The organism is Streptomyces sp. NEAU-YJ-81, from assembly GCF_017592595.1.
GTDB classification, from domain to species: domain Bacteria; phylum Actinomycetota; class Actinomycetes; order Streptomycetales; family Streptomycetaceae; genus Streptomyces; species Streptomyces hygroscopicus_B.
Genome location: NZ_JAGFNO010000015.1, coordinates 1 through 115,343, shown reverse-complemented (window position 1 = coordinate 115,343; position 115,343 = coordinate 1). Strand labels below are relative to the sequence as shown.

Annotated in this window: 71 protein-coding genes and 1 riboswitch (1 of these 72 running past the window's edge); of the genes, 34 read left to right on the top strand and 37 right to left on the bottom strand. The window is 70.9% G+C overall.

The window, feature by feature from the left end:
- Both J5X86_RS28385 and speB read left to right on the top strand, forming a co-directional pair.
- A protein-coding gene (locus J5X86_RS28385) for an FdhF/YdeP family oxidoreductase (protein WP_208519552.1) crosses the window boundary here: on the top strand, positions 1–781 show its 3' end. 1,511 nt of this gene lie to the left of the window's left edge; the window shows 781 of its 2,292 coding nt (coding positions 1,512–2,292); the start codon falls outside the window, past its left edge; it ends in the stop codon at positions 779–781.
- Positions 782–1,401: 620 nt separating this feature from the next.
- A complete protein-coding gene (speB, locus tag J5X86_RS28380; RefSeq protein ID WP_203348789.1) occupies positions 1,402–2,373 on the top strand; it encodes an agmatinase in 972 nt (323 codons plus the stop codon).
- A 122-nt stretch (positions 2,374–2,495) separates the two neighbouring features.
- Here the strand turns inward: speB and J5X86_RS28375 are convergent, their stop codons facing one another.
- On the bottom strand, positions 2,496–3,119 hold the full coding sequence (locus tag J5X86_RS28375; protein ID WP_243981681.1) for an Lrp/AsnC family transcriptional regulator: 624 nt from the start codon (positions 3,117–3,119) through the stop codon (positions 2,496–2,498).
- A gap of 242 nt (positions 3,120–3,361) precedes the next feature.
- On the opposite strand from J5X86_RS28375, the gene J5X86_RS28370 reads away from it, so the two are divergent.
- Together J5X86_RS28370 and J5X86_RS28365 are read left to right on the top strand one after the other, a co-directional pair.
- Positions 3,362–4,009 carry an HD domain-containing protein gene (locus J5X86_RS28370; RefSeq protein WP_208519551.1) on the top strand — a complete coding sequence of 216 codons (648 nt, stop codon included), beginning with the start codon at positions 3,362–3,364 and terminating at the stop codon, positions 4,007–4,009.
- Positions 4,006–5,016, top strand: coding sequence for a GlxA family transcriptional regulator (locus J5X86_RS28365; RefSeq protein WP_374229303.1), 1,011 nt, complete (start codon positions 4,006–4,008; stop codon positions 5,014–5,016). Before J5X86_RS28370 ends, J5X86_RS28365 begins: the two co-directional genes overlap by 4 nt.
- Before the next feature lie 17 nt (positions 5,017–5,033).
- On the opposite strand, the gene J5X86_RS28360 is transcribed toward J5X86_RS28365, so the two are convergent.
- From J5X86_RS28360 to J5X86_RS28350, 3 genes are all read right to left on the bottom strand, one after another.
- Positions 5,034–6,398, bottom strand: coding sequence for an MFS transporter (locus tag J5X86_RS28360; RefSeq protein ID WP_208519550.1), 1,365 nt, complete (start codon positions 6,396–6,398; stop codon positions 5,034–5,036).
- Positions 6,399–6,525: 127 nt separating this feature from the next.
- On the bottom strand, positions 6,526–8,004 hold the full coding sequence (locus J5X86_RS28355; RefSeq protein WP_208519549.1) for an NAD-dependent succinate-semialdehyde dehydrogenase: 1,479 nt from the start codon (positions 8,002–8,004) through the stop codon (positions 6,526–6,528).
- Positions 8,005–8,177: 173 nt separating this feature from the next.
- Positions 8,178–9,059: an IclR family transcriptional regulator gene (locus J5X86_RS28350; RefSeq protein WP_243981679.1), complete on the bottom strand. Its 882-nt coding sequence runs from the start codon at positions 9,057–9,059 to the stop codon at positions 8,178–8,180.
- 202 nt (positions 9,060–9,261) lie between these two features.
- Between J5X86_RS28350 and fae the strand changes: the two genes are divergently transcribed.
- The 7 genes from fae (at position 9,262) to J5X86_RS28315 (ending at position 16,209) form a co-directional block, all read left to right on the top strand.
- On the top strand, positions 9,262–9,801 hold the full coding sequence (gene fae, locus J5X86_RS28345) for a formaldehyde-activating enzyme (protein ID WP_208519547.1): 540 nt from the start codon (positions 9,262–9,264) through the stop codon (positions 9,799–9,801).
- Entirely contained in the window at positions 9,798–10,910 is a 1,113-nt protein-coding gene (locus J5X86_RS28340; RefSeq protein WP_078646266.1) for a mandelate racemase/muconate lactonizing enzyme family protein, read from the top strand. Before fae ends, J5X86_RS28340 begins: the two co-directional genes overlap by 4 nt.
- Positions 10,907–12,427 carry an aldehyde dehydrogenase gene (locus J5X86_RS28335; RefSeq protein WP_208519546.1) on the top strand — a complete coding sequence of 507 codons (1,521 nt, stop codon included), beginning with the start codon at positions 10,907–10,909 and terminating at the stop codon, positions 12,425–12,427. The genes J5X86_RS28340 and J5X86_RS28335 overlap by 4 nt, the downstream gene beginning before the upstream one ends.
- Positions 12,428–12,501: 74 nt before the next feature.
- The gene (locus J5X86_RS28330; RefSeq protein ID WP_078646264.1) at positions 12,502–13,437 is read left to right on the top strand and encodes an NAD(P)-dependent oxidoreductase; all 936 of its coding nucleotides are present in this window, start codon (positions 12,502–12,504) and stop codon (positions 13,435–13,437) included.
- A gap of 46 nt (positions 13,438–13,483) precedes the next feature.
- Positions 13,484–14,653: an iron-containing alcohol dehydrogenase gene (locus J5X86_RS28325; RefSeq protein ID WP_208519545.1), complete on the top strand. Its 1,170-nt coding sequence runs from the start codon at positions 13,484–13,486 to the stop codon at positions 14,651–14,653.
- Between the two features lie 111 nt (positions 14,654–14,764).
- Positions 14,765–15,346 (top strand): carboxymuconolactone decarboxylase family protein, encoded by a 582-nt coding sequence (locus J5X86_RS28320; protein ID WP_208519544.1) that lies wholly within the window; start codon positions 14,765–14,767, stop codon positions 15,344–15,346.
- On the top strand, positions 15,343–16,209 hold the full coding sequence (locus J5X86_RS28315) for an RNA polymerase sigma-70 factor (RefSeq protein ID WP_208519543.1): 867 nt from the start codon (positions 15,343–15,345) through the stop codon (positions 16,207–16,209). Before J5X86_RS28320 ends, J5X86_RS28315 begins: the two co-directional genes overlap by 4 nt.
- An 88-nt stretch (positions 16,210–16,297) precedes the next feature.
- On the opposite strand, the gene J5X86_RS28310 is transcribed toward J5X86_RS28315, so the two are convergent.
- Positions 16,298–16,756, bottom strand: a complete 459-nt coding sequence (locus J5X86_RS28310; protein WP_208519542.1) for a MarR family winged helix-turn-helix transcriptional regulator — start codon at positions 16,754–16,756, stop codon at positions 16,298–16,300.
- Positions 16,757–16,857: 101 nt separating this feature from the next.
- Positions 16,858–17,859, bottom strand: a complete 1,002-nt coding sequence (locus J5X86_RS28305; protein WP_208519541.1) for a helix-turn-helix transcriptional regulator — start codon at positions 17,857–17,859, stop codon at positions 16,858–16,860.
- A gap of 142 nt (positions 17,860–18,001) precedes the next feature.
- Between J5X86_RS28305 and J5X86_RS28300 the strand changes: the two genes are divergently transcribed.
- Positions 18,002–19,222 carry an MFS transporter gene (locus tag J5X86_RS28300; RefSeq protein ID WP_208519540.1) on the top strand — a complete coding sequence of 407 codons (1,221 nt, stop codon included), beginning with the start codon at positions 18,002–18,004 and terminating at the stop codon, positions 19,220–19,222.
- A 10-nt stretch (positions 19,223–19,232) separates the two neighbouring features.
- Here the strand turns inward: J5X86_RS28300 and J5X86_RS28295 are convergent, their stop codons facing one another.
- Positions 19,233–19,871 (bottom strand): isochorismatase family cysteine hydrolase, encoded by a 639-nt coding sequence (locus J5X86_RS28295; protein WP_208519539.1) that lies wholly within the window; start codon positions 19,869–19,871, stop codon positions 19,233–19,235.
- 223 nt (positions 19,872–20,094) lie between these two features.
- Between J5X86_RS28295 and J5X86_RS28290 the strand changes: the two genes are divergently transcribed.
- Positions 20,095–20,700: a TetR/AcrR family transcriptional regulator gene (locus J5X86_RS28290; protein ID WP_208519628.1), complete on the top strand. Its 606-nt coding sequence runs from the start codon at positions 20,095–20,097 to the stop codon at positions 20,698–20,700.
- The gene (locus J5X86_RS28285) at positions 20,697–21,716 is read left to right on the top strand and encodes a DMT family transporter (RefSeq protein WP_208519538.1); all 1,020 of its coding nucleotides are present in this window, start codon (positions 20,697–20,699) and stop codon (positions 21,714–21,716) included. Before J5X86_RS28290 ends, J5X86_RS28285 begins: the two co-directional genes overlap by 4 nt.
- A gap of 52 nt (positions 21,717–21,768) precedes the next feature.
- Here J5X86_RS28285 and J5X86_RS28280 read toward each other — a convergent pair whose 3' ends face one another.
- The 5 genes from J5X86_RS28280 to J5X86_RS28260 form a co-directional block, all read right to left on the bottom strand.
- Positions 21,769–22,110, bottom strand: a complete 342-nt coding sequence (locus J5X86_RS28280; RefSeq protein WP_208519537.1) for a hypothetical protein — start codon at positions 22,108–22,110, stop codon at positions 21,769–21,771.
- Positions 22,111–22,222: 112 nt separating this feature from the next.
- The gene (locus J5X86_RS28275) at positions 22,223–24,028 is read right to left on the bottom strand and encodes an FAD-binding dehydrogenase (protein ID WP_208519536.1); all 1,806 of its coding nucleotides are present in this window, start codon (positions 24,026–24,028) and stop codon (positions 22,223–22,225) included.
- A 156-nt stretch (positions 24,029–24,184) separates the two neighbouring features.
- Complete coding sequence (locus J5X86_RS28270; protein WP_208519535.1) at positions 24,185–24,568, bottom strand: (2Fe-2S) ferredoxin domain-containing protein; 384 nt, start codon at positions 24,566–24,568, stop codon at positions 24,185–24,187.
- Positions 24,569–24,652: 84 nt separating this feature from the next.
- A riboswitch (cobalamin riboswitch) is annotated at positions 24,653–24,782 on the bottom strand.
- A 93-nt stretch (positions 24,783–24,875) separates the two neighbouring features.
- Positions 24,876–26,801, bottom strand: a complete 1,926-nt coding sequence (locus J5X86_RS28265; protein ID WP_208519627.1) for an NAD-binding protein — start codon at positions 26,799–26,801, stop codon at positions 24,876–24,878.
- A 223-nt stretch (positions 26,802–27,024) separates the two neighbouring features.
- The gene (locus J5X86_RS28260; protein WP_208519534.1) at positions 27,025–27,234 is read right to left on the bottom strand and encodes a hypothetical protein; all 210 of its coding nucleotides are present in this window, start codon (positions 27,232–27,234) and stop codon (positions 27,025–27,027) included.
- Between the two features lie 192 nt (positions 27,235–27,426).
- Here J5X86_RS28260 and J5X86_RS28255 point away from each other — a divergent pair, with 192 nt between their 5' ends.
- Positions 27,427–29,328: a glycoside hydrolase family 97 protein gene (locus J5X86_RS28255; RefSeq protein ID WP_208519533.1), complete on the top strand. Its 1,902-nt coding sequence runs from the start codon at positions 27,427–27,429 to the stop codon at positions 29,326–29,328.
- Between the two features lie 7 nt (positions 29,329–29,335).
- Here J5X86_RS28255 and J5X86_RS28250 read toward each other — a convergent pair whose 3' ends face one another.
- The 6 genes from J5X86_RS28250 to J5X86_RS28225 form a co-directional block, all read right to left on the bottom strand.
- Positions 29,336–30,523, bottom strand: a complete 1,188-nt coding sequence (locus tag J5X86_RS28250; protein ID WP_208519532.1) for a hypothetical protein — start codon at positions 30,521–30,523, stop codon at positions 29,336–29,338.
- Positions 30,520–31,092 (bottom strand): hypothetical protein, encoded by a 573-nt coding sequence (locus J5X86_RS28245; RefSeq protein WP_208519531.1) that lies wholly within the window; start codon positions 31,090–31,092, stop codon positions 30,520–30,522. The genes J5X86_RS28250 and J5X86_RS28245 overlap by 4 nt, the downstream gene beginning before the upstream one ends.
- 151 nt (positions 31,093–31,243) lie before the next feature.
- The gene (locus J5X86_RS28240; RefSeq protein WP_208519530.1) at positions 31,244–32,287 is read right to left on the bottom strand and encodes a PHP domain-containing protein; all 1,044 of its coding nucleotides are present in this window, start codon (positions 32,285–32,287) and stop codon (positions 31,244–31,246) included.
- A 68-nt stretch (positions 32,288–32,355) separates the two neighbouring features.
- Positions 32,356–34,701 carry a glycoside hydrolase family 65 protein gene (locus J5X86_RS28235; protein WP_208519529.1) on the bottom strand — a complete coding sequence of 782 codons (2,346 nt, stop codon included), beginning with the start codon at positions 34,699–34,701 and terminating at the stop codon, positions 32,356–32,358.
- Positions 34,698–35,441: an HAD family phosphatase gene (locus J5X86_RS28230; protein WP_208519528.1), complete on the bottom strand. Its 744-nt coding sequence runs from the start codon at positions 35,439–35,441 to the stop codon at positions 34,698–34,700. The genes J5X86_RS28235 and J5X86_RS28230 overlap by 4 nt, the downstream gene beginning before the upstream one ends.
- A gap of 89 nt (positions 35,442–35,530) precedes the next feature.
- The gene (locus J5X86_RS28225) at positions 35,531–36,430 is read right to left on the bottom strand and encodes a Gfo/Idh/MocA family protein (protein WP_208519527.1); all 900 of its coding nucleotides are present in this window, start codon (positions 36,428–36,430) and stop codon (positions 35,531–35,533) included.
- 216 nt (positions 36,431–36,646) lie between these two features.
- Here J5X86_RS28225 and J5X86_RS28220 point away from each other — a divergent pair, with 216 nt between their 5' ends.
- From J5X86_RS28220 to J5X86_RS28205, 4 genes are all read left to right on the top strand, one after another.
- Positions 36,647–37,897, top strand: coding sequence for a beta-propeller fold lactonase family protein (locus tag J5X86_RS28220; protein ID WP_208519526.1), 1,251 nt, complete (start codon positions 36,647–36,649; stop codon positions 37,895–37,897).
- A 93-nt stretch (positions 37,898–37,990) separates the two neighbouring features.
- A complete protein-coding gene (locus tag J5X86_RS28215; protein ID WP_208519525.1) occupies positions 37,991–38,494 on the top strand; it encodes a MarR family winged helix-turn-helix transcriptional regulator in 504 nt (167 codons plus the stop codon).
- A 72-nt stretch (positions 38,495–38,566) separates the two neighbouring features.
- Positions 38,567–39,838 (top strand): MFS transporter, encoded by a 1,272-nt coding sequence (locus tag J5X86_RS28210; protein WP_208519524.1) that lies wholly within the window; start codon positions 38,567–38,569, stop codon positions 39,836–39,838.
- Positions 39,839–39,943: 105 nt separating this feature from the next.
- The gene (locus J5X86_RS28205; RefSeq protein WP_208519523.1) at positions 39,944–40,678 is read left to right on the top strand and encodes a heparin lyase I family protein; all 735 of its coding nucleotides are present in this window, start codon (positions 39,944–39,946) and stop codon (positions 40,676–40,678) included.
- Between the two features lie 43 nt (positions 40,679–40,721).
- On the opposite strand, the gene J5X86_RS28200 is transcribed toward J5X86_RS28205, so the two are convergent.
- The 3 genes from J5X86_RS28200 to J5X86_RS28190 all read right to left on the bottom strand — a co-directional run bounded on the left by J5X86_RS28200 (position 40,722) and on the right by J5X86_RS28190 (position 42,398).
- Positions 40,722–41,099, bottom strand: a complete 378-nt coding sequence (locus J5X86_RS28200; RefSeq protein ID WP_078646242.1) for a toxin Doc — start codon at positions 41,097–41,099, stop codon at positions 40,722–40,724.
- A gap of 2 nt (positions 41,100–41,101) precedes the next feature.
- Positions 41,102–41,341 carry a hypothetical protein gene (locus J5X86_RS28195; protein ID WP_014057435.1) on the bottom strand — a complete coding sequence of 80 codons (240 nt, stop codon included), beginning with the start codon at positions 41,339–41,341 and terminating at the stop codon, positions 41,102–41,104.
- An 88-nt stretch (positions 41,342–41,429) separates the two neighbouring features.
- Complete coding sequence (locus J5X86_RS28190; protein ID WP_208519522.1) at positions 41,430–42,398, bottom strand: carbon-nitrogen hydrolase family protein; 969 nt, start codon at positions 42,396–42,398, stop codon at positions 41,430–41,432.
- A 242-nt stretch (positions 42,399–42,640) separates the two neighbouring features.
- Here J5X86_RS28190 and manD point away from each other — a divergent pair, with 242 nt between their 5' ends.
- Positions 42,641–43,882 carry a D-mannonate dehydratase ManD gene (manD, locus tag J5X86_RS28185; RefSeq protein WP_208519521.1) on the top strand — a complete coding sequence of 414 codons (1,242 nt, stop codon included), beginning with the start codon at positions 42,641–42,643 and terminating at the stop codon, positions 43,880–43,882.
- Positions 43,883–43,924: 42 nt separating this feature from the next.
- Positions 43,925–44,908, top strand: coding sequence for an aldo/keto reductase (locus J5X86_RS28180; protein WP_208519520.1), 984 nt, complete (start codon positions 43,925–43,927; stop codon positions 44,906–44,908).
- Positions 44,909–44,912: 4 nt separating this feature from the next.
- Here the strand turns inward: J5X86_RS28180 and J5X86_RS28175 are convergent, their stop codons facing one another.
- From J5X86_RS28175 to J5X86_RS28135, 9 genes are all read right to left on the bottom strand, one after another.
- Positions 44,913–46,859, bottom strand: coding sequence for a cellulase family glycosylhydrolase (locus tag J5X86_RS28175; protein WP_208519519.1), 1,947 nt, complete (start codon positions 46,857–46,859; stop codon positions 44,913–44,915).
- A 94-nt stretch (positions 46,860–46,953) separates the two neighbouring features.
- A complete protein-coding gene (locus J5X86_RS28170; RefSeq protein WP_208519518.1) occupies positions 46,954–48,408 on the bottom strand; it encodes an FG-GAP and VCBS repeat-containing protein in 1,455 nt (484 codons plus the stop codon).
- 96 nt (positions 48,409–48,504) lie between these two features.
- Entirely contained in the window at positions 48,505–49,584 is a 1,080-nt protein-coding gene (locus J5X86_RS28165; protein ID WP_208519517.1) for a GTP-binding protein, read from the bottom strand.
- Positions 49,585–49,688: 104 nt separating this feature from the next.
- Positions 49,689–50,696 carry an aldo/keto reductase gene (locus J5X86_RS28160; protein WP_078646236.1) on the bottom strand — a complete coding sequence of 336 codons (1,008 nt, stop codon included), beginning with the start codon at positions 50,694–50,696 and terminating at the stop codon, positions 49,689–49,691.
- A gap of 73 nt (positions 50,697–50,769) precedes the next feature.
- The gene (locus tag J5X86_RS28155; RefSeq protein ID WP_208519516.1) at positions 50,770–53,319 is read right to left on the bottom strand and encodes a beta-L-arabinofuranosidase domain-containing protein; all 2,550 of its coding nucleotides are present in this window, start codon (positions 53,317–53,319) and stop codon (positions 50,770–50,772) included.
- 115 nt (positions 53,320–53,434) lie between these two features.
- Complete coding sequence (locus J5X86_RS28150; protein WP_208519515.1) at positions 53,435–54,877, bottom strand: RICIN domain-containing protein; 1,443 nt, start codon at positions 54,875–54,877, stop codon at positions 53,435–53,437.
- Positions 54,877–56,763: a family 43 glycosylhydrolase gene (locus tag J5X86_RS52555; protein ID WP_208519514.1), complete on the bottom strand. Its 1,887-nt coding sequence runs from the start codon at positions 56,761–56,763 to the stop codon at positions 54,877–54,879. Before J5X86_RS52555 ends, J5X86_RS28150 begins: the two co-directional genes overlap by 1 nt.
- Positions 56,760–58,643: a family 43 glycosylhydrolase gene (locus tag J5X86_RS28140; RefSeq protein WP_208519513.1), complete on the bottom strand. Its 1,884-nt coding sequence runs from the start codon at positions 58,641–58,643 to the stop codon at positions 56,760–56,762. The genes J5X86_RS52555 and J5X86_RS28140 overlap by 4 nt, the downstream gene beginning before the upstream one ends.
- 174 nt (positions 58,644–58,817) lie before the next feature.
- Positions 58,818–59,849 carry a hypothetical protein gene (locus J5X86_RS28135; protein WP_208519512.1) on the bottom strand — a complete coding sequence of 344 codons (1,032 nt, stop codon included), beginning with the start codon at positions 59,847–59,849 and terminating at the stop codon, positions 58,818–58,820.
- 278 nt (positions 59,850–60,127) lie between these two features.
- On the opposite strand from J5X86_RS28135, the gene J5X86_RS28130 reads away from it, so the two are divergent.
- From J5X86_RS28130 to J5X86_RS28105, 6 genes are all read left to right on the top strand, one after another.
- The gene (locus J5X86_RS28130) at positions 60,128–61,213 is read left to right on the top strand and encodes a MerR family transcriptional regulator (RefSeq protein WP_208519511.1); all 1,086 of its coding nucleotides are present in this window, start codon (positions 60,128–60,130) and stop codon (positions 61,211–61,213) included.
- A gap of 178 nt (positions 61,214–61,391) precedes the next feature.
- A complete protein-coding gene (locus tag J5X86_RS28125; protein WP_208519510.1) occupies positions 61,392–63,347 on the top strand; it encodes a glycoside hydrolase family 127 protein in 1,956 nt (651 codons plus the stop codon).
- Positions 63,348–63,534: 187 nt separating this feature from the next.
- On the top strand, positions 63,535–63,765 hold the full coding sequence (locus J5X86_RS28120; RefSeq protein ID WP_078646228.1) for a hypothetical protein: 231 nt from the start codon (positions 63,535–63,537) through the stop codon (positions 63,763–63,765).
- A gap of 129 nt (positions 63,766–63,894) precedes the next feature.
- A complete protein-coding gene (locus J5X86_RS28115; RefSeq protein ID WP_208519509.1) occupies positions 63,895–64,689 on the top strand; it encodes an ABC transporter substrate-binding protein in 795 nt (264 codons plus the stop codon).
- Positions 64,690–64,730: 41 nt separating this feature from the next.
- On the top strand, positions 64,731–65,516 hold the full coding sequence (locus J5X86_RS28110) for an amino acid ABC transporter permease (RefSeq protein WP_059146648.1): 786 nt from the start codon (positions 64,731–64,733) through the stop codon (positions 65,514–65,516).
- A 5-nt stretch (positions 65,517–65,521) separates the two neighbouring features.
- On the top strand, positions 65,522–66,358 hold the full coding sequence (locus tag J5X86_RS28105) for an amino acid ABC transporter ATP-binding protein (RefSeq protein WP_243981672.1): 837 nt from the start codon (positions 65,522–65,524) through the stop codon (positions 66,356–66,358).
- Positions 66,359–66,423: 65 nt separating this feature from the next.
- Here the strand turns inward: J5X86_RS28105 and J5X86_RS28100 are convergent, their stop codons facing one another.
- Complete coding sequence (locus J5X86_RS28100; RefSeq protein WP_208519508.1) at positions 66,424–67,668, bottom strand: SGNH/GDSL hydrolase family protein; 1,245 nt, start codon at positions 67,666–67,668, stop codon at positions 66,424–66,426.
- Between the two features lie 403 nt (positions 67,669–68,071).
- Between J5X86_RS28100 and J5X86_RS28095 the strand changes: the two genes are divergently transcribed.
- The 6 genes from J5X86_RS28095 (at position 68,072) to J5X86_RS28070 (ending at position 74,232) form a co-directional block, all read left to right on the top strand.
- Positions 68,072–69,115, top strand: coding sequence for a LacI family DNA-binding transcriptional regulator (locus J5X86_RS28095; RefSeq protein WP_208519507.1), 1,044 nt, complete (start codon positions 68,072–68,074; stop codon positions 69,113–69,115).
- 113 nt (positions 69,116–69,228) lie between these two features.
- Positions 69,229–70,197: an acetylxylan esterase gene (locus J5X86_RS28090; RefSeq protein WP_208519506.1), complete on the top strand. Its 969-nt coding sequence runs from the start codon at positions 69,229–69,231 to the stop codon at positions 70,195–70,197.
- Positions 70,198–70,274: 77 nt separating this feature from the next.
- Complete coding sequence (locus J5X86_RS28085) at positions 70,275–71,414, top strand: CaiB/BaiF CoA-transferase family protein (RefSeq protein WP_208519505.1); 1,140 nt, start codon at positions 70,275–70,277, stop codon at positions 71,412–71,414.
- A 213-nt stretch (positions 71,415–71,627) separates the two neighbouring features.
- Positions 71,628–72,284: a DedA family protein gene (locus J5X86_RS28080; RefSeq protein ID WP_208519504.1), complete on the top strand. Its 657-nt coding sequence runs from the start codon at positions 71,628–71,630 to the stop codon at positions 72,282–72,284.
- Between the two features lie 230 nt (positions 72,285–72,514).
- A complete protein-coding gene (locus J5X86_RS28075) occupies positions 72,515–73,597 on the top strand; it encodes a sensor histidine kinase (protein ID WP_243981670.1) in 1,083 nt (360 codons plus the stop codon).
- Positions 73,588–74,232 (top strand): response regulator transcription factor, encoded by a 645-nt coding sequence (locus tag J5X86_RS28070; protein ID WP_208519502.1) that lies wholly within the window; start codon positions 73,588–73,590, stop codon positions 74,230–74,232. Before J5X86_RS28075 ends, J5X86_RS28070 begins: the two co-directional genes overlap by 10 nt.
- A gap of 135 nt (positions 74,233–74,367) precedes the next feature.
- Here J5X86_RS28070 and J5X86_RS28065 read toward each other — a convergent pair whose 3' ends face one another.
- Positions 74,368–75,327 (bottom strand): ornithine cyclodeaminase family protein, encoded by a 960-nt coding sequence (locus J5X86_RS28065; RefSeq protein ID WP_243981669.1) that lies wholly within the window; start codon positions 75,325–75,327, stop codon positions 74,368–74,370.
- Positions 75,328–75,779: 452 nt separating this feature from the next.
- On the opposite strand from J5X86_RS28065, the gene J5X86_RS28060 reads away from it, so the two are divergent.
- Positions 75,780–77,960: an MMPL family transporter gene (locus J5X86_RS28060; RefSeq protein WP_308124760.1), complete on the top strand. Its 2,181-nt coding sequence runs from the start codon at positions 75,780–75,782 to the stop codon at positions 77,958–77,960.
- 103 nt (positions 77,961–78,063) lie between these two features.
- Here the strand turns inward: J5X86_RS28060 and J5X86_RS28055 are convergent, their stop codons facing one another.
- The 5 genes from J5X86_RS28055 to J5X86_RS28035 form a co-directional block, all read right to left on the bottom strand.
- A complete protein-coding gene (locus J5X86_RS28055; RefSeq protein WP_208519499.1) occupies positions 78,064–78,876 on the bottom strand; it encodes an alpha/beta fold hydrolase in 813 nt (270 codons plus the stop codon).
- Positions 78,877–78,997: 121 nt separating this feature from the next.
- A complete protein-coding gene (locus J5X86_RS28050) occupies positions 78,998–79,222 on the bottom strand; it encodes an MbtH family protein (RefSeq protein ID WP_208519498.1) in 225 nt (74 codons plus the stop codon).
- A 55-nt stretch (positions 79,223–79,277) separates the two neighbouring features.
- Complete coding sequence (locus J5X86_RS28045; RefSeq protein ID WP_208519497.1) at positions 79,278–86,486, bottom strand: non-ribosomal peptide synthetase; 7,209 nt, start codon at positions 86,484–86,486, stop codon at positions 79,278–79,280.
- Positions 86,486–106,954: a non-ribosomal peptide synthase/polyketide synthase gene (locus J5X86_RS52550; RefSeq protein WP_208519496.1), complete on the bottom strand. Its 20,469-nt coding sequence runs from the start codon at positions 106,952–106,954 to the stop codon at positions 86,486–86,488. Before J5X86_RS52550 ends, J5X86_RS28045 begins: the two co-directional genes overlap by 1 nt.
- The gene (locus tag J5X86_RS28035; RefSeq protein ID WP_308124759.1) at positions 106,951–115,329 is read right to left on the bottom strand and encodes a non-ribosomal peptide synthetase; all 8,379 of its coding nucleotides are present in this window, start codon (positions 115,327–115,329) and stop codon (positions 106,951–106,953) included. Before J5X86_RS28035 ends, J5X86_RS52550 begins: the two co-directional genes overlap by 4 nt.
- Between the last annotated feature and the right edge of the window lie 14 nt (positions 115,330–115,343).

Below are 115,343 nucleotides of genomic sequence, written 5' to 3'. Positions count from 1 at the left end.
TACGGTCTGCGGCCGGACCGCGCTCATCCTGCCGACCCTGGGCCGCACCGAACGGGACACCCAGTCCGGTGGCGAGCAGTTCGTCACCGTGGAGAACTCGATGAGCGAGGTGCACACCTCCTATGGGCGCCTGAAACCGGCCTCCACGCTGCTGCTCAGCGAGGTGGCCATCCTGTGCCGGCTCGCCCGCCACACCCTCGGCGACAAGGCCGGCATCCCCTGGGATGAGTTCGAGGCCGACTACGGGGCGATCCGCCACCGCATCGCCCACGTCGTTCCGGGGTTCCACGACTTCAACCGGCGGGTGGCCCGCCCCAGTGGCATCAGGCTGCCCAATCCGGTCAACGAGGGGGTTTTCGCCACCCCCGCCGGCAAGGCCCTGTTCACCCGCAACGCCTGGGACATGCTGCGGGCCCCCGAGGGGCATCTGCTGCTGCAGACCCTGCGCTCCCACGACCAGTGGAACACCATTCCCTACACGGACAACGACCGCTACCGGGGCATCCACGGACGGCGCAGGGTGGTACTGGTCAATCCGGCGGATATGGCCGAACTCGGCCTGTTCGAGGGGCAGTTCGTGGACCTCGTGGGCGTGTGGACCGACGAGGTGGAGCGCCGTGCGGAGGACTTCGAGGTGGTCCCGTATCCGACCGCACGCGGCTGCGCCGCCACGTACTACCCCGAGACCAACGTCCTGGTGCCGCTCGACAGCGTGGCCGAGATCAGCAACCAACCGACCTCGAAGGGGATCGTGGCCCGCCTGGAGGCCCGTAACGGGTAACGCGTCCGACCGCCCGTTCGCCCGGCGCGAGCAGTCATCGGAGGCCGGGTGGGAGGGCTGCAACTGCCGGTTCTACGATCGGACATGACCAAGGTACGTGCAAGGGCCAGCGGTGGTGTGCTTGGCTGCCCGCATCGTGCCGCGAGGCAGCCGCCCGTGAGGCGGGGGACACAGGGGTGTGACGAGTGAGCGAACGCCGGGACGGCGCCCAGTGAGCGGGTGTCGCAGGCGCCGCTGCCCCGCGGCAGAGAGCCGAAGACCCACTGCCCGGGGGTTGCATGGAACGGGTTTCCCGGATCCGAGACGCCCGGGCCCCATGGCAGGCTCCCGGCCCGTCCGCCACGTGTCCTAGGCGCGACTCCTTCCCCCATAGGAGTCCCGCACGACCACCGCTTCATCGTGCGTCCGCAAGCCCTGGGCACCGAGCGGGTCACCTGGCGATGTGCGCAGGACAGCCGTAGAGCCAGGTGAGCGCCCTTCCCCGTTCACCAACGGACTGTTTCATCATTCACGTAACACGGCCTCGACCAGGCCGGCATTCCCCCACGCAGATCATTCCCCCTCCCCCCACAGATAAAGGATTCAGCACCGACATGACCGCGAACCCTCCCGACATGGCCATGCCCGTCCCGCCCCACGAGACGGATGCCACCCTGCACTTCACGGGCCCGGCGACCTTCGGCCGTGTCCCACGTCTGGACCAGGTCGGCACCACGGATATCGCCGTGGTCGGGGTGCCGTTCGACGCGGGGGTCTCCTACCGGCCGGGCGCCCGCTTCGGCTCGAACGCCGTCCGGGAGGCGTCGCGCCAGCTGCGCCCCTACAACCCGGCCCAGGACGTCTACCCGTTTCACTACGCCCAGGTGGCGGACGCCGGTGACATCACGGCCAATCCGCACAACATCGACGCGGCCGTCGAGAGCATCGAGGAGGGCGCGGACGCTCTGCTGTCCACGGGCGCGCAGCTGATGACGCTGGGCGGCGACCACACCATCGCGCTGCCGATCCTGCGCTCGGTGGCCCGCCGGCACGGCCCGGTGGCGCTGTTGCACTTCGACGCGCACCTGGACACCTGGGACTCCTACTTCGGCGCCCAGTACACCCATGGAACGCCGTTCCGCCGCGCGGCCGAGGAGGGCCTCCTGGACACCTCCGCGCTCTCACACGTCGGCACCCGCGGCTCGCTGTACAGCAAGGAAGACCTGGACGAGGACACCAAGCTGGGCTTCGGGATCGTCACCTCGGCCGATGTGATGCGACGCGGGGTGGACGAGGTGGTGCAGCAGCTCAAGGAGCGCATCGGCAAGCGGCCGCTCTACATATCCGTGGACATAGACGTCCTGGATCCCGCACACGCCCCCGGCACCGGCACCCCCGAGGCGGGCGGCCTCACCTCGCGCGAACTCCTGGAGATCGTGCGCGGGCTCAGCGATTGCCACCTGGTCTCCGCCGACCTGGTCGAGGTCGCCCCGGCGTACGACCACGCCGAGATCACCTCCGTGGCCGCCTCGCACACCGCCTACGAGCTGATCTCCGTCATGTCCCGGCAGATCGCCTTCTTCCGCTGGCTCGAGGCGAACGAGCAGTCGTAGGCCGCCATCACCCGCCCCACGTTTCGCCGATGCCACGTCAGCCAGGCTGACGTGGCACGGGTGCGCACCGCGCGGCGCACTTTCGGCTGATCCAGAGATCATTTGTCGCTGAATCCTCGCCTTCATCCGCTGTTCTGGCTCCTCTGCGCAGGCCGACATAGAACGATCCGGGAGTCTTCGACCAGCGCGTCGATGAGCGCTTCGTCCTCCGGGAGAGGGGAGAAGGGCTCGGGCGCGGGATCGGCGCTCGGCCACAGTTGTCCGGACTCCTCCCGGGACAGCAGTCCCGCGCTCCAAGCGAAACCCACGGGGAAGACCTTCAGCAGGTCGTAAGAGGTCCAGGACCGCACGGCGGCGGTCGCGGGCAGGTCGCGCAGCAGCAACTTGTCGCGTGCGTCGCGTCCGTTCAGGAAGAGCACCATGCAGATTTCATCCCCTCCGCCCAGGATGTCCACCCAGACGGTGTCGGGGCGCCGGGCGAGGCCGGCGGCGATGGTGGCGATCCGGTTGGGGCGGCAACGGAGGCGCAGCACCGTGGGGATGAGGTGGGGGAAGAGGGCGGGATTGCGCACGGCCGTCGCCCGCAGGGTGCGATCGTGGAACAGCGGGGCGGCTCGCCGCACGACGGTGCGCTCCGAGACACCCAGCACCTCGGCGACGCTCCGCCAGGAGGCCCGGGGCGACGCCAGCAGAACGGCCGTGATCCGCCGGTCCGTGGCGTCGAGGTCGTGGCGTACTTTCCGCATGAGAAGGCCCTCGATGTTCCTCTTTTCTCGATTCGACTCTCTCCGGTGTCCGGGACAGGACGGTCTTCGGCGTCGTACGACGTGGTCCATCAGGGAGCGGCCGGCGCGGGCCACCACCGGCGTTTCCTGTCGCTATCCGTGGGATACAGGGCGCTATCGTCATGGCAGCGGGCCGGCCGCCACGCGAGGCTGTGGACAGTGCCCCACAGGGGCGTACTGCTACGGACACGGAGAGCGGACACATGACGACTGACACTGCTGTCGCGGCAGGCGTGAAGGTGCCGGCCACGACGCTGGCGCGCGAGGCGACGGAGCTGATCCGGGACACGACGAGCGAGCTGATCTATCACCATTCACGTCGGGTGTACTTCTTCGGCAGCCTGCAGGGCCACCGGCGCGATCTGAGCTTCGACCCGGAGCTGCTGTACCTGGGGGCGATGTTCCACGACGTGGGCCTGAACGAGGCGTTCCATGGCAGTGGCCGCCGTTTCGAGGTGGACAGCGCGGCCGAGGCGAAGCGGTTTCTACAGGCCCATGGCGTACCCGAGGACAGCGTCCGCCGGGTCTGGACGGCGATCGCCCTGCACACCACTCCCGGGGTCCCCGAGTTCATGGAACCGGAAGTGGCCCTGGTGACGGCCGGTGTCGAGTACGACGTGCTCGGCATCGGGTATGAGGATCTCTCCGCCGAGGACCGGGAGGCGATCGTGGCGCTGCATCCGCGCCCCGACTTCAAGAACAGGATTCTGCGGGCGTTCGCCGATGGCATCCGCCCCAAGCCGCAGACGACGTTCGGCAACGTCAAGGCGGATGTCCTGGAGCACTTCGTCCCCGGCTTCGAGCGGGGGAACTTCGTCCGGACGATCCTGGATTCGCCGTGGACGGAATAGCGCGGCGGGCGTCACCGGCGTCCCGTGGCGGACGCACCGTCGTGATCGTCGCGTTCGACGGGGTGCAGCTGCTGGATGTCACCGGCCCCGTGGAGGTCTTCACCACGGCCAACCACTACGGCGCCGACTACGACGTACGGGTCGTCTCCCTCACCGGTAACGCCGTCACCACCTCCTCCGGGCTCGTGATCAGCGCTGACGGCGCGCCTGGCACGCTGCCACAACGCCTGGGCACCCTGCTGGTCCCGGGACGGAGGGACTGGCACTCGGCCGTGGCCGACACCGACCTGGTCGGGCTCGTGACCCGGCTGTCGGCGCGGGCGAAGCGCGTGGCGTCCGTGTGCGCGGGAGCCTTCGTGCTGGCCGAGGCCGGAATCCTGGACGGCCGCCGCGCCGCCACGCACTGGGAGCTGGCTTCACAATTGGCCACCGCCTACCCCCAGGTGCGCGTGGACGGCCATCCCGTCTTCGTCCGGGACGGCCATGTGGCCACCTCGGCCGGCATCACCGCGGGAATCGACCTCTCGCTGTCCCTGGTCGAGGAGGACTGGGGAGCGGACGTGGCCCGCGATGTGGCCAGGCAACTGGTGGTCTTCATGGCCCGCCCGGGCGGGCAGGCGCAGTTCAGCGCGCGGCTGGCCCCGCGTCAGCCACGGCATCCGGCGGTGCGCCGGGTGATGGACCGCGTCACCGCGGACCCCGCGGGGTGCCACACCCGGGCCACACTGGCCGCCTCGGGCGGAGTGAGCGCCCGCCACCTGGAGCGGCTGTTCCGCACCGAGGTCGGCATCACTCCCGGCCGCTACGTCGAATCCGTCCGCGTCGAGGCCGCCCAGGCACTTCTCGCGGACGGCACCGGCACGGTCGAGGAGGTGGCGCGGCAGGCGGGGTTCGGCTCCTCGGAGTCGCTGCGGCGGGTGTTCCAGCACACCCTAGGGGTCTCGCCGACGGTCTACCGCGCCCGGTTCCGCAGCACCGTCGGCGCACCCCGCCTCGCGGCCGGGTAGGCGCTCGCCGCCAGTCGCTACGCCCCCTCGCGGGCCGTTCGCGCCGCCCGGGCCAGGTCCAGGTCGGTGGTCTCCGGCGCCAGGAACTGGGACACGACGGCGCCGACCACCAGCACTCCGGCGCCGATCAGGAGCACGAACTCCGCCCCGAAGTGGTCGAGCCCCATCGGCAGCAGGAACGTGCCGATCGCGGCGCCCACCCGGCTCATGGCCGTCGCGAAGCCGACGCCCGTGGTGCGCAGGGAGGTGGGGAACACCTCCAGCGGATAGACCGCGGTCAGTGCGCTGGAGGCGGCGTTGAGGAAGATGAAGAACAGGAAACCGACGACGATGACGGGGGTGGAGGACGGCCACACCGCCACCAGGGCCAGACATGCGGCCGTGATCCAGAACGGCGGGATCAGCAGCTTGCGGCGGCCGATCCGGTCCACGACGAGGCACCCCGCGGTGACACCGGCCACGGCGGTGAAGGAGTAGACGAGCAGCGCCGCGACCGCGTTGTCCCCCATGTGCAGAGCCTCGAAGACCTCGGTCCAGAAGGTGCCGATGGCGAAGTACGGCAGCACGAGGGCAGCCCAGAAGACGCTGGCGAACACCGTGGAGCGCAGATGCTGCCGGCTGAAGAGTGCGCGGAACCCGTCCTGCCGCACCTCGTCGCGGTCATCGAGCTCCGCCTCGATGTCCACCTCGATGCCGTACTTCTCGATCAGCGCTTCGGCCTCGTCCCGGCGTCCCCTGCTCAGCAGCCAGCGCGCGGACTCCGGGATGCCACCACGCAGGGCCACGCACACCACCGCGATCGCCGCACTGCTCGCCAGGGACCAGCGCCAGCCCCCGTCGACGGAGGTGAACAGCGCCCCCACGACCGTGGCCAGCGCGTACCCCACGTACCAGCTGATCTCCAGGCTCGCCAGCAACCGCCCGCGGCCCAGCCGGCCCGCGTACTCCGACAGCAGCGGGGCGCCGATCGCGTACTCGCCGCCGATCGCCACGCCCATCACCAGCCGGATGAGGATGAGCTGTGGGCCGTCCAGGACGAAGAACTGGAGCACCGAGCCGATCAGGAAGATCAGCATGTCCATCAGGAACACCGGCCGACGTCCGAACCGGTCGGCCAGCCGGCCGAAGAGCGGCCCTCCGATGAAGATCCCGATAAGTGGTGAGGCACCGACCAGCCCCTGTTCCATGGAGGACAGATGGAGGTCGTCAGTGATCGCCGACATCGCCAGGCCGATGCCGCCGATGATGTAGCCGTCGATTCCCTGGCCGATCTGGGTGGCCAGCTTCAGCTTGGTGTGCAGCCGCTTCCGTTCGCGTTCGGTGGCGGGCGCGCCCGGCGGTGTGCTGGGCTCGTTCTGCTCGGTCACAGGAGTCGTCGCCATGCGCGGGTCCTTCACTGAGAGGGGGAGGGGACCGCTGCCCCGGGAATGAGCGGCCCGGAAGGAGCGGCCCGGGAGGAGTGGCACCGGGAGGAGTGGCACCGGGAGCAGCGGTGGGGAGAGGGGGGAATCAGTCGGTCGGCCAGTCGAGGGCGATGTACTGCGTTTCCAGGAAGGCCTCGATGCCCTCGCGGCCGCCCTCCCTGCCCAGGCCCGACTGCTTGACGCCGCCGAAGGGCGCGGCCGGGTCGGACAGCAGGCCCCGGTTGAGGCCGACCATGCCGGTCTCCAGGCGCTCGGCCAGGCGCAGGGCCCGGCCCACGTCGCGCGAGTAGATGTACGAGGCGAGACCGTGCACCGTGGCGTTGGCACGGGCCACCAGTTCGTCCTCGTCGGTGAAGGTGGCCAGGGGTGCGACCGGCCCGAAGACCTCCTCGTTCATGATCCGGGCGTCCTCGTCCACGTCCACCAGGACGGTGGCCGGGTGGTAGCAGCCCGGGCCTTCGGGCACGCTGCCCCGCGCGGCGACCTTCGCACCGCGCCCGACCGCGTCGTCGACCAGGGAGCGGATGGACTCCACGGCGGTCCGGTTGATCATCGGGCCGAGGGTGACGCCCTCCTCCAGACCCGCTCCGGCGCGTACCGCGGTCATGGCCGCCGCGAACTTCTCGGTGAATTCGGCGGCGACGGACTCATGGACGTAGAACCGGTTGGCGGCGATGCAGACCTCGCCACCGCCGCGCATCTTGGCGTCCATCGCACCGCGCACCGCGGCGTCGACGTCGGCGTCCTCGCAGACGATGAAGGGGGCGTTGCCGCCCAGTTCCATGGTCACGTTGACCACGTGCGCCGCCGCCTGCCCCAGGAGGGTCCGGCCGGTGGCGGTGGAGCCGGTGAAGGAGAACTTGCGGACCCGCTCGTCGCGGAGCCAGGCGGAGACCACCTCGGGCGCACGGTCGGTCGGCAGGACGTTCAGCAGCCCGTCGGGCAGGCCCGCCTCGCTCAGCAGGGCGGCGATCGCGAGGGCGGTGAAGGGGGTGTCGGGGGCCGGCTTGAGGAGCACCGGGCAGCCGGCGGCGAGCGCCGGGGCGATCTTCCGGGTGGCCATCGCGGCCGGGAAGTTCCACGGTGTGACGAAGGCGGTGACGCCCACCGGATGCCTGCGCACGACATGCCGGAAGCCGCCACCGGGCGCGTCGCCGAACGCGGAGCCGATCCGTACCGCCTCCTCGGCGAACCAGCGGAAGAACTCCGCCGCGTAACCGACCTCGGCCGCCGCGTCCCGGTATGCCTTGCCGTTCTCCAGGACGATCAGGCGGGCGAGCGTGTCGGTGTGCTCGCGCATCAGCGCGAACGCCGTGTGCAGGACCTCCGAACGACGGCGGGCCGGTGTCGCCCGCCACCCGGCGGCAGCCGCCTGGGCCGCGTCGACCGCCGCCAAAGCATCCCCCGGGCCCGCCGCGGACACCTCGCGGATCAGCTCCGCGGTGGCCGGGTCGTGCACGGGGAACGTCCGTCCGTCCTCGGCCGCACACCAGCGGCCGGCGATGAACACATCGCCTTCGGCGAACGGCGCCTTGACGAGGGTTTCTATGCCGGGGAGGTTCATGAGCTGCTCTTTTCTCCGTTCCGAACAAGGGCTGGTCCGGTTCGCGGTGAATTTACGAGCGCGTCATGCGGCCGACAAGACCGCTTCTCGGATCGCAATGGTGGTTGCTGTCAGGGCAACTCCCCCGTAAGGCCCGCCCACGCACACGACGGGGCCGTACGACCCCGGTGCCTTCAGGTGAGCCGTGCTCTGGGGAACGAGGTGTGCCGCGGCTCCCAGCCCAGCATCACGGAGACGCGTGCCGCCGCCTTGGCCGTGGTGCGGCCCGCCTGGTCCAGGCGGTCGCCGAGCCGGGACTTGGGTGCCGAGATGTTGAGCGCCGCGACGACACGGCCCCGGAAGTCGCGCACGGGTGCGGAGACCCCGACCAGACCGGTCTCGAACTCCTCGCTCACCCTCGCGTAGCCCCGTCGCGAAGCCTCCTGGATCAGTGCCCACAGCTCGGGGATCGGCGGCGTCGAGGCAGTGCCGAAGCGGACGTACAGCTCATCGGGGGTGGCATCGGCCAGCAGCACGCGCCCGGCCGAGGTCTGCCACGCGGGCACTCCGCGCCCTTCCCAGCCGTGGACGCGGAAGGAGTGTCCGGAGACCGAGAGCAGGGTGAGCACCTCGCGGTCGCTCAGGACACACAGATGGCTGGTCTCCTCCACGTCCGACGACAGCGCGTGCATCACCGGCTCCGCCATGCGGACCAGCCGGTTCTGCGAGGTCCGCGCGACGAGCGAGAAGAGCCGCCAGCCCAGGCGGTACTCCAGGGTGTCGGGGTCCCGTTCCACGATCCCAGCGGCGGCCAGGGCCTTGAGGGCCCGCGAGACCTGGGTCTTCTCCCGGCCCACCAGATGCGCCAGGCGGACGACACCGAGCCCGCCGGCGTTCTGGGCCTCGTCGGAGGCGAGCGCCTCCAGCAGGTCGATGTCACGGCGCAGCCCGTGGCCGCGCGGGGCAGTGGTGTCCGCGGGGCCGGAGGAGGGTTCGCCTGGGCTCGTGCCGGGCGGATCGGCGGGGTCCTCGGGACCGTCGGTGCCGCGAGGGGGGAGGTTCGTCACGCGCGACATCCTAGGGCGCGCGCCAGGGAAGCCCCAGGTCAGCCGCCGGGTTGTCATGAGAGCAACCGGCATTTCGATTCAGGCGGGCGCCTTGTCGACGGGGTGGCGGCGGTTCTAGATTCGCCGCATCGGACCGGAGAACTGCGGCGAATGCGCGGTTCCTCCCCTGTGGTCCGTCGATTCCCCGCTCCCGGAGATCCAGGAGATCCCCATGCCATCGCCTTTTGCCCCGACCGCCCTCGTCGGCGAGTCCTTCGCCGGGGAGGGTGCCAACGCCGCGCACACGAACGTCGTGATCGGACGCAAGGGCGGACCCGTCGAGACGGCGTGGGCCACGGCGCTGGCCACGCCCAGCGCCGGACACGTCCCCTTCATGACGATCGTGCGCCCGTCGGTCCCGGTGAAGCCGCTGACGCTGTTCGTGTCGAAGGCCGCCGCGGAAGGTGAGCTGCACCAGCGCGCCACGTGGGGTTCCGCCCAGGCCGGTCTGGCGCAGGGTGTCACGGACGCGGTCCAGGACGGTCTGCTGCCCGCCGAGGAGGCCGACGATCTGCTGATCATCGCCGCGATCTGGGTGAACCCGGCGGTCGACGACCTGGACGTGTCCTTCCGCAATCAGCGCGCCGCCGCGTACGAGGCGGTGCGGGCCGCGGTGACCGGCACCCCGACCGTGGCCGACGTCCTCGCGGCCGCCGAGGAAGGCCCGGCGAACCCGTTCTACGCCCCCACCTCCGAGGTGCTCACCCGATGAAGATCACAGACATCACCCTGGACCGGCTGCGCCTGGAGCTGGACCCGCCGTTCCGGGCCGCGTGGGACCCCGAGCCACGGCGCCACTTCGACGCGACGATCGTCCGCGTCCACACCGACGAGGGGATCACCGGTATCGGCTCCGGTGATCTGATGGACGGCTTCGACACCTACAAGCACCTGTTCGTCGGCGAGGACCCGCTCGACATCACCCGGCACGTCAAGGCCATCGAGACCGCCAACTTCCACGGCGCCCACTACTGGCCGCTGGAGGCGGCGCTGTGGGACATCATCGGCAAGGTCCACGGCCGCCCGGTGGCGGAGCTGTTCGGCAACGCGGCCAAGAAGCTGCCCGCCTACGCCTCCTGCGGTGAGCTCAAGTCGCCCGAGGAGCGTGTCGCCACCGCGCTGAAGGTCCGCGAAGCGGGCTTCCGCGCCATGAAGATACGCATCGACCGCAACCGTGTGGACGAGGGGATCGCCGCGGTCCGCGCCGTACGCGAGGAACTGGGCGCGGACTTCGAGATCATGGTGGACCTGAACCAGTCGTGGCGCATGGCGGGCGACACGGCGGGCGCCACCGACCTCGCCCGGACCCGCAAGACCATCGCGCGCCTGGCCGAGCTCGACGTGTTCTGGGTCGAGGAGCCGCTGCCCTACGGCGACCTGGCGGGCTTCAAGCGCCTGCGGGCCGAGAACCCCGGGGTGCGCATCGCGGCCGGCGAGATGCACCACTCCCCCACCGAGCTGCTGCGCTACCTCGAAGAGGACGCCCTGGACATCTACCAGATGGACGTGGTGCTCGCGATCGGCATGCACCGCGCCCGCACCCTGGCGGAAATCGCCCAGCTCAAGCACCGCCACTTCACCCCGCACAGCTGGACCAACGGCATCGGCGTGCTCGCCAATCTGCACGTGGCGGCGGGGGTCGGCGGCGGCCCGTTCTTCGAGTTCCCCTACGACCCGCCCGGGTGGACCCCGGAGCGCCGGGACTTCATGCTCGCCGACCCGGTGCGGGTGGACAGCGAGGGCGATCTCGAAATACCCGCGAGGCCGGGCCTCGGTATCGAACTCGACGAAGACGCGATCGACCGGTGGAGGATCACATGACGCACGGCATCGACGCCCTGCTCGCCCGTTCGTACGACCAGTGGGTGGCCGCGGCCGGCACACTCACCGTCGAGACCCGGCTGTTCATCGACGGCCGCTTCACCGACGCTCTCTCCGGCGACACCTTCACCAGCGTCTCGCCGCGCGACGGTTCGGTGCTCGCCAAGGTGCAGGCGGCGGGGGCCGAGGACGTGGACCGTGCCGTACGCGGCGCGCGCGCCGCCTTCGAGGACGGACGGTGGCGCGACCTCCCGCCCAAGGAGCGCAAGAGCGTCCTGCTGCGCTGGGCCGAGCTGATCCGGGCGAACGCCGAGGAGCTGGCCCTTCTCGACACGCTGGAGATGGGCAAGCCCATCACCGAGTCCGTGCGGATCGACGTGGACAAGGCCGCCGAGACCATCTCCTGGTACGCCGAGGCCATCGACAAGACCTACGACGAGGTGGCACCGACCCCCGGGGACGCGATCGCCCTGATCACCCGGGAGCCCCTGGGCGTCATCGGCGCGGTCGTCCCGTGGAACTACGCGCTGCTGATCGCCAGCTGGAAGCTGGGCCCGGCCCTGGCCACCGGCAACAGCGTCGTCCTCAAGCCGGCCGAGCAGACCTCCCTGGCCGCCCTGCGTCTGGCCGCCCTCGCCTCCGAGGCGGGTCTGCCGGACGGGGTGTTCAACGTCGTCCCGGGCCGTGGCGAGGTGGCCGGACAGGCGCTGGGCCGCCACCCCGAGGTCGACAAGATCGCCTTCACCGGCTCGGCGGAGGTGGCCCGGCTCTTCCAGGTGTACGCGGGCGAGTCCAACGGCAAGCAGGTGGCCGTCGAGGCGGGTGGCAAGTCGCCCCAGCTGCTGTTGCCCGACGCCGACATCGAGGCCGCCGCGTCGGCCGTGGCCTGGGGCATCTTCTACAACGCCGGGCAGACCTGCAACGCCGGTTCCCGCGTCGTGGTCCACGCCTCCGTCAAGGACCGGCTCCTGGACGCCCTGCGCCGGATCACCGCGGAGACCTTCCGGGTGGGCGACCCGCTCGACCCGGCCACCGTCATGGGCCCCCTGGTCGACGAGACCCAGCTGGCCACGGTCCTCGGCTACATCGAACGCGGTGTGGAGGACGGGGCGAGCGTGGTGTTCGGCGGTGGACGCACCCTCACCGAGTCGGGCGGCAGCTATGTCGAACCGACCGTCCTGGACGGGGTGGTGAACACCTCCGCCGTCGGCCAGCAGGAGATCTTCGGCCCGGTCCTGGCCATCGTGTCCTACGACGGCGACGCCGACGAGGGGATCCGGCTGGCCAACGAGAGCGACTACGGGCTCGTCGCCTCCGTCTGGACACGTGAGGTGGCCGTCGCCCACCGCGCCGCCAAGCGACTGCGGGCCGGGACGGTCTGGATCAACACCTTCGACGCCAGCGATGTCATCACCCCCTTCGGCGGCTTCAAGGCCACCGGCGCGGGCCGGGACAAGTCCCTGCACGCGCTGGACGCGTACACCGCGCTGAAGACCACCTGGATCAACCTGGCCTGAACCGGCCACGGTGCACGGACCTGTTCATCCCCTCTCTTCTTTACTTTTCTCTTCTCACCACAGCGAGGACAACGATGAGGATCGGTTTCATCGGCCTGGGCAACATGGGACGCCACATGGCCCGCCATCTCATCCACGCGGGCCACCTGGTCACCGTGCACGACACCCGGCCCGAGGCCGCCGCCGAGCATCTGGCGCTCGGCGCCCGCTGGGCCGATTCCCCCGCGACCTGTGCCGAAGGCGCGGAATTCCTGATCACCATGCTCCCGACCCCGCGCATCGTCGAGGACGTGCTGCTGCGCGGTGGCGCGGCCGAGGCCCTGCCACCCGGCGCCCTGTGGATCGACATGTCGACCTCGACCCCCGCGGCCGCGGACCGCGTAGCCGCCGATGTGCTGGACGGGCGCGGGGTGCGCCGGCTCGACGCACCGGTCAGCGGCATGGCACGGGGCGCCGAGGCCGGAGCACTGCAGATCTTCGCCGGCGGTACGGACGACGACTTCCGCATCGCCCTGCCCGTCCTCGAAGCCATGGGCGATCCGGACCGGATTCTGCACGTCGGCCCGCCCGGCGCGGGCTACACGGTCAAGCTCATGCTCAACCTGCTCTGGTTCAGCCACGTGGTCGCCACCTCCGAGGTGCTCGCCATGGGCGTCAAGGCGGGCGTCGACCTCGGGACGCTGCGCAGCTCGCTGCTGGCGAGCCCGGCCGCCTCCGCCTTCGTCGAGAAGGACCTCATGTCCATCCTCGCCGACGGTGACTACGACGACTCGTTCGCCATGGCGCTCGCCTGCAAGGATCTGGGGCTCGCCGTCGACCTCGGCCGCGACCTGGGCGTGTCCACCGAACTGTCCGCCCTCGTCGAGCAGATCTACCGCCGCTCCAAGGCCCATCACGGCGAGCTCGCCGGTGAGATGAGCCCCGTCCGCCTCTACGAGGCCCTCGCCGGGCAGGAGTTCCGGCTGCCCGACCCGACCATCGCGCCGGCCGACGCGACACTCGCGGTCTGAGAACGAGCGAACGCCACCCCGCACCACGACGCCAGGAGCCGCACCCATGACCTCTCCCGGGCCCGGCGGTCCCACGCCGCTGAGCATCGACCCCACCTGCCGTATCGAGTTCGGCCCCGGCCGCATCGGCCGGCTCCCCGCACTGATCGCGGCGACCGGCCACGATCGCGCCTTCGTCGTCACCGACCACGGCCTGCGCGCCGCGGGCGTCCTGGAGCCGGTCCTGGGGACCCTCCGGGCCGCCGGGCTGGAGTACGCCGTCTACGACGAGGTGGCCCCCAACCCCTCCACCGCCAACGTCGACGCGGGTGCCGCACGAGCCCGTACGTTCGGCACCGCCGCGGTCGTCGCCCTCGGCGGTGGCTCCGTACTCGACGCGGCGAAGGGCATATCCCTGCTGGTCGGCAACCCGAAGGCCACGGCCGCCGACGCCGACGAACTCTGGGAGGCGGCCGACGGACTCCCGCTCGTCGCGATCCCCACCACCTCCGGCACCGGCGCCGAAACCAACGGCTTCGGGGTCATCGAGGACACCACCGCCTGCCGCAAGGTCTACATCGGCCACCCCTCCGTGAAGCCGCGCATCGCGCTGCTCGACCCGGAGCTCACCCTGGGCCTGCCCGCGCCCGCCACCGCCGCCACCGGTGTCGACGCCCTCGTCCACGGCATCGAGTCACTCGCCTCGCGGGGCGCGAACCCTGTCTCCACCGCCTACGCCACACAGGCCGTGACCATGGTCAGCCACGCCCTGCCCGCCGCGTACCGGGACGGCGCGGACCTCGACGCCCGCGCCGAGCTGATGCTGGGAGCCCATCTCGCGGGCCAGGCACTCAGCCTCTCCGGGCTCGGGCTGGTCCATGGCATCGGCCACGCGCTGACCGCGCACACCGGTACTCCCCACGGCGTCGCCCTCGCCGCCGTCCTCGAAGAGGTGATGGAGTTCAACGCCCCCGCCGCGCAGGGCGCCTACGAGCAGGTGGCACGTGCCATGCGCCTGGCACACCCCGCCGACGGAGACTGGGCGCGGGCAGCCATCGAAGCGGTACGCGAGATCGCGGGCACCGTCGATGTGAAGCGCCCCCTGCGGACACTCGGCGCCGACCGCGGCATGCTGCCCGCCATCGCCGCCGGGGCGGTGGCGGACGCGGTGACGACGAACAATCCCCTGTCCCCCGATCACACCCAGGTCCTGGAAATCCTCACCACCACCTACTGACCGTGGCACGCCACCGTGCCCCTGAGATCCGGGCACGGTGGCGACGGCTGTCACATGCGCGCACCCGGCGGTGTCTTCATGCCAAACAGGCAACCGCACAGGGAGAACACCATGTCGCTGCGCGTTCCGAAGGCGGAGCTCCCCACCGGGCTCCGGGAAACCCTGCTCAAGCAGCTCGGTGAGGTGCCCGAGCCCGACGAGGTGCTGTGGAACAACCCCGAGGTCGCCGAGGCGAACCGGGAGTTCGCGGCCAAGCTGGGCGCGTGGGACACGGCCGACTCGAGCCTCAAGACGTTCGCGCATATGGCGGTCGCTTCACAGATCGGCTGCAGCTGGTGCCTCGACGTCAACTACTTCCTCGCGCTGAACCAGAACCTGGACCTGGCCAAGGCGAGCCAGGTGCCGCGCTGGCGGGAGTCGGAGGCGTTCACACCGCTGGAGCGGGACGTCCTGGAGTACGCCGAGGCCATGACGCATACGCCGCCGACCGTCACCGATGAGCTGTCCGCGAGCCTGCTCGACCGGCTCGGCCCGGCGGCGCTGGTCGAACTCACCGTGTACATCGGCTTCGCCAACTTCGCGAGCAGGTGCAATACGGCGCACGGAATCACCTCGCAGGGCTACTCCGACGTCTGCGGGATTCCGCTGGCCGCGCGCGCCGCGAAGTCGTCCGGCGTAGCGTCCACGGCATGACCGAGGATCCGTTCGTCGCCCATCGCAGCCTGCTGTTCACGGTCGCCTACGAGATGCTCGGGTCGGCCGCCGACGCGGAGGACGTGGTCCAGGAGTCCTGGCTGCGGTGGGCCGACGTCGACCGGTCGCAGGTGCGTGACCCGCGGGCCTACCTCGTCCGCACGGTCACCCGCCAGGCGCTCAACCGCCTGCGGACGCTGTCGCGCCGCCGCGAGGAATACGTCGGCGAGTGGCTGCCGGAGCCGCTGCTGACCAGCCCCGATGTCGCCGAGGACATCGAACTCGCGGAGAGCGTGTCGATCGCGATGCTGACCGTCCTGGAAACACTCGGGCCGGCCGAGCGGGCGGTGTTCGTGCTGCGCGAGGTCTTCGACCTGCCGTACGGAGAGATCGCCGAGGCCATCGGGAAATCCGCGGCCACGGTGCGGCAGATCGCGCGACGGGCCCGCGAGCACGTGGCGGCCCGGCGGCCGCGGATGCGGGTGAGCCGTTCGGAGCAGCAGGCCGTGGTGGAGCGGTTCCTGGCCGCGCTGCGGACCGGGCAGGTGCGGGAGCTGATGGAGATCATGGCGCCGGACGTGGTCATGATCGCCGACGGTGGCGGGGTGGTGGCCGCCGCGCGGGCTCCGATCCACGGCGTCGAAGAAGTGGCGAAGTTGCTGGCGCGCGCGAACCAGGTGGTGGCCGCGTTCGAGACGACGCCCGTATGGCTCAACGGCGCGCCCGCGGGCCGGCTTGCCTTCGACGGCGAACCGTCCGCGGTGAGCCTCCTGGTGGAGAACGGGCGCATCGCCCGGATCTACGTGGTGAGAAACCCACGGAAGCTGACCCGGCTGGATGTACCGGCCGAACTCGCCAGGTAGCCGCGCCGCGGCTCTGGGGAGTGCCGTGGGTGTCCGGGCGGTGAGAAACCGCCCGGAACACCCACGACCACACGGGGGCCGGCCCTCCCTAGTGGTGCCAGGCATGTCCGCCCGTGTTGTGGATGAATCGCTGCAGCACCTTGACCGTCGTCAGGTACTCCTCGTCGGAGATGCCCGCGTGCCGTTCCGCCCACAGCTCGTCCTGAAGGGCCGCGGCCTTGTCGAAGAAGGTTCTGCCCTCCGCCGTGATGCCCAGACGTCCCTCGGCGTCCTCGGCGATCCAGCCCTGGGCGATGGTCCGGTCGATCTCCTCCTCCATGACTTCCGGACCCGCTTCGAGATAGTTGCTGAGGAGACCGGACACCTCCTCGCGGGTCTTCGCGGGGTCGGCGTGGGCGACCTGCGCGAGGACCCACCACTGTGGCTGGGTGGTGCCGATCCCGGCGAGCGTGGCCTGGATGCGGGTGACAACGGCTTTGTAGGCCGCCCAACTCCAGTAGCCGATGGGCTGCCGTATCAGTTCGGCGTCGCTGTGGGAGTACTCCATGGCCGGTCCCTCCGTCTTTGCTTGAACTCGTTCGACGAAACCGACCGTAAAAGTTCAACCTGACGTGAAGTCAAGGACGTTCGACCCCCGCGGTCGCCGCCTCACCCGTACGACCCGTACGACCCGTCCGGGGCCGCGAGTTGGTCGCCGAGGGTGCTTCGCCGGTACAGCACCTGCCGTCCGTGGCGTGCCCGGGTGACCAGTCCGGTGGCATGCAGCACGCGCAGGTGCTGGGACACGGCACTCGGCGTCACCCTGAGGCGACGGGCGAGCTCGACGGTGGGCAGTGGCTCCTCCAGGAGGCCGAGAAGCCTCGCCCTGGGCGCGCCGATGAGCGACACGAGAGCGGGCGCGCCGTCGGTGGGCACCGAGGCCCAGAGCGTCGCCACCCCGCGGCTGGGATAGACCAGCGACGGAGGTTCCTCCGGGCTCACCGGAGGTGCGGGCTTGTGCGCGAAGACCGAGGGCAGAAGGAGCAGCCCCCGGCCGGATGCCGCGACCTGGTGCCGGCTGATCATCTTGGCGATGTACAGCACCCCGTTGTGCCATCGCAGATTGGGGTGCATATCGGCGAAGAGCAGGCGGGCGCCGCCCATGGCCAGTTGCCGCGCGCGGTAGGTCATGTCCGCCTCCACGACGAGTCGCAGCTGCGGCCACATCGGCTTGATGGCGGTCTCCCAGTACTGCCTCAGGAGTGCGCAGATGGTGTCGCGGAGTGCGGCGACGGGTGCGTCGTCGGCGGCGGTGGCGTCGCGCAGCGCTGGGGGCAGCGGGTCCGGCGCGTGGGTGGCCAGCAGGTCGCGGCGGACCAGGCCGGGAGGGGTCCGGCGGACGACGGCCAGTTCGTCCTCGAAGGCCGGGGCGAAACTCGCGGACCGCGGAGTCAGAAAGTCCGGGAGGGTGCGTCTCCGCGCCACCAGGGACATCAGCAGGTCCGTGTCCAGATCGCCGAGTCCGCCGAGCACGGATCTGCGCCACGGGAGGTGCACCGCGGACAGGCTCGGATCGTGCAGCACCCGCAGGCTGAACACCGTCTCGTTCAAGGGCGATACGGCGAACCGCGTGTCCGCCAGGTCCTCGACATCGAGCACAAAGCTGATCATTAAGCCATACGCTACATCGATTGGCAGGGGCACGCCGGTGCCATGGACTTCAGCCCATGACACATCCCACGCACGCACAGGCAACGGCCGTGGCGCGACCGGTGCCGCCGATGGGCCGGTGGACTGACGAATGAGCCGCCGCATGCTCCTGATCCTGGCCGTCACCTGCGCGGTGGCGGTGGGCAACATCTACTTCCCGCAGTCCATCGGCCCGCTGGTCGCCGAGGGCCTGCACGTGTCGGCCGACTCGGCCGCCCTGGTGGTGACCGCCACCCAGGTCGGCTACACGGCCGGGATCGTCCTGCTGGTGCCGCTCGGCGACCGGATCCCGCACCGCCCGTTCCTCGTCGTCCTGCTCGCCCTCACCGGCCTGGCCCTGCTCGCCGCGGGGTGCGCACCGGCCCTGCCGCCCCTCGTCGCCGCCGGCGCCGTCGTCGGCCTGACCACCGTGGCGGCGCAGATCGTGGGCCCCCTGGCGGCCGGACTGGTGGCCGCCGACCGCCGAGGAGCGGTGATCGGCACCCTGCTGAGCGGATCGACCGGCGGCATGCTGCTGGCCCGCACCTTCAGCGGCACGCTCGGCGAATGGCTCGGCTGGCGGGCCCCCTATCTCGTGGCCGCGGCCCTGGCCCTGCTCCTCGCCACCGTCCTGGCGTTCACTGTGCCGGCCACGGCCCCGGCCTCCCGGCAGTCCTACCCCGCGCTCCTGGCCGAACCGCTGCGGCTGCTGCGCACCGAGCCGGAGCTGCGCCGCTCCTGCCTGTACCAGGCGACCGTCTTCGCCGGATTCTCGGCCGTCTGGACCTGTCTGGCGCTCCTCCTCGCCGGTCCGGCCTACGGGCTGGGTGCCCAGGCCGTCGGCATGCTCGCCCTGGTCGGCGCGGCGACCATGTTCTGCACCCCGCTCGCCGGCCGCCTGGTGGACCGCCGAGGGCCCGATCCGGTGAATCTCGTCTGCCTGCTCGGGGTCCTCGTCTCCGCCGTGATTCTCGCCGCGGGCGCCCGGGGCGGAACGCCGGGCCTGGCCGCCCTGACGGTCGGCACGCTGCTCCTGGACGTGGCGATGCAGTCCGGCATGGTCGCCAACCAGGCCCGGGTCTACGCCCTGCGCCCGGACGCCCGCAGCAGACTCAATACCGCCTATATGACCTGCGCCTATCTGGGCGGCAGCACGGGTTCCTGGCTCGGCGTCCAGGTCTGGAGCCGGGCCGGCTGGTGGGGCGTGTGCGCACTCGTCACCTTCCTCACCGGGATCGCCCTGGTCCGCCACCTCCCGGCGCTGCGCCGGTCCCAGGAGAGCCCGCCACGTGGGGAGATCCCGGAGGGCCGCGTCGTCGGTTCCGGCTCAGGCCCCACGCCGTAGAGCACCGCCACTACGCCCCGGAGCCCTCCTCCGGCAACGCGGTGAGGAGCTCGCTCGTGGTGAGGATGGCATGGGCGAAGGTGGGGCCGTTCAACTCGTGCGCGGAATGCATCATCTCGGGCTTGGCGGCCGCGGTGGCGTCACGGACCAGCGTGACGTGGTAGCCGAGCTCCATGGCGAAACGTCCGGTGGACTCGATGCAGGTGTTCGCCAGCAGTCCGATGAGGATCACATGGGTGATGCCGTGCTGACTGAGCTGCATATTCAGGTCGGTGTTGGCGAACCCGCTCTGCGCCCAGTGCTCATGGGCCACCACCTCCCCCGGCCGCGGCCGGAAGTCGGGATGGAACTCCCCGCCCCAGGTGTCCCGGGCGAAGCTGTGCCGGACCATGATGTTCCGCTGGGTCGGGTTGGGGTGGGTCCACGACTCGTAGTCACCCGGCTCCCAGCGGCGGTGCGGGACGAACACCACCCGCACCCCGGACTGCCGGGCGGCGCCGACGACGGCGCGCAGATGGTCCAGCAGGCCGACCTTCTCGGCGACGCTCTGCACCACCGGCCAGACCTTACCTCCCTCGGAGAGGAAGTCGTTGTACGGGTCGACCAGCAGCACTGCCGTTCGCCGGGGGTCATAGGTCTCGGCTGCCATGATGTCTCCTCCGCCCTCTGGAAGATCACTCATCGCCCGAGCAGGCCACATCCTGGCCCGGCCGAGTACCCCCCGTTCGGCCGCTCAGTCGGCGATGATCCCGCGCGTGACGGGGCTGACGGGCGGTGTCGGGGACCGACTGCTGGTGAAACCCACTTCCCGGGTTCCTCATGACCATCTATAGTAGGTAGACCTACCTACCTAGTCTGTCGGGATGCATGCGATGAGTGAGACCGGTACGAGGACGACGGATCCCGGAAGGCGGCGGCCCGCCCGGGAGCGCCTGCTGGCGGCTGCCGCGCGGCGCTTCTACGCCGACGGCGTGACCGCGACCGGAATCGACACGATCACCACCGAAGCCGGCGTGGCGAAGATGAGCCTGTACAACAACTTCTCCTCCAAGTCCGATCTCGTCAGGGCTTATCTCGACGCCCGGCACGAGGAGTGGCTCGCGCTGTACGCGTCACGGCTGGAGCAGGCGCAGAACCCCCGCGACGGCGTCCTCGCGGCCTTCGACGCCTACGCCGATCACGCGGCGTTCGCCTACGAGCGCGGCTTTCGCGGCTGCGGACTGCTCAACGCGGCCGCCGAGCTGCCCGCCGGAGACGAGGGGCGGAGTGTCGTACGCCGCCACAAGGAGGAGGTCGAGCGCCTGATCGCCGGGCACCTCGAAGAGCTGCTGCCCGACCGCCCCGACGACGTGCGCACCATGGCGGAGCATCTGTCGTTCCTGCTGGAGGGCGCGATGGCGCGGGCCGGCCTGGAAGGCGACGACAACCGGCTGCGGCACGCCCGCGCGATGGCGGCGACCCTGCTGGACAGGCTGTGAGGCGGCCCACCGGACACGGCGCCCGTTCGGCGGGCGCCGGATCGTTGTGCGTGCTCGCCGCCTCCGTGCTGTGGGGCACCACCGGCACCGCGGCGACCTTCGCCCCGGGCGTCGGGCCCCTCGCCATCGGCGCCGTCGCCATGGGCCTGGGCGGACTGCTCCAAGCCCTGGTCGCCGCCCCCCGCATCGCCCGTCAGGCCCCTCGGCTGCGTGCGCGGCGCGGCACCGTACTGCTCGGCGCGTTCGCGGTCGCGGTCTACCCCTTGGCGTTCTACAGCTCGATGCACCTGGCCGGAGTGGCGGTGGGAACGGTGGTGTCGATCGGCATGGCGCCACTGGCCTCAGCCGTGATCGAACGCGTCATGGACCGGCGCCGGCTGACGCGCCGCTGGACACTCGGCGCCACCCTGGGCCTCCTGGGCACCCTCATGCTGTGCGCGGCCCAAGCCGCCCAGGACCCCGGCGACCGGGGGCAGCCATCCATGGCCGCCACGATGCTCGGCGTAGGGCTGGGCCTCATCGCGGCCACGACCTACGCCCTCTACTCCTGGGCGGCGCACCGGCTGATCACCCACGGCATCGCCTCCCGCGCGGCGATGGGCACGGTCTTCGGCTTGGGCGGACTGCTCCTCGTGCCCGTCCTCCTGGTCACCGGCGCGCCACTCCTCGACTCCGGGTCCAATCTGGCCGTCGGTGCCTACATGGCGGTGGTGCCCATGTTCACCGGCTACGTCCTGTTCGGCTGGGGACTGGCGCATGTGCCCGCGAGCACGGCGACCACGCTCTCCCTGCTCGAACCGGCCGTCGCCGCCGTCCTCGCCGTGCTGGTCATCGGCGAACGGCTGCCCGCCGTGGGCTGGACCGGCATCGCGCTCGTCCTCGCCTGCCTGGCCGTCCTCACCGCCCCCACAGCCGTCTCCAGGCGGCGCCGACAGCGGCCGGAAGGCGTGACGCCGCCACAGCGCACAGCGGCGGAGCACACGGTTGCCCAGCCGGATCCGGGGCGGGTGCCGTAGCGGAGTCCGTCGACGAGCGGGGCGGGCGGCGAACGCTCCGCCGACCGCCCCATCACTCCGCGATGGAAAACCGCTCCGCGAGGTCGCGATGCCGGTCCGCGGCCAGCTTCGCCTGAGCCGTGCTGATGGTCGAGCCGGGCATCCGCCCCAGCCGTTCGAGCTCGTCGGCGAAGCGCAGATGCTCCAGCCGCGCGTACTCACGGCAGGCAAGGCAGGTGACGTTCTCCGGACGCGGAGAGGTCATCGCGTACGGCGCCCGCAGCCCGCATCCGGTGGCGATGCGGCTCGGCAGGTCACCGGCCAGGCCGAAGGTGGACGCCATCATGTTGCGGACGGCGGCGACGCCTCGGACGACCTTCGACTCGACATGGATATGCGGATCGTCCCCGCCCATGCACCCTCCCTGCCCCGGCGACTTGACGGGCCGGGGATGCTCCCGGCCGCCCGCGGACCGCAGGAGGAGTCTGCCATGTGCCCGGTGCGCCACCGCCGATGCGCCCGCCGGTTCAGGTCGCGGTCGCGGCGGCGGCCGCACGGCCCGCGGCGCGGCCCGAGAACAGGCAGCCGCCGAGGAAGGTGCCCTCCAGGGAGCGGTAGCCGTGCACTCCCCCGCCGCCGAAGCCCGAGACCTCACCGGCCGCGTACAGACCGGTGATCGGGTTGCCGGAGGCGTCCAGGACGCGGCCGGAGAGGTCGGTCTGGAGGCCGCCGAGGGTCTTGCGGGTGAGGATGTTGAGGCGCACGGCGATCAGCGGTCCGGCGGACGGGTCCAGGATCCGGTGTGCGGAGGCGGTGCGGCTGAGCGTGTCCCCGGGGTAGGCGAGCGCGTTGCGGATGCCCATGACCTGGACGTCCTTGGTGTACGGGTTGGCGATCTCGCGGTCGCGGGCCTCGACCTGCCGGGTGAGGTCCGCCAGGTCGATGAGGTTGTCGCCGGTCAACTTGTTCATGCCCGCGACCAGTTGGGGCAGGGTGTTGGCGACGACGAAGTCCTCGCCCTTGTCCCGGAACCGCTGGATCGGCTCGGGTGTCTGCCAGATGCGGGAGAGGAGCTGCAGGATGTCCTTGTTGGTCAGGTCCGGGTTCTGCTCGGAGCCCGAGAGCGCGAACTCCTTGGCGATGATCTTCTGGGTGGTGACGAACCAGGAGTAGTCATAGCCGGTGGCGGTGATCGTCCCGAGGGTGTGCAGGGTGTCGTAGCCCGGGATGTCGGGGGTGGGGAAGCGCTTGCCCTTCGCGTCGAACCACATCGACGAGGGGCCCGGCAGAATGCGGATGCCGTGGCCCGGCCAGATCGGGGCGTAGTTCCTGAGGCCCTCGGTGTAGTGCCACATGCGGTCGGGGTTGACGATCCGTCCGCCCGCCTTCTCGGTGATCGCCAGCATCCGGCCGTCCACATACGCCGGGACGCCGGTGACCATGAACTTCGGCGGTGAGCCGAGCCGGTCGGGCCAGTTCCGCCGTACGAGATCGTGGTTGGCGCCGATACCGCCGGAGGTGACGATCACCACCGGGGCGTTGAGCTCGAATTGGCCCACCACGGTGCGCGAGGTGGGCTTGCCGCGGGCGGCGTCGCTCGGCTCCAGGATCGCGCCGCTGACCCCGGTGACGGCACCGCCGGTGACCACCAGATCGTCCACCCGGTGCCGGAACTTGAAGGTCACCCGCCCGTCCTTCGCGGCGGCCCGCACCTTCTTCTCGAACGGCTCGACCACGGCCGGACCGGTGCCCCAGGTGACGTGGAAGCGCGGCACCGAGTTGCCGTGCCCGTCCGCGAGGCCGCCGCCGCGCTCGGCCCAGCCGACGATCGGGAACCACTGCACGCCGAGCCCGTGCAGCCAGGACCGCTTCTCCCCGGCCGCGAAGTCCACGTACGCCTCGGCCCATTTGCGGGCCCAGTAGTCCTGGCCGCCGGGATCGGAGACGCCGCGGTCGAAGCCGGCCGTGCCGAGCCAGTCCTGCCAGGCCAGTTCGTGGGAGTCCTTGATGCCCATCAACCGCTGTTCCTCGGAGTCGACGAAGAACAGGCCGCCGAAGGACCAGAACGCCTGGCCGCCGAGGTTGCTCTCGGGCTCCTGGTCGAGGAGGAGCACCTTGCGTCCCGCGGCCGTCAGTTCCGCCGTGGCGACCAGCCCGGCGAGCCCGCCGCCGACCACGATGGCGTCCGCTTCCGAGGACGCCCCGGAGGCGGCGAAGGCCGGACCCGCCGCCTGGGCGAGCGCGGCGCCGGCGAGCACACCGCCCGCCGCCGTCAGGGCGCGGCGGCGGCTGATCCCGGCAAGCGAGGCGGCATTCTCTGTGGAGTTCTCCATGGGCTGCCTTCCGGAAGGGGGTTCGGAGGGTGCGGGAGATGCGAAGGGGGTTGCCGCGACGGCAACGTGTTACCGACGGTAGCCCACAGGGTGCGGGGCCGCCAGACTCCTGCTCCCAATGAGCAACTCCCCGAAGCCGTAGGGCACTTCGGCCGGTCAGCGCCCGCCGGATGACGGCTCGGGCGAGGCGCGCCGCCGTGGCGAGAAGGCGTACAGATCGAGGATGTCGGGCAGCGGCGCCACGCCGGGGCCGCCCGCGGTGACCCAGGCCACGACGTCCTCTGTCGCCTCCGGGTCGTTGACCAGGCCGAGCCACACCGGCCTGCCCCCGGCGGCACGTCCGGCCGCCGACGGCTGCACCACGATCACATTGGCCTGATCGCAGACGTCCAGACACTCGGAAACGCGTACGGGCGCCTCCTCACCGAGCCGTGCGAGCTGTGCCGCATGGTCGATTCCGGTCACCTTGGGGCTGCCGCAACAGCAGTCCCGGCATACGGTCACCCGGCATGGCACCGGGTCGGTCGGCCTGACAGGCATGCCGCATCACCCTCCTCCGGGGAAGTCCGCCCCCCACGCGGCGGAGCCGCACATCGACACACCCCGTCGAGGAGGCGACCGCGTGAGTCTCCTGGCTCTCGGGTCGATGCTCGTCCCGGCCTTCCCACCCGCGCGTACGGGCAGTGACCTGTTCGGGATCCGCTCGCCGATCACAGTGGCGGCACCGCGCCGGATTCACACCGGCTTCCTCGTTCCGCCGTCGCCTTTGTCGCCCGGCATCATCGCATCCCGGGCACCGCCACACCACGTGGCCCCCGCTCCCGCGAGCGCCGTGGGCGGCTCGACGTCAGTTGCGGCGGGCCGCCGCCTCCGCGAGGATTTCGCCCAGGCCCTGGCGGGTGGCCGCCAGCACCACGCGGTCGTGCGGCCGCAGGACATAGCCGGGGTGCAGATCCCATACCAGGGAGGGCGCCTGGGTGGCGCCGTCGTAAGGAGGCGCCGCGGCGAGGTCGCGTTGCCGGTCGGCGGGTTCCGCCGCGTCCAGTGCGATCACCCGCCAGGCGCCCGGCGCGAACGCCTCGGCGACGGTACGCCCCTCCAGTTGCGGATGCCCGGCGACATGCAGGGCGGCGAAGAGCAGCACCCTGCGCTCGACCGGTATGGCGCCGAGGATCTGACGTCCCATCATCGCTCCGGCGAACGCCGGGGCCGCCAGGCTGGAGACGCTGCGGCTGCGGGTGAGGGCCCGCGGATGGGCCGCGCGCAGCGTGCGGTAGACGGCGGTGGCGAAGCGGTCGTCGTACAGGCGCAGCGCCACCCGCAGCCGGGGCTTGACCGAGCGGGCGTACAGCGTCGCCTCCAGGTTGGTGGTGTCGACGCTGGTCAGGGCGAGCAGGGAGCGTGCCCGCTGGATCTTGGCGGCCTCCAGGACGCCCTCCTGAGTGACATCACCGATCACCGTCGGCACTCCCAGCCTGCGGGCCAGCGGGATGCCGCGCGCCCCGGGGTCCTCTTCCACGCACACCACGGGGATGTCCATCTCCCGGAGTCTGGCCAGGACCCGGGTGCCGACCTTGCCGAGCCCGAGCAGCACGACGTGGCCGGAGAGGCCGCGCGGAGGGCGGCGCAGCGCGGAGGCGGTACGGAAGGTGCCCAGTGCCTCGAGCGCGGCGGCCACCAGGACGGGCAGCATGAGCAGTCCGGTCAGCCCGGACAGCAGTTGGAGGACCTTGCGTCCGGTGGGCTCGTCGAGCGCCGGGTCGTCGATGGCCAGCACGTCCAGCACCGTGAGGTAGGCGGCGCGGAGCAGACCGGCTCCGGTGAGCTGCCAGGAGGCGATGGTGAGGGCGAGCACGGCGATCGCCATTCCGGCGACGGACCAGCGCAGCCGGCGGGAGAACAGCGAGGCGAGGGGCAGTCTGCGGGTGCCGAGCCGCCGTGGCGGCAGCGGTGGGCCGGTGGCGGAGACGGCCTCGAGCACCACCGTGTCGCGTCCGGTGGCGGCGGCCACCTCCTCGTCTCCGGGCAGCAGCTTGGGACCTTCGTCCCCGCTGCTGTCGGAGCCCTCGCTGCCGCCGGGGTCGCTGGTGGTGGACGAGAGCAGGGCGAGGGTGCACAGCCCCGGGCGGGCCACCTCGTCGGGGCCGGGCGGGGTGCGCTCGGCCGCGCGCAGCAGCAGCCCGTCGGCCTGGAGCACTTTGCTGGTACCCGCGACGGCGGTGGCCGCCAGCGCGGGTGCCGCGGTGTCGGCGTCCGACAGTACGGTGGTGGTGGCGTCCAGCTCCGCCGCGTCCATCCCGGGATCGGCGACCCGCGCCGCCTCGTCGAGGAGTTCCTCCAGATGCTGGCCGAGCTTGCGGTTGTAGAGCCGGATCACCAGCCGCAGGCGGGGGTTGAGGCGGCGGGCGCGGAGGGCGGCGTGGATGTTGGCCTCGTCGTCGTCATGGACCAGGGCGAGCGCGGTCGCGTGCTCCGCACCCGCCTCGGTCAGCACCTCTTCGTCGAGCGCCGGGACCTCCATGACCCGCACTCCCCCATCCGGAGCGGGGTCGTCCGCGGCTTGCCGGGGCAGCGGGACCCGTCCGACGGCCGCGCTGAACCGGCCGAAGAGCGCGGAGGTACGGCCGCCCGGCCGCCATCCCGCCACCTGCCGCCCGGCCGGGTCCGCCAGGGGGGTGCCGCCGGGGATGACGACCGTCACCCGCGTCCGGTAGACGTAGTAAAGCTCGGCGGCGAGGCGGTGGGCGAGCGCGTCGTCACCGCAGACGACCATGTGGGCCGCCCCCGCGGGGGACGGCGGGTCCGAGGTGGAGGTGGAGAACACGACGGCGAAGCCCCCCGTTGGTCCGTGATGCCGTGGGTCGTCCGGGCGGGGTACGGCGGCCGCGGTCTCCGGCGGCCGGCACCCGCGCTCCGGCGGTCATGATCAGACCGTACCTGGTGGGCCGCCCAAGGGAGTTGGGCACCGGGGGCCGGCGACCGGACGCCCCGTGTGCTCACTCCCTCGGGGCTCCGCAGCGCGCACAGCGGGCGAAGGGCGCGGTGTCCTGGATCGCGCCGCAGTCGGCGCAGACCCGATCCAGCCAGCAGGCGGGCTCCCCGCCCTCGGGCTCGGCGGGCGCCGGGTCCGGGTCGGGATCCGGGTCCGCCGTCTCCCGGTCCGCCGTCTCCCGGTCCGGGTCGCCAGGTCGAGCCGTGCCGCTCATCGTGTGCGCCTCCCTGTCCGGACCGTGCGCGGGTCCATCCGCCAGCCCTTTACCCGTGGCTCCGTCCCGGGAAGCGGCCCAGCCATAGATCCGATCTCTCATGCGCCAAAAACCCTTGACGGGGCGTAATGCCGCTCAACCCCTCCCCAGTTATCGGATGACTCGGTAACGTATCCGCCTCGGGAGGCAACGATGCCGAGATCTTACCGACGCTCCGCTGTGGCATTTCTGCTCTGCGGCGTCCTGGCCATGACGCTCTTCATCACCGGGCCCGCACAGGCGAAGGACTCCGCCTGGACCGTGCGCGGCCCCTCACCCCACTCCGGTCCCCTCGCGCAACTGCGGCTCGACGGAGCCTCGGGAACGCTGACGCTCCAGGTGTCCCGGGGCGGACGGACGGTGGTCGAGCCCTCACCCGTGGGCATCGTCACCGAGCGGGCGGATCTGTCGCACGGGCTGCGCTATCTGGGGCGCCACGACCGCACCGTCGTGGAGCGCTACCGGTCGACGGTCGGCAAGGAGCGCTCGCGCACGGCGCGGATGACCGAGACCCGCTTCCGGTTCCGGGGCAGCGCAAGCGCCCGGCTGGACCTCGTGGTGCGGGTCTCGGACGACGGGGTCGCCTATCGCTATGTCCTGCCGTCCGGCAGCGGTGATGTCCTTGGCGAGACCTCGGCCTTCACCCTGCCGTCGGACGCGGCCGCATGGCTGGGCGACTACCGCAAGGACAACGAGAACCTGTTCAAGGAGTACACCGCGGCGACCGCGCCCACCGGTGAGTACATGGCCCAGGCGCTCTTCGAGACGGCGGGCGGCTACGCCCTGATCGCCGAGTCGGATCTCACCGGCCGCTACTCCGCCGCCCGGCTGATCCATCAGCAGGGGCAGCCCACGTACCGGATCGGACTCTGGGATCAGCGGGTCACGTCCGACGGACCGCTCAGCACGCCCTGGCGCGCGCTGATCGTGGGCGATCTGGGGACCGTCACCCAGTCCACCTTCACCGACGATCTGGCACCCGCGTCGCGGGTCGCCGACACCTCGTGGATCCGGCCCGGGCCCGCGCTGTGGACCTGGCTCGCGGGCGGCAAGCCGGCCGGGCAGAGCCTGTCGATGCAGAAGGGGTACGTGGACTACGCGGCCCAGCGCGGCTGGCCGTATGTGGTGGTGGACGCGGGCTGGTACTTCGACCCCGACCAGTGGGATGTCACCGATCCCGACTGGCCGCGCAACAGCTGGATTCCGCAGCTCGTGGACTACGCGCGCGAGCGGCATGTGGGCATCCAGGTCTGGATCCACCACCGCGACCTCGACACCGCCGAGGAGCGCGAGCTGTGGCTGCCCACGCTGGAGAAGTGGGGGGTGAAGGGCGTGAAGATCGACTTCATGGACTCCGAGGCCCAGGAGACGCTGCGCTGGTACGACGAGATCCTCAAGGCCACCGCGGACCACCATCTGCTCGTCAACTTCCATGGCTCGACGATCCCCAAGGGCATCCAGCGCACCTGGCCGCAGGTGATGTCGATGGAGGGCGTGAACGGCGAGGAGAAGCGGACCAACACCCCGCAGCATCTGGCGACGCTGCCCTTCACCCGCAACGTCATCGGCTCCATGGACTTCACCCCCGGGGCCTTCCACCGGGCCGAGCGCCCCAACGCGGGTTCGGACGCGGGGGAAGTCGGCCTGTCGGTGCTCTACGAGTCCGGTATCCAGGACCTGGCGGGCACCCCGGAGTCGTATGACGCCCGTCCGCTCGCCCGCCGCTTCCTGGAGCAGATCCCCGCCACCTGGGACCGCACCCGGCTGCTGACCGGGCGGCCCGGTGAGAGCGCGGTGCTGGCCCGCGCCAGCGGCTCGCGGTGGTTCATCGGCGGTACGTTCACCGGCCCCGCCCATACCGCCGAGGTGCCGCTGCGGCTGGAGAAGGGCCGCTGGCTCGTCGATCTGATCCTGGACGGCCCGGACGGTCTGGTCCGCACGCCCACGGTGGTGCGTGGCGTGCAGACACTGTCCGTGCCGGTGACGGCGGACGGCGGGTTCGCCGCCATCGCCTGCCGCTGGCGGCCCGGCCTGTCGACCTGCGACCGTCCCTGACCGTCCCTCACTCGGACACCCCGTCCAGGACGCCCGTCCAGATCCCGATCGCCGGAAGGCAGACACCGGCCGCGAAGACCCATGCGGCGGCGACGGCACGGGCGTAGGGGGCGGGGTGGCCGCCGGTCCATCCGCGGGAGAGGGCCAGCAGCCGGTCGGCCTTCTGCCGCGTCGGGTTCTTCTCCTGCTGCTGGGTGAGGAAGGCGGACAGCCGGTCCGCCGACTCCGCGTCCGTGACCGCCTCGGCGTCCGCCCGCATCTCCATCAGCGTGACCAGGACCCGGCGGGCGCGGCTGTTGGCGTAGAGGCCGCAGGTCAGGGTGAGGACGAAGACGGCGATCGACGTGAGAGTCTGCGCCGGGCTCTCCACGGGGGTGATGGCGAGGGCGGTCATCCCGTCGAAGAACACGGCGGCCTTCCCAGCCGCCGGCGCATGACGCAGATAGCGCCGTCGCATCGGATCACCGTGGCGCAGATGCGAGATCTCGTGCCGGAGCAGGACCGCCCCGGCCGGGCTTCTGAGCAGGGTGCGCCAGCTGCGCGGGATGGCGACATGGACGGTGGGCCTGCGGATGTTCAGGGTGACCGCGTGGTACAGGAAGGTGCCCGCGACCGCCCAGAGCGCGGCGACCAGGATGACCGCGGGCACCAGGAGACGATCCCCGTCGAACGGCAGGGAGATCCGGTCCTGCAGTACGGCGAAGGCCAGTCCGCCCGCGGCGCCGACGGCCCACACGGACTTGCGGCGCTGCAGTCTCGTCCCCCAGTCCTCCATCCGGCCGAGGCGTCCCGGGGACGGCTGGGGGACGTGGACCACCTTCAGGTCGGCCACCGGGGACCAGCTGGAGACCGCGTCCAGCCGGGCGGTGTCCAGCCCGGCGGAGTGGAAGGTGTCCCGGACGCGCACCCAGCCCTTCGCCGACCAGTCGACCGGGCGCGGCGCCTCCTCGGCCTCACGACCGCTGAGGGAGTCGGCCCGCCACTCGTTGACGAGGGGCAACAGGAAGACGATGAGGAGGACGAGGACGGCCAGGAACGCGGTGGCGCCGACCGCGGCCGGCACGGACAGCCGATCGTCCCCTGTGGTCAGCACGCTCGCCCCGGTGGCGGGCGCCGCGCACAGCGGCCCGATGAGGACGGTCCAGCAGGTCCGCTCGGCCCGGCGCAGCCGGCGGACCGGGGACGCGGCGGTCATGGACGGCCGGGCCCGGCGGGGTCCGCGGCGTCGTCGGGGTCGCCGTCTGGGGCGCCGTCGGGGCCGTCATCGGGGCCGGGTTCGGAGCGGATGAGCGCTTCCGCCTGGATCCGTACGACGGCCCGTACCGTGTCCGGGTCCACCTCCGGGGGAAGCATCAGCTCCACCGTCACCCGCCGGGCGAGCCCCGCCGTGCTGTCCTCGTCCTCCTCGGTGTCCGTCCCGCCGGTGGCGGCGTCGCCGCGCACGCAGCGCTTGAGATAGCCGACGGCGTCCCGCAGTCCGCGCTGGAGGGCCATGTCGGTCGCCGTCGAGAGCACCGTGAAGGCGATCTGGCCGAGCACGGACAGCCCGATGGTGAGGTACACATGGGTGTCGACCGCGGGCGCCCCGCTGACGTCGTCGAAGAATTCCCCGGCGCCGGGCACCCGCCGACGGGCGCGCGTCTCCTCGGCGAACTCCCCGAAGAGCTCCTCGTGTTCGTCCTCGGCGACGGCGCGCGCCGAGGCGTCGACCATCGTCAGGATCCGCTCGATGGCGGCGTCGTCCAGCTCTGTCATATCCGTCATGCGTTCCCCCCGGTACGCCACGCCCCCGGCGGGGCGTGCGACGCCTGTACGGTAGCCCGGCCGGGGGGTTGATGTGAGGACTTACCGCACATAGGCAAATTCATCGTGCATTTCGTGTATAGCCGCTGACGCGCATGGCTGATGGGGGCCGTCAGCCCGCCCGGCGCGGGGGCCGGCGCGTGCGGGTCCACTCCACGAGCTGCCGGGCCGTCCAGGTGGTGATGACGCGCTCCACCGGCACCCCGCATTGCGCGGCCCGGGCGCATCCGTTGCGCTGCCAGTCGAGCTGGCCGGGCGCGTGGGCGTCGGTGTCGATGGAGAAGAAGGTCCCCGCCCGGACGGCCTCGCGCAGCAGCCCGCGCGGTGGATCCAGCCGCTCCGGACGGCAGTTGATCTCCACGGCGGTGCCCGCCTCCGCGCAGGCGCCGAAGACCTCCTCATGGTCGAAGGCGGACTCGGGGCGCTTTCCGCCGAGCAGCCGTCCGGTGCAGTGCCCCAGCACATCGACCAGCGGATCGCTGACGGCGGTGACCATCCGGCGGGTCATGGGGCGGGCGTCCATCCGCAGTTTGGAGTGGACCGAGGCCACCACCACATCCAGCCGGTCCAGCAGCTCCGGCTCCTGGTCCAGGGAGCCGTCGGGGAGGATGTCCACCTCGATCCCGGTGAGCAGCTGAAAAGGAGCCAGCTTCGCGCGCAGCTCCGCCACCACGTCCAGTTGGGCGCGCAGCCGGTCCGCCGAGAGGCCACGGGCCACCGTCAGCCGCGGGGAATGGTCGGTGAGCACCGCCCACTCGTGCCCCAGCCGCGCCGCCGTACGGGCCATCAGCTCGATCGGGGAACCGCCGTCGGACCAGTCGGAGTGCATATGGCAGTCTCCGCGCAGCGCGGCGCACAGCTTCGCCGCGTCCTCGTCGGGCTCGGACTCGGACTCGGCCTCGGCGGCCCCGGCCTCCAGGTTCGCCAGATACCCGGGCACCTGGCCCTTCAGCGCCTCCTTGACCACCTGCGAGGTCTTCGGCCCGAGCCCCTTGAGCGACCGAAGGGTGCCGTTCGTGACCCGCCGCTCGACCTCCTGGGGGTCCAGGCCGGCGAGCACCGCCTGGGCCGTACGGAAGGCACGGACCCGGTAGGTCGGCGCCTGGGCGCGCTCGAGAAGAAACGCGATCCGGTCCAGGGCCTCCAGGGGGTCCATCGCGCGCTCCTCGCTGTGTGCGGCGTCCTCACTGTGTGCGGCGTCCGCGCTGTGTGTGCCTCCGCGTCTCAGGCACGGCGGTTCGGGCGTCGGCCGGGGGGCTGGTGGGGTTCTGGACGCGCCGTCAGCTCGGGGATGTCGCGGGTCTGGGGGGTCTTTTCGGAGACAGTGAGGGGCCGGCCGTAGTGCCGGATCTCCATGGGGGCGCCCTCGGTCAGGGAATAGGTGACACTGCGGCCGGTGATCTCCACTCGCAGCCTGCGGCCCAGCACCTGCATGGTGAAGGCGAGCCGGGCCAGCTTCTCGGGCAGCTTGGGCGAGAACTCCAGCCTGCCGTCGCGGTGCCGCATCCCGCCGAACCCGGCGACCAGGGCGATCCAGGTGCCGGCGAGCGAAGCGATGTGCAGACCGTCGCGGGTGTTGTGCTCCAGGTCCTTCAGGTCCATCAGGGCCGCCTCGCCCAAGTAGTCGTAGGCGAGCCGCAGATGGCCGACCTCGGCGGCCATGACGGCCTGGGTGCAGGCGGACAGGGAGGAGTCCCGGACCGTCAGCCGTTCGTAGTAGTCGAAGTTGCGTGCCTTCTGCTCCTCGGTGAAGCACTCGCCGCGCAGATACATCGCCAGCACCAGGTCGGCCTGTTTGACGACCTGTTTGCGGTACATGTCGAAGTAGGGGAAGTTGAGCATCAGCGGATACTGGTCGGCGCGGGTGCCCTGGAAGTCCCACTCCTGGTGGCCGGTGAAGTCCGCCGACTGCTCGTGGACGCCCAGGGTCTTGTTGTACGGGACCGACATGGACTCGGCCGCGTCCCGCCAGGCGGCGGCCTCCTCGTCGTCGACGCCCAGTTCGGAGCCCTTGTCCGGGTGGCGTTCGATGATGTCCGCGGCGGCCCGCAGGTTCGACTGGGCCATGAGGTTGGTGTAGACGTTGTCGTCGGCGACGGCGCTGTACTCGTCGGGGCCGGTCACCCCGTCGATATGAAAGCGGCCGTGGTGGTCGTGGTGGCCGAGGGAGCGCCACAGCCGGGCGGTCTCCACCAGCAGTTCCACGCCGGTCTCGCGCTCGAACTCCTCGTCGTCGGTGGCGGCGACATAGCGCACCACCGCGTCCGCCACATCGGCGTTGACGTGGAAGGCCGCGGTGCCGGCCGGCCAGTAGCCGGAGCATTCGGAGCCGTCGATGGTGCGCCAGGGGAAGGTGGCGCCCTCGTGGCCCAGTTGCTGGGCCCGCTCCCGGGCGGCGGGCAGGATGGACTGGCGCCAGCGCAGCGCCTCGGCCACGGACTCGGGGAAGGTGTAGGTGAGCAGGGGCAGGACGAAGGTGTCGGTGTCCCAGAAGGTGTGGCCGTCGTAGCCGGAGCCGGTGAGGCCCTTGGCGGGGATGGCCCGTTCCTCGGCGCGGGCGCCGGCCTGCAGGACGTGGAAGAGGGCGAAGCGCACGGCCTGCTGGATCTCGGCATCGCCCTCGACCTCCACATCGGCGCGGGACCAGAAGTCCTCCAGCCATGCGCGCTGCTGGTCCACCAGGCCGCGCCAGCCGGTGCTGGCGGCCCCGGCGAGCGCGGCCTCGACCTGGTCCCGTACGGCGGGCAGCGAGCGGGCGCCCGACCAGCCGTAGGCCACCAGCTTCTCCAGCCGCAGGACCTGGCCCGGCTCCAGCACCGAGGTGACGGTCAGACGGGCGACGTCGTCGCCGCTCTCGCTGGCGTGGCGGGTGGGCGGCGGCCCGGTGATCAGGTGGTCGGCGGCGGCCGCGACCCGCAGGTCGCTGTCGTCGGTGCAGTGGATCAGCCGCAGCCGCTTGTCGTCGGCGGCGTTCTCCTCGGGGGTCAGCGGGGACTCCAGCGCCTCGGTCACCCGGGGGTCACCGGCGCGTTCGGGAAGCTGCTCGTTGGCGACCAGTTCGGACTGGACGACGACGCGGATCTGGGCGTCGACGGCCTCCACCTCGTAGGCGACGGCGGCGATGGCCCGCTGGGTGAGGGAGACCAGCCGGGTGGAGCGGACCCGCACACTGGTGCCGGAGGGGGAGGTCCATTCGCAGGTGCGGTGCAGCACCCCGGCACGCAGGTCGAGCACGCGCTCATGGGAGCGCAGCCGTCCGTAGCGCAGATCGAAGGGCTCGTCGTCCACCAACAGCCGGATGATCTTGCCGTTGGTTACGTTGATCATGGTCTGGCCGGCCTCGGGATAGCCGAATCCGGCCTCGGCGTAGGGCAGCGGACGCCGTTCGTAGACCCCGTTGAGATAGGAGCCGGGGAGCCCGTGGGGCTCCCCTTCGTCGAGATTGGCGCGCCAGCCGATATGGCCGTTGGAGAGCGCGAAGACCGATTCGCTCTGGGGCAGCAGATCGAGCCGGAGATCGATCTCGCGCAGCACCCAGGGGTCGACGACATACGAGGAATCGGTGATCACGAGTCGTCCTCCAGCAGCTCGGCGAGATCCTTGACCACGATGCCCGCGCCGTGTGCGCGCAGCGCGTCGGCCTGACCCACCCGGTCCACGCCGACGACACAGCCGAAGTGCCCCGAGCGTCCGGCCTCCATGCCCGCCAGGGCGTCCTCGAAGACGGCGGCTGCCTCGGGGGCGGTGTCCAGCTCCCGTCCGGCCTCCAGGAAGGTGTCGGGGTGCGGTTTGCCGGGCAGCCCCCGCTCGGCCGCGACCACACCGTCGATCCGCACCTCGAAGAGGTCCTCGATACCGGCGGCGATCAGCACATCGCGGCAGTTGGCGCTGGAGGAGACGACCGCGATCCGCAGGCCCTCGGCGCGCGCGGCCTCCACGAAGCGCACCGAGCCCGGGTACGCCTCGACTCCCTCCTCGCGGATCTTCGCCAGGACCAGGATGTTCTTGCGGTTGCCCAGGCCGTGCACGGTGTCCGCGTCGGGCGGATCGTCCGGCTCGCCCTCGGCGAGATCGATGTCCCGGGAGGCCAGGAAGGTGCGCACCCCGTCGGCGCGCGGACGGCCGTCCACGTACTCGTCGTAGTCGCGGGCCGAGTCGAAGGGACGGAAGGAGGGGCCGTCGCGCCGCCGCAGGAACTCGTCGAACATCTGTTTCCACGCCGCCGCGTGCACCACCGCGGTCCTGGTCAGTACGCCGTCGAGGTCGAACAGGCAGGCCCGGATGGAATCGGGCAGGCTGAGCTTGGTCATGGCCCCCGATTCCCCCGGGAACGCCGGAATATGCGGGGCGTGGCGGCGGGATGGAGGCATTCCGCCACTCAGCGCATCGCTACCCTCACTCAGCGCGGTACGACGGTGCGCCCCTCGCGGCGGGAGCGGTCGGCGGCCTCCAGGACGGCGACGACCTCGCGGCCGAACCGGACGTCGCAGGGGTCGGCCGCGCCGCCATTACGGGCACCGCTCAGCAGCCGGTCGACGGCCGTGGCGAAGGCCGCCACCGCGGTGGTCCCGGCGTCGGGGACCACGGCAATCCCGCGCTCGCCGTAGAAGTCGCAGGAGAATCCCTGGGCGGCGGGCCGGGCGTCCAGGGTGAGCGCGAGCGTGCCGATGGCGCCGGAGTGGTGGCGCAGCAGCACATGCGCGGCGCCGCGCGGCCCGTCCAGGGCCGTGACCTCGGCCACCGGGCCGAGGACCGGGAGCAGGACGGACAGGGAGTGCGGACCGACGTCCCACAGTCCGCCGCGCTCGCGCCGCCAGTGGGATCCGCCGTAGTGGCCGCCGGGCTGGAAGATCGAGGCGAAGGCGGTGGCACGGCCGCCGTCCCAGCCACCGGCCGCCGCGGTCTCCTGGAGGAAGGTCTCGACGGGAGCCGCGAAGCGGTTGGTGAAGAACACCACCGAGGCCAGTGCGCGCTCGTCCACGGCGCGCACGATCCGGTCGGCCTCCTCGGTGTCGAAGGCCAGCGGCTTGTCCAGCAGCAGATGGCGCCCGGCCAGCGCGGCCCGCTCGGCGAGGCCGCTTTGGATGTCCGGCGGGAGGGCGATGGCCACGGCGTCCACATCGGCGATCAGCGCGTCGGCGTCCGGGTGGGCGCGGGTGCCCCAGCGGTCCGCCAGCGCCTGTGCCTTCGCCGGGTCGCGGCCCCAGATCCCGGCCAGTTCGGCCACCGGGTGCGCGGCGAGCGCCGCCGCGTGGGTCTCGGCCGCCCAGTGTCCGGTGCCCAGCAGTCCGAACCGCACTGTCCGTCCCCCTCCGCGCGAAGTCCCGGGGCCTTCCCCGGAGTCGGCCGCGATCCTACGCCCCGTGCGGCCCGGCCGCTTCGGCCGACGGCGGTACACCCCTCCCCCGCTTGGCCGCGGGCGGATGCCGGTGGGCGGGGGCGGTGCCAGGGTGAGGCCATGGCCGGCCACGGTGCGGGTGACGGCCGAAGCCCACCCTCACCGCTGGAGGAACCCGTGGCCCGTGGCTCGTCCCGCTCCCCTTCCCGTGCGCTCCGGCGGCGCGCCACGGTCCGGGCCGCGGCGGTCCTGCTGCTGTGCGGTGCCGCGGTACCGTCCTGCGCCTCCACCAGCGAGCACCGGCCCGACCGGGCGAAGTCGGCGTCGGCGCGGCAGAGCGCGCTGGAGGCGGCCGCCGCCGCGAAGGCCGCGGCGAAGAAGAAGGCCGCACTGGCCCGGCTGCTGCCGGGGATGCCGCCCCCGCTGGACCCCCATGACCTCTACGCGGCCGACCGGCCGGGGAAGCTGGCCCGGGCGGTGAAGGACTTTCCGTCGCGGGTGTACGTGCCCAATACGCTCTCGGACACGGTGAGCGTCATCGATCCGAAGAAGTTCAAGGTCGTCCGCACCATCCAGGTGGGCCATCAGCCGCAGCACGTGGTCCCCTCGTGGGACCTGAAGACGCTGTGGGTCAACAACGACCTGGGCAACACCCTCACCCCCATCGACCCCGGCAGCGGCCGGGTCGGCCGCCCGGTGGACGTCCACGACCCGTACAACCTCTACTTCACCCCGGACGGAAAGTACGCCGTGGTGATGGCCTCCATGGACCGGGCGCTGGTCTTCCGGGACGCGCACACGATGAAGGTGGTCAAGTCGGTGCCGGTGGACTGCTATGGCGTCAACCACGCCGACTTCTCGCCGGACGGGCGCTACTTCATCGTCTCGTGCGAGTTCTCCGGTGAGCTGCTGAAGGTGGACACGGCGAAGAAGAAGGTGGTCGCCAAGCAGCGGCTGCCGATCGCCGGGGCCATGCCGCAGGACGTCAAGATCTCGCCCAACGGCAAGACGTGGTACATCGCCGACATGGTGGCGAACGGCCTGTGGGTGCTCAACGGCGACACCTTCGGCAAGCCGCGGCTGCTGCCCACCGGTAAAGGCACGCACGGCCTCTACGTCAGCCGCGACTCCCGTTCGATGTACGTCTCCAACCGCGGCGAGGGCACCATCTCGGTGCTGTCCTTCAAGACCGGCAAGCTGGTGCAGCGGTGGCGGCTCCCCGGCGGCGGCAGCCCCGACATGGGCGGGGTGTCCAGCGACGGCAAGGTGCTGTGGCTCTCGGGCCGCTACAACGCCGAGGTCTACGCGATCGACACCCGCAACGGCCGGCTGCGCGCCCGGATCCCGGTCGGCGGCGGTCCGCACGGGCTGGCGGTCTACCCCCAGCCCGGCCGCTACTCCCTCGGCCACACCGGAATCTTCCGCTGAGGCGGCCATCTCGCAGGCGCCCTGGGCGGCTGTGAGGCTCTGCACAGCCATCTGCATAGGCTGCCTATATAGAGGCATGATATAAATCTAGATGTGGAATACACACAGCAGTCCGGCCCCCGGGAACACGACGTCCCCGCGACCCGTGAGCAGGTCGCGGAGGCGCTGGAACAGCTGGCGTTCCTCGCGGTGCGCCATCTGACCAACCGGGACATCAGCTTCACCGCGGCCTCGACCCTCGGCCGGCTCAGCCGGGAGGGGCCGTCCCGGCTGACGGCCCTGGCCGCCGACGAGGGTGTCACCCAGCCCTCGATGACCCAGCTGATCCAGCGGCTGGAGCGGCAGGGTCTGGTGACCCGGGTCGACGATCCGCACGACGGGCGGGTGGTGCTGGTGGCGATCACCGACGCCGGGCGGGAGCTGCTCGCCGAGCGGCGCCGCGGCCGTACGAACCGGCTCGCCGAACTGCTGGCCACCCTCTCCCCCGAGGACCAACAGGCACTCGCCACCGCCGTCCACGCCGCCGCCCCCGCCTTCCAGCGGCTGGTCGACAACGCGGCACGGGCGCGGAAGGCCCCGGGGAGTACCGCTTCCTGATCAACCGGCACCCTGCCGCGCCACGGCATTGCCATGTCGTCACGGCTGGGCCCCTGAACGACGGAGCATCCTTTGTCCGCTCATCCCAGCGCCCCCAACCCCTTCAAGCAGCCGAAGGCCGTATGGGCGGTCGCCTTCGCCTGCGTGATCTCCTTCATGGGCATCGGCCTCGTGGATCCGATCCTGCCCTCCCTCTCCTCCCAGCTGCATGCCACGCCGAGTCAGGTGTCGCTGCTGTTCACCAGCTATCTGGTGGTGACCGCCGTCGCCATGCTGGTCACCGGGTTCGTCTCCAGCCGCATCGGCGCCAAGCGCACCCTGGTGGCCGGTCTGGTGCTCATCGTGCTCTTCAGCGCGGCGGCCGGGGCGTCCGGCAGCATCGACGGCATTGTCGGCTTCCGCGCCGGATGGGGCCTGGGCAACGCCCTGTTCATCGCCACCTCGCTCGCCGTCATCGTCGGCTCGGCCAGCGGTGGCTTCGCGGGCGCGATCATCCTCTACGAGACCGCCCTGGGCATCGGCATCGCGATCGGGCCGCTGCTGGGCGGTGAGCTCGGCGGGATCAGCTGGCGCGGGCCGTTCTTCGGCGTGTCGGCCCTGATGGCCATCGCCCTGATCGCGACCATCGTGCTGGTCCAGCCCACCCCGACCCCGGCGCGCCGGGCCTCGATCGCCGACCCGATCAAGGCGCTGCGCCACCGCGGACTGCTCACCATGGGGCTGACCGCGCTCTGCTACAACTGGGGCTTCTTCACCGTGCTGGGCTACGCGCCGTTCCCGATGGACCTGGGCACCCACGAGCTCGGCTATGTCTTCACCGGCTGGGGTCTGCTCGTCGCCTTCTTCTCGGTCTTCGGCGCCCCGTGGCTGCAGGCGCGGCTCGGCATAGCCCGCTCCCTGTATCTGAACCTGGCGCTGTTCGCGCTCGACATCCTCGTCATCGGCCTGTTCACCGACTCCAAGACGACGCTGATCGTGGCGGTGATCGTGGCCGGTGCCTTCATCGGGATCAACAACACCATCACCACCCAGGCGGTGATGACCGTCGCCCCCGTGGAGCGGCCCGTCGCCTCCGCCTCCTACGGTTTCGTCCGCTTCATCGGCGGCGGTCTGGCCCCGTACGCCGCGGGCAAGATCGCCGAGCACAGCGGGGTGCATCTGCCCTTCTACATCGGGGCCGCGGCGGTCGCGCTGGGCATCGGCGTCCTGGCCACCGGGCATTCGCTGCTCGCCGAAGCCGAGCGGGTCCAGGCGGCGGAGGCGGCCGGACACATCCCGGCCGAGGAGCGGCGGGAGACGCTGGAGAAGCAGGCGCTGGCCGAGGAGTTCGGCTCGGCCGGCTGACGCGAGCGACGGGCCCGGCACGATGCGCGGGGCAGGTATGGACCAATTGGGGTGGCTCCAGTACGGTGCGCCCACCATCGAACGGGGGCCTTCCCAAGGAGTGGCATGGCTTCCTTACGGTCCACCCAGCGCATCGCCGGGCTCCGGTTCGCCGTACCCGCGGCCGTGGCGGTCGCGGGTCTCGCGTTCGCCTGGCCCGCGGACGCCGCGTCCATCTGGGACGGCGACGCCTCCGGCGGCACCAAGATCTACGGCCTGCTGAACTGCGACTCCCCCGGCAGCGTCACCGCCGTCTCGGACACCCAGCGGGGCAAGATCTGGAAGTACGACAAGCCGAGCGGCAGCAATCGCTGCGAAAGCCATGGCATCGCGGTGGGCGGCTCGAAATACGCCTTCCAGAACGGCGGGACCTACTGGTTCGGCTGGTCGAGCAAGCTCTCCAGCACGGTCGACAACAACGCCACGTTCCAGTGGAAGTCCTACGGGGATCACATCCAGAACTGGCCGGTGGTCCTGAAGACGCTCGGCGGCCGGACCACGATGATCCAGCGGCAGCCCGGCAATCAGGTCTTCACCATCTGGTCGACCCCGGCCTCGGCGAACACCTGGAACCACTACACCATCGGGCTGCATCTGTCCGACGAGACCAAGGGCGGCTGGGTCGAGCTCTGGGTCAACGGTCAGCAGCAGAAGTTCAGCGACGGCACCACCCGGTGGGCCTGCCGCACCTTCGACAGCAGCAACGACCCCAAGTGGGGGGTGTACGGGGCCGAGAACAGCCGGGTGGTCAACTACATCGACGACCTCAAGGCCGGCACCACACGCGGTGACGTCGACTGACCGCCGAAGCCCCCGCCCGAGCCCCCGCCGGTCCGTTTCCCCCTCAGATCCGCCAGGAGCGGATGCGGCCGGCCGCGTCGAACACATCGGCCTTGCTGGAGAGGATGTCGCGGACCAGGTCGATCAGCGCACCGTACGGCGGGTCGATGCCCTCGCCCGAGGCGTGCATATAGGCGACCGCGGTCGCGGAGGCGAACCGCGCGTTGCTCGCCGGGAGCGGTCTGAGCAGCGCGATGGTGTGCAGCAGGGCCGCGGCCCGCCACGCCGGGTCGGGATCGACGCCCAGGCGCGGCGGGTCCACTCGGTGGCGGGCGACGGCGGCGACCAGACCCGAGAAGTCCGAGATGGCCGGCTGTTCCGGCATGACCTCCTCATGGCGCTGGAGCAGCCAGGGGACGTCGATGTGCAGCAGCGGGGCCATGGTCAGGCGGCCTGCCCGGGATGGCGGTGCTCATCGTCGGGGAACGCGTCCGCGAAGGCGTCCGCGTTGTCCGCGAAGAACCGCCGGAAGACCTCGGCACCCTCCTGCAGAGCGCGGTGCCGCGCGATGTCGGCCACGGTCGCCTCCCGGACGAGGGCCTTCATCGTCGTACCGCGTTCCTTGGCGATCTGGCGGAGGTCCTCAAGTTCCCGATCGCTGAATTCCACGTTGAGTGCTGACATGCGGGACACCCTACTCACCAGGTACCCCGTCAGCAATCGCCCCAGCTCAGATGATGTTTTTGTAGGTACTTGACAAGGCTTTCCGCCACTACGGGAGGCTGCGGCCGGGGACCGGCCCGCCCTCGGGACCCAGCCGGACAAATGGTTCACGCACCTCACGGCCCGTCAGGCTCCGGTAGGCGGCGGGGCGGCGGAAGGCGTCCCCCCAGGTCTCCCGGCGCCGGTAGTCGCGCAGCGCGTCGAGGTCGAAGACCGCCGGATAGACCCCCTCGGCCTCGCCCGCCTCGACCACCAGGGTGTCCCGCGACCGCCCGCCGGCGAAGGCGATGCCGTCGTGGGCGACGGAGTGGCCCCAGCCGGGACCGGCGTAGTTGGCCATGGCCATACCGGTCATGTTCTCCCCCGCGCGGGAGCGGAACTGGGAGAGCCGGTTGATCTCCAGCTCGCAGGCGTTCGGGGTGAGGACAATCTCGGCTCCGGCGAGCATCAGGGCGCGGGCGCTCTCCGGGAACTCGCGGTCGTAGCAGATCATCGCCCCAGTCATCACCTCGCCCACCGCCGTGTCCAGGGCGCACACCTCGAACCCCTCCCCCGGGGTCAGGGCGGCCTCGGGCAGGTCGAAGACGCAGGTGTGCACCTTGGCGTAGGTCAGGACCAGGCGGCCATGCCGGTCGATGAGGGACAAGGTGTTGCGCGGCGCTCCGTCCCAGCGCTCCAGATAGGTGAGCGCGATGGCCATCTCCAGCTCGGCGGCCAGCTCACGGAAGCGGGTGACGAAGGGCGAGTCGCGGGTGATCGGCTCGCCGAGCCAGTCGGCCCGGGGCCGCGGCGCCGCCGATGCCTCGTCCCACAGCGACGGATGGCGGTAGCGATCGCCGCGGGCGAAGCCGTCCGGGACGGAGCAGCTGTAGCCGTTGCTCCACATCTCGGGGAAGAGCGCGATGTCGGCGCCCATGGCCCCGGCCCGGCGGCAGGCCGCCTCGCCGAGGGCGAGGTTCACGGACAACTCGGGCCCGGGCGGCGCGAGTTGGAGCAGGGCGACGGTGAGGGTGGTCATGGCGGATGCCTCCTTCGATATCTGATGACGTGCGGACGGTGCGAAGGAGGTGTCCCGGCGGGCCCCGGGGGCGGGGCGGGTGTCACAGCATGCCGCCACGCTACCCGCGGGCGCGGGGAGTTGACGAGGGGGCGGGAGGCCGTCGCCCCCGGATCCCGGCGGCGGGAAGCGGGTAGAGCTGCCCGTACGGCGTGATCGCCGGAAGGGACCGATCAAGCAGAACAAGGGGAATGGGGTATGCGGTGAGGATCGAGTCGGCCGAGGTCGTCATCACCAGTCCGGGGCGCAATTTCGTCACCCTGCGCATCGTCACCGAGGACGGGGTCACGGGCCTGGGGGACGCCACGCTCAACGGCCGTGAGCTGGCCGTCGCCTCGTATCTGCGGGACCACGTGGTGCCGCTGCTGCTCGACCGGGACGCCTCGCGCATCGAGGACACCTGGCAGTATCTGTACCGCGGGGCGTACTGGCGGCGGGGTCCGGTGACCATGGCCGCCATCGCGGCCGTCGACACGGCGCTGTGGGACATCAAGGCCAAGGCCGCCGGGATGCCGCTGTACCAGCTGCTGGGCGGGGCCTCGCGCAGCGGGGCGCTGGCCTACGGACACGCTTCCGGCCGGGACGTCCCCGAGCTGCTCGACTCCATCCGCGCCCATCTGGCGCAGGGCTATCGCGCGATCCGCGTGCAGACCGGCATCCCGGGGCTGTCCTCGGTCTACGGGGTGGCCTCCTCCAGCGCGGGCGGCGGGGAGCGCTACGACTACGAACCCGCGCGCCGGGGGTCGGGGCCCCGGGTGCTGCCCGCCGAGGAGAGCTGGGACACCCGGGCCTATCTGCGCCATGTGCCGACGGTGTTCGACGCCGTACGGCAGGAGTTCGGCCCGGAGCTGCCGCTGCTGCACGACGGCCACCACCGGATGACACCCATCCAGGCGGCCCGGCTCGGCAAGGCGCTGGAACCCTACGACCTGTTCTGGCTGGAGGACGCCACACCCGGCGAGGACCAGACGGCGCTGCGGCTCATCCGGCAGCACACCACCACCCCGCTGGCCATCGGCGAGGTCTTCAACCACGTCCACGACTACACCACTCTGCTGAGCGAGCGGCTGATCGACTATGTGCGCTCGGCGGTGACCCACACCGGCGGGGTCACCGCCATGCGCAAACTGCTGGACCTGGCCGCGGTCTACGGGGTCAAGTCCGGAATACACGGCCCGACCGACATCTCGCCCGTGGGCATGGCCGCGGCGCTCCATCTGGATCTGGCCATCCACAACTTCGGCATACAGGAGTACATGCCGCACACCGCCGACACCCTGGAGGTCTTCCGCACCTCCTTCCGCTTCGAGGACGGGCTGCTGCACCCGTCCGACACCCCGGGCCTGGGCGTCGAGCTGGACACCGAGGCCGCCGGGAGGTTCCCGTACCAGCCCGCCTATCTGCCGGTGAACCGGCTGGCGGACGGCACGGTGCACGACTGGTGAGCGGGGGTACGGTGAGCGTCGCAGCAGGAGAGAAGAGGGAGCATGGAGCAGCGTGAGTTCGGCCGGCTCGGCCGGAAGGTCTCGGTCGTGGGCCTGGGAACCTGGCAGCTGGGCGCGGACTGGGGCGAGGTCGGCGAGCAGGACGCCCTGGCCGTGCTGGACGCGGCCGTCGAAGCGGGCGTGACGTTCTTCGACACCGCCGATGTGTACGGGGACGGGCGCAGCGAGCAGCTCATCGGGCGGTATCTGCGGGAGCGTCCGGACGCCGGGATCTTCGTGGCGACCAAGATGGGGCGGCGGCTGCCGCAGCTCGAGGAGAACTACACGCTGGACAACTTCCGCGCGTGGACCGACCGTTCGCGGGCCAATCTGGGGGTGGACACCCTGGATCTGGTGCAGCTCCACTGCCCGCCGTCCCCGGTGCACTCCTCGGCGGCGGTCTTCGACGCGCTGGACACGCTGGTGGCGGAGGAGCGCGTGGCGGCGTACGGGGTGAGCGTCGAGACGTGTGCGGAGGCGCTGGCGGCGATCGCGCGGCCGGGGACGGCGAGCGTGCAGATCATCCTCAACCCGTTCCGGCTCAAGCCGCTGGAGGAGGTGGTGCCGGCGGCGCGGGAGGCCGGTGTGGGGATCATCGCGCGGGTGCCGCTGGCGTCCGGTCTGCTGTCGGGGAAGTACACCAGGGACACCGTCTTCGCCGAGAACGACCACCGCACCTTCAACCGGCACGGCGAGGCGTTCGACCAGGGCGAGACGTTCTCGGGCGTGGGCTTCGAGGAGGGTCTCGAGGCGGCGGTGGAGTTCGCGGAGCTGGCGCCGCAGGGGGCCACCCCCGCGCAGACCGCGCTGCGGTGGATCGTCCAGCAGCCGGGCGTGACCTCGGTCATCCCGGGGGCGCGTTCGCCCGAGCAGGCTCGGGCGAACGCGGACGCGGCGGGGCTGCCCCCGCTGCCGGGCGCCACGCTGGACGCCGTCGGCGACCTGTACGACCGGCGGCTCCGGGCCCGGGTACACCCTCGCTGGTAGGGGCTCAGAAGCCTGCGTCCGCCGCCCACCCGTCAAGTTCGCGCTGGGCGGCGGCGCGCAGCTCCGCCGAGGGGGCGGCGGTGCCGTCGGCGATCAGCGCGTAGTGCACGGCGCCGGTGCCCGCGTCGGCCGGGGCGGAGAGCACCAGCCGGCGCGTGTCGGTGCCGCCGGGCTCCGCGGCGGTGGCGATGAGGTGGTCGGCGGTGTGGCCGTGCGCGGTGTACGCGGGCGGCCCGGTGACGGTGCCCAGATCGGAGACGACGGTGGTCCGGGCGGGGTCGAAGTCGCGGGGCAGCCGCAGTTCGGTGGGCGCTTCGGTGTCGCCGTCGGAGCGCCACACCAGCATGCCGTAGCGCCCGGAGCCGGTCAGCTCGGCCACGTTCGGCAGGCTGCTGGGGACGCGGTTCCAGCTGAGCGTGGTGGAGCCGTCGCGTGAGCGGTCCTCGAAGGTGAAGGCGAGGGTGCGGCCCGCGACGGCGCGCGGATAGATCCGGTCGAGCAGCCGTGCGTCCTGGCGCAGCCCGGCGTTGCCGGAGTCGTCGAGGCGGACGGCCGAGAGGTCCTCGCCGTTCCAGGCGTCGCCCTCGGTGAGGACCTTGCCGGTGTTGCCGTTCATGGCCTCGTGGTGGCGGCCGCTGTAGATGTCCCACTGCCACTGGGTGGAGGAGAGCACGGCGCCGGACGCGGCCGGCCGGGTCCACCAGGTGGCGCCGGGGAGCCGGGAGTCCAGTGCCTGGTACATGCCCTTGACGACGGTGGGGGCCTTGTCGGAGGTGAAGCCGGTCAGCGGATGGCCGAACTCGCTCATGACGGCCGGAAGGTCCAGGGCGGTGGAACGGTCGCGCAGGGCGCCGAAGTCGCCCGCGTACTGGCCGTCGGCCGCCTTGCCGGGCATGAAGACGCCGGAGATGGCCTTCTGGTCGTAGTAGTGGGTGTTGAAGACGTAGTCGGGGCCGGGCTTTCCGGCGTCGAGGAGTCCGCCCTCCTGGCGCTGGAAGTCAAGGTTGGAGTTCCAGAACATATTGGGCTCCACGAAGGCGGGCTTGTCCTGCCAGCCGGCGGCGTCCATGCGGGCGCGGAATTTCTCGTAGAAGGGCCACAGCACGCTCTTCTCCCAGGTGCGGCTGTTCTGGCCGTCGTCGTACGCGCCCGCGTACGGCTCGTTGAGCGGGTCGAAGCCGACGACGCGGGTGAACTGGTCGTCGGTGAAGTGCCGGGCGAGGTAGGTCATGGTCGTCTCGGCGGTGGCCAGGAAGGCGTCCTGGACGCGGACGGTGCCCGCGCCGGTGGTCAGGGCGCGGTTGCGCCAGAAGTCGCGGGTGGCGTTCATGACCGCCTGGTTCTGGGTGATGTTCTGGCCCCAGTGGACGCAGATGCCGCAGGACTCCTTGGGGTATCCGCCCGCGTCGATGACCCATTTCGGCGCGCCGTCGCCGCTGTACCAGCTGTCCTTGTCGAAGAGATGGCCGGAGTACAGGTCCTGGTGGAAGTCGGGGAAGACCCGGATTCCGGCGTCCAGGAACGCCTTCATCTGCGCGGTGGCCTTCTCCAGATAGGCGGTGTCCACCTGGCCGGGCTCGGGCTCGGCGTGGGCCCAGGACAGCAGGAAGCGCACCGCGTTGGCTCCGGTCAGGTTCCGCATGGCGGCGGCGGATGTCCTGGCGTCGGCGGTGGTGGCGAACGGGAGCCCGCCGTTCTCCTCCAGTTTGGTCTCGCCGGACACGTTGAAGCCGCGCAGCACGACCTCGCGGCCGTGTCCGTCGGCGAACCGGGTGCCGTCCACGGTCACCTGGTCCGCCGCCCGGCCGTCGAACCAGGGCGCCTCGGCCGCGGCCGCCGGAGTGCCCGGGGCCGCGGCCGCCGCCAGCAGCAGAACGGCCACCCCGAGCAACCGGGTGCGACCCGGTCGGGGGCGGCCGATCCGTATCCCTCGCGTCTCATGAGTCGGCATGGACCTACCGTCCAGTAGATCTGAGGGATCGTCAACTACTTGCGCACAGACCGGAGTTCGGCCCTTTGGCGATGCGGCTACCGCCGGAATCCGGCTACTGCTGGAATCCCGCGCCCAGGGCCGCACCGGCCTCCGGCGCCCCGAGGGAGTCGGGCCCGAAGGACACGACGCCGCCCGTGGTGAGGCCGCCGGACTGGCCGCGCAGCACCCATGCCGCACCGCTGGTGGACTGGGCGCCGTCCTCGTCGGGGGCGCCCACCGCCAGGTCGTCCTTGCCGTCGCCGTCGGTGTCGCCGAGCCGGACCGCCATGCCGAAGTGGTCGCCCGCCTCGGCGGCGCCGGGGACACCGGCGGTGTCCTGGGTGAACGCCTGGGCTCCGGTGCCGGACAGCCCGCCCCGGCCGCCGTAGAGCTGGACGACGCTGCCCGCTTCCTTCTGGCCGGCTTCCAGGGCCTCGTACGGGATGCCGACGGCGATGTCCGCGTAGCCGTCGCCGTTGACGTCGCCGGAGCTGAGCGAGTAGCCGAACTGGTCGCCGTCCTCGTTGACGCCGGGGACGCCCGCGGTGTTCTGGTCGATGGTCGTGGTGCGGGTGGTGCTCGGCCCCGACGCGGTGCCGTAGAGGACCTTCAGGGTGCCGTGGTCGTACGGCAGGTCCTCGACGACGTTCCCCGGAACCGTGCGCAGCACCAGATCGCCGTGGCCGTCCTTGTCGACGTCGCCGATGGTCGCGGAGGCGGCGTCGGTGAGGTCCGTGACCTTCGGCGACAGGCCCTTGTCATCCCCCTTGAAGAACAGGCTGGACTCGGACATCTCCTCGAAGGCGTGGGTGGAGACGAGGTCGTCCTTGCCGTCGCCGGTGATGTCGCCCGCGGTCAGACTGGTCGGCCCGTCGAACCTGCCGGTGTCGGAGAAGGAGCTGCCCGCGTCCTTGCCGTCGCGGGTGAACGGGCCGAGACGGACGCGCAGGCCGGTCTTCTCGTCCTCCGAGCCCTCGTCGACGGTGACCACATCGACCAGATCGCCCTTGCCGTCGCCGTTGAAGTCACCGCCCACGATGTCGCTGGAGCCCCAGTGGTCGCCGTTGCCGGCGGGCAGCTGGGTGCCACCGGTCAGGCCGTTCGCCGAACCCCACAGGACCGTGATGGCCGGGGAGTCACCGGCCTGGACCGCCAGATCGGTGTAGCCGTCGCCGTCCAGGTCGCGGGCGACCGAATGCGCCCCGAAGTACGCCGACGCGGTGGGGTCACCGGGGACGCCCTCGGTGGCCTGGCTGATGACCTGGCGGTGGGCGGTGTCCGCACCGGAGGCGGAGCCGTAGACCACGGCGACGTAGCCCGCCTTGGCCTTGCCGTCCACCGTGCCGGCGGGGGCGGAGACCGCGAGGTCGGCGCGTCCGTCCTTGTTGAAGTCGACCTTGGGGGCGGCGGCCGCGGCGGTGCGGGCCTCGGCGGCGCCCGCCGAGGGCAGGGCGAGTAAAGCGGGGGTGGTCACAAGTGCCGCCACTGTCGCGCAGCGCACGACGGTGGTGAGGGAACGGGAGCGCACAGATCCTCCTGCTCGTTGATGAGCGTTTACCTCAAGTACACCCACCAGGACCCGTGACGCCGCCTCAGGGTTGCACGGCCGTTTCCAGGGATTTCCCTAGTCCGCCTCGTCCACATAGCGGAGCACGCCCATCATGTGCGTGCCGTCGACCTCTTCCGCGGGTGCCGCCACGCACTCGGTCAGCCGCTTGGTGAGAGTGTCGGCGTCGATCCCGGTGCCGATCATCACCAGCTGGGTGGTGCGGGGCTCATCGCGCTCCCAGGGCGACGGCTGGAAGCGGAGATACGAGCCCACCGCGTGCAGGGTGAACTTCCGCTCCCGGCCCGCGCCCGCGAAGTGGAGGAACCCCTTGGCGCGGTAGAGGCCCGCCGGGAGGCTGTCGAGGAACGCCATCAGCCGACGCGGATGGAGCGGCTCGGCCGCGGTGAATTCCATGCTTTCGTAGGCGGCGTGGAGGTGGTGGCCGTGGTCATGGCCGTCACTGCACACGTCCTCGCCGCACTCTTCGTCGGCACGCACGTCGTCGCCCCACACATCGGCGAACGAGAGCTGCCGGAAGCCTTCCTCGGCGGTCTCACGGGGCCGGTGGTCGAAGAGGAGCGCGGGGTCGACACGCCCGTGTGCGGCGGCCAGGACCGGTGCACCGGGGGCGATCTCCTGGATGGTCTCCACAAGATCCCGCCGCTCGTCCTCGGCGACGCGATCGGTCTTGTTGAGCACGATCAGGTCCGCGGCGCGGACATGGCGGTCGAGCTCGGGGTGGCGGACGTGGGTGTCCGGGAACTCCACGGCGTCCACGACCTCCACCAGGCCGCCGTAGACGATCCGCTCATTGGTGCTGGACAGCAGCGTACGGATCATGCTCTGCGGTTCGGCGAGGCCGCTGGCCTCGATCACCACGACATCGATGCGCAGCTCCGGATCGGTGAGCCGCTCAAGCATCTCGTCCATCTCGGAGGCGTCCGCCGCGCAGCACAGACAGCCGTTCTCGATCGGGATCATCGAATCGACCTGTCCGGCGACGGCCATGGCGTCGATGTTGATGGATCCGAAGTCATTGACGATGACGCCGATGCGGGTGTCGACGCTGTCCCGCATCAGATGGTTGAGCATCGTCGTTTTCCCGGAGCCCAGAAAACCCGTGACGAGAATGACCGGAATCCGTTGTGTGGCCAAGGTTGCGTCTCCGTGCGGCGGTTCGTGGCGGTCTCGGGTGACCGCTCATGCTATCCGTCCGCGGGCCGGGCCGATCCCCGGCCCGCGGACGTCAGCGAACCGCGTCAGGGAATCTCGATGCCCGCTTCGGCCGAGAGGCGGTCGATCTCGGCCAGCTCGGCGTCACTGAAGGCGGGCGAGTCCAGCACCGAGACGTTCTGCTCCAGCTGGGCGACGCTGCTCGCGCCGATCAGCACCGAGACCACCCGGGGATCGCGCAGCACCCACGCGAGCGCCAGCTGGGCGAGGGTCTGGCCGCGTCCCTCCGCGAGCTTGTTGAGGGCGTGCAGCAGGGACAGCCGCTCCTCGGTGAGCGCGTCGCGCTTGAGGAAGTGGCCGAGCGCCATGCGGGAATCGGCCGGCACCCCGTGGAGATACCGGTCGGTGAGCTGTCCCTGCGCCAGCGGCGAGAAGGCGATGACCCCGACGCCCGCCTCGGCGGACGCCTGGAGCACCCCGCCCTCGACCCCACGCTGGAGGATCGAGTACGGATACTGGTTGATCAGGTACGGGGTGCGCAGATCCTTCAGGATCGCGGCGGCCTCGGCGATCGCCTCCGGCGGGTAGTTGGACACGCCCGCGTAGAGCGCCTTGCCCTGGCGCACCGCGCTGTCCAGGGCACCCATCGTCTCCTCGAGCGGGGTGTCCGGGTCAAAGCGGTGGGAGTAGAAGACATCGACGTAGTCCAGCCCCATCCGGGACAGCGACTGGTCGAGGCTGGCCAGGACGTACTTGCGCGAGCCCCACTCGCCGTACGGCCCCGGCCACATGAGGTGTCCGGCCTTGCTGGCGATGAAGAGTTCATCGCGATAGGGGCGGAAGTCCTGGGCGAAGATCGAGCCGAAGTTGGTCTCGGCGCTACCGGGCGGCGGACCGTAGTTGTTGGCCAGATCGATGTGGGTGACACCGAGGTCGAAGGCTCGGCGCAGCACAGCGCGCTGGGTCTCCAGGGGGTGGGTGTCGCCGAAGTTGTGCCACAGGCCGAGCGAGACCTTCGGGAGCAGCACACCGCTGCGCCCGCAGCGCTGGTACTGCATGGAGTCGTAACGGTTCTCGGCGGCGAGGTGGACCATGCGCGTCGTCCTTGTCCGTACGGTGCGGTTGGGAGCGGGCAGGCCGTGGGGACGACCCGCCCGCCTGAGCTTGTCAGCTTTGGGCCAAAGTGGCGACCTCATTCCCGCTGAGTGTTCTGCCGTATACGCGGAAGTCGTCGAACGCGGCCTTGAGGTACGGGTCCGGGTACTGCGACTTGCCGAGGTAGCCGGCCCGGATGTGGTTGCCGAAGTGGACGGGCTCGACGGTGATGGCGGTGTTGCGTCCCACCTCGCGCCCGCCGACATAGAGGACCGCGGTGCCGGTGCCGTAGGCAACGGCGACATGGACCCACCGGCCGGTGGGCAGCGGGGCGGCCTCGATGCGCTGCTCGGCTCCGCCACCGCCCGCGGTGATGGCGAAGCGCAGCTTCCCGGAGTCGGCGACGGGGGTGAGAAACATATTGGCGGTCACCCCGGTGCCGATGTCGAAGATCCGGGTCCAGGCGGCGGGGGTGCCGTCCAGCCGGACCCAGGTGGCCAAGGTGTACGCCCGGGCGCCGGCCAGGAGGTCGTCGGCGAGGACGACATGCCCGTCCGTGCCGTTCAGGGCGACCGCGCCGCCGGTCCTGCCCGCCGTCCAGGAGGCGCCGCCGGTGAGCCGGGCGGCCTTGCCGCGGCCGGTGGCGTCGGCGGCGGCGGTGCCGGAGGTCTCGTCGAAGCGGTGCCAGGCGGCGAAGGCGGGCGGCGGGGAGGGCGGCTGCCCGGTCAGCCAGTACACGTTGTAGTACTGGTGGTGGACTCGGGCGACCGGCAGCAGGGTCACGCTCTCACCACTGGCCGTGGCGCTGAACCGCATGGGGCTGGTGGCGCTCTGGGCCACGGATCCCTTGTCCAGACGTGGCATGGTCATTCCGGTGCGGCCGCCGTACACCCCGGCGAGCACGACGGGCCCGTAGAGCACGGCCTGGACGTCGGGGTCGTCGGGGGTGGGGTCGAACGTCAGCTTCATCGGCAGGGTCACCTCGACCCGGTCGCCGGTCTTCCACTGACGGTCGATGATCAGCCGGCTTCCGGGTTCCGGCCGGTCGGCGAGGGTGGTGCCGTTGAGCGTGGCGCGGGCTCCCGCCGCCCAGGAGGGGATGCGGACGCGCAGTTCGAGGGAGGCGCCGCCGGAGGCGACGGTGAGGGTGGTGGTCTGCTGGTCGGGGAAGCCGGTGGTCTGGCGCCAGGTGATGCCCTTGTCCTGCCAGCGCAGCTCGGAGGGGATGAAGAGGTTCACCAGCAGGCTGCGGTCGGCGTAGGTGTAGATGGTGTCGGCGAACTTGGCCTGGGTCTCCATGCCGCTGCCGTGGTCGCAGGAGAAGTTGTCGTAGTCGGTGGAGTACTGATTGGGGTCGGTGCCCATGAAGGACGGCTGCTGTTTGAAGGAGCCGGGGGCGAGACCGGTGTAGTAGATGTTGAAGCCGTGGGCCGAGTCCGGGTCCTGCTCCCCCAGCATCTGGTTGAGCAGGGTGCGCTCGTAGTAGTCGAGCAGATCCGTGCGCTCCGGCGCGTGGAAGTGGATCAGCCGGGTGAGCTTGAGCATGTTGTAGCTGTTGCAGTTCTCGCAAGCGTTGTTGGAGAGCTGGGCGGCGATGGCGTCGGGCTCGTGGAACGCCTCCCCGTTGCTGTTCCCGCCGATGACATAGGTATGGTGATCGGTGACGATCTTCCAGAAGTTCTCGCCGATGGTGCGGTAGCGGCTGTCGAGCCCCTCCTCCCACAGCCGCATGGCGCCGACCATCTTGGGGATCTGGGTGTTGGCGTGCAGCCCGGCGAGCCGGTCCTCGTTCCGGGCGAGCGGGTCGAAGACGCGGGCGTGGGTGAAGCGCTCGGCGACCTTCAGCCAGCGGCTGTCGCCGGTGATCTCGTGCAGATCGGCGAGCACGTCGTTCATGCCGCCGAACTCGGTCTGCAGCACCCGCTGCATCTGGTCGTAGCTCAGCTTCCCGGTGCGGGTGTCGACCCAGGCGGCCTGGCGCAGCACGGTCTGAAGGGCCTCGGCGTCGCCCGCGAGCCGGTACTGGTCGACGAGCCCGGCCATGATCTTGTGAATGGTGTAGTACGGGGCCCACACCCCGGTACCGGCCTCCAGCCGGTCGAAGAAGCTCTCGGGGAACGCCGAGAGATAGCCCTGGCCGTAGCCGGCGGCCGGGGACCTGGCCTGGCAGGCGGCGAGCGCCGAGACCAGTGCGCGGCCCTTGTCGCGCAGCGCGGTGTCGCCGGTGCCGGCGTAGCTGAGGGCCAGTCCGGACAGGAGGTGGCCGGTGCTGTGGCCGCGCAGTTCCGTGGTGGGGCTCTCCCAGCCGCCGCAGGGCTGGGCGGCGCTGGACAGGCCGACGTTGAGGCGGAAGGTGTGCAGCAGCCGGTCGATGTCCACGAAGCGCAGATAGGCGCTGTTGCGGGACTGGTTGTCCTTGAAGGCGCCGGGGAGCAGGGTCACGGCGGTGAGCGGAAAGGGGCGGACGCCGGTCAGCGCTTTGGGCTTGCCGTGGGTCACGGCCGGGGTGGCGCCAGGGGACGCCGCCACGGCGGTGCCCCCGGCCGCGACGGTGAGCGCCACGGCCGCGGCCCCGGTGGCGGTGGTAGTGATGAAGTGCCGTCTGTCGACTGGTTCGCTCATGACTGCCCTCACTGAGGTTCGAAATTACGAACAATGTCCGACATCATGTGCACCGCGAAGGTACCGGCCCTCCTGGGGAAGTCAACAGCCCTCAGGCTCCGGCGTGCGGGTGCGGTCAGCCGCGCTGCCACTGCTGGTTGGCGCCGCCGGTGCAGCTCCACTGAAGGAGCGCGGCCTTGTCCGCCATGGACTCGTCGGCGACGTCCAGGCACTTCCCGCTGGAGCGGGCGGTGAACCGGACGTAGCCGTCACCGGTGTCGGTGGCCCGCCACTGCTGGTTGGTCCCCGTGCCGCAGGCCGACTGGACCACGGCCGCGCCGTCGGCGGTGGAGCCGCCAGCCACCGTCAGGCACTGGGAGCTGTGCCGGGCGACGAGCTGGACCTGGCCGCCACCCGCGTCCTTGGCCCAGAAGAGCTGATTGCCACCGCCGTTGCAGGTGTACTGCACGACCGCGGTGCCATCGGTCTGCGAGGCGGAGGTGATGTCGGCGCATTTGCCGCTGTGCCGGGCCCTCAGCGTGGCGTACGGACCGCCGGAGCCACCCACCGTGCCCGCCGCCGTGTCGATGGTGAGCTGCGGATACCAGTCCATGGTCAGGGTGGTGGCGGTGGGGAAGGCCAGCGGCAGCCAGACGTAGCGCGAGTCGTTGACCGTGCCGCCGAAGGAGTTCCCCCAGCGGTCGCCCAGGTAGAGGTAGGAGGTGGCGCTGCTGCCCTGCACGGGCAGGACGTACGCGGTCTGCGAGCCGTAGGCGGTGGCATCGCCGACGTCGCGCATTCCGCTCCAGGGGCCCGCCAGGCTGGTGGCGGTGGCGTACTGCTGCTGGTTGGGGTTCCAGCCGGTGGCGCCGGAGGTCAGCATGAAGTACACGTTCCCGCGCTTGAAGAGCGCCGGTGCCTCGCGGTGGCCGCCGGGCCAGGGGTTGGCCACCAGGCTCGCCACACCGGTGTAGTCGTCGGTCAGCCGGTAGATATGCAGGTCGTAGTTGTCCCGGGCGGCCGAGACCATGTAGCCGGTGCCGTCGCTGTCCTGGAAGAGGGTGATGTCACGGGACATGTGCTGGTCCAGCGGGCGGAAGCTGCCCCGCCAGGTGTAGTCGCCGTCGATGGTGGCGGAGGTGGCGACGGCCGCGCGCGCCTGACTGTAGTCGCTGCCGTTCTCCTTGTGCATCCACATCACGTACCGCTTGGTGCGCTCGTTGTAGAGCACCTTGGGCCGCTCGATGTTGGCCGATGCCAGCTCGGGATCGGTGGCCTGGGTGAGGACATGGCGGCGGAACTCCCAGGTCTTCAGGTCCGTGGAGCGGTAGGCGGAGACATAGCGGAAGGTGTTGTCGGCGTTGCGGTTCTCACCGAACCAGTAGTAGTAGGCGCCGGACTTGATGACTCCCCCGCCGTGGGCATGCACCGCCTCGCCCGCGGTGGTGGTGAACTGGGTGCCGTTGGCGACGGTGACGGGGGCGGCCTGCGCCGCGCCGGCCCCCGCCAGTGGGGCCAGGAGCCCGAGGACGGCGGCCACGACGAGGATCCACAGACGGGTCCACGGGCGCCCGCGCATCACACGGTCTCCTTGAGGACGGTGAAGTGGCGGGCGAATCCGGTGAGCCCGGGCAGCTCCCGGATCGGGGTCCAGGTCCGGAAGCCGTCGAGGCTGTCGCTGTAGTAGTACTTCTGCTCGGTGTAGCCGTCGAAGTAGATCCGCCAGCCGCCGTTGTCCAGGCGCGCCAGCGCCGGTCCCTCGCGCCAGCTTCCCCAGCCCGCCCAGTCGCCGGTGCCGCGGAAGGTGTACGGCCCGCCCAGGCTGTTCGCCGTCGCGTGCTCGATGTACTTGGTCGTCTCCTGCTTGGTGAAGGCGTGGTACTGCCCGGCGTGGCGGACGACGAAGGTGTCGATGTAGTTGGACGTGTCCAGGCCCCGCAGTGGTGTGGGGGTGGTCCATGACGACAGCGACGCGTCGGTGGCGGTGAGCAGATGCGGCCGGAAGATGTAGTCGGGTGTGGAGGCGGTGTCCAGCGAGACGATGATGTTGACGCTGCCGCCGTCGTCCACGAAGAACTCCGGCGCCCAGGTGCGCTCAAGACCGGACACCGGCAGGGTGTGATTGCGGACGAAGGTCCAGGTGAGGCGGTCGCGGCTGCGCGCGAATCCGATGGTGTTCCCGGTCCAGTTGGTCGTGTAGACGATGTAGTAGTAGCCGTCGGTGTGCTTGATGACGCTGGGGTCGCGGATGAGCCCGGACGGCGGGGTGTAGGCAGGACCCTTGAGCAGCGTGTACGTGGTCGCGTCGGACGACTGGTAGACGTACATGTTCGACTCGCTGCTGTTGGTGAACGCCGTCATGGTGTAGCGGGTGGCGGCCGTGGTGTCCCGTGCGGGCGCGTCGGCCACGGGCACACCGAAGTCCGGGGTGCCGTCGGCCTTCCAGCCGAGGGCCTGGACGCGGGTGTGCCGGTTGGGGTCGTTCAGCGGGTCGCCGGTGATGTCCTTGTACTGGCGGGCGTGGTAGACGAGGAGGTCGGTGCGGCCGTCCTCGGCGACGGTGAAGGAGTTGTGGCCGGGCCCGTACTGCTTGGTGGTGTCATTGCTGGTGAAGACCGGCTGCGGGCTCTTCTTCCAGGACACGGCGGCGAGCAGGTCGCTGCCGGCGGAGGCGGTGAGCAGCCCCATGCAGTAGTTGGCGTCGGTGGCGCTGGCGGAGTAGGTGAGGAAGACACGGCCGTTCCGCTGCAGGACGGAAGGGCCCTCATTGACCTTGAAGCCACGGGTCTCCCAGTCGTATGTCGGCCGGGAGATCTCCACCTGGGGCCCGGTGATGCTCCACGGGCTCGCCATCCGGGCGAGGTAGATGCTCGAGTTGTTGCCGACGTCCGGGTTGCTCTGCGCCCAGACGAGATAGCGGGTGCCCTGGTGGGTGAAGGTGGAGGCGTCCAGGGAGAAGGAGTCGATGGGCGTGACGATGCGGCCCTTCTCGGTCCAGGTCCCGGCGAGGGGGTTGGCGCTCGCGTTCTCCAGCACCCACATCCGGATCTTCCAGACGTCGTTCGCCGGCGCCGAGGCGAAGTAGATGTACCACTTGCCGTCGATGAAGTGGATTTCCGGGGCCCATATGTGGGCGCCCATGTCGCCGCTGGTGTGCTTCTTCCAGATCACCGACTCGGCGGCGGTGGCCAGGCCGCCGATGGTCCTGGAGCGCCGCAGGACGATGCGGTCGTACTCGGGGACGGTGGCCGTGAAGTAGTAGTAGCCGTCGGTGTGCTTGACGATATGCGGATCGGCGCGGCGGCGCACCAGCGGATTGGCGTACGAGGCGGCCTTGGCGGCGGCCCGCGGCACGGTGGGGGTGGCGGCCTGCGCGATACCGGGTGTTCCGGCCACCGCCCCCAGGGCCAGGGCGCCCATCACCACGTGCCTGCGGCTGGGCTGATGTTCTGCGCTGCGGCTCATGCGGTTCTCTCCTGCTCTGGCTGGTGATGCGCCTGGGGTCGGACGGGCGTGATGCCGGCCTGCGTCGGGCGGATCCGCTGGATGGTGCCGTCGGGGTTGAACCGCATCCGGTCGATGGCGACTTCGCGATGGGTACCGTCGCCGCCCGGACGGGCGAAGCGGTGGTAGACGATGTACCACTCGTCGCGGCCGGGGACCTGGATGACGGAGTTGTGGCCGGTGCCGAGGATCTGATCGCCGGTGTCCTTGGACAGGACCGGGTTGCCCGCCGCCTTGGTGAAGGGGCCGAGCGGTGAGTCGGAGACTCCATAGGACACGCGGTAGTCGGGACTGCGGGTGTCGTCCTCCGACCACATCGCGTAGTAGCGGCCCGCGCGCTTGAAGACGGTCGGCGCCTCGTTGTAGCCGGGCGGGGTGATCTTCACCGGCTGGGTGGCGAAGGAGACCATGTCGTCGTTCAGCCTGGCCGCCTCGAAGGCGCCCTGCCCGAAGTAGAGATAGGGGGTGCCGTCGTCGTCGATGAAGGCGTCCGGGTCGATCGACTGGTGGCCGAACTGTCCCTTGGCGACGAGCGGTTTGCCGAGCGCGTCGGTGAACGGTCCCCGCGGGCTGTCGGACTTGGCGACACCGATGGACTGGCAGGCGCTGAAGTACATCCAGTAGGTGTCGCCCTTCCTGACCATCGAGGGGGCCCAGGCGTTCTCGTGGCACCAGGAGACATCGGCGAGGTCTAGGGCGGGGCCGTGGTCGGTCCAGTGCACGAGGTCGGGTGAGGAGAAGCCGTTGAAGCGGGTGCCGCTCCAGCCGGGGTGGCCGTCCTCGGTGGGATAGATCCAGTACCGGCCCTCGGCGTACATCACATCGGGGTCGGCGTGGTAGCCGGGCAGGGCGGGGTTGGCATCGCCGGGCCGCACGGTGGCGGTCTCCCGGATGACGGTGCCGTGGCGCACGACACCCGACAGGCCGGGCAGCTCCTGTTTGGGTGTCCAGTGCTCCAGGTCCGTGCTGTCGCTGTAGTAGTACTTCTTGACGGTGTAGCCGTCCATGAACATGCGATAGCCGCCGCCGGGGAGGGCGACGATGGTCTGGCCCTCCAGCAGGCTGCCCCATCCCGCCCAGTCGCCCTTGCCGGTGAAGCGGTACGGACCGGTGATGCGGTCGGCGACGGCGTGCTCGATGAGTTCGCCCGTGGCGTTCTTGGTGAACGCGTGGTAGGTGGCGCCCTTGCGGACCACGAAGGTGTCGATGTAGCCGTTGTAGTCGCTTTCGCTCGGGGAGATGCCCGCGAGCGGCTGGGGCTCGCTCCACCGGGTGAGCGTGTCGTCGAGCGCGGTGAGGACGTGGGGCTGGAAGTGCCGGTAGGCGGTGGGGCCGGTGGACAGCGAGACGACGATGCGGACCTTGCCGTCGGGCGCGTCGGTGAAGAACTCCGGTGCCCAGGTGTTGTTGGCGGCCATGCCGTGGTCGATGTCGGCGAGATGGGTCCAGGTGCGGCGGTCGTCGCTGACGGCGAGGCCGAAGGTGGTGCCGGTCCATCCGGTGGTGTAGGCGACGTAGTAGCGGCCGCCGCGGTGGATGACGCTGGGGTCGCGGACGAGACCGGAGGGCGGGGTGTACGCCTTGTCCTGGACCGACCAGAAGTCACGCGCGTCGTCGGACCCGTAGACGTACATATTGCTCTCGCTGCTGTTCGTGAAGGCGGTGAACAGATAGCGCGAGACCGTGGTGGACTGCCGCACAGCGCGTCCGCTCCCCTCGCTCCGGTCGTGCTCAGCGGCGTGCACACGGCTCGCGGTGAGGGGGACCACGAGAGCGAGGGCGGCCAGCAGCGCGAGCAGCGCTGCCGGCGCTCTCCAGGGTCGGGTGGCATGCGGGGGCATCAGAGGGCTCCTGCGATCCGAAGTGATCGAATTTGTTCGGAGATTAAGGGTTCTGATGACTTCCGACAGCCCCTGGAGAGGGTGCGAAAGTTTCGAAAACCGTGGAGCCCTGGAAGACGCGCGATGGGGTGATGTGGGTGAGGCGAGCGGATCAGCGATGCGGCGAGGGGCGGATCAGACGAAGGTCTGGCGCTGCAGCCAGAGGTCCCTGGCGGTTCCGCTGCCCTGGATGAAGACGTAGAGCAGATTCTCCTCGTTGAGGATGGGGACGCCGACGCCCGCGGAGCCGATGACCCCGCCCAGGGACTGGAACCCGCTGTAGGTCGTGCCGTTCTCCGTGGTCTGCACGGCGACCCACAGGGCGTTGTCGGTGGCCTTGATGAACACGTTGACCCGGCCGTCCTGGGCGAGGGCGCAGGTGGGCCGCCAGACGATCTGCGCGCCGAGGCTCACGGGGGCGCCGAACGTGTCGTAGTCGTCGCTCTGCCCGACGCGCCGGACGGATCCGTCGGAACCCCGGTAGAAGATCTGCACCCGGCCGGCCGCGTCCAGGCACACCGACGGGCGGCTCGTCACGTTGGAGGCGTTGAGGGAGAAGGGCTCCCAGACGCCGGCGTTCTCGGTCTGCTGCTGGATGGTGTACAGGGTCTCGCCCACACCCTTGACCGCCACCACGATCCGCCCTCCCCCGTCGAGGATGGGCGAAGGTGTGGCGAAGATGGCACCGCCCAGCGATGTGGCGGCGGTGTAGGTCTCGTACTGCAGATCCTGGTTGCGGAGGTACCACAGGGCGTCGTCGGTGCCGGGGAAGAACACATAGATGCGGCCATCGGCCCCGAGCGCCGCGGCCGGGTCGTCCCCGATGCCGGTGGCCAGGATCTGGGGCGGTCCGTACCCGGAGTTGATGGAGGTCTGGGTGATGACCTCCAGATTGTTGCCCGGGGTGCGGTAGAAGACCCGGACCTTGCCGTCCTTCCCCCGGATCGGCGCGGGGATGCCGTCGACGGACAGGCCCGCGTACTGCTGCCACGGACCCCAACTGCCGTCGCGTGCCTCCACCCTGCTCCACAGGACGTTGGACCCGCCCCGGATGAAAACCTGCACCCGGTCGTCGGCGAACGCGACCGGGGCGGGCTCGGAGTGGATGCCGCCTTGCAGGTTGATCCAGGTGCCCCAGACGGTGCCGGGGGTGGTGGAAACGGTCATGAGAGGACCTCCCTCTTCTCGTGAAGCCACGAGACTGCACGGATACACCGTCAATTCCCGGGAAAGCATGGCGGATACCCGAAGAAAGGAAGATGTACGGATATGACTGATTCATTGCGATGAGGGGCTGATGTCAGATTAAATACGCTCGCTTGTTGTGGAAATTCATCGCGCGAGAGGAGAGATTCTGATCGCGGACCCGCCGTTGACCTTCCCCAAGGGGGAAGCCCGAGCATCGTGGTCGCCGGGCGAGGTGCCCGGCGGCGAGGAGGGCGAACATGGGGCTGCTGACCATCGGTGCGTTCGCGAGGGCGTCGCGGCTGTCCCCCAAGGCGCTGCGCCTGTACGACGAGCTCGGGCTGCTGCCGCCCGCCCGCGTCGATCCGCACTCCGGCTACCGCCGCTACGATCCGGCACAGCTGGAGCGGGCCCGTCTGGTGGCGTGGCTGAGGCGGCTCGGCATGCCGCTCGCCGAGATCCGGGCGGTGTGCGAGCTGGAGCCGGAGGCGGCCGCGCGGGAGGTGCGCGCGTACTGGGCGCGGGTCGAGGCCGACACCGCGGCCAGGAGGGACCTGGCCGCCTTCCTCGTCGACCATCTGTCCGGGAGGGACACCACGATGTCTTCCGACCACACCACCCTGGGGATCCGCTACGCCGTGCTCTCCGACACCGGCTCGGTCCGGGAGAGCAATGACGACGCCGGGTACGCCGGTCCGCGTCTGCTGGCCGTGGCCGACGGATTCGGGGGCGGACGGCACGCCGGCGAGGCGGCGATCGAGGCGCTCAAACCGCTGGACGCGGGTGTTCCGGGCGGGGAGTTGCTGAGCGCCCTGGAGGAGGCGGCGCACCGGGCCCGGGAGTCGGTCTCCGCGCTCGCCGCGTCCGACCCCGCGCTGCGGGATGTCGGCACGACGCTCACCGCGATGGTGTGGTCGGGCTCCCGGCTGGGTTTGGTCCATATCGGCGACTCGCGCGCCTATCTGCTGCGCGACGGTGAGCTGTTCCAGATCACCCATGACCACACCGTGGTCCAGTCGCTGATCGACGAGGGGCGGATCACTCCCGAGGAGGCCGCCTCGCACCCCCAGCGGGCGCTGCTGCTGCGCGCCGTGGGCGGCGGTTCGGCGTTCGAGCCGGACTTCGCCCTGCGGGACGCCCGCGCCGAGGACCGCTATCTGCTGTGCTCGGACGGGCTGACGGGGGTTGTGCCCGCCGGGGAGATCCGGCGGGTGCTCGCCTCGGAGGACGACCCGGGCACGGCCGTACGGCAGTTGATCGCCCTCGCCAACCGCGCGGGCGGGCCCGACAATGTCACCTGCGTGGTGGCCCATGTGGCCGAGCGGAGAATGCTGACCTCGGCGTAAGCCGCCGCCGTGACCGTCTCGTCCGCCCACCGTGACCGCTTGTTGAACGTTGATGAATGGTGTGTGCAAAGGCTTGTCGGCCGAAAGAACGCCTCCTTATGCTCGCGGCGGAAATCGCTTTCCACTCCTGCCGACCGGGAGACAGGCATGGCCGGCGGCGCGGCGTAAGGGGCAGAGCATGTCCGCAGGTCCGATCCGGCTCTCCCAGGGAGCGCACACCGCGCTCCGCCCGGCCACCGCGGCGCGGATCACCGGGGGTTTCTGGGCCGCCAGACGCCGTGTCAACGCCGAAGTGAGCGTTCCCCAGGGGCCGGACCGGCTGGAGCGGGCGGGCAATCTCGCCAATCTGCGGGCCGCCGCGGGGGCGGCGCCGGCGGAGTCCGGTTTCCGGGGTGACTTCCCGTTCCAGGACTCCGATGTGCACAAGTGGCTCGAGGCGGCGTCCTGGCAGCTGGCGGACGGCGGCGAGGGGCCGGCCGAGGAGGAGCTGTCCCGGCAGGTGGAGCGGCTGGCCGGGCTCGTCGCGGCCGCGCAGGCCGAGGACGGCTATCTGCAGACGTACTACCAGCTGGGGCCGGACGCCCGGCGGTGGGCGGAACCGCACTGGGGGCACGAGCTGTACTGCGCGGGCCACCTCCTCCAGGCCGCGGTCGCGCACCACCGGGCCACCGGCGCGGACGGGCTGCTCGATGTGGCGGTGCGGTGCGCCGATCTCGTCGACGCCACGTTCGGGCCCGGCAGGAACGAGACGGTGTGCGGACATCCGGAGATAGAGACGGCGCTGGTCGAGCTGTACCGGGAGACCGGTGAGCGGCGCTATCTCGAGCTGGCCGGGTACTTCGTGGACCGGCGCGGGCACGGCAGCCTCGGCGACGGCCCGGCGGACGGCTCGCCCGGCCCCCGGCCCGGGGCGCCCTATTGGCAGGACCACATCCCGGTGCGGGAGGCGACGGCGGTCGCCGGGCATGCGGTGCGCCAGCTGTATCTCCTGGCCGGGGCCGCGGATGTGGCGGCGGAGACCGGCGATGCGGGGCTGCGGGACGCGCTGGTGCGGCTGTGGGAGGACATGGCCGCGACGAAGACCTATCTGACGGGCGGAGTGGGGTCCCGGCACGAGCTGGAGTCCTTCGGGGACGCGTACGAACTGCCGCCGGACCGGGCCTACGCGGAGACCTGCGCGGCCATCGCCGCCGTCCACTTCGGATGGCGGATGGCACTGCTGACCGGGGAGGCCCGCTACAGCGATCTGGTGGAGCGGACCCTGTTCAACGGCTTCGCGTCGGGGGTGTCGGTCGACGGTGAGCGCTGGCTCTATGTGAATCCGCTGCAGGTCCGCCAGGACGATGAGAGCCGTAAGGGCGGCACCGGTGACCAGAGCGCCCACCGGACGCCGTGGTTCCGGTGTGCGTGCTGCCCGCCCAATGTGATGCGGCTGCTGGCCTCGCTGCCGCACTACATTGCGAGCGGCGACGCCCAGGGGCTGCAGCTGCACCAGTACGCGTCCGGCTCGTACGAGGCGGGCGGCGGGGCGGTGCGGGTGGGGACCGGCTACCCCTGGGAGGGGCGCATCGCGGTGGTCGTGGATGCGGCCCCGCAGGACACGGACTGGACGCTGTCGCTGCGCATCCCGCACTGGGCGGCGTCGTACGAGGCGACGGTCGGCGGGGAGCCGGTGGCCGAGCGGGCCGAGAACGGCTGGCTGCGGCTGCGGCGCCGCTGGCGGCCCGGCGAGACGGTCGTGCTGAGCCTGCCCCTGGACCCCCGGCTCACCCGGCCCGATCAGCCCGCCGGGCTGCGGCTGGACGACATCGCCCTCGACCCGGATGCCGTGCTGAGCGCGGAGCACCGGCCGGAGCTGCTGGGCGGGGTGACCGTGATCACCTCCCTGGCCCTGCGCCATGCCGTCGCGCGCGACGGGTGGTGGCCGTACCGCGACGGCGGCGTGGGCTCGGGCGGCGGCGCGCGCCCCGGCGGGGATGCGGGCGCCCGCGGGGACGCGGGCGGCGGCGGGGACGCGGGCGGCGCGGAAGCCCTCGATCCGGTCCCGGTGACCGCGATCCCGTACTACGCGTGGGCGAACCGCGAGCCCGGCGCGATGCGGGTGTGGACCCCGCTCCAGACCCTGACCGGCTGACCTTCGCAGGACCGATCCAGGCCCCTGACCTGCTGGTCTTCTATTCACGCCCTGCGCGGCTGACCTCCACCGGACCCGGGCACGCCCCGCGCGGTGTCCACCGGAACTCGGCGGACACCCCATGCGTTCATCGCTCGAGGAACACCCTCTTGTGCCCGAGCGGCACCGTTGCAACGGGAGGTGCCCCTTGAGCACCGGATCCACACCCCGCGGGGACGACGACGCCGACGGCTGGGACGACGTCACCCTCGACGAGGACTTCATACGGGACGCCGAGGTCGCCGAGCCCGCCGCGCGCACCCGGATGCTGACCGCGCGGTGGCGGCGCGGCGCGCCCGAGCCTCAGCCCTGGCGGGCGGACGAGCCGCCGGCCGGCTGGTTCTGGAGCAAGCGCCGCAAGCGGCGCCGGCGGCGCTGACCTCGCCTCTCCGTTATCCGGTCGCAATTGCGCGCGTAAAGACACCGCGGCATATCCGGTGGGAGGATTCGGCCCGACTCACTGATCATGAGGTCCGTGGTCGTTCGCCGACCCTGTCCCGGAGGTGCCGTGTCCGCTCGCTCCGCATTGCCCGTCATAGCCGTCGCCGCCGTATCCGCCCTCCTGGCCGGGTGCACCAGCACCAAGTCGTCCGGGTCCGGCGGCGACGACATCAGCCTGGTGAATTCCGGGAAGCTCACGACCTGCACGCATCTGCCCTATCCGCCCTTCCAGTCCAAGCAGGGCAAGAAGATCGTCGGCTTCGATGTGGACATGGTCGACCTCGTGGCCTCGGCGCTCGATGTGAAGCAGGAGATCGTGGACACGCCCTTCGAGGGCATCCAGTCCGGGGAGGACCTCAACACCAACCAGTGCGACGTGGCCGCCGCCGGGATGACCATCACCGACGTACGCGAGAAGAACCTGGACTTCTCCGCCCCGTACTTCGAGGCCACGCAGGCGCTGCTCACCACCAAGGGCAAGCCCTACAAGACCCTCGCCGACCTCAAGGGCAAGAAGCTCGCGGTCCAGCAGGGGACCACCGGCGAGAGTTACGCCCAGAAGCACGCCAAGGGCGTCAAGCTGGTCCAGTTCGAGGATCTCGCGCTGCTGCTGACCGCCGTCAAGACCGGGCAGACCGACGCCGGCATCAACGACAACGGTGTGCTCTACGACTACGTCAAGGACAACGCCGACACCACGGTGACGGCCGAGTTCGACACCGGTGAGCAGTACGGCATCGCCGTGCGGACCGGCAATGACGCGCTGCGCAAGAAGATCGACGCGGTGCTGAAGGACGCCCGGGCGGACGGCTCCTACGACCGTATCTACAAGAAGTGGTTCGGCACCGCGCCCAAGAAGTGACGCCCACTGACGGCCATCGGAGCTGAGGAGTCCGCACACATATGGCAATGACCCGCAGGCAGCGGGCGCGGGCGATACGAGCGGTGCAGTACGCCGTGCTCATCGCCCTGCTGCTCGCCATCGTCCTGGCCGCGGACTGGGGTGAACTGCGGCGCGCGTTCTTCGACGCCGAGGTCGCCCGGTCCCTGTTCCCCGACATCATCACCACCGCCCTGGTCAACACCGTCGTCTACACCCTGCTCGGCTTCGGCTTCGGCCTTGTCCTCGGGGTGGTGCTGGCGCTGATGCGGCTCTCGCAGGTGCCGCCGTACCGCTGGCTGGCGGTCGCCTACATCGAGTTCTTCCGCGGGGTGCCCGCGCTGCTGGTGTTCATCGCGCTGGGCTTCGGGGTGCCGCTCGCCTTCCAGGTGGCATTGGACCGGCACGTCACGGTGATGCTGGCGCTCGGGCTCGTCGGAGCCGCCTACATCGCGGAGACGATGCGGGCGGGCATCCAGGCGGTGCCCAAGGGGCAGATGGAGGCGGCGCGTTCGCTGGGAATGTCCCACAGCCGGGCGATGGCCTCGATCATCATCCCGCAGGCGTTCCGGATCGTCCTGCCGCCGCTCACCAATGAACTGGTGCTGCTGACCAAGGACTCGTCCCTGGTCTATCTGCTGGGGCTCTCCCTGGACCAGTACGAGCTGTCCAAGTTCGGCCGGGACGCGCTGAACCAGCACCGCAGCCTCACCCCGATCCTGGTCGCCGGGGTGTGCTACCTGATCATCACCGTTCCGCTCGGCCATCTGGTGCGCCGGCTCGAGGCCCGTTCGGCGAAGGCGAGGTGACCGGTATGAAGGAGACGACGGTGGTGAAGGAGACCGGCGAGGCGGACGGCATCGCCATTCACGTGGCGGGTCTGCACAAGTCCTTCGGCGCGCTGGAGGTGCTCAAGGGCATCGATCTCACCGTCCGGCGGGGCGAGGTGGTCTGTGTCATCGGCCCGTCGGGATCCGGCAAGTCGACGCTGCTGCGCTGTGTGAACCTCCTGGAGGAGCCGACCTCGGGCTCGGTCACCGTGGCGGGGACCGAGGTCACCGACCCGGACGTGGACATCGACCGGGTGCGGCGGCGGATCGGCATGGTGTTCCAGGCGTTCAACCTCTTTCCGCATCTGACGGCCCTGGAGAACCTCACCATCGCCCAGCGGCGGGTGCTGCGCCGCGACAAGGCGGAGGCGGTACGGATCGGGCGGGACACGCTGCGCCGGGTCGGCCTGAGCGACAAGGAGTCGGCCTATCCGGCGCAGCTTTCGGGCGGACAGCAGCAGCGGGTGGCCATCGCCCGGGCGCTGTCCATGGACCCGGAGTTGATGCTCTTCGACGAGCCGACCTCGGCGCTCGATCCGGAGCTGGTCGGCGATGTGCTCGCCGTGATGCGCGCCCTGGCGGACGAGGGGATGACGATGCTGGTCGTCACCCATGAGATGAGCTTCGCTCGGGAGGTCGCCGACCGGGTCGTGTTCATGGACGACGGGGTGATCGTGGAGGAGGGCGGACCGGAGCAGGTCGTCTCCGATCCGGTCCATTCCCGCACCCGGGCCTTCCTCACCCGGGTGCTGAACCCGGCCGCGGCGCGGGTCGCGGAGGTGCCGGACACTGGCCCGCACGGAGCGCGGATCGACCGCTGAGCTCCGTGCGGGCGGCTGAACTCCATGCGAGCGGCTGAGCTTCGTACGGGCGCGGGTCCGCGTGATCAGCGGGCGGGACGCAGGTCGCGGAGGTCGATCGCGTCGGCCATGGCCTGCAGTCCCGCGTCGTTGAAGTGGAGATGGTCGCCCGAGTCGTAGGCGGGCAGTGAACGGTCCGGGGCGGCGGGGTCGCGGACGGCGGCGTCGAAGTCCGCCACCCCGTCGAACAGGCCGCCGTCCCTGATGAAGCCGTTGACGGACTGCCGCACCGCCTCGCGCGCCTCGGTGTAGTTGCCGTTGCCGCCGAACGGGGTGATGGTGCCGCCGATGACGCGGATGCCACGCGCGTGGGCCCGTTCCACGATCCGGCGGTAGGCGTCCTCGAACGCGGCGGGATCGGTCTGATTGGGGTTGCCCTTGATGTCGTTGATGCCCTCCATCAGGACCACCGCGCGCACCCCGGAGCGGGAGAACACATCCGCGTCCAGCCGGGACAGGGCACTGGGCCCGGTGCCGTCCAGCAGCACGCGGTTGCCCGCGATCCCGGCGTTCAGCACCCCGAGCCGGCTCTGCGGGGGCAGCGCGCGCAGCCGGGCCGCGAGCCGGTCCGGCCAGCGGCGGTTGGCGCTCGACGTCGATCCGGAGCCGTCGGTGATGGAGTCGCCGAGGGCGACCACGCTGCCCGCGGCGGGGGCGCCGAGCACGTCCACGCCCGTCACGTAGTACCAGGAGCTGGTGGTGGCGGTGTACGCGGCGCCGCTCTCCTCCGCGGTGTGGTCGCCGTCCGGCGCCAGGAACGAGGTCTGCAGGGCCGAGTGGTGATACGTCGCCGGGCCCGAGTCGACCGGTGTGTAGAGGGTGACCAGCAGGTTGGCGTCCGGGGCCACCCGTAGCGGCACCGGATCGCTGATTGCGTCCTCACCGGCCGGAACCGTGACCGACGCCGTATGGCGGAAGGTGGCCGTGCGCATGGTCCCGGCACGGGCGCCCGCGCTCTTGGGTGCCCCGCTCTCCTGCAAGGCGACGGTCACGGAGGTGAGTTGGAGGGGTGCGGTGCCGAGGCGGTTGGTCACCCGGACGCGGACGGCGTGGCCGCCGACGCTGGTGTGCACCACGTTGCGGATCGACTGACCGGGCAGGGCGGGGACCGTCCCGGAGGCGGCGGCCTCCCAGGTGCCCATCCAGCCATGGCCGGGGGCGGAGGCGGGGGCCGGGTGGGAGGTGGCGGCCCAGGCGGGCCCCTGCAGCGGCAGGAGGGCGAGGACCGACGCGGCCAACAGGCCGCGGAGAACGTGCCGGATCGTGACCATGACGTGCTGCCTTCCAGAGCGACGGAACTGGAGACGAGCGAGCTGGACCGAACGCGGCCGTGAGGGTGACGGCCGACGAGGAGCACGAGCGCGACGTAGACAACCAATAAGACATCGGAGGTGTCAAGGGATATGGCAGGAGAAAAGCGGGATCCTTTGGGATCATGCCCACATAGGCCCGATGAATGCACCCGCCGCGTCGGACACCGTCGAGATGGCGCGGGGAGGCGGCCAAGGTTTCGGCGGGCGGCAGGCAACGTTTCGGCGGGCGGCGGCGACAAGCCGGTGTGGGGCGTCCCCCCTCGACTCCCGGGTCTTCCCGGCGACTTGAGGCGGCCTTAGGGTAGAAACCGATTGCTGCCCGGTCAGGGTTCCACGTGGGCGGTTAGGGAAGGGAGTCTCGATGGCTCGTTCCTCGGGATCGACGGGGCCCACGCTGGCGGTCGTCGCCCGTGAGGCGGGTGTGTCGGTACCGACCGCTTCGAAGGTGGTCAACGGCCGGGAGGACGTGGCCCCCGAGACCCGTCGCCGGGTCACCGAGGTCCTGGACCGCCTGGGGTACATCCGCAGGCCGCGCTGTGAGACGCCCAAACCGGCCGCGATGGTCGACCTGGTGGTGCACTCGCTCGACAGCGCCTGGTCGGGAGCGGTGCTGCACGGCGCGGCGGAGGCCGCGCACGAGGCGGGACTCGAGGTGGTGGTCTCGGCCGCGGCCACTCGCAGTCCGGGCGGCAGGCTCGAACACGGCTGGCCGGACAAGCTGTACGCCCGGGGCAGCTCAGGTGTGCTGTTCCATCTCACGGAGCTCGCGCCCGCCCAGTACGCCTGGCTCGATGAGCACCGGATCCCGTTTGTGATGATCGACCCCGCGCACGACCCGCCGCCCGGGGTGCCGTCCGTGGCGGCCGCCAACTGGCAGGGCGGGATGGCCGCGACCGAGCACCTCATCGAGCTGGGGCACCGCCGGATCGCGGTGATCGGTGGCCCGGGGCGGGCGGTGCGCGACGGTGGCCGGGTCGCCGGGTACCGGTCGGCGATGGCGGCGGCCGCTTTGCCGGTGCCGTCCGCGTATGTGCGCTACGGCGACGTCAGCGAGGCCGGGGCGCGCCGCCGGATGGCCGAGCTGCTGGATCTGCCCGAGCCGCCCACGGCCGTCTTCGTCTGCTCCGATCAGATGGTGCCGGGTGTGTACCAGGCGGCCGGGGAACGGGGTCTGATGGTGCCGCGGGACATCAGCGTCGTGGGCTTCGACGATCTGCCGCAGGCCCGCTGGATCACGCCGGCGCTGACGACGGTGCGTCAACCGCTGTCGGAGATGGCGGCCGCGGCGCTGCGCAAGCTGCTGCGGCTGATGACCGGCGAGGTACCGGAGGCGATCCGGACCGAGCTGTCCACCCGGCTCATGGTCCGGTCGAGTACCGCTCCCCCACTTCGCGCTCTCTTATGACCGAGGGTTCGAACACTGCACGGCTGTCCGGACGGGCCCGTGCCACCAGTCCCATCCCTCACACCTGATATGTCATCCTTCACCGCACCGATCGCTACGGAGGTCCGCCCACCGTGTTCATCGACCTGCCCCTGGAGCAGCTGCGCGCCTACCAGCCCCCGCTGCCCGAGCCGGACGGCTTCGACGCCTTCTGGACGCGGACCCTCACCGAGGCCCGCGCCTGCGAGCTGAACGCGGTGTTCACCGAGGAGGACACCGGACTCACCCGAGTGCAGACCTATGACGTGGAGTTCTCCGGTTTCGGCGGGCACCGGATACGCGGCTGGCTGCTGGCCCCGCGGGAGGTGGCGGGTCCGCTGCCGTGCGTGGTGCAGTACCTCGGCTACAACGGCGGCCGGGGGCTGCCGCACAACTGGCTGCTGTGGCCGTCGGTGGGCTACGCGGTCTTCGTGATGGACAGCCGCGGCCAGGGGTGGGTCCAGCACTCGCCCGGCGTCACCCCCGATCCGGTCGGCGGCACCGGGCCCGAGACACCGGGCAAGATGACCCAGGGCGTCCTCTCCCCGGACGACTACTACTACCGCCGGCTGTACACGGATGCGGTACGGGCGGTGGAGGCCGCCCGTGAGCATCCGCTGGTGGATTCCGCGCGGATCGTGGTCAGCGGCGGCAGCCAGGGCGGTGCGCTGGCCCTGGCGGCGGCCGGACTGGTGCCGGATCTGACGGCGGCCCTGGTGGATGTGCCGTTCATGACCCACATCCGGCGCGCGGTCGAGATCACCGACGCGGACCCCTATGGGGAACTGGCCCGGTTCTGCGCCGGACAGCGCCACCTGGCCGAGCGGGTGTTCGCCACGCTCGACCACTTCGACGGGCTCAACTTCGCGGCCCGCGCCAACGCGCCGGCGCTGTTCTCGACCGCGCTGCGCGATGAGATCACCCCGACCTCCTGCGGCTTCGCCGCCCATCACCACTACGCCGGTGAGAAGGACCTCAAGGTGTGGTCCTTCAACGGCCACGAGGGCGGGGGCACGCATCAGCAGGCCGAGCAGATCGGCTTTCTGCGGGAGCTGCTGGGCTGAACCCGGCGTGTCGGGCGGCGTTCGACCGCCGCCCGGCACGGGGTAGACAGGGGCTACCCGCACCGAAGGAGTCGCCCGTGCCCGCGCAGCCGTTGGAAGGCATCACCGTCGTCGCCCTGGAGCAGGCCGTCGCCGCCCCGTTCGCCACCCGTCAGCTCGCCGATCTGGGAGCCAGGGTCATCAAGGTGGAGCGGCCGGGGCGCGGTGACTTCGCCCGCGACTACGACCGCGAGGTCAAGGGCGCGTCGGCCTACTTCGTCTGGATCAACCGCGGTAAGGAGAGCGTCGTCCTCGATGTCAAGGACGACACCGACCGGGCGCTGCTCGATGCCATGCTCGCCCGCGCGGATGTCTTCGTGCACAATCTGGCGCCCGGCGCGGTGGACCGGCTGGGCCTGGGAGCGCGGACGCTGCGGCCCGCCCATCCCCGCCTGATCACCTGCGCGATCTCCGGGTACGGGGACAGCGGCCCGTACCGCGAGAAGAAGGCGTACGACCTGCTCATCCAGTGCGAGGCGGGGCTGCTGTCGATCACCGGCAGCCCTGAGGCCCCGGCCCGCCCCGGGATCTCGATCGCCGATATCGCGGGCGGGATGTACGCCTACACAGGCATTCTCACCGCGCTGTACGAGCGGGAGCGCACCGGTGCGGGGACCGACCTGAGCGTGAGCCTGCTCGATGCGCTGGGCGAGTGGATGGGCCACCCCTATTTCGCCCAGGCGTACGGCGGTGCCGGGGTCGTGCGCAGCGGCGCGCGCCATCCCTCCATCTCGCCGTACGGCGCCTACCGCTGTGGGGACGGCGGTCAGGTGTTCCTGAGTGTGCAGAGCGATCGTGAATGGGCCGCCCTGTGCGAGCGGGTGCTCCGCCACCCGGAGCTGATCCGCGATCCGCGCTTCGCGGACAATCCCCTGCGTCGCACCCATGACGAGGAGCTGACGGCCGAGTTGGAGTCGTGCTTCGCGGACCACACCGCCGAGGGGCTGACCGTACTGCTGGACGGGGCCGGTATCGCCAATGCCCGGCTGCGCGACATCGCGGAGTTCGGTGCCCACCCCCAGTTCGACGCCCGCGACCGCTGGGGCGAGTTCGGCTCCCCGGTCGGACCGCTGCGCGGTCTGCTGCCGCCGGTGGAGGTGGCGGGCCGCAGGGCGCCGATGCGACCGGTGCCAGGGCTCGGCGAACACACGGCGGCGGTGCGCGCCGAGTTCTCCTGAGCGGGCCCGGGCAGCGGCCGGTGCCGCGCGCGTGGTGTGCCCGAGCGGCCCGGCACCAGGCTGATCTGCGGTTTCCCGCAGGGCGAGCGCTGCGGAGAACACCACCGGGTTGGGCGGCAATCCTCATATCTTCGCTGGTCGGCGGTTTCTAGATTGACAGGCGTCGGGGCCGCGCAGCGCTCCGGCGCCTGACCGCCATGTTGGAGACCACGCATGCACTTGATGACCCTGGCTCTGCCCCAGGAGCCCTCGGACGGCATCGCCGGCTGGGCCGCGGACCTCGTGGACGCGATGGGCGGGCCGGGAGCCGGTCTGGCCATCGCGCTGGAGAACCTCTTCCCGCCGCTGCCCAGCGAGGTGATCCTGCCCCTGACCGGGTTCGCGGCCGGGCAGGGCGTGATCAGCCTGGCCTCGGCGCTGTTCTGGACCACGCTCGGTTCGGTGGTGGGCGCGCTGGTGCTGTACTGGATCGGCATGCTCGTGGGCCGTCGGCGCATGCACGCCATCTGGGCGAAACTGCCGCTGGTGAAGGCGTCCGACCTGGATCGTACGGAGCAATGGTTCGAGCGGCACGGCACCAAGGCGGTCTTCATCGGCCGCATGGTGCCGATCTTCCGTAGCCTCATCTCCATTCCGGCCGGGGTCGAGCGCATGCCGCTGCCGGTCTTCGCCCTGCTGACCACGCTGGGCAGCCTGGTCTGGAACACGGTGCTGGTGATGGCCGGCTACTGGCTGGGCGATCAGTGGGACCAGGTGGAGACCTACGTCGGTGTCCTCTCCAAGGTGGTCCTGGTCGCGGTTGTGATGGCCATCGTGGTCTACGTGGTCGTGCGCTTCCGCGGTCGCGGCAAGCAGCGCCCCGCTTCATGAGCCATGACGCGCGCCCCGGCCCCTCCGCTCTGCTCGCGCCACAGCCCGGGCGATCTTGCCCGGGCTGTGCGGCCGGGCTACGCTTGGCCCCCGTGCAGGGGGATTTGACGAATTTCGCCACTCATCACCTGTTTCTCGGCTCGCCCGGTCAGCACGACGGCGGCAGGGGGGCGGCGGAACCCTCGTGGCCGCGCAAGATTCCGGGAGCACTCCTCGGCTGTTGTACGGCCATGCTCGGATTTCTCTACTTGCTGATCGTCGGCACGGTCATGGCGCCCTTTCTGTTACGGCCGCGCACCCGGCCCGGCGCCCTGGCCGCGCTCGCCTCCGGGGCTCGTCGGCTCGCGGGGCTGGACCGGGCGCGCCGGTTCGTGTTCTTCGGCGATCGTTTCCCCGAGCACTACAAGTCGTCCGACCAGAAGGTCCTGCGCTATCTGGCGATCCGCAGCTATACGGGGCTGCTGTGCACCATCGTCGTCGGTCTGCTGGGGTTCGGTGTCATCCTCGCCGCGGTGCTGGCCATGCGACTGCTCCAAGGCCGCCTGGACCTGCAGGAACTCCTCACCCAGGCACTGCTCGGCGGGGTGCTGCTCTTCCTCGACGTGCAGGGCATCTACTCTCTCTCGGTCCTGGACGCCCGGCTGGCCCGTGAGTGCTTCGGGCCGTCCGAGCAGGAGTTGCTGCGGCAGCGCATCGACGAGCTGGCCACCAGCCGGGCCGCGGTCCTCCAAGCCGTCGACGCCGAGCGCCGCCGCATCGAGCGCGATCTCCACGACGGCATCCAGCAGCGCCTGGTGGCGCTCGCCATGCTGCTCGGCCGGGCGCGCCGCAGCCGCGGCCGCAACCCCGAGCAGGTGGACGCCTTGCTGCACCAGGCTCACCAGGAGTCCCAGGAGGTCATCACCGAACTCCGGGAGGCGACCTGGCGGATCTATCCCTCCGCCCTGGACAGCCTGGGGCTGAAGGAAGCCCTCAGCGGGGTCTCCGAGCGGTGCTCCCTTCCCATCCGCATGGACTTCGAGGTCGACGGTGCGCTGCCACCGACGGTGGAAACCGCCGCGTACTTCGTGGTCTCGGAGTGCGTGACCAACGCCGCCAAGCACTCCGGCGCCACGGCCATCGCCATCCGACTCACGCTGCACGGAGCCGTGCTGGTGGTCCGGGTCGAGGACAATGGCACCGGCGGAGCGGATCCATCGGGCAGCGGTCTCACCGGGCTGCGCAGCCGGGTGAGCGCGCTCGACGGTCTGCTGCACATCGACAGCCCCCTCGGGGGACCCACGACCATTACCGCGGAGCTTCCATGCGCGTGATCCTCGCCGAGGACTCGACCTTGCTACGGGAAGGACTGGTGCGTCTGCTGGTCGAGGAGGGCCATGAGGTCGTCGCGGCGGTGGGTGACGCGGTGTCCCTCATGAAGGAGGTCGAGGAGCGGATGCCCGACATGGTCGTCGTCGACATCCGGATGCCGCCGACGCACACCGACGACGGGCTGCGGGCCGCGCTGGATATCCGTAAGCGCTGGCCCCAGATCAGCCTGCTCGTGCTGTCGCAGCACGTGGAGCGCAACTACGCGGCTCAGCTCCTGGCCTCCAACGCGGAGCGGGTCGGGTATCTCCTGAAGGACCGCGTCGCCCAGGTCGAGGAGTTCCTGGACGCACTGGAGCGGATCCACGCGGGTGGCGCGGCCATCGACCCGGAGGTCGTACGTCAGTTGGTCATCCGCACCACGCACGGTGACCCGCTCGCCCGGCTCACCCCGCGCGAGCGCAGTGTTCTGGAGACGCTGGCGCAGGGCCACACCAACACGGCCATCGCGCAGAAACTGCATATCTCGCTGAGCTCGGTGGAGAAGAACCTCAACACGATTTTCGACAAGCTCGACCTGTCGCATACCGCCGGCTACAGCCGGCGGATCCTGGCGGTCCTGCGGTATCTGGAGTCCTGAGGCGCGCGACGGCCCGGGGGGTGGACCGGGGGGGGGCTCGGCGGGGGCCCCACCGTGCGGCGCGCACCTCTCGGCGTCCGAGACGCCACCGGGCTGTCTGGGGCCCCACGTCCGGGCGGGCACAGTCCGGTGCCGTCACTGGAAGGAATACGGGTTGAGCGCGTCCTCCGGCAGGTGTTCCAGCTGCACCCGGTCGCCGATGCCGGCCTCCTCGGCGAGTTCGAGGAGCACGTCGAAGGCGACGTGATCCTCCAGGGCGAATCCGGTCGAGTCGAAGACGGTCAGCTCCTCCCGCCGCCCCGCGGCGAGCGCCGGGTCGGCGCACAGCGCGGGCAGCTCCGGGCCCAGCTCGCTCTGGTCGAGCTGCTGGCACTCACCCTCGCGCAGCGCCTGCCCCCGATGGTCGGGGGTGACGAAGGCGGACTTGAGCACGGACAGCGGCACCTCGTACTTGCCGATCAGATCGGCGCCTATGGCGTTGATGTGGGCGTGCGGGCGCAGCCGCTCGCCGTGGAGGACCGGACCGTCCCCGACCCCGACCGAGGTGACGGTGCAGATGATGTCCGATGCCGCCTCGATCTCCGTGACGGATGCCACCTCCACGTCGATACCGAGGAATTCCACACGCTCGGCGAAGGACTCGGCGTGGGCGGGCTCGATGTCGTGCACGAGGATCCGGTCCAGCCGGAAGACCCGGCTGAGGGCATGGGCCTGGGTCACCGCCTGGGCACCGGCGCCCACCAAGCCGAGGACCCGGCTGTCGGGGTGGGCGAGCAGACGGCTGGCGATGGCGGACGCGGCGCCGGTGCGAACGGCGGTGGGCAGGATCCCGTCGCCGACGGCCAGCAGACGGCCGGTCACGTCGTCGTAACGGGCCATCGTGCCGATGATGGTGGGGAGCTGATGGGTGGACGGATTCGTGGGGGTGTACGCCACGGTCTTGATGGTGATCGAGTCGCCGGGCTGATGGTGCGGCATCCATTCGAGGACGGCCGTGTTCTGAGGACCGCTCAGGAATCCGTCCCGCGCCGGGGTGATGCCCCATCGGCTTTCCGCACGGAACGCCTCATCGAGCCGGTCGATCATCCGGTCCATGAAAAGGTCCAATCCCTTTCCCTGGACGATCTTGGCAACATGTTGCCGAGTGAGGACCGTGGTTTCCATTGTTTCCCCTTGATTCGCATCACGGTACGGCATTTACCTGCCAATGGATTTTTCACTCCATTGGAAAGGACGAACCGGAATATGAAACTAATGGCTGCTGTTTCCTCCGGTCAAGCTTTCGCCTGCGCGAGTACGGTTTCCCGCAACTGTCACCCTGCGGAGAACCGCAGGGTGACAGTTGCGGGAAACAATGACTACCTAGGCGGTTTACCCCGTGTCGACGTCCGGGACATGGAACTAGCGTTTTAGCGTCATAAACCCGGCAGCCGCCACAACGGTTCGGCAACATTGGGAGGACGCTGACAGTGCGAAAGAAACCGGCGACGTTACGGGTTGCCCGATGGAGCGCCACACATCCGTGGTCCGCGATCGGACTGTGGGTCGTGTTCGTCGCCCTGTGTCTCTTCCTCGGCGGCGCCGCCGGTACGAACAAGCTCGACTCCGAGGAGTCCGGGGTCCGGGAGTCGGGCCGGGCAGGCAAGATCGTTTCTTCCGGGGACTTCACCAAGAGGCCCGAGGAGAACGTGCTCATCACCGCCGAGTCGGGCGGGAAGCTGGACCGGCGGGCGGCGCAGCGGGCGGCCCAGGACATCACCGGCCGGATGAAGGCGCTGTCCGAGGTGCGGAGCGTCGGTGAGCCGGTTCCCGCGCCGAACGGCAAGGCCCTGCTCGTACCGGTGACGATGAACGGTGACGAGGACGACGCCATCAACCGGGTCCGCCCGCTGCTCGATGTGAGCGCCGAGGCCGACCGCACCCACGACGGGCTCAAGATCGAGCAGGTGGGCACCGGTTCGACGGCGAAGGGCATGTCGGACACCATCGGTGAGGACTTCAAGAGGGCCGAGCTGATCAGCGTTCCGCTGACCCTGCTGATCCTGCTCGTGGTCTTCGGCGCGATCATCGCCGCCGGAGTGCCCGTGCTGCTCGCCCTGTCCTGTGTGGTCTCCGCGATGGGACTGTCGTCCCTGGCGTCGCATGTGCTGCCGGAGACCAGCGCGGTGAGCAACGTCATCCTGCTCATGGGCATGGCCGTCGGCGTCGACTACTCGCTCTTCTACCTCAAGCGGGAGCGGGAGGAGCGCCGTAAGGGCAAGTCCCACCTCGACGCCATCGAGATCGCCGCGGAGACGTCGGGGCATACGGTCGTGGTGTCCGGCACCACCGTGATCGTGGCGATGGCCGGGCTCTACCTCGCCCAGGAGGCCACCTTCGCCTCCCTGGCCACCGGTTCCATCATCGTCGTGGCGGTCGCGGTCCTCGGCTCGGTGACCGTGCTGCCCGCCCTCCTCGCCAAGCTGGGCCGTTGGGTGGACCGTCCCCGGGTGCCGTTCCTGTGGCGGCTGACGATGCGCTCCGGCGAATCGCGGGTGTGGCCGGTGCTGCTGCGCCCGGCGCTGCTCAAGCCGGTTCTCACGCTCGTGGTGTCGATCGGCGCGCTGCTGCTGCTCGCCCTGCCCGCCCTGGACATGAAGCTCAAGCAGCCCGGCCAGGACGACCTGTCGCGGGACATCCCGGTCGTGCGGGCAACCGACCGGCTCACCGACGCCTTCCCGAGCGAGGGCACCGTGCACAAGGTGGCGGTACGGGCCCCCGCCGACGAGGCCGGCCAGGTCAAGGCCGCGCTGCGGGGACTGATCGACCGCACCGAGGGCAACAGCCTCTTCGCCCACGACCAGACGCCGGTGATCCGCGAGTCCGGGGACCACCGGGTGCACACCGTCGAGGTGGGCACGCCGTACCCGCCGAAGAACCCCAAGGCCACCGAGTCGCTGAAGGTGCTGCGCGGGTGGGTGCCCCAGGCGCTGGACGAGGTCCCGGACGCCGAGAGCGGCGTCGGCGGTGCGGTGGCCCAGGGCATCGACTTCACGGACCACCTGGAAGAGCGCATGCCCTGGGTGGTGGGCTTCGTACTGCTGCTGACCTTCGGCACCATGGCGGTGATCTTTCGCTCTCTGGCCGTGGCGGTGTCGGCGGTGCTGCTGAACCTGCTCTCCGCGGCCGCCTCGTTCGGTGTCCTGGTGGCGGTCTTCCAGCACACCTGGGCGGAGGGTCTGCTCGACTTCGACAGCTCGGGCACGGTGGTGTCCTGGCTTCCGCTCTTCCTGTTCGTGGTGCTCTTCGGACTGTCCATGGACTACCACGTGTTCGTGGTCAGCCGGATCCGGGAGATGGCCGTGGACGGAGCGTCGGTGAGGGAGTCGGTGCGTGAGGGCATCGTTCGCTCGGCGGGCGTCGTGACGAGTGCCGCGATCGTCATGGTGGCGGTGTTCTCGATCTTCGGCACGCTCAACGCGGTCGAGTTCAAGCAGCTGGGCGTGGGACTCGCGGCGGCGATCATGCTGGACGCCGTGGTCATCCGGATCTTCGTGCTGCCGGCGCTGATGACGGCGCTCGGCCCGTGGAACTGGTGGCCCGGCGGCACGTCCGGGACCGGCCAGGGGACTTCCGCCGTGTCGGTCCCGGCGGCGGGCGGGACCGATGAGCCGACGGGCCCGCCGTACTCCCCGTCCCCCGTGCCCAGGACGGACCAGGCACCGTCGCCCGGCCACCCGCGGCGGTAGTGGCCGAGCGGCCCCTTTGACGAGGGGGGAGGGCCGTCCGGTACCCCCGGCCGGGCGCCTCCCCCCTCTTCTCGTTCCTGTGCCGCTCGCCGTCCCCTGGCGGTCAGCGGGCGGCCGCCCCGGTGAGGAACTCCACCATCACCTTGTTCACCGTTGCGGGGTCTTCCAGATAGCCGTAGTGCCCACAGCCCTCGATGAGTTCGAACTCGGCTCCCGGGATGGCGTCGGCGACCTCGCGCGCCAGACGGGCGGGGGTGATCAGGTCGTCCGCGAAGGCGATGACCTGGCAGGGGACGCGGATGCCCCGGTATGCCTCGAGCCGGTGGTCCAGCGTGCTCAACTCCATCTGCGCTCGCTGTCCGGGACCGGCCGCGGGCGACAGCTCGAACAGATCGAGCCAGTCGGCCATCGCCTCGCCGTCGTCGAGGGTGCGCGGGGACAGCGACTTCAGGGCCCGGACCACGGCGGCGTACCGGACCGGGAGTTCCACCCCGGCGTCATGCAGCTCGATCTCGGCACGCGTGATCGCGGCGCGCAGCACATCGGTGCGGCCCCGGGTGGCGATGAGGACGGCCTGGCGTACGAGATCGGGCCGGGACAGCGCGAGTTCCTGCGTGATGAAGGCGCCCAGGGACGTGCCGACGACCCGGCAGGGACCGATCCCGAGGTGCTCGATGAGCCGCGCCACATCGCCGACCATGTCCTGGAGGGTGAACCCCTCAGGGCACTCCGAGGTCGGCGGTATGCCCCGGTTGTCGAGAGTGATCACGCGGAATCCGGCGGCGGCGAGGGCGGGCACCTGGTGCAGTTGCCACACGGTGCCGCCGGCGCCGGTCCCCTGGATCATCACGACCGGCTCGCCCTCGCCGGCTTCCTCGTAGTGGAGCTGTATTCCGTTGACGTGAACGACCGGCATCTCGCTCCATCCTCCTTGGTATGACGGGTGCACGGGCATGGGTATGGCCCGCCCTTCGGGTACGACGCGTCGGACGCGTCCCGGCGGGGCGGGCCACACGGCGGTCCAGCGGGTGCGGCGCTCAGGCCGCGTCGGCGCCTTCCATGGCCTTGATCAGGCTCTTGGGGCGCATATCGGTCCAGTGGGCGTTCACGTATTCAAGCGCCGCGTCCCGTGTGGCGTCGGCGAGGACCGTGCGCCAGCCCTGAGGGATCTCGACGAACGCAGGCCACAAGGAGTGCTGCCCCTCATCGTTGACGAGCACGAGATACGTGCCCTCGGGGTCCTCGAAGGGGTTGGTGCTCATGAGATCGCTCCTTCTCGAAGAATCAATTCACTTGCGCTTGACGTACATTCACGGCTCACAGCCGGTCGGCGAGAAAACGTCCGATGCGCGCCACGTGACGGGCGTCGGTCATCAGATCTCCGTGGTTCGAGTCTATGGGGCAGATCTCGATCGACCCGCCTGTCAGTGGTTGCCACAAGTTGACATTCAGGATGGTTTCCCGCTCGGCGGGTTTCCGTTCCGCGGAGACGAAAAGCATGTCCCCGTCGAAGAACTGGGGCACATAGGACCGCATGATCCGGACATTGTTCACGTAGACGTCCTTGAGGGCCAGCACATCCTGGGCCTCGAGGTGGTCGAGGTGAGCCATGGGGTGATTTCCCCCTTGCAGGAATTCCCGGAAGCGCATCAGAACCCGCTCCTGGTCTGCTATGAGCTCGGCCATGTCGACGGTGAATCCCATGGCCCGCAGGTTGTTCGCGACGACTTCGTGCTCCACCGGCTCCGAGTGGTCGCTGTGCTCCCCCGGCGGGTAGGAGTCGAGCACCGCGAGCATGCCGACCTCCTCGCCCTCCGCGCGGATCCGGACGGCCAGCGCCTGCGCGGTCAGCCCGCCGAAGGACCAGCCGGCGAGCCGGTAGGGGCCGTGCGGCTGCACGGAGCGGATCCGCGCGAGATAGTCCTCGACCATCTCGTCCATGGACGCCGGGAGCGGTCCGGTGCCGTCGAGGCCGCGGGCCTGGATGCCGTGGACCGGCACATCGGCGCCGAGATGGCGGACGAGTCCCGAGTAGCACCAGCTGAAGCCGCCTCCCGGGTGCAGGAAGAACAGCGGGGCGGCCGAACCGCGGGCGCGCAGGGGCAGCAGCGCCCCCGTCGAGTCGCCCTCCGCGGCCGCCTCACCCGTCAGGAGGCGGGCGAGCGCCGCCGGTGACGGGGCGTCGAAGACCGCGCGCACCGGCAGATCGCCGCCCATCTCCTCGCGGATCCGGCCGACCAGCCGGGCGGCGAGGAAGGAGTGGCCGCCGAGGTCGAAGAACTCGTCGTCGGCTCCGACCTCCCCCACGCCCAGGACCTCGGAGAACAGGGCGCACAGCGCACGCTCCTCGGGCGTCCTCGGCCGGCCCGACGCCGTATCGCCCCGGTACTCGGGCGCCGGCAGCGCGGCCCGGTCGAGCTTGCCGTTGGGGGTCAGCGGCAGCGCGTCCAGGGTGACGAACGCGGCGGGCACCATGTGGTCGGGCAGGTGCCGGGCGGCGTGCTCGCGCACCCGGCGCGGTCCGGGATCGCCGCCGGGCGCCGCGACCACGTATCCGACAAGCCGCCGGTCCCCCGGCCGGTCCTCCCGCACGACCACGGCCGCCCGCGCCACCTCCGGGGCGGTGGTGAGAACCGCCTCGATCTCACCCGGTTCGATGCGGAACCCGCGGATCTTGACCTGGGTGTCGGTGCGCCCCAGGTACGTCAGCTCTCCGTCGCGGGTGAGGCGGGCCAGGTCGCCGGTGCGGTACATCCGGGCGCCCGGCGGGCCGTAGGGATCGGCGACGAACCGCTCCGCGGTGCGGTCGGGGCGGGCGATGTAGCCGCGGGACAGGGCGGCGCCCGCGATGTACAGCTCGCCGGGGACGCCCGGCGGCACCGGGTTCAGCCAGGGGTCGAGCAGCCGCACGGCGGTGTTGTCGACGGGCCGCCCGATGGGGGCGGGGCCGGGCGTCCACGCGTCGGTGTCCGCCGGGAGCGGGCAGGCCGTCACCACGTGGGTCTCGGCGGGCCCGTAGTGGTTGTGCAGCCGCACGCCGGGGCGGTCGGCGCAGAAGGTGCGGATGGCGCCGTGCGGGGTGAGCGCCTCCCCGGCCTGTACCAGGTCGGTGAGGTCCGGCAGCTCCAGACCCTGGGCGGTGGCGGCCTCGCAGACCGCGTCGATGACCAGGTTGGGCGCGTACAGCTCGTTCACGCCCGCGTCGTGCAGCCACCGGGCCAGGCGGGCCGGGTCGCGGCGGACGTCCTCGGGGCAGACCACGAGGGTCTTGCCGTGCAGCAGTGCGGAGAGGATCTCCTGGACGGAGACGTCGAAGCTGACCGCGGTGAACTGCGCCACCCGGGTGCCCGGTCCGCCCGGCAGCTGCGCCTGGTGCCAGTCCAGCAGGTTGGCGAGGGCGCCCGCGGGCATCACCACGCCCTTGGGGCGCCCGGTGGAGCCCGAGGTGTAGATGGCGTACGCCGGGTGGGCGGGGTGGAGCGGCCTGGCGCGCTCGTCGTCGGTGACGTCGGTCGCGGGATACGCGGCGAGTGCCTCGGCGGCCTTCGGGTCATCGGTGGCGATCGTGCGGCCGGCGAGGGCTTCCGGAAGTGCCGTGGCCAGTTCGCGGGTGGTCAGCACGAGGGCGGGGCGGGCGTCTTCGAGCATGAACGCGATGCGGGCCGCCGGGTACTCGGGGTCGACGGGCAGATACCCGGCACCGGCCTTGAGGACCGCCATGAGGGCGGTGACCAGGTCGGCCGACCGGGGCATGGCGACCGCGACAAGGTCCTCGGGGCCGACTTGGCGGTCGATGAGCAGCCGGGCGAGGCGGTTGGCGCGCGCGTTGAGTTCCGGGTAACCGACCGCTCCGGCCGCGGTCTCCACGGCCACGCCGTGCGGGTCGCGGGCGACGGCCGTCTCGAACCGCTCGGACAGCGAGGCGTCGCGCGCGGGGCGGGCCGCGCCACTGCCGCCGCTCAGCACGGCGGCCTGTTCGCCGTCGTCGAGGAGCGGCACCTCGCCGAGTCGCGCCTGCGGATTCGCGGCCATGGCCGCCAGCAGCCGCAGGAGCCGCGCGACGATCCGCTCCGCCGTGTCGCGCTCGAAGAGGTCGGTGCTGAATTCGAGGCCCGCGCTCAGCCCGTCCACGCTGCCGTCGGGGGCGTGCCGTTCGGCGAAGGACAGCAGCAGGTCGAATTTGGCCGTACCGGTGTCCGAGGCCACGCGCTCGACGGTGAGGCCCGGCGCCCCCACGCCGTCCTCGGGGGCCGCCGTGTCCGACGGCAGCTGTCGCTGCTCGGTGTTGTTGAAGGTGAGCATGGTCTGGAACACCGGGTGCCGGGACTGCGAGCGCTTGGGGTTGAGCGCCTCCACGAGCCGTTCGAAGGGCAGGTCCTGATGGGCGTACGCCGCCAGGTCCGTGTCCCGGACGCGGGCGATCAGCTCACGGAAGGTGGGGTTGCCCGAGGTGTCGGTGCGCAGCACCAGCGTGTTGACGAAGAAGCCGACGAGATCCTCGAGGGCGTCGTCGGTGCGGCCGGCCACAGGGGTGCCCAGCGGGATGTCGGTGCCCGCCCCGAGCCGGGTGAGCAGCGCGGCGACCGCGGCCTGGACCACCATGAACGGGCTGGCCTTGGTGGCCCGGGCCAGAGCGCGGACCTGCTCGTACAGCGGTCCGGGCACCTGGTAGGGGATGCGCTCGCCGCGATGGCCGGAGGTGGCGGGGCGCGGCCGGTCGGCGGGCAGCGGGAGTTCGTCCGGCAGTCCGGACAGGGCTCCCGTCCAGTAGGCGAGTTGTCGGGCGATCAGGCTGTCGTCGTCCTCCGAGCCGAGCACCTCGTGCTGCCACAGGCTGTAGTCGGCGTACTGGACGGGCAACGGCTGCCAGGCGGGGGCGGTGCCGACGCGTCGTGCGGCGTAGGCGGAGACGATGTCGCGGGCGAGCAGCGGCACCGACCAGCCGTCGCCCGCGATGTGGTGGACCAGGAGCAGCAGCACGTGCTCCCGCTCTCCGGTCTCGAACAGCCAGACGCGCAGCGGGAGTTCTTCGGACAGGTCGAAGGCGTGTCCGACGGCGGCGGCGATCTCCCGCTCCAGGCGGTCTCGCGGCACGTCGGGGACGACGGTCAGCGCGGTCCGGGCTTCCGGGGCGGGCAGCACGACCTGGTACGGCCCTTCGGCGTCCTCGGCGAAGACCGTGCGCAGCGACTCATGGCGCTCCGCGACGTCCACGAGCGCGTCCCGCAGCGCCGTGCGGTCCAGATCGCCGGTGAGCCTCAGCGCGAAGGGGATGTTGTACGTGGGCGAGGGGCCCTCGAAGCGGTGCAGGAACCACAGCCGGCGCTGGGCGAAGGAGGCCGGGACGCGGTCGGGGCGCGGCTCGGCGGGCATCAGCGCCGCCCGGGCCGATCCGGCCGTGTCGAGGGCGCGGGCGAGCCCGGCCACGGTGGGCGTGTCGAAGAGCTGCCGCACCGCCATCTCGGCACCGAGCACCGAACGGATGCGCCCGGCGAGCCGGGTGGCGAGCAGCGAGTGTCCCCCGGCGTCGAAGAAGTTGTCGTCGATGCCGACCGACGGCAGGCCGAGGACCTCCGCGAAGAGGCCGCAAAGGATCTCCTCCTGGGGGCTGCGCGGGGCACGGCGAGCCCCGGTGGCGGCGGCCGGGCCGGTGTCGGGCACGGGCAGGGCCTTGCGGTCCACCTTGCCGTTGCCGGTCAGCGGCAGCGCGTCCAGGACGACGAACGCGGCGGGCACCATGTAGTCGGGGAGTTCGGCGGCCAGGTGCGCCCGCAGGTCCTCCGGGGACGGGGTGGTCCCGCGCTCGGCGACGAGGTGGGCCACCAGGCGCCGGTCGCCGGGGCGCGGCTCCTGCACGGTGACGACGGTCTGGGCGACGTCGGGGTGGCTGCCCAGCAGCGCCTCGATCTCACCGAGCTCGATACGGAAGCCGCGCAGCTTCACCTGCTCATCCGCACGCCCGACGTATTCGAGGACGCCTTCGGCATTCCAGCGCACCAGGTCGCCGGTGCGGTACATGCGGGTGCCCGGCGGGCCGTAGGGATCGGCGACGAAGCGTTCCGCGGTGATCCCGGGGCGCCGCCAGTAGCCGCGGGCCAGGCCCGCCCCGGCGATGTGCAGCTCGCCCGCCGTGCCCGGTGGCACGGGGCGCAGCCCGGTGTCGTGGACCATCAGCCGGGTGTTGTCCAGGGGGCTGCCGATGGGGACGGAGGCCGGGACCTCCGGTCCCCGGGGGAGCCGGTGGCGCACCGCGAACGTGGTCGTCTCGGTGGGCCCGTACACGTCGATGACGGTGGTGTCGGGGCAGGCCCGCATCACCCGGCGGATGGACGCGGCGGGGACCGCCTCGCCGCCGGTCCACACCTCGTGGAGGCCCGCGAAGTGTTCGGGTGCCTCGTCGGCGACGAGCTGGAAGAGACCGGTGGTCAGGAACAGCCCGGTGATCTCGTGCTCGACGAGCAGCTTGCCGAGCCGCTCGGCGTCGAGGTCGCCTGGCGGGGCGACGACGGAGGTGCCGCCGGTCAGCAGCGGCACCCACATCTCATACGTGGAGGCGTCGAAGGCGTGCGGCGAGTGGACCAGGACCCGGGTGTGGGCGCCGTTCGCGAACGAGCGGTCATGGGCGAGTTCGAGCACATGGCGATGGGTGGCGGCGACGCCCTTGGGTGTTCCGGTGGAGCCGGAGGTGTGGCTGATGTAGGCGATCTGGCCGGGGTGGACGCGCGACAGTGGCTCTCCCGGCACGGGATCGGGCTCCGCCCATGCGCCGTCGTCCACGACGACCACGGGAGGCCCCAGTTCCGCGGCGCGCCCGGCGTTCGCCCGGTCGGTCAGCACCAGGGAGACACCGGCGAGGCCGGTGAGCAGACGCAGCCGGTCGGCCGGGTCCCGCTGCCGCAGCGGGACGTACGCGCCGCCCGCCTTGAGGATCCCCAGCGCGGACACGATGACGTCCGCCGAGCGCTCCATGAGCAGCGCCACCGGGGTTTCCGACACCACTGCGAGCCGGGTCAGGCGGCGGGCCAGCGCGTCGGAGCGGGCGTCGAGCGCGGCGTAGTCGAGCGCGTCGGCGCCGGTGCGGACGGCGGTGGCGTGCGGGGTGCGGGCGGCCTGAGCGCGGAACGCCTCCGGAAGGCTGAGGTCCGGGATGTCGGTGTCCGCGCCGTGGCCGAGTTCGAGGACGGTGCGGTGTTCCTCCCCGGAGAGCAGCTCGAGCCGGCCGACGGGCCGCAGCGGATCGGAGGCGACCGAGGTGAGGACGCGGACCACGCGGTCCAGGACGGCGCGGGCCGATGCCTCGGGGATCAGGTCGGGCTGGTGGTCCAGGCGCAGCCGCAGCAGGCCGCCACGGCCGACCGCGACGAGCGCCAGCGGATAGTGCGCGGCGTCGCGGTTGCGGGCGCCGGCGACGGTCAGGCCGCTCGTCCCGCCGGGCTTGTCGTTCCCGGCCGTGAGGTCCACGGGGTAGTTCTCGAACACCATCGTGGTGTCGAAGAGTTCACCGGCTCCGGCGAGCCGCCGCACCTCGGCGAGGTCGATCTGCTGGTGGGCCTGGAGCCGGGTCTGCTCGTCCTGGACCCGGCGCACCATGTCCACCAGCGGCTCGTCGGCACGCAGCCGTACCCGCACCGGCAGGGTGTTGATGAACAGGCCCACCATCGTCTCGACCCCGGCGAGTTCGGGCGGCCGTCCGGAGACGGTGGCGCCGAACACCACGTCGTCCCGCCCGGTCAGCCCGCCGAGAACGACCGCCCAGGCGCCCTGCACCAGCGAGTTGAGGGTTAGCGCACGCTCCCGGGCCAGGGCGGCGAGCGCCTCGTACACGGCGGGTTCGAGCTCGGTGTCCAGGCGTCCGGGCACGACGGCGGGCCGGTCGCCGCCGCGGGGCGCGACGAGGGTGGGGCCGTCGATTCCGGCCAGCGCCTCCCGCCACGCGGCCACCGCGGCGTCCCGGTCCTGGCCGGCGAGCCAGTGCAGATAGTCCCGGAACGGCCGGACCCGTGGCAGCCCGCTGTCGTCTCCGCGGGCCGCGTACAGCGCGAGGAGTTCGCGCAGCAGCATCGGGCGTGACCATCCGTCCAGCAGGATGTGGTGATTGGTCAGGACGAAGCGGTGCCGGCCGTCGCCGAACCGCAGCAGGGTGAACCGCATCAGCGGCGGCTTGCCGAGGTCGAACCGGCGTCGCCGGTCCGCCTCCAGCACCCGGTCCGCCGCCGCGGTGCGCTCGTCCTCGGTCAGCGCGGCGAGGTCGATCTCCTCCCAGGGCAGGGGAACCTCGTGCGGAATGAACTGGACGGGGCGCCGCAGACCCGCGTAGCGGAAGCCCGCGCGCAGATTGGCGTGGCGCCGCAGCAGGGTGCGGCACGCGGCGCGCAGCGCCTCGGGGTCGAGGTCGCCCTCCAGGTCCATGGTGTCCTGCACGACATAGACGTCCGGCGCCGCCTCGTCGTACACGCTGTGGAAGAGCAAGCCTTCCTGCAGCGGGGCCAGCGGCAGGATGTCCTGCAGTCCGGACTGCGTCGCCATCACATGGTCCTCCAGTCGTCTTCCAGCAACTCGATCTCGTCCTGGCTCAGCAGGCTCAGGGAAACGTCCGAGACGGTGAGCCCGCCCGCGTCGGGGCGTTCCGCGTGTTCGGTGAGGGCCGTCAGGGCCTGGAACCACAGGTCCGCCAGTGTGCCGACCTCGGTCCGGTCCAGGATGCCCTCGGCCCAGGTCCAGGTGGCGGCCAGTTCGGGTCCGCGCGGCCCGTCGTCGGTACGGGCGTTGAGCTCAAGGGGGTGAGCGAGCGGCACCCGGGGGTCGGTGCCGCCGATGCCGGCGGCGCTGGCGAGCACGGTCCAGTCCGGGACCGTGGCGCTGCCCGCCTCCTCGGCGTCCGCGACCTGGAAGCGCCCGAGGTAGTTGAACGCCACCCGCGGCTCGGGCAGGCCGGTGAACCCCGGTGCGGTGCCCGGGTTCAGGTGCCGGGCCAGGCCGTAGCCGATGCCCTTGTCGGGCACGGCCCTGAGCTGCTCCTTGATCCGCTTGACGGCCTCGCCCGCGGCCGGGCCGCCCGCGAACGCGTCGGTGAGGTCCACGGCACCGGGGTCGATCCGTACGGGATACAGGCTGGTGAACCAGCCCACGGTGCGGGACAGGTCCACGGCGCCCACGATGTCCTCCTCGCGCCCGTGGCCCTCCAGGTCGAGGAGCGTCCCGGCCGCGCCCGGGCTCCAGGCGTCCCGGCCGCCGCGCCAGCGCGCCCAGGCCAGCGCGAACGCCGTCAGCAGCACGTCGTTGACCTCGGCGGTGAACACCGACGGCACGCGGGTGAGCAGCTTCTCGGTGACCGCGACCGGCAGTGTGACCGTCAGATGCGCCGCGCTCCCGTACGTGTCCCGGGCCGGGTCCAGTGCCCGCCTGCCCAGGAGCGGGTCCCCGGGCCGCAGCACCTCCTGCCACCAGGCGGCCTCCGCCGCCCGCGCGGGCCTGGCCGCCGCCTCCGTCAGCCGCTGCGCCCAGCGGCGCAGCGAGGTGCCCACGGGCTGGAGTTCCGGCTCCCGTCCGGTGCTCACGGCGCGGTACGCCTCCGCCAGGTCGGGTACCAGGATGCGCCAGGACACCCCGTCGACCACCAGGTGGTGGATAAGGAGGAGCAGCAGGCCCGGAGTGTCCGCGCCGCGGTCGAACCAGACCACCTGGACGAGCCGTCCCGCGTCCAGGTCGAGACGCTCCCGGGCGGCTTCGGTCTCCCGCCGCACCAGGTCCCGCTGGGCCGGTTCGTCGAGCCCGGCGGCGGGCACGCGGCGGACCAGGGAGGCGGCGTCGACCGCGCCCGGTTCGCGGATCTCCAGCCGCCGTTCGGGAGCGGCGGTGAGCCGGGCCCGCAGGGCGCCATGCTGGTCGAGCACCGACCGCACCGCGGACCGCAGATGCTCGTGGCGGAGGGCCGCGGGCACCTGGACGAGCCGCGACTGGTTGAACTGGTCGGCCGGGCCGCCTCGTTCGAGGAACCAGCGCATGATCGGGGTCAGCGGTACGTCGCCGACGTCCGCTCCCGGCTCCTCCGCGGCCACCCGGACGGTCTCCGTGGCGACGTCGGCGAGCGCGGCGACCGTGCGGTGTTCGAAGACGTCGCGCACCGCGAGTTCGAGTCCGGCCCGCCGGGCGCGGCTGACGAGCTGGATGGACATGATGCTGTCGCCGCCGAGGTCGAAGAAGCCGTCGTCGATGCCGACCCCGTCCAGCCCCAGCACCTCGGCGAACAGCCCGCACAGCGTCTTCTCCCGCTCGGTGCGCGGGCCCCGCCGGTCCGCCTCCGGCGTCCCGCCGTATACGGGCGCGGGCAGGGCCCGCCGGTCGAGCTTCCCGTTCAGGGTGAGCGGAAGCGCGTCCAGGACGACCACGGCCGACGGCACCATGTGCTCGGGCAGGGCGGTGGTGAGGTGGGCGCGCAGCGCGTCGTGCCCGGGAGCCGGGCCGGCGTCGGCGGTCGGCACGGCATAGGCCACCAGACGTTTGTCGCCGGGCCGGTCCTCGCGCAGGATCACCGCGGCCTGGGAAACCGCGGTGTGCGCCTCGAGCGCCGCCTCGATCTCGCCGAGCTCGATGCGGAAGCCGCGCAGTTTGACCTGGTCGTCGACGCGGCCGTGGTACTCCAGGCGCCCGTCGGCCAGCCGGCGTCCGGTGTCCCCGGTGCGGTACATGCGGCCCTCGCCGAACGGGTTGGCCACGAAGCGCTCGGCGGTCAGCCCGGACCGGCCGAGATAGCCACGGGCCAGACCGGCGCCGACGACGTACAGCTCTCCGACGACGCCCTTTGGCACCGGCCGGAGCCTCTCGTCCAGCACGTACACGCCGAGATCCGGGATCGGTTCGCCGATCACCGAGCCGGACGAGGCCGCGACGACGGCCTCGTCGAGCGCGACATGCGTGACGTGCACGGTGGTCTCCGTGATGCCGTACATGTTCACGAGGGACGGGGCGTCATCGGGGTGCCGGGCGTACCAGTCGGCCAGCCGGGCCAGTTCGAGTGCCTCGCCGCCGAAGACGACATGGCGTAGGCGAAGCCGCGCGGCGGTCTCGGGATTGTCCCGGTCGGCCGCCATGAGCTGGTAGAACGCCGACGGGGTCTGGTTCAGCACGGTGACCCGCTCATCCCCCAGCAGCGTCAGGAACCGCTCCGGGGTCCGGCTGGTCTCGTAGGAGACGACGACCAGGCGTCCGCCGTGCAGCAGCGGTCCCCACAGTTCCCAGACGGAGAAGTCGAAGGCGTAGGAGTGGAACAGCGTCCATACGTCGTCGGGGCCGAAGCCGAACCAGTGGCCGGTCGCGTCCATCAGGCGTATCGCGTTGCCGTGCGGCACTTCCACGCCCTTGGGCCGTCCCGTGGATCCCGAGGTGTAGATGACGTACGCGGTGTCCAGGGGCGAGAGTGCCACGTCCGGGTCGCTCGCCTGGTACCGCTGCGACTCGGCGAGCACATCGGGCGTCACGGTGAGGATCGGCCGGGCGTCGTCGACCATGTACGCGATGCGGTCGGCCGGGTAGGCCGGGTCGATGGGCACATATGCCGCGCCCGACTTCAGTACGCCGAGGACCGCGACGACCAGCTCCTCGGTGCGGGGCATGCTCAGCGCCACATACCGCCGTGGTCCCGCTCCCCGCTCGCGCAGCAGATGGGCCAGCCGGTTCGCCCGCGCGTTCACCTCGGAGTAGGTGAGGGACGTGGTCTCGTAGGTCACCGCGATCGCGTCCGGAGTCGCAACCACTTGCCGCTCGAACCGGGACACGATCGTCTCGCCAGGGGCGGAGGTGTGCCGGGGCGGTGCGGTCAGCTCGCGCCGCTCGGCCGGGTCGAGGATCTGGAGGTCCTGGATCGGGACGGCCGGGTCGGCCGCCACCTGCTCCAGCACCCGGACGAAGCGGTCGACGATGCTCTGTGCGGTGGCCCGGTCGAACAGGTCCGTACTGAAGTCCAGCGCACAGCCCAGCCCGGCCCCGGCGGTCCCGGCCGTCTCGGCGATCTCGAAGGCGAGGTCGAACTTCGCCGAGGGCGACCCGAGCGGTCGCCCGGTGACGGTGAGCCCCGTGTGCGCGGTGAGGGGCCGAGCGGCGTTGTTCAGGTTGAGGACGGTCTGGAAGAGCGGGTGCCGGGCCAGCGAACGCTCCGGGTTGACCACCTCGACGAGCCGCTCGAAGGGCAGGTCCTGATGCGCGTACGCCTCCAGGTCGCGCGCCCGGACACGTTCGACCAGGTCGGTGAAGGTGGGGTTGCCGGAGGTGTCGGCGCGCAGCACCAGCGTGTTGACGAAGAACCCGACGAGGTCGTCCAGCGCGTCGTCGGTACGGCCCGCGACAGGTGTGCCGATGGGGATGTCGCTGCCCGCCCCGAGCCGGGTCAGGAGGGTTGCCAGGGCCGCCTGCAGGACCATGTACAGGCTCGCGCGATGCTCACCGGCGACCCGCACCAGCCGCTCGTACAGGCCCGGCGGCAGCTCGAACCCGACCCGGTCGCCCCGGTAGGAGGCCGCCGCCGGCCGTGGCCGGTCGAAGGGCAGGGCCAGTTCCTCCGGAAGCCCTTCCAGCGCCCGGGTCCAGTAGTCGAGCTGGCGCGAGATCTCGCTGCCCGAGTCGGACTCGTCGCCGAGGAGGTCACGCTGCCAGAGGCTGTAGTCCGCGTACTGCACCGGCAACGGCTCCCAGGCGGGGGCACGGCCGGTCGTCGCGCGGGCCACGTACGCCGCCGTCAGGTCACGCACCAGGACACCGCGCGACCAGGCGTCGCTCGCGATGTGATGCGTCAGCAGGAGCAGGGCAGAACGGTCGGTTTCCGCACCGCCGAAGCCTGCGACGGCGGGCAGCCGGAACAGCGAGGCGCGGATCGGCGTCTCGGTCGAGAGGTCGAAGGCGTACCCGGCGGCGTCACGCATCAGCCGGTCGACGGACGCCTCGTCGGCCACCTCCTCCACGGTCAGCGGCACCTGCGCCTGTTCCGGTGCGAGGACCACCTGGTAGGCGCCGCCGCCCGTGTCGTCCGCGAAGACCGTGCGCAGGCTCTCGTGGCGTACGACCAGGTCGGCCAGAGCCTGACGCAGCGCGTCCTGGTCCAGCGGGCCTGTCAGGTCGAGGGAGATGACCATGTTGTAGGCGTCGCTCGGCCCCTCCAGGTGCTGGAGGAACCACAGGCGTTGCTGCGCGTGGGACAGCGGCACCCGGGCGGGCCGCTTCGCGCTCACCACCCGGCCTCGTACCGCGGCGGACTCGTCGAGCGCCGTGGCGAGCTCGGCCACGGTGGGTGCCTCGAAGACGCGGCGTACGGCCAGTTCGGTGTCCAGGACGGTACGGATCCGGCTGACCAGCTTGGTCGCCAGGAGCGAGTGGCCGCCGAGGTGGAAGAAGTCGTCATCGATCGTGACCGACTCCACGCCCAGGACCTCGGCGAACAGACCGCACAGGATCTCCTCGCGCGGCGAACGCGGCGCCCGGCCGGTGGCGGTGTCGGGGCCGTAGTCGGACGCGGGCAGCGCACGCCGGTTCAGCTTGCCGTTCGCGGTGAGCGGGAAGGCGTCCAGCCTCACAAACGCCGACGGCACCATGTAGCCGGGCAGTTGCGCGGCCACGTGCTCACGCAGGGCCAGCGGCTCCGGTCCGCCCGCCATGGAGGGGATGACATAGGCGACGAGCCGCTTGTCGCCGGGCCGGTCCTCACGGACGAGGACGGCGGCCTGCGCCACGTGCTCATGCCCGGCCAGCACCGTCTCGATCTCGCCCAGTTCGATCCGGAAGCCACGCAGCTTGACCTGGTCATCGACCCGGGAGAGATACTCCAGCTCACCCATGGCGGTCCAGCGCACCAGGTCACCGGTGCGATACATCCGCCCGCCGCCGGTGCGGTCGAACGGATCGGCCACGAACCGCTCGGACGTCAGTCCCGAGCGTCCGTGGTAGCCACGGACCACGCCCTCGCCCGCGATATACAGCTCACCCGGCACCCCGGCCGGGACCGGCCGCAGCCCGTCGTCCAGGACATACACCTGGGTATTGGCGATCGGCCGCCCGATACGGGGCGCACGCGCGGTGTCCGGGGTGACCGACCAGGCCGTCGACCAGATCGTGGTCTCGGTGGGGCCGTACATGTTCGTCACCGACTCGGCCCGCTCGGCCAATGCCACCGCCAGATCGGCGGGCAGAGCCTCGCCACCGACGAGGACCCGCACCCCCGCCGGCACCGAAGCGTCCTCGGCCAGCACCGCCCGCCACAGGCTGGGGGTCGCCTGCATCACCGAAATCCGCTCGTTGGTCACGAGCGCGCACAGCGTCACCGGATCCCGCACCACATCCCGCTCCGCCACCACCACCGCAGCGCCGCTGAGCAGCGGTACGAACAGCTCCAGGCCCGCGATGTCGAACCCGACGGTGGTGACGGCCAGCAACCGGTCCGACCCGGTGAGCTGGAACCGCTCGGCCATCGCCACCACGAAGTTCGCCAGCGGCCCCTGTGGCACCACCACACCCTTCGGCCGCCCCGTCGAACCCGACGTATAGATCACATACGCCGCATGCGACAGCGCAAGGGGAGCGATCCGCCGCTCCCCCGCCGTCCGGGAAAGCTCCTCGGCGGTCTCGGGCGCGTCCAGCAGCACACGCGGGATGTCCACGTCCGGCAGCACGGACACCAACTCGCCTGTGGTCAGGACGAGTTCGGGGGTGGCGTCCTGGAGCATGTAGGCGAGCCGGTCGGCCGGGTACTCCGTGTCCAGCGGCAAATACGCCGCCCCGGACTTCCACACCGCCAGCAGCGCCACCAGCAGATCCACCGACCTGGGCAACGCCACCGCGACGAACGCCTCGGGCCGCACCCCACGGTCGGCCAGCAGCCGCGCGAGACGATCGGCCCGAGCGTCCAGCTCGGCATAGGACAGGGATACCCCGCCGGCAGCCACCGCCACCGCATCCGGCGTCCGGGCCGCCCGCTCCTCGAACAACTCCACCACCGAACGACCCGGCACCTCACACGCCGTGTCATTCCAATCCCGCACCACCGACCGCGCCTCGGCCTGGTCCAACAGGTCGATCCGGTCGAGCGGGGTGTCCGGGGCGTCGACCATGCCCCGCAGCACACGCAGGTAGCGCCTGCCGAGCGTTTCGACCGTGTCCCGGTCGAACAGGTCGGTGCTGTACTCCAGCACTCCTCGCAGCCCGCCGGTTTCGTGCGGCTGCTCGGTGAAGGCGAAGGACAGGTCGAACTTGCCCACGCCGGTGTCGGCCGCCACCGGCGACACGGTGAGGTCAGGGATATCGGCCACGGCTTGGTCGGTGGCCGCTGTGTCGGTGTTGTTGAACGCCAGGAGCACCTGGAAGAGCGGGTGCCGGGCGAGCGAGCGCTCGGGGTTGAGCACCTCGACCAACCGCTCGAAGGGCAGATCCTGATGGGCGTAGGCGGCCAGGTTCCGCGCACGGACGCGCTCGATCAGCGCACGGGCCGTGGGACGTCCTGACGTGTCGGCACGCAACACCAGTGTGTTGATGAAGACGCCGACCAGGTCGTCGAGCGAGGTGTCGGTGCGGCCGGCGATCGGGGTGCCGATGGGGATGTCGGTGCCCGCACCGAGCCGGGTCAGCAGAGCCGCGAGCCCCGCTTGCACCACCATGAACGGGCTCGACTGCGTGTCCCGCGCGAACGCGACCACCTTGTCGTAGAGCGGGGCCGGAATCTCGAACGGGATGCGGTCCCCACGGTAGGAGGCGACGGACGGCCTCGGCCGGTCGTACGGCAGCTCGAGCTGGTCCGGGAGGCCCTCCAGCGCGGAGGTCCAGTAGCCGAGCTGCCGCGAGATCTCGCTGTCGGGGTCGGTCTCGTCACCGAGGACATCGCGCTGCCAGAGGCTGTAGTCCGCGTACTGGACCGGCAGCGGCGCCCAGGCGGGGGCACGGCCGGTCGTCGCTCGGGCCGCGTACGCCGCCGTCAGGTCTTGCGCCAGCGGGGCGCGCGACCACGCGTCGCTGACGATGTGATGCAGAACCAACAGGAGAATGTGTTCGTCACCGCCGTCCAGTGCGAACAGCGTTGCCCTCAAGGGCAGTTCTCCCGAATCCGCCGACAGGTCGAAGCCGCGACGCGCGGCCTCACTCAGCTCCCGTTCGACATTCGCCCGGTCCGTCTCCACCGTCGTCCACTCCGGCTCGGCCTCGCCCAGCGGGCGAACGACCTGGTAGGCGCCGTCGGCGTCCTCGGTGAAGACGGTGCGCAGGCTCTCGTGGCGGGCAACCACATCGCCCAGGGCCAGGCGCAGCGCCTCCCGGTCCAGAGGGCCGGTCAGTCTGAGTGCGATCGGGACGTTGTAGGTGGCGCTGGGGCCCTCGAACTGGTTGAGGAACCACAGGCGTTGCTGGGCATAGGAGAGAGGGATGCGGTCCGGGCGCGGATCGGCCGCGGTCACGCGGCGGCGCACCGTGTCGGTCGCCAGGGCGGTGAAAATGCCCGCGACGGTGGGAGTCTCGAAGAGCTGCCGGATGGGCAGCTCCGCGTCCATGACGCTACGGATCCTGCTGACCAGCTTCGTCGCCAGCAGGGAATGGCCACCCAGACGGAAGAAGTCGTCATCGATGGTGACCGACTCCACGCCCAGCACCTCGGCGAACAGACCACACAGGATCTCCTCGCGCGGCGAACGCGGGGCGCGGCCCGCGGCCAACTCGGGCCCGTAGTCGGGCGCGGGCAGGGCACGCCGGTCGAGCTTCCCGTTGGGCGTCAGCGGGAGTTCGGGGAGGGTGACGAACGCCGAGGGCACCATGTAATCCGGCAGCAGGGCTGCGGCATGATCCCGCAACCCCGATTCGGACACCATGTCATCCGCCACCACATAGGCGACCAGACGCTGATCCCCGGCCCGGTCCTCCCGTACCACCACCGCAGCCTGGGCAACCTCACCATGAGAAGCGAGAACGGCCTGGATCTCACCCAGCTCGATACGGAAACCACGCACCTTGACCTGGTCATCAACCCGGCCCACATACACCAACTGACCATCGGCGTTCCACCGCGCCACATCACCCGTGCGATACATCCGCGCACCCACCGGACCAAACGGATCAGCGGTGAACCGCTCCGCCGTCAGATCCGCACGACGCCAATACCCCCGCGCGAGGACCACGCCAGCGATGTAGAGCTCACCGGCCACCCCCGGCGGCACCGGCCGCAACGACGCGTCCAGCACATAGACGCGGGTATTCCAGAACGGCCGCCCAATCGGCACCGGCCCCGACCCCACCGCAACACCAGGCTCGATGCGGTAGTCCGCACAGTTGACCGTCGCCTCAGTGGGACCATACGCATTGACCACCGTCACATCCGGATGCGCGGCCCGCCACGACCCCAGCGCCTCACCCACCAGCGCCTCACCACCAGTGATCAACGTCCCCGACGGCGACACACCCTCCGGCAACACCTCCAACAACCCCAAATGCGACGGCGTCACCTTCATAAACGACGGCCGACCACCATCCCCAGCCCGCTCATCCAACGCACCCAAAACCACCCGACCACCGCTCACCAGCGGGGTGTACAACGCCGTCACCGTCAGATCGAACGCCACCGACGAATGCAGCAACGCCGTACCCGACGCATCCGGATACACCTCCCGCGCCCGCTCCAAATACGCCCCCACCGACCCATGCTCGACCACCACACCCTTCGGCCGACCCGTCGAACCCGACGTATAGATCACATACGCGGGATGCGACAGCTTCGGAGCGTCTTCCACCGGCGTGTCCACATACTCGTCAGCCGCCGCGAGCGCCGCCACATCATCGATGACCAGCACCGGCCGCGCGTCGCCCAGGATGTGCGCTATCCGCTCCGCCGGATACTCCGGATCGACCGGCACATACGCACCACCCGCCTTCAGCACACCCAGCAGCGCCACCACCAGCTCCACCGACCGGGGCAACACCACCGCCACAAACGACTCAGGCCCCACCCCCTGCCCCACCAGCCACCGCGCCATCCGGTTCGACCACGCGTCCAGCTCCCGGTACGACAAGCCACGGTCCCCGGCGACAACAGCCACCGCGTCCGGCGTCCGCTCCACCTGCTCCCCGAAGAGCACGGGCAACGACACACCCCGCACACCCCGCGACTCACCATTCCACCCGACCAGCAACCGCTCCCGCTCCACCGCATCGAGCAACTCCACATCACCGATGCGGCGGTCGGGGTCCTCAGCGAGCGCGCTCATAACACGGACGAAACGCTCCGCGATGCCCTGTGCCGTTGCCCGGTCGAATAGATCCGTGCTGAAGTCCAACGCCCCCTCCAGCACCACACCGTCATCCGCCTCACCACGACGCTCCGCAAGCCGGAACGACAGATCGAACTTCGCCGCACCCGCCGCCACCGGCTCACCCGCCACCAACAGACCCGGCAACGAAGCAACAGCCGACGCCCCACCCTGCTCCGTGTTGTTCAACGTCAACATCGTCTGGAACAACGGATGCCGCGACAGCGACCGCTCCGGGTTGACCACCTCCACCAACCGCTCGAACGGCAGATCCTGAAAGGCATACGCCTCAAGGTCCTTACCGCGGACGCGGTCGAGCAGTTCGGCGAAAGTGGGATCGCCTGACGTGTCCGTTCGAAGCACCAGGGTGTTCACGAAGAACCCGACCAGATCGTCCAACGCGTCATCCGTACGCCCAGCGATCGCCGTGCCCAGCGGGATGTCCGTGCCCGCGCCGAGTCGCGTCAACAGCGTCGACAACGCCGTCTGCACCACCATGAACAGGCTGGCCCGACGCTCGCGGGCGACCCGCGTCAGCTCTTCGTAGAGACCGGACGGTACCTCGAAGGTGATCCGGTCACCCTCGTACGAGGAGGTCGCCGGCCGCGGCCGGTCGAAGGGCAGCGGCAGCTCCTCCGGGAGGTCCGCCAAAGCGGCCTTCCAGTACGCCAACTGGCGGTTGATCTCGCTGTCGGCGTCGTTCTCCGCGCCCAGCATCTCACGCTGCCAGATGCTGTAGTCCGCGTACTGCACCGGCAGCGGCTCCCACCCGGGAGCGTCACCGGTGGTGACGCGGGTGGCGTACGCCGCCGTCAGATCACGGGCCAGCGGGCCCATCGACCACGCGTCACTCGCGATGTGGTGCGCCACGAGCAGCAGCACCTGCTCGTCATCGCCGAGCTGGAACAGCCAGGCGCGCAACGGCACGTCATTCGTGAGGTCGAAGGGAGTCCGTATCGCGTGGCTCAGTTCTCCTTGGACCGCTGCCCTGTCGGTCGCGGCCACCGTCAGTTCTACTTCTGCGGTGTCCAGGACCATCTGGTACGGGCCGTCGGCGTCCTCGGCGAACAGGGTGCGCAGGCTCTCATGCCGAGCCACCACATCACCCAGCGCCGACCGCAACGCACCCTCATCCAGGGCGCCCCTCAGCCGCAACGCCACCGGAATGTTGTACGTCGCACTGGGACCCTCGAACTGGTGCAGGAACCACAAACGCTGCTGCGCCAGCGACAGCGGCAACCGCGCCGGACGCGGCACCACCGCCCGCACCGCAGACCGCACCACCGCCGACGCATCCAGCACAGCCGCAAGCTCGGCAACCGTCGGCGCCTCGAAGACGCGGCGTACGGCCAGTTCGGTGTCCAGGACGGTACGGATGCGGCTGACCAGCTTGGTCGCGAGCAGGGAGTGGCCGCCGAGGTGGAAGAAGTCGTCATCGATCGTGACGGTCTCCACGCCCAGCACCTCGGCGAACAGACCGCACAGGATCTCCTCGCGCGGCGAACGCGCAGCACGGCCTCCTGTGCCCTCCGGGCCGTAGTCGGGGGCGGGCAGGGCACGGCGGTTCAGCTTGCCGTTCGCCGTCAGCGGGAAGGCATCCAGCGTGACGAACGCGGACGGCACCATATAGCCGGGCAGCTGGGCCGCGACGTGTTCGCGCACGTCAGCGCTTATCAGGCCAGTGTCCCCCGTCGCCGGGACGACATAGGCGACAAGGCGCTTGTCACCGGGCCGGTCCTCCCGCACAAGAACAGCGGCCTGCCCGACCTGGTCGTGCCCGGCCAGCACCGCCTCGATCTCACCCAGCTCGATCCGGAAACCGCGCAGCTTGACCTGGTCATCGACCCGCGACAGATACTCCAGCTCACCATTGGAGGTCCACCGCACCACATCACCGGTGCGATACATCCGCCCACCCGCCGAACCACCAAACGGGTCGGCGACGAAGCGCTCCGAGGTCAGGGCGGAACGCCCGTGATAGCCACGCACCACACCGGCACCGGCGATGTACAGCTCCCCCGGCACACCGACCGGCACCGGTCGCAGCCCCGCGTCCAGCACATACACCCGGGTATTGGCGATCGGCCGCCCGATGCGCGGGCTGCTCGCCCGCTCGGGGGTGACAGGCCAGGCCGTCGACCAGATGGTGGTCTCCGTCGGACCGTACAGATTCGTCACCGACTCAGCTCGACCGGCCAGCGCCACTGCCAGGTCAGCGGGCAACGCCTCGCCACCCACCAGTACCCGCACACCGCTCAGCACGGCCGGATCCTCGGCCAGCACCGCCCGCCACAGACTCGGCGTCGCCTGCATCACCGACACCCGCTCAGCCGACACCAGCGCGCACAACGCCACCGGATCGCGCACCACATCCCGCTCGGCGACCACCACCGCGGCGCCGGACAGCAGGGGAACGAACAACTCCAGCCCCGCGATGTCGAACCCGACCGTGGTCACCGCAAGCAAACGGTCCCCACCCGCAAGCTGGAACCGGTCGGCCATCGACACCAGGAAATTCACCAACGGCCCCTGCGGCACCACCACACCCTTGGGCCGCCCCGTCGACCCCGACGTATAGATCACATACGCGGAGGTGTCGGAGGCCGTGGCCGCCCGTACCTCCTCGACGTCGGCAACGTCTTCGAGTGCTCCCCGCACGGCCGCGGAGTCCAACAACAGACGCGGAACGCCACCGGCGTGGGGAAGGTGCTCGGCCGAGTCCGTCGAGGTGAGGATGAGTGCCGGTGTGGCGTCCTGGAGCATGTACGCCAGCCGGTCGGCCGGGTACTCGGTGTCCAGCGGGAGATACGCCGCACCCGCCTTCCACACCGCCAGCAACGCCACCACCAGGTCCACCGACCTCGGCAACGCCACCGCCACAAAACACTCCGGACCCACCCCACGACCGACCAGCAACCGCGCCAAACGCCCAGCACGGACATCCAACTCGCCGTACGACAGCGACACACCACCCGCCACCACCGCCACCACATCCGGCGTCCGCGCCACCCGCTCCTCGAACAACTCCACCACCGAACGACCCGGCACCTCACACGCCGTGTCATTCCAATCCCACAGCACCGACCGGGCCTCGGCCTCATCCAGCACATCGACACGGGACACTGGGGCGGTCGGCTCGGCCACGGCCTCGGTCAGGAGCCGGAGGAGTCGCTCGGTGAACGTCTGGGCCGTCGCGCGGTCGAACAGGTCGGTGCTGAACTCCAGGACACCGCTCAGCGCACGCACCTGTCCGTCCTCGCCATGGCTCTCGGTGAAGCCGAAGGCAAGGTCGAACTTGGCCACTGACGTCTCGACCTGCTGTCGGTCGGCGGTGAGCCCCGGAAGGCCGTCCAGCGAGTCCAATGCCCCCTGGTAGTCGGTGTTGTTGAGGGTCAGCAGCACCTGGAAGAGCGGGTGGCGGGCGAGCGAGCGTTCCGGGTTGAGCACCTCGACCAGCCGTTCGAAGGGCAGGTCCTGATGGGCGTAGGCACTGAGGTTCGTCTCACGGACGCGGTGGAGGAGTGCGGTGAAGCTGGGGTTCCCGGAGGTGTCCGTGCGCAGCACCAGTGTGTTCAGGAAGACGCCGACCAGGTCGTCGAGCGAGGTGTCGGTGCGGCCGGCGATCGGTGTGCCGATGGCGATGTCCGTGCCCGCGCCCAGCCGTGTGAGGAGGGCGGCGAGGGCTGTCTGAAGCACCATGAAGGGGCTGGCCTGCGCCTCCCCGGCCACCTCGCTGATCCGCGCGTACAGCTCCGGGGAGACCTGGAAGGGGACGCGGTCTCCGCGGTAGGAGGCGACGGACGGCCGTGGCCGGTCGTACGGCAGCTCGAGCTGATCCGGGAGGCCCGCCAGCGCGGAGGTCCAGTAGCCGAGCTGACGCGAGATCTCACTGTCCGGGTCGGTCTCGTCTCCGAGGACATCGCGCTGCCAAAGGCTGTAGTCCGCGTACTGGACCGGCAGCGGCTCACGCACCGGAGCCTCACCGGTGGTGACCCGGGCCGCGTACGCCGCCGCCACGTCACGCGCCAGCGGGGCGCGCGACCACGCGTCGCTGACAATGTGGTGGGTCAGGGCGAGCAGCACATGCTCGTCCTCCGCGACCGCGAACAGAACGGCCCGGAAGGGAGTTTCGGCCGCGAGGTCGAAGGGACGGGCCGCCGCGACGGCCAGGTCCTCGTCCAACCGCCGCTCGTCGGTCTCCACCACCGGAAGCTCCGTACGAACCTCGTCGGCGGGCAGGACGATCTGCCGGGAGCCGTCGGCGTCCTCGGCGAAGACGGTGCGCAGGCTCTCGTGGCGGGTCACGACATCGCCCAGAGCCAGACGCAGGGCCTCCCGGTCCAGCCGGCCGGTCAGCCGCAGCGCGACCGGGGCATTGTAGGTGGCGCTGGGACCCTCGAACTGATTCAGGAACCACAGCCGCTGCTGGGCATACGACAACGGGATCCGCTCCGGGCGCGGATCGGCCACGGTCACGCGGCGGCGCACACCATCCGTCGCGAGAGCGGTGGAGATACCCGCGACCGTGGGCGTCTCGAAGAGCTGTCGGATGGGCAGCTCCGCGTCCATGACGCTACGGATCCTGCTGACCAGCTTCGTCGCCAGCAGGGAATGGCCACCCAGACGGAAGAAGTCGTCGTCGATGGTGACCGACTCCACGCCCAGCACCTCCGCGAAGAGACCACACAGGATCTCCTCGCGCGGCGAACGCGCAGCACGGCCCGCGGCCAACTCGGGCCCGTAGTCGGGCGCGGGCAGCGCACGCCGGTCCAGCTTCCCGTTCGGCGTCAGCGGAAGCGCGTCCAGGGTGACGAACGCCGAGGGCACCATGTAGTCCGGCAGCACCCCGGCGGCGTGCTCCCGCAGGGCCGCATCGGAAACGTTGGAATCCGCCACCACATAGGCGACCAGCCGCTGATCCCCGGCCCGGTCCTCCCGCACGATCACCGCGGCCTGAGCCACCTCGGGATGGCCACGCAGTACAGCCTGGATCTCACCCAGCTCAATGCGGAAGCCCCGCACCTTGACCTGATCATCCACCCGGCCCACGTACACCAGTTGGCCATCGGCGTTCCAGCGCGCCACATCACCCGTGCGATACATCCGCGCACCGGCAGGGCCGTAAGGATCGGCGGTAAAACGCTCGGCGGTCAGATCCGCACGCCCCAAGTAGCCACGCGCCAACACCACTCCCGCGATGTACAGCTCACCCGCCACTCCCGGCGGCACCGGACGCAACCCCGCGTCCAGCACATACGCCCGCGTGTTCCAGAACGGCCGCCCGATCGGCACCGCACCACCGGCAACCACCTGCCCCGGTTCGATCCGGAAGTCGGTGCAGTTGACCGTCGCCTCCGTCGGACCATACGCATTGACCACCGCCACATCCGGATGCGCGGCCCGCCACGACGCCAACGCCTCCCCCACCAGCGCCTCACCACCGGTGATCAACGTCCCCGACGGCGACACACCCTCGGGCAGCGCTTCCAACAGCCCCAGGTGGGAGGGGGTGACCTTCATAAAGGACGGCCGGCCGACACCGGCCGCCTGCTCATCGAGATCCGCCAGCACCACCCGGCCACCACTCACCAGCGGGGTGTACAACGCCGTCACCGTCAGGTCGAACGCCACCGACGAATGCAGCAGTGCCGTACCCGACGCATCCGGATACACCTCCCGCGCCCGCTCCAAATACGCCCCCACCGAACGATGCTCGACCACCACACCCTTCGGCCGACCCGTCGAACCCGACGTATAGATCACATACGCCGGAAGCGACAGCTCCCGCACCTCTTCCACCGGGTCATCCGCGCAGGCATCGGCCGCCGCGAGATCCGTGACCTCATCGATCACCAGCACTGGCCGCGCATCGCCCAGGATGTGGGCCTTGCGCTCCGCCGGATACTCCGGATCCACCGGCACATACGCACCACCCGCCTTCACCACACCCAGCAGCGCCACCACCAACTCCACCGACCGCGGCAACACCACACCCACAAACCGCTCGGCCCCAACCCCTTGCCCCATCAACCACCGAGCCACCCGATTCGACCACGCGTCCAACTCCGCGTACGACACCTCACGCCGGCCACACACCACCGCCACCGCATCCGGCGTCCGCGCCACCTGCTCCGCGAACAACACGGGCAACGACACACCCCGCACACCCCGCGACTCACCATTCCACTCGACCAGCACCCGCTCCCGCTCCGCCGTATCCAGCAACTCCACCTCCCCGATACGACGCTCGGGGTCCTCGGCGAGCACGGTCAGAACGCGCACGAATCGCCCCGCGATGCGCTGAGCCGTGGCCCGGTCGAACATGTCGGTGCTGAAGTCCAGAGCCCCCTCCAGCACCACACCCCCGTCCGCACCATCGCACCGCCGCTCACCCAGCCGGAAGGACAGGTCGACCTTCGCCCCGCCCACGGCCACCGGCTCGTTCGCCACGGTCAGACCCGGCAGCGAGGCCACCGCGGTCTCCGCGCCCTGCTCGGTGTTGTTCAGCGTGAGCATCGTCTGGAAGAGCGGATGCCGGGACAGCGAACGCTCCGGGTTGACCACCTCGACCAGCCGCTCGAAGGGCAGGTCCTGGTACGCGTACGCCTCCAGATCCCGCGCCCGCACCCGTTCGATCAGCTCCGTGAAGGTCGGGTCACCGGAGGTGTCCGTCCGCAGCACCAGCGTGTTCACGAAGAAGCCGACCAGGTCGTCCAGCGCGTCATCGGTGCGGCCGGCCACGGGGGTGCCGAGGGGGATGTCCGTCCCCGCGCCCAGGCGCGTGAGCAGCGTGGACAGCGCCGCCTGCACCACCATGAACAGGCTGGCCCGGCGCTCACGGGCGATCCGCGTCAGCTTCTCGCGCAGCTCCGGAGCGAGGTCGAGGGTGACGGAGTCGCCCTGGTAGGTGGCGGCCGCCGGACGGGGGCGGTCGAACGGCAGCGGCAGCTCTTCCGGAAGGTCGGCCAACGCGGCCTTCCAGTAGGCAAGTTGGCGGGTTAACTCACTGTCGGGGTCGTCCTCGGCGCCGAGCACCTCGCGCTGCCAGATGCTGTAGTCCGCGTACTGGACCGGCAGCGGCTCCCAGCCGGGAGCCCCGCCGGAGCCGACCCGCGCCGCGTAGGCACCGGTCAGATCGCGGGCCAGCGGGCCCATCGACCACGCGTCGCTCGCGATGTGATGCGCGACGACCAGCAGTACGTACGCGTCGTCGCCCAGCTCGAACAGCCAAACCCGCAGCGGTCCTTCCGTCCGGAGGTCGAAGGCGTGGCGGGCCGCGCCGAGGAGTTCAGTGCGCAGCCGGGTCTCGTCGGTCCGTACCACGGTGAGTCCGACCGCTTCGGCGTCCCGGACCACCTGGTACGGACCGTCGGCGTCCTCGGCGAACACCGTGCGCAGGCTCTCGTGCCGCGCCACCACATCGCCCAGGGCCAGCCGCAACGCGCGCTCGTCCAGCTCACCGCTCAGCCGCAGCGCCACCGGAATGTTGTACGTGGCACTCGGCCCCTCGAACTGATGCAGGAACCACAACCGCTGCTGGGCCAGCGACAGCGGGAGCCGCGCCGGGCGCGGTTCCACCGCCCGTAGCGGCGAGCGCACCGCGGCGGACGCGTCCAGCACGGTCGCGAGCTCGGCGACGGTGGGGGCCTCGAAGACCCGCCGCACCGCCAGTTCGACGTCCAGGACCGAGCGGATCCGGCTGACCAGCTTCGTGGCCAGCAGCGAATGGCCACCGAGGCCGAAGAAGTCGTCGTCGATGGTGACCGACTCCAGGCCCAGCACCTCGGCGAAGAGACCGCAAAGGATCTCCTCGCGCGGCGAGCGCGGGGCCCGGCCGCCCGTCGAGCCCGGTCCGTAGTCGGGCGCGGGCAGGGCGCGCCGGTCCAGCTTGCCGTTCGGCGTCAGCGGGAAGGCGTCCAGAGTCATGAACGCGGAGGGCACCATGTAGTCGGGGAGCCGCGCGGCCACATGCCGACGCAGCTCGGCGCCGCTCGGCACACCGCCATCCGCCGCCGGGACGAGATAGGCGACCAGCCGCTTGTCGCCGGGCCGGTCCTCGCGCACGAGGACGGCGGCCTGGGCCACGTGCTCATGCCCGGCCAGCACCGTCTCGATCTCGCCCAGCTCGATCCGGAAGCCACGCAGCTTGACCTGGTCATCGACCCGGGACAGATACTCCAGCTCGCCCTCGGCCGTCCACCGCACCAGGTCACCGGTGCGATACATCCGGCCACCGCCGGTGCGGTCGAACGGATCGGCCACGAACCGCTCGGACGTCAGCCCCGACCGACCGTGATATCCACGGACCACACCCTCGCCCGCGATATACAGCTCGCCCGGCACCCCGACCGGCACCGGCCGCAACCCGCCGTCCAGCGCATACACCTGGGTATTGGCAATCGGCCGCCCGATGCGCGGCGCATCCGCCCCCTCCGACGTGACCGGCCACGCCGTCGACCAGATCGTGGTCTCCGTCGGGCCATACATGTTCGTCACCGACCCGGCCCGCTCGGCCAACGCCGCCGCCAGATCGGCGGGCAGCGCCTCACCGCCCACCAACACCCGCACGCCCGCCAGCACCGAAGCGTCCTCGGCCAGCACCGCTCGCCACAGGCTCGGCGTCGCCTGCATCGCCGACACCCGCTCAGCCGACACCAGCGCGCACAACGCCACCGGATCGCGCACCACATCCCGCTCGGCGACCACCACCGCGGCGCCGGACAGCAGGGGCACGAAGAGCTCCAGACCCGCGATGTCGAAGCCCACCGTGGTCACCGCAAGCAAACGGTCCCCGCCCGAAAGCCCGAACCGCCCGGCCATCGCCACCGCAAAGTTCGCCAGCGGCCCCTGTGGCACCACCACACCCTTCGGCCGCCCCGTCGAACCCGACGTATAGATCACATACGCCGCATGCGACAGGGCCCGAGAAACGGTCCGCCCCTCCCCCGCCGCCCGGGAAAGCTCCTCGGCGGTCTCGGGCGCGTCCAGCAGCACACGCGGGATGTCCACGTCCGGCAACACACCCGTCAGCTCACCTGTGGTGAGGACAAGGGCCGGTGCGGCGTCCTGCAGCATGTACGCCAGCCGGTCCGCCGGGTACTCGGTGTCCAGCGGGAGATACGCCGCACCCGCCTTCCACACCGCCAGCAACGCCACCAGCAGATCCACCGACCTCGGCAACGCCACCGCCACAAAACACTCAGGCCCTACCCCACGACCGACCAGCAACCGCGCCAAACGCCCAGCACGGACATCCAACTCGCCGTACGACAGCGACACACCACCCGCCACCACCGCCACCGCATCCGGCGTCCGCGCCACCCGCTCCTCGAACAGCTCCACCACCGAACGACCCGGCACCTCACCCGCCGTGTCATTCCAATCCCACAGCACCGACCGGGCCTCGGCCTCATCGAGCACATCGATGCGGCCGACAGGCAGCTCGGGCTCGGCGACGAGGGCGTGCAGGATCCGCACAAAGCGGTCCAGGATGCGCTGGGCGGCGGTTTCGTCGAAGACATCGGGCCGGTAGTTGAGCCTGAACAGCATGGTGTCGCGTGCGGAGCCGACCAGCATCAGCGGGTAGTGGGTGGCTTCGCGGTCCTTGCCGGGGACGAGGCGGACGGCAGCGGCGATGCCCTCGTCGGCGGTGGTGGACCGGTCGACGGGATAGTTCTGGAACACCATGGAGGTGTCGAAGAGCTCGCCGTGGCCCACCGCGCGCTGGATCTCGGCGAGTTCGAGGTGCTGGTGCGGGGTGAGGCGGGTCTGCTCACCCTGGACACGGATGAGGAGTTCGGCGAACGGTTCGGCGGCTCGCAGCCGGATCCGGGTGGGCAGGGTGTTGATGAACAGGCCCACCATCCGTTCGACGCCGTCGATCTGCGGCGGGCGCCCGGAGACGGTGGTGCCGAAGACGATGTCGTCGCGTCCGGTGTGCCGGCCGAGGGTGATCGCCCAGGCGGTCTGTACGACGGTGTTGAGGGTGATGCCGCGGCTGCGGGCGATCTCGGTGAGGGCGGCGGTGTCGGACCGGGAGAAGGAGGCGAGGACCTCGGCGGACGCGACCGTGGTGCGGGCGATTCCGGGGGCCATCGGGCTGGGTTCGGCGAGGTCGGCGAACGCCTCGCGCCAGGCAGTGCGGGCCGCCTCGCGGTCCTGTGCCGCCAGCCAGCTCAGGTAGTCGCGGTAGGGGCGTACGCGGGGCATGGCGCCGGCGTCGCCGTGGGCGTCGTAGAGCGCACACAATTCGGCCATGAGGACGGGCAGCGACCAGCCGTCCAGCACCAGGTGGTGGTTGGTCAGCACCAGGCGGTGGAGCGAGGCGCCGAGCCTAAGGAGTGTGAAGCGCAGCAGCGGGGGCCGGGTCACGTCGATGCGTGTGCTCCGGTCGGCGGTCATGGCCTCGCCCGCGGCCGCGGTCCGCTCGTCCTCGGGCAGCGCGGTCAGGTCGGTCTCGGTCCAGGGCAGCGGCACGGTGCGCATCACCACTTGCGCCCAGTCGCCGTTCTTGCGCTGGCGGAAGGCGGCGCGCAGGGTGGCGTGGCGGGCCAGGAGGGCTTCGGCGGCGGCGCGCAGGGTGGCCGTGTTCAGCGGGGCCTCGATATCGAAGGCGGCCTGGACGACGTAGGGGTCGAGTTCGCCCTGGTCGTAAACGCTGTGGAAGAGCAGGCCCTCGTGGAGCGGGGCCAGCGGCAGGATGTCCTCGATCTTCCGCGGGGTGCGACTCACTTGCGGGCCTCTTCTTCGTCTTCAGGAGCGTGCACGTCGTCGTATGCGGCCGGCTCTTCGTCGTCCGGCATGTCGTCGAAAAGGTCGCCGAGTTCGTCCTCGAACGCCTCGATCTCGTCCTGGGTGATCGAGGAGAGGGAGACGTCGGAGGGGGTGAGCCCGCCGGCTTCGGGGTTCTCGGAGTGGGCCACGAGAGCTTGGAGTGCCCGGAACCACAGGTCGGCCAGTTCGCGGACCTCGTCCTCGTCGAGGATCCCCGCGGCCCAGCTCCAGTAGGCGACGAGCTGCGACCCCTGGGGGCCGTCGTGGGTACGGGCGTTGAGCTCCAGAGCGTGGGCGAGCGGCAGGTGCGGCGGGTCGCCGGCGACGCCGTCGATGCCGATGAGCGGGGTCCAGTCGGCGTTCTGGCCGACGGCGGCGGTGGAGAAACGCCCCAGGTAGTTGAAGGCGACCTGAGGATCCCGCAGCCCCGCGAACCCCTCGGCCGTGGCCGGGTTGAGGTGGCGGACGAGGCCGTAGCCCATGCCCTTGTCCGGCACCGCCCTCAGCTGTTCCTTGATGCGTTTGAGGATGTCTCCGGCGCTGCGCCCGCCCGCGAACGCCTCGCCGAGGTCGGCGGCGCCCGTCTCCAGGCGCACGGGGTAGAGGTTGGTGAACCAGCCGACCGTGCGGGACAAGTCGGCGCCGTGCACGAGGTGTTCCTCGCGGCCGTGACCCTCCAGGTCGAGGAGGAGGCCGGTGTCCCCGCGCCACTGTTCCCACGCCAGGGTGAAGGCGGTCAGCAGAACGTCATTGACCTCGGCGTTGAACGCGGCGGGCACTCGGGTCAGCACGGCTTCGGTGACGTTCACCGGCAGGGTGACGCTGATCCGGCCGGCGGCCGCGGTCGTGTCCCGGGCGGGGTCCAGCGCCCGGCGTCCGAGCCCGCGGTCCTCCTTGCGGAGCGTTTCCTGCCACCAGGCGGCGTCGGCGACCCAGGTCGGTGCGGCCGCTTCCTCGGTCAGCCGCTGGGCCCAGCGGCGCAGCGAGGTGCCCACGGGCTGGAGTTCGGGGGTGCGGCCGGCGGTGACGGCCTCGTGGGCTTCCGCGAGGTCGGGTACCAGGATGCGCCAGGACACGCCGTCGACGACCAGGTGGTGGACGAGAAGGAGCAGGAGGCCCGGTGTGTCCGCGCCACGGTCGAACCACACGGCCTGTACGACCGTGCCCCGGTCCAGGTCGAGCCGGTCCCTGGCGCTCTCGCCCTCCGCCCGTACCAGCGCGCCGAGTGCGGGTTCGTCCAGGTGCCGACCGTCCTGTCCGTCGACCGTCACCCGGCGCACCAGGGGCGCGACGTCGACCGTGCCGGGTTGCCGTATCTCCATTCGCCGTTCGGGTCCGGCGGTGAGCCGGGCCCGCAGGGCGTCGTGGTGGTCGAGGAGCGCCTGGAGGGACTGGGTGAGGGTGTCGAGGCGCAGTGCCGCGGGGGTCTGCAGGACGACGGACATGTTGAACCCGTCCAGGTCCTCGCCGCGCCGCAGCAGCCAGTGCGCGATCGGCGTGAGGGGCACCTCGCCGATGCCGGCGCCCGGCTCCTCGGCGACGACTCCCGCCACCTCGGTGACGACGTCGGCGAGCGCGGCCACGGTGCGGTGCTCGAAGATGTCGCGGACCGACAGTTCGAGTCCGGCGCGCCGGGCCCGGCCGACCATCTGGATGGACATGATGCTGTCGCCGCCGAGGTCGAAGAAGCCCTCGTCGATGCCGACCCCGTCCAGCCCCAGCACCTCGGCGAACAGCCCGCACAGCGTCTTCTCCCGCTCGGTGCGCGGGCCTCGGCTCGTGCCGTGGCGGTCGGTGACGGGGGCGGGAAGCGCGCGCCGGTCGAGCTTTCCGTTGGCGGTGAGGGGCAGTTCGGACAGGACCGTCACGGCGGAGGGGACCATGTAGTGCGGCAGGTGCTGTTCGAGGTGGCTGCGCAGGGTGGGCACGAGGTCGGCTTCGTCGTGGGCGCCTTCCGGTACCACGTAGGCGACCAGCCGGGTCGTCCCGGGGGTGTCCTCGCGGGTGACGACGACCGCCGTGTCGACGCTCGGATGGTCGCCGAGCACGGCCTCGACCTCGCCGGGTTCGACGCGGAAGCCGCCGATCTTCACCTGGTCGTCGGCGCGGCCCAGGAACTCCAGTTGCCCCAGGCGGTTCCAGCACACGATGTCGCCGGTCCGGTACATCCGGGAGCCGGGGGCGCCGAACGGAGTGGCGACGAAGCGTTCCGCGGTGCGGCCGGGCCGGTTCAGATAGCCGCGGGCGATCTGGGCGCCGCCGATGTAGAGCTCCCCGCGCACACCGGGCGGCACCGGCCGCAGATGTGCGTCGAGCACGTGGACCTGGGCGTTCCACAGTGGCTGGCCGATGGACGCGGACGAGGGCCACTCGTCGGTGTCCTCGGGGAGTGTGGTGGAGGTGGCCGCATGGGTCTCGGCCGGGCCGTAGATGTTGTGCGCCATGTGGCGCCAGTCGCCGGCGCAGAACCGGCGGAGCTCGCCGCTGAGCCGGAACTGCTCGCCGCCTTGGAAGATGTCGGTGAGCGAGTCCAGTGGTTCGCCGCGGTCCTCGGCCGCGGCGAGCACCGCGTCGATCATCAAGGTGGGCGCGAACAGCTCGTTCACACCGTGGCGGGCGATCCAGCCGACCAGTTCGTAGGCGTCGCGCCGAACGTGTTCCTCGGGCAGAACGAGTGTTTTGCCCGCCACCAGCACCTGGAGGATCTCCTGTACCGCGAAGTCGAAGGCGACGGCGAGGAACTGGGCGGTGCGGGTGCCGACGCCGCCGCTGTAGGTGTCGGTGTGCCAGGCGAGCAGGTTCATCAGCGACGCCATCGGCATCACCACACCCTTGGGGGTCCCGGTGGAGCCCGAGGTGTAGACGATGTACGCCGGATGGCGCGGGTCGAGCGGGCGGGCCCGGTCGTGGTCCGTGAGATCGGTGGCCGGGGCGTCGGCGAACGCCCGTACGGTCGCCGGGTCGTCCAGGACGAGGCAGCGGTCCGGTCCGGTGCCCAGGAGCGGGCGGGTGGCCGCGTCGGTGATCAGGGCGCGGGGCGCGCAGTCCTCGACAATGGCGCGCAGCCGCTGCTCGGGGGCCGAGGTGTCGAGGGTGAGGTAGGCGGCGCCCGTCTTGAGGACGGCGACCAGGGAGACGATCATCTCCGCCGACCTGGGCAGGGCGATGGCCACGATGTCCTCGCCCCCGATTCCCTCGGCGGCCATGAGCCGGGCCAGCCGGTTGGCCCGGGCGTTGAGCTCCTCGTAGGACAGGGTGGTGTCCTCGGAGATCAGCGCGGTGGCGCGGGGCACCTCGGCGGTCCGCCGCTCGAACAGTACGGGCACGGTGTGCGGCGGCACCTCGTGCGGGGTTCCGTTCCAGTCATGCAGGAGGTCCCGGGTTTCGGCGCGCGTCAGAATGTCGAGCCGCCCGATGGGGCGGTCCGGGTCGGCCACGACGCCTTCGAGCACCCGCAGCAGTCGCGCGGCGAAGCCGTCGGCGGTCTCCCGGTCGAAGAGGTCGGCGTTGTACTCGACTGCCGCGTGCATACCGGTCGGCTCGCCCGTGGGCCCGTAGGTCTGGTCGAAGAAGAACGCGAGGTCGAACTTGGCGCGTCCGGTCTCCGGGGCCCGTACGTCCATGGTCAGGCCCGGCAGCCTCAGCACTTCGAGGGCGTCCTGGTTGTTGTCGAAGCCGAGCAGCACCTGGAACAGGGGGTGGCGGGCGAGCGAGCGGACGGGGCTCAGCACCTCGACGAGCCGTTCGAACGGCAGGTCCTGATGTGCGTAGGCGCCGAGGTTCGTCTCGCGGACCCGGCCGACGAGTTGGGTGAAGGCGGGGTTGCCGGAGGTGTCGGTGCGCAGCACCAGCGTGTTGACGAAGAATCCGACCAGGTCCTCCACGGCGGCGTCGGTGCGCCCCGCGATGGGGCTGCCGATCGGCACGTCCGTACCGGCCCCGAGCCGGGTCAGCAGCGTCGCCAGGGCGGCCTGCACCACCATGAACAGGCTCGACCGGGTGTCGCGCGCCAGGTTCGCGAGACCCTCGTGGAGCTCCGCGGGGACCTCGAAGCCGACCCGCCCGCCCTGGTGGGACTGGCGCGGCGGCCGGGGACGGTCGGTGGGCAGCTCCAGTTCCGCCGGGAGATCCGCGAGCGCCTGCTTCCAGTGGGCGAGTTGGCGTGAGATCTCGCTGTCGGGGTCGTCCTCGGCACCGAGCACCTGTCGCTGCCACAGGGTGTAGTCGGCGTACTGCACCGGCAGCGGCTCCCACCGCGGGGCCTCGCCCGTTTCGACGCGCGCCGTGTACGCGGACGACAGATCGCGGGCCAGCGGGCCGAGCGACCAGCCGTCGCCCGCGATGTGGTGGAGCGCCAGGACGAGGACGCACTCCCCGGTGTGCGTGGTGAACAGCCAGCCGCGGACGGGCAGTTCGCGGGTGAGGTCGAACGGGTGGGAGGCCGCGGCCCGCACCCTGTCGTCCAGTTCCCCGGGAGTGACCGTCTCCTCGATCAGCTCCGGTCGCGCCTGCGGGGCGGGCAGGATGACCTGCCGGGCGCCGGTCCCTTCCTCGGTCTCCTGCGCGAACAGCGTGCGCAGGCTCTCGTGGCGCGCGACGACGTCGCCGAGGGCCAGGCGCAGCGCGGTGCGGTCCAGGGTGCCGACGAGCCGCAGGGTGACCGGGATGTTGTAGGTGGCGCTGGGGCCCTCCAGGTTGTGCAGGAACCACAGCCGCTGCTGCGCGTACGACAGCGGAAGGCGAGGCGGGCGCGGGGCGGGGGTCACGGGAGGCCGGGCGCCGGACGCCTCGTCGAGCACCGCGGACAGTCCTGCGACGGTCGGGTTCTCGAAGAGCCGGCGGATGGAGATCTCCACGCCGAGCACCGAGCGTACGCGGCTGAGCATCCGTACGGCGGACAGGGAATGGCCGCCGCGGGCGAAGAAGTCGTCGTCGATGCCCACGGCGGGGACGCCCAGCAGCTCGGCGAAGAGGGTACACAGGATCTGTTCCCGCGGGCTGCGCGGCGCACGGGACGGCTCGGTCCGCCGGTCGGGTTCGGCGGCCTCGTCCGGCCGCTCGGCGGGGGTCTCGACCAGCCGCAGCTCCCCGTCGTTGGACCAGCGGGCCACCCGGCCGGTGCGGTGCATCGCGCTGCCGTGGTCGAAGGGGCACGGGAGCGGCCGGTCGGCGTCGGCGGTATCGGTGGCGTCCGCGCCACCCGGGGCCGGGCTCCGGTACGCCACGTACAGCTCTCCGGGGACACCGGGAGCCACCGGGCGGAGGGTCTCGTCCAGTACGTAGGCCCGGGTGCCGCTCACCGCCTCGGGCAGTTCCACGTGTGACAGCACGGCGGCCACACCCGGCCGGCGGATGTCGCTCCACTCCTCGATGACGGCCGTCCGCTCGGCGGCGTCGAGTATCTCCGCCGCGAAGACCGGCCGGTCCGGTTCCCCGACCATGGCGGCCAGCAGCCGCAGGTAGCGCTCCCGGAGGGAGCGGGCCGTGCCCGGCTCGAAGAGTTCGGCGCTGAACTCCAGGTCGGCGGCGATTCCCGCGGGCCTGCCCGCGTCGTCGAACCGCTCGGTCAGCTCGAAGTTGAGGTCGAACTTGGTGTCCTCGATCGGCAGCCGCTCCAGCTCCACGGCGAGCCGCGGCAGCCGGGCCACCTCGGCGACCGTGGCCCGGGGGTCGGTGTGGTGGAGCGAGAGCGACACCTGGAAGAGCGGGTGCCGGGAGAGCGAGCGCTCTGGGTTGAGCACCTCCACCAGCCGCTCGAACGGCAGGTCCTGATGTGCGTACGCCGCCAGGCTCCGCTCCCGGACCCGCTCGATCAGCTCGTTGAACGTCGGATCGCCCGAGGTGTCCGTGCGCAGCACCAGCGTATTGGCGAAGAACCCGACCAGTTCCTCGACCGCCGTGTCGGTGCGGCCGGCGATCGGGGTGCCGATGGGGATGTCGGTGCCCGCGCCGAGCCGGGTCAGCAGCGCCGCGAGCCCCGCTTGCAACACCATGAACAGGCTGGAGCGGGTCTCGCGCGCCAGCCCGTACAGCGCCTGATGGAGTTCGGCCGGGATGCGGAAGGAGTCCTGGCCGCCGCGCTGCGTCAGCTCGTCGGTACGCGCCCGGTCGGCGGGCAGCGCGAGCTCGTCCGGGATGCCGGCCAGCGCGGTGGTCCAGTAGGCGAGCTGGCGGGAGAGCTCGCTGCCGGGATCGTCCTCCCGGCCCAGGACCGCCCGCTGCCAGAGACTGTAGTCGGCGTACTGCACCGGCAGCGGCTCCCACCGCGGGGCGTCGCCCGTTTCGACGCGCGCCGTGTACGCCGTCGCCACGTCACGCGCCAGTGGCCGCATCGACCAGCCGTCGCCCGCGATGTGGTGCAGCAGAAGCAGCAGTACCTGCTGGTCCGGCCCCAGCTCGAACAGCGTGACCCGCAGCGGTGGTTCATGGGCCAGATCGAAGACGTGCCGGGCCTCGGCCATGAGCTCGGCCGCGAGCCGGGCCTCGTCCACCGTCCGCACGCCGGGATCGACCGCGGCGTGACCCGGTTCCAGGACGATCTGAGTGAAGCCCTCTTCGTCCTCGGCGAAGACGGTGCGCAGGCTCTCGTGGCGGGCGACCACGTCCTCCAGGGCCAGGCGCAGCGCCTCCCGGTCCAGTGGTCCGGTCAGCCGGAGCGCGCCGGGCGCGTTGTAGGCGGTGCTTCCGTCGCCCAGCAGGTCCAGGAAGCGGAGGCGGGCCTGCGCGTACGAAACGGGGACGCGGGACGGGCGCGCGATCGCGGTCAGGGCGGGGCGGGCGACGGAGGTGCCGAGGGCCGTCCGGTCCAGGGTGGTGGAGAGGCCGGCGACGGTGGGGGTCTCGAAGAGCTGCCGGATGGGCAGTTCGGCGTCCATGACGCTACGGATCCTGCTGACCAGCTTCGTCGCGAGCAGGGAATGGCCACCGAGACGGAAGAAGTCGTCGTCGATAGTGACCGACTCGACGCCCAGCACCTCGGCGAACAGACCGCACAGGATCTCCTCGCGCGGCGAACGCGCAGCACGGCCCGCGGCCAACTCGGGCCCGTAGTCGGGCGCGGGCAGCGCACGCCGGTCCAGCTTCCCGTTCGGCGTCAGCGGAAGTTCGGGGAGGGTGACGAACGCCGAGGGCACCATGTAATCCGGCAGCACCTCGGCGGCGTGCTCCCGCAGGGCCGCATCGGAAACGTTGGAATCCGCCACCACATAGGCGACCAGACGCTGATCCCCGGCCCGGTCCTCCCGCACGACTACCGCAGCCTGGGCAACGTCGGGATGGCCGCTGATGACGGCCTGGATCTCGCCCAGCTCGATACGGAAACCACGCACCTTGACCTGGTCATCGACCCGGCCCACATACACCAACTGACCATCGGCGTTCCACCGCGCCACATCACCCGTGCGATACATCCGCGCACCCACCGGACCAAACGGATCAGCGGTGAACCGCTCCGCCGTCAGATCCGCACGACGCCAATACCCCCGCGCGAGGACCACGCCAGCGATGTAGAGCTCACCGGCCACCCCCGGCGGCACCGGCCGCAACGACGCGTCCAGCACATAGACGCGGGTATTCCAGAACGGCCGCCCAATCGGCACCGGCCCCGACCCCACCGCAACACCAGGCTCGATGCGGTAGTCCGCACAGTTGACCGTCGCCTCAGTGGGACCATACGCATTGACCACCGTCACATCCGGATGCGCGGCCCGCCACGACCCCAGCGCCTCACCCACCAGCGCCTCACCACCAGTGATCAACGTCCCCGACGGCGACACACCCTCCGGCAACACCTCCAACAACCCCAAATGCGACGGCGTCACCTTCATAAACGACGGCCGACCACCATCCCCAGCCCGCTCATCCAACGCACCCAAAACCACCCGACCACCGCTCACCAGCGGGGTGTACAACGCCGTCACCGTCAGATCGAACGCCACCGACGAATGCAGCAACGCCGTACCCGACGCATCCGGATACACCTCCCGCGCCCGCTCCAAATACGCCCCCACCGACCCATGCTCGACCACCACACCCTTCGGCCGACCCGTCGAACCCGACGTATAGATCACATACGCGGGATGCGACAGCTTCGGAGCGTCTTCCACCGGCGTGTCCACATACTCGTCAGCCGCCGCGAGCGCCGCCACATCATCGATGACCAGCACCGGCCGCGCGTCGCCCAGGATGTGCGCTATCCGCTCCGCCGGATACTCCGGATCGACCGGCACATACGCACCACCCGCCTTCAGCACACCCAGCAGCGCCACCACCAGCTCCACCGACCGGGGCAACACCACCGCCACAAACGACTCAGGCCCCACCCCCTGCCCCACCAGCCACCGCGCCA

Coding starts and splice junctions, on each gene's coding strand:
- speB (WP_203348789.1), top strand. CDS start 1,402: ATGCCCGTCCCGCCCCACGAGACGGATGCCACCCTGCACTTCACGGGC.
- J5X86_RS28375 (WP_243981681.1), bottom strand. CDS start 3,119: ATGCGGAAAGTACGCCACGACCTCGACGCCACGGACCGGCGGATCACG.
- J5X86_RS28370 (WP_208519551.1), top strand. CDS start 3,362: ATGACGACTGACACTGCTGTCGCGGCAGGCGTGAAGGTGCCGGCCACG.
- J5X86_RS28360 (WP_208519550.1), bottom strand. CDS start 6,398: ATGGCGACGACTCCTGTGACCGAGCAGAACGAGCCCAGCACACCGCCG.
- J5X86_RS28355 (WP_208519549.1), bottom strand. CDS start 8,004: ATGAACCTCCCCGGCATAGAAACCCTCGTCAAGGCGCCGTTCGCCGAA.
- J5X86_RS28350 (WP_243981679.1), bottom strand. CDS start 9,059: ATGTCGCGCGTGACGAACCTCCCCCCTCGCGGCACCGACGGTCCCGAG.
- fae (WP_208519547.1), top strand. CDS start 9,262: ATGCCATCGCCTTTTGCCCCGACCGCCCTCGTCGGCGAGTCCTTCGCC.
- J5X86_RS28340 (WP_078646266.1), top strand. CDS start 9,798: ATGAAGATCACAGACATCACCCTGGACCGGCTGCGCCTGGAGCTGGAC.
- J5X86_RS28335 (WP_208519546.1), top strand. CDS start 10,907: ATGACGCACGGCATCGACGCCCTGCTCGCCCGTTCGTACGACCAGTGG.
- J5X86_RS28330 (WP_078646264.1), top strand. CDS start 12,502: ATGAGGATCGGTTTCATCGGCCTGGGCAACATGGGACGCCACATGGCC.
- J5X86_RS28325 (WP_208519545.1), top strand. CDS start 13,484: ATGACCTCTCCCGGGCCCGGCGGTCCCACGCCGCTGAGCATCGACCCC.
- J5X86_RS28320 (WP_208519544.1), top strand. CDS start 14,765: ATGTCGCTGCGCGTTCCGAAGGCGGAGCTCCCCACCGGGCTCCGGGAA.
- J5X86_RS28315 (WP_208519543.1), top strand. CDS start 15,343: ATGACCGAGGATCCGTTCGTCGCCCATCGCAGCCTGCTGTTCACGGTC.
- J5X86_RS28310 (WP_208519542.1), bottom strand. CDS start 16,756: ATGGAGTACTCCCACAGCGACGCCGAACTGATACGGCAGCCCATCGGC.
- J5X86_RS28305 (WP_208519541.1), bottom strand. CDS start 17,859: ATGATCAGCTTTGTGCTCGATGTCGAGGACCTGGCGGACACGCGGTTC.
- J5X86_RS28300 (WP_208519540.1), top strand. CDS start 18,002: ATGCTCCTGATCCTGGCCGTCACCTGCGCGGTGGCGGTGGGCAACATC.
- J5X86_RS28295 (WP_208519539.1), bottom strand. CDS start 19,871: ATGGCAGCCGAGACCTATGACCCCCGGCGAACGGCAGTGCTGCTGGTC.
- J5X86_RS28290 (WP_208519628.1), top strand. CDS start 20,095: ATGAGTGAGACCGGTACGAGGACGACGGATCCCGGAAGGCGGCGGCCC.
- J5X86_RS28280 (WP_208519537.1), bottom strand. CDS start 22,110: ATGGGCGGGGACGATCCGCATATCCATGTCGAGTCGAAGGTCGTCCGA.
- J5X86_RS28275 (WP_208519536.1), bottom strand. CDS start 24,028: ATGGAGAACTCCACAGAGAATGCCGCCTCGCTTGCCGGGATCAGCCGC.
- J5X86_RS28270 (WP_208519535.1), bottom strand. CDS start 24,568: ATGCCTGTCAGGCCGACCGACCCGGTGCCATGCCGGGTGACCGTATGC.
- J5X86_RS28265 (WP_208519627.1), bottom strand. CDS start 26,801: ATGGTCGTCTGCGGTGACGACGCGCTCGCCCACCGCCTCGCCGCCGAG.
- J5X86_RS28260 (WP_208519534.1), bottom strand. CDS start 27,234: ATGAGCGGCACGGCTCGACCTGGCGACCCGGACCGGGAGACGGCGGAC.
- J5X86_RS28255 (WP_208519533.1), top strand. CDS start 27,427: ATGCCGAGATCTTACCGACGCTCCGCTGTGGCATTTCTGCTCTGCGGC.
- J5X86_RS28250 (WP_208519532.1), bottom strand. CDS start 30,523: ATGACCGCCGCGTCCCCGGTCCGCCGGCTGCGCCGGGCCGAGCGGACC.
- J5X86_RS28245 (WP_208519531.1), bottom strand. CDS start 31,092: ATGACGGATATGACAGAGCTGGACGACGCCGCCATCGAGCGGATCCTG.
- J5X86_RS28240 (WP_208519530.1), bottom strand. CDS start 32,287: ATGGACCCCCTGGAGGCCCTGGACCGGATCGCGTTTCTTCTCGAGCGC.
- J5X86_RS28230 (WP_208519528.1), bottom strand. CDS start 35,441: ATGACCAAGCTCAGCCTGCCCGATTCCATCCGGGCCTGCCTGTTCGAC.
- J5X86_RS28205 (WP_208519523.1), top strand. CDS start 39,944: ATGGCTTCCTTACGGTCCACCCAGCGCATCGCCGGGCTCCGGTTCGCC.
- J5X86_RS28200 (WP_078646242.1), bottom strand. CDS start 41,099: ATGGCCCCGCTGCTGCACATCGACGTCCCCTGGCTGCTCCAGCGCCAT.
- J5X86_RS28195 (WP_014057435.1), bottom strand. CDS start 41,341: ATGTCAGCACTCAACGTGGAATTCAGCGATCGGGAACTTGAGGACCTC.
- J5X86_RS28190 (WP_208519522.1), bottom strand. CDS start 42,398: ATGACCACCCTCACCGTCGCCCTGCTCCAACTCGCGCCGCCCGGGCCC.
- J5X86_RS28180 (WP_208519520.1), top strand. CDS start 43,925: ATGGAGCAGCGTGAGTTCGGCCGGCTCGGCCGGAAGGTCTCGGTCGTG.
- J5X86_RS28175 (WP_208519519.1), bottom strand. CDS start 46,859: ATGCCGACTCATGAGACGCGAGGGATACGGATCGGCCGCCCCCGACCG.
- J5X86_RS28160 (WP_078646236.1), bottom strand. CDS start 50,696: ATGGTCCACCTCGCCGCCGAGAACCGTTACGACTCCATGCAGTACCAG.
- J5X86_RS28155 (WP_208519516.1), bottom strand. CDS start 53,319: ATGAGCGAACCAGTCGACAGACGGCACTTCATCACTACCACCGCCACC.
- J5X86_RS28150 (WP_208519515.1), bottom strand. CDS start 54,877: ATGCGCGGGCGCCCGTGGACCCGTCTGTGGATCCTCGTCGTGGCCGCC.
- J5X86_RS52555 (WP_208519514.1), bottom strand. CDS start 56,763: ATGAGCCGCAGCGCAGAACATCAGCCCAGCCGCAGGCACGTGGTGATG.
- J5X86_RS28140 (WP_208519513.1), bottom strand. CDS start 58,643: ATGCCCCCGCATGCCACCCGACCCTGGAGAGCGCCGGCAGCGCTGCTC.
- J5X86_RS28135 (WP_208519512.1), bottom strand. CDS start 59,849: ATGACCGTTTCCACCACCCCCGGCACCGTCTGGGGCACCTGGATCAAC.
- J5X86_RS28130 (WP_208519511.1), top strand. CDS start 60,128: ATGGGGCTGCTGACCATCGGTGCGTTCGCGAGGGCGTCGCGGCTGTCC.
- J5X86_RS28125 (WP_208519510.1), top strand. CDS start 61,392: ATGTCCGCAGGTCCGATCCGGCTCTCCCAGGGAGCGCACACCGCGCTC.
- J5X86_RS28110 (WP_059146648.1), top strand. CDS start 64,731: ATGGCAATGACCCGCAGGCAGCGGGCGCGGGCGATACGAGCGGTGCAG.
- J5X86_RS28105 (WP_243981672.1), top strand. CDS start 65,522: ATGAAGGAGACGACGGTGGTGAAGGAGACCGGCGAGGCGGACGGCATC.
- J5X86_RS28100 (WP_208519508.1), bottom strand. CDS start 67,668: ATGGTCACGATCCGGCACGTTCTCCGCGGCCTGTTGGCCGCGTCGGTC.
- J5X86_RS28095 (WP_208519507.1), top strand. CDS start 68,072: ATGGCTCGTTCCTCGGGATCGACGGGGCCCACGCTGGCGGTCGTCGCC.
- J5X86_RS28080 (WP_208519504.1), top strand. CDS start 71,628: ATGCACTTGATGACCCTGGCTCTGCCCCAGGAGCCCTCGGACGGCATC.
- J5X86_RS28075 (WP_243981670.1), top strand. CDS start 72,515: ATGCTCGGATTTCTCTACTTGCTGATCGTCGGCACGGTCATGGCGCCC.
- J5X86_RS28070 (WP_208519502.1), top strand. CDS start 73,588: ATGCGCGTGATCCTCGCCGAGGACTCGACCTTGCTACGGGAAGGACTG.
- J5X86_RS28065 (WP_243981669.1), bottom strand. CDS start 75,327: ATGGACCGGATGATCGACCGGCTCGATGAGGCGTTCCGTGCGGAAAGC.
- J5X86_RS28055 (WP_208519499.1), bottom strand. CDS start 78,876: ATGCCGGTCGTTCACGTCAACGGAATACAGCTCCACTACGAGGAAGCC.
- J5X86_RS28050 (WP_208519498.1), bottom strand. CDS start 79,222: ATGAGCACCAACCCCTTCGAGGACCCCGAGGGCACGTATCTCGTGCTC.
- J5X86_RS28045 (WP_208519497.1), bottom strand. CDS start 86,486: ATGGCGACGCAGTCCGGACTGCAGGACATCCTGCCGCTGGCCCCGCTG.